Source organism: Pseudomonas sp. PDM30, from assembly GCF_019218985.1.
Classification (GTDB): Bacteria; Pseudomonadota; Gammaproteobacteria; order Pseudomonadales; family Pseudomonadaceae; genus Aquipseudomonas; species Aquipseudomonas jessenii.
Window position 1 is genome coordinate 1 of record NZ_JAHUWM010000012.1, and the last position, 115,343, is coordinate 115,343.

76 protein-coding genes and 2 pseudogenes are annotated in these 115,343 nt (G+C 61.7%); 47 read left to right on the forward strand and 31 right to left on the reverse strand.

Going from position 1 to position 115,343, the window contains the following annotated elements:
• Nucleotides 1-348: 348 nt before the first annotated feature.
• Nucleotides 349-2,241, forward strand: a complete 1,893-nt coding sequence (gene mrdA / locus KW840_RS24195) for a penicillin-binding protein 2 (RefSeq protein WP_218498031.1) — start codon at nucleotides 349-351, stop codon at nucleotides 2,239-2,241.
• A 12-nt stretch (nucleotides 2,242-2,253) separates the two neighbouring features.
• Here mrdA and KW840_RS24200 read toward each other — a convergent pair whose 3' ends face one another.
• Nucleotides 2,254-3,213, reverse strand: coding sequence for a LysR family transcriptional regulator (locus tag KW840_RS24200; protein ID WP_057713890.1), 960 nt, complete (start codon nucleotides 3,211-3,213; stop codon nucleotides 2,254-2,256).
• A 155-nt stretch (nucleotides 3,214-3,368) separates the two neighbouring features.
• Here KW840_RS24200 and KW840_RS24205 point away from each other — a divergent pair, with 155 nt between their 5' ends.
• The 6 genes from KW840_RS24205 to KW840_RS24230 all read left to right on the forward strand — a co-directional run bounded on the left by KW840_RS24205 (nucleotide 3,369) and on the right by KW840_RS24230 (nucleotide 8,961).
• On the forward strand, nucleotides 3,369-4,670 hold the full coding sequence (locus KW840_RS24205; RefSeq protein ID WP_057713891.1) for an MFS transporter: 1,302 nt from the start codon (nucleotides 3,369-3,371) through the stop codon (nucleotides 4,668-4,670).
• Nucleotides 4,667-5,422: a class II aldolase/adducin family protein gene (locus tag KW840_RS24210; RefSeq protein ID WP_007988289.1), complete on the forward strand. Its 756-nt coding sequence runs from the start codon at nucleotides 4,667-4,669 to the stop codon at nucleotides 5,420-5,422. Before KW840_RS24205 ends, KW840_RS24210 begins: the two co-directional genes overlap by 4 nt.
• Entirely contained in the window at nucleotides 5,419-6,360 is a 942-nt protein-coding gene (locus KW840_RS24215; protein WP_218498032.1) for a glyoxylate/hydroxypyruvate reductase A, read from the forward strand. The genes KW840_RS24210 and KW840_RS24215 overlap by 4 nt, the downstream gene beginning before the upstream one ends.
• Before the next feature lie 206 nt (nucleotides 6,361-6,566).
• Nucleotides 6,567-7,946, forward strand: coding sequence for an MFS transporter (locus KW840_RS24220; RefSeq protein ID WP_218498033.1), 1,380 nt, complete (start codon nucleotides 6,567-6,569; stop codon nucleotides 7,944-7,946).
• An 18-nt stretch (nucleotides 7,947-7,964) separates the two neighbouring features.
• The gene (locus KW840_RS24225) at nucleotides 7,965-8,357 is read left to right on the forward strand and encodes a RidA family protein (RefSeq protein WP_057713893.1); all 393 of its coding nucleotides are present in this window, start codon (nucleotides 7,965-7,967) and stop codon (nucleotides 8,355-8,357) included.
• Nucleotides 8,350-8,961, forward strand: a complete 612-nt coding sequence (locus KW840_RS24230) for an RraA family protein (RefSeq protein WP_218498034.1) — start codon at nucleotides 8,350-8,352, stop codon at nucleotides 8,959-8,961. The genes KW840_RS24225 and KW840_RS24230 overlap by 8 nt, the downstream gene beginning before the upstream one ends.
• Here KW840_RS24230 and KW840_RS24235 read toward each other — a convergent pair.
• From KW840_RS24235 to KW840_RS24275, 9 genes are all read right to left on the reverse strand, one after another.
• Complete coding sequence (locus tag KW840_RS24235; protein WP_154861514.1) at nucleotides 8,958-9,875, reverse strand: LysR family transcriptional regulator; 918 nt, start codon at nucleotides 9,873-9,875, stop codon at nucleotides 8,958-8,960. The genes KW840_RS24230 and KW840_RS24235 overlap by 4 nt on opposite strands.
• Nucleotides 9,876-10,020: 145 nt before the next feature.
• Nucleotides 10,021-11,151: a glycosyltransferase family 4 protein gene (locus KW840_RS24240; protein WP_218498035.1), complete on the reverse strand. Its 1,131-nt coding sequence runs from the start codon at nucleotides 11,149-11,151 to the stop codon at nucleotides 10,021-10,023.
• Between the two features lies 1 nt (nucleotide 11,152).
• The gene (locus tag KW840_RS24245) at nucleotides 11,153-12,283 is read right to left on the reverse strand and encodes a glycosyltransferase family 1 protein (protein WP_218498036.1); all 1,131 of its coding nucleotides are present in this window, start codon (nucleotides 12,281-12,283) and stop codon (nucleotides 11,153-11,155) included.
• On the reverse strand, nucleotides 12,267-13,643 hold the full coding sequence (locus KW840_RS24250) for a glycosyltransferase family 1 protein (RefSeq protein WP_218498037.1): 1,377 nt from the start codon (nucleotides 13,641-13,643) through the stop codon (nucleotides 12,267-12,269). Before KW840_RS24250 ends, KW840_RS24245 begins: the two co-directional genes overlap by 17 nt.
• The gene (locus tag KW840_RS24255) at nucleotides 13,640-14,899 is read right to left on the reverse strand and encodes an ABC transporter ATP-binding protein (RefSeq protein ID WP_218498038.1); all 1,260 of its coding nucleotides are present in this window, start codon (nucleotides 14,897-14,899) and stop codon (nucleotides 13,640-13,642) included. The genes KW840_RS24250 and KW840_RS24255 overlap by 4 nt, the downstream gene beginning before the upstream one ends.
• Nucleotides 14,899-15,696: an ABC transporter permease gene (locus KW840_RS24260; RefSeq protein WP_154947769.1), complete on the reverse strand. Its 798-nt coding sequence runs from the start codon at nucleotides 15,694-15,696 to the stop codon at nucleotides 14,899-14,901. The genes KW840_RS24255 and KW840_RS24260 overlap by 1 nt, the downstream gene beginning before the upstream one ends.
• Nucleotides 15,697-17,139, reverse strand: a complete 1,443-nt coding sequence (locus KW840_RS24265; protein WP_218498039.1) for a mannose-1-phosphate guanylyltransferase/mannose-6-phosphate isomerase — start codon at nucleotides 17,137-17,139, stop codon at nucleotides 15,697-15,699.
• 3 nt (nucleotides 17,140-17,142) lie between these two features.
• Nucleotides 17,143-18,114 (reverse strand): GDP-mannose 4,6-dehydratase, encoded by a 972-nt coding sequence (gmd, locus tag KW840_RS24270; protein ID WP_057713902.1) that lies wholly within the window; start codon nucleotides 18,112-18,114, stop codon nucleotides 17,143-17,145.
• Nucleotides 18,111-19,025 (reverse strand): GDP-mannose 4,6-dehydratase, encoded by a 915-nt coding sequence (locus KW840_RS24275; RefSeq protein WP_218498040.1) that lies wholly within the window; start codon nucleotides 19,023-19,025, stop codon nucleotides 18,111-18,113. Before KW840_RS24275 ends, gmd begins: the two co-directional genes overlap by 4 nt.
• Nucleotides 19,026-19,448: 423 nt before the next feature.
• On the opposite strand from KW840_RS24275, the gene KW840_RS24280 reads away from it, so the two are divergent.
• From KW840_RS24280 to KW840_RS24300, 5 genes are read left to right on the forward strand one after another with little or no spacing between them, the layout of a single operon-like run.
• On the forward strand, nucleotides 19,449-21,107 hold the full coding sequence (locus KW840_RS24280; protein ID WP_218498041.1) for a glycosyltransferase: 1,659 nt from the start codon (nucleotides 19,449-19,451) through the stop codon (nucleotides 21,105-21,107).
• Nucleotides 21,101-22,405 carry a glycosyltransferase gene (locus KW840_RS24285; RefSeq protein WP_218498042.1) on the forward strand — a complete coding sequence of 435 codons (1,305 nt, stop codon included), beginning with the start codon at nucleotides 21,101-21,103 and terminating at the stop codon, nucleotides 22,403-22,405. Before KW840_RS24280 ends, KW840_RS24285 begins: the two co-directional genes overlap by 7 nt.
• Nucleotides 22,402-23,268, forward strand: a complete 867-nt coding sequence (locus tag KW840_RS24290) for a bifunctional 2-polyprenyl-6-hydroxyphenol methylase/3-demethylubiquinol 3-O-methyltransferase UbiG (RefSeq protein WP_218498043.1) — start codon at nucleotides 22,402-22,404, stop codon at nucleotides 23,266-23,268. Before KW840_RS24285 ends, KW840_RS24290 begins: the two co-directional genes overlap by 4 nt.
• Nucleotides 23,265-24,422: an acyltransferase gene (locus tag KW840_RS24295; RefSeq protein WP_218498044.1), complete on the forward strand. Its 1,158-nt coding sequence runs from the start codon at nucleotides 23,265-23,267 to the stop codon at nucleotides 24,420-24,422. Before KW840_RS24290 ends, KW840_RS24295 begins: the two co-directional genes overlap by 4 nt.
• Nucleotides 24,416-25,249, forward strand: coding sequence for a class I SAM-dependent methyltransferase (locus KW840_RS24300; protein ID WP_218498045.1), 834 nt, complete (start codon nucleotides 24,416-24,418; stop codon nucleotides 25,247-25,249). The genes KW840_RS24295 and KW840_RS24300 overlap by 7 nt, the downstream gene beginning before the upstream one ends.
• A gap of 74 nt (nucleotides 25,250-25,323) precedes the next feature.
• On the opposite strand, the gene KW840_RS24305 is transcribed toward KW840_RS24300, so the two are convergent.
• The 5 genes from KW840_RS24305 to KW840_RS24325 all read right to left on the reverse strand — a co-directional run bounded on the left by KW840_RS24305 (nucleotide 25,324) and on the right by KW840_RS24325 (nucleotide 30,548).
• Complete coding sequence (locus tag KW840_RS24305; RefSeq protein ID WP_057713909.1) at nucleotides 25,324-26,112, reverse strand: SDR family oxidoreductase; 789 nt, start codon at nucleotides 26,110-26,112, stop codon at nucleotides 25,324-25,326.
• 46 nt (nucleotides 26,113-26,158) lie between these two features.
• Complete coding sequence (locus tag KW840_RS24310) at nucleotides 26,159-27,706, reverse strand: amino acid ABC transporter permease/ATP-binding protein (protein ID WP_057713910.1); 1,548 nt, start codon at nucleotides 27,704-27,706, stop codon at nucleotides 26,159-26,161.
• A 64-nt stretch (nucleotides 27,707-27,770) separates the two neighbouring features.
• The gene (locus tag KW840_RS24315; RefSeq protein WP_057713911.1) at nucleotides 27,771-28,565 is read right to left on the reverse strand and encodes an ABC transporter substrate-binding protein; all 795 of its coding nucleotides are present in this window, start codon (nucleotides 28,563-28,565) and stop codon (nucleotides 27,771-27,773) included.
• Between the two features lie 46 nt (nucleotides 28,566-28,611).
• Nucleotides 28,612-29,682 carry an isopenicillin N synthase family oxygenase gene (locus tag KW840_RS24320; protein ID WP_150814935.1) on the reverse strand — a complete coding sequence of 357 codons (1,071 nt, stop codon included), beginning with the start codon at nucleotides 29,680-29,682 and terminating at the stop codon, nucleotides 28,612-28,614.
• Nucleotides 29,683-29,696: 14 nt separating this feature from the next.
• Entirely contained in the window at nucleotides 29,697-30,548 is an 852-nt protein-coding gene (locus tag KW840_RS24325; protein WP_154908859.1) for a sugar phosphate isomerase/epimerase, read from the reverse strand.
• 562 nt (nucleotides 30,549-31,110) lie between these two features.
• On the opposite strand from KW840_RS24325, the gene KW840_RS24330 reads away from it, so the two are divergent.
• The 8 genes from KW840_RS24330 (at nucleotide 31,111) to KW840_RS24365 (ending at nucleotide 41,777) form a co-directional block, all read left to right on the forward strand.
• A complete protein-coding gene (locus KW840_RS24330) occupies nucleotides 31,111-32,421 on the forward strand; it encodes an MFS transporter (RefSeq protein WP_057713914.1) in 1,311 nt (436 codons plus the stop codon).
• Between the two features lie 25 nt (nucleotides 32,422-32,446).
• The gene (locus tag KW840_RS24335; RefSeq protein WP_218498046.1) at nucleotides 32,447-33,676 is read left to right on the forward strand and encodes a Zn-dependent hydrolase; all 1,230 of its coding nucleotides are present in this window, start codon (nucleotides 32,447-32,449) and stop codon (nucleotides 33,674-33,676) included.
• 151 nt (nucleotides 33,677-33,827) lie between these two features.
• Complete coding sequence (locus tag KW840_RS24340; RefSeq protein WP_218498047.1) at nucleotides 33,828-34,853, forward strand: histone deacetylase family protein; 1,026 nt, start codon at nucleotides 33,828-33,830, stop codon at nucleotides 34,851-34,853.
• A 246-nt stretch (nucleotides 34,854-35,099) separates the two neighbouring features.
• On the forward strand, nucleotides 35,100-37,004 hold the full coding sequence (locus KW840_RS24345; RefSeq protein WP_218498048.1) for a sigma-54-dependent Fis family transcriptional regulator: 1,905 nt from the start codon (nucleotides 35,100-35,102) through the stop codon (nucleotides 37,002-37,004).
• Nucleotides 37,004-38,722 carry an ABC transporter ATP-binding protein gene (locus KW840_RS24350; RefSeq protein ID WP_218498049.1) on the forward strand — a complete coding sequence of 573 codons (1,719 nt, stop codon included), beginning with the start codon at nucleotides 37,004-37,006 and terminating at the stop codon, nucleotides 38,720-38,722. The genes KW840_RS24345 and KW840_RS24350 overlap by 1 nt, the downstream gene beginning before the upstream one ends.
• A complete protein-coding gene (locus KW840_RS24355) occupies nucleotides 38,712-39,389 on the forward strand; it encodes a S8 family serine peptidase (RefSeq protein WP_218498050.1) in 678 nt (225 codons plus the stop codon). Before KW840_RS24350 ends, KW840_RS24355 begins: the two co-directional genes overlap by 11 nt.
• The gene (locus KW840_RS24360; protein ID WP_218498051.1) at nucleotides 39,386-40,684 is read left to right on the forward strand and encodes a lycopene cyclase family protein; all 1,299 of its coding nucleotides are present in this window, start codon (nucleotides 39,386-39,388) and stop codon (nucleotides 40,682-40,684) included. Before KW840_RS24355 ends, KW840_RS24360 begins: the two co-directional genes overlap by 4 nt.
• 94 nt (nucleotides 40,685-40,778) lie before the next feature.
• Complete coding sequence (locus KW840_RS24365) at nucleotides 40,779-41,777, forward strand: acyltransferase (protein WP_218498052.1); 999 nt, start codon at nucleotides 40,779-40,781, stop codon at nucleotides 41,775-41,777.
• A 103-nt stretch (nucleotides 41,778-41,880) separates the two neighbouring features.
• On the opposite strand, the gene KW840_RS24370 is transcribed toward KW840_RS24365, so the two are convergent.
• On the reverse strand, nucleotides 41,881-43,371 hold the full coding sequence (locus tag KW840_RS24370; protein WP_057713922.1) for an aldehyde dehydrogenase: 1,491 nt from the start codon (nucleotides 43,369-43,371) through the stop codon (nucleotides 41,881-41,883).
• 525 nt (nucleotides 43,372-43,896) lie between these two features.
• Between KW840_RS24370 and peaA the strand changes: the two genes are divergently transcribed.
• From peaA to peaD, 4 genes are all read left to right on the forward strand, one after another.
• Nucleotides 43,897-45,477, forward strand: coding sequence for a quinohemoprotein amine dehydrogenase subunit alpha (peaA, locus tag KW840_RS24375; RefSeq protein ID WP_218498053.1), 1,581 nt, complete (start codon nucleotides 43,897-43,899; stop codon nucleotides 45,475-45,477).
• An 81-nt stretch (nucleotides 45,478-45,558) separates the two neighbouring features.
• Nucleotides 45,559-46,989, forward strand: a complete 1,431-nt coding sequence (gene peaB / locus KW840_RS24380; protein WP_008056152.1) for a quinohemoprotein amine dehydrogenase maturation protein — start codon at nucleotides 45,559-45,561, stop codon at nucleotides 46,987-46,989.
• A 1-nt stretch (nucleotide 46,990) separates the two neighbouring features.
• Nucleotides 46,991-47,314, forward strand: coding sequence for a quinohemoprotein amine dehydrogenase subunit gamma (gene qhpC, locus KW840_RS24385; RefSeq protein WP_008016081.1), 324 nt, complete (start codon nucleotides 46,991-46,993; stop codon nucleotides 47,312-47,314).
• A gap of 21 nt (nucleotides 47,315-47,335) precedes the next feature.
• Nucleotides 47,336-48,454, forward strand: a complete 1,119-nt coding sequence (gene peaD / locus KW840_RS24390) for a quinohemoprotein amine dehydrogenase subunit beta (protein WP_218498054.1) — start codon at nucleotides 47,336-47,338, stop codon at nucleotides 48,452-48,454.
• Nucleotides 48,455-48,736: 282 nt separating this feature from the next.
• On the opposite strand, the gene KW840_RS24395 is transcribed toward peaD, so the two are convergent.
• Nucleotides 48,737-49,138, reverse strand: coding sequence for a lysozyme inhibitor LprI family protein (locus KW840_RS24395; protein WP_090456932.1), 402 nt, complete (start codon nucleotides 49,136-49,138; stop codon nucleotides 48,737-48,739).
• Between the two features lie 62 nt (nucleotides 49,139-49,200).
• The gene (locus KW840_RS24400; protein WP_057713926.1) at nucleotides 49,201-49,599 is read right to left on the reverse strand and encodes a GFA family protein; all 399 of its coding nucleotides are present in this window, start codon (nucleotides 49,597-49,599) and stop codon (nucleotides 49,201-49,203) included.
• 197 nt (nucleotides 49,600-49,796) lie between these two features.
• On the opposite strand from KW840_RS24400, the gene KW840_RS24405 reads away from it, so the two are divergent.
• The gene (locus tag KW840_RS24405) at nucleotides 49,797-50,285 is read left to right on the forward strand and encodes an SRPBCC family protein (protein ID WP_057713927.1); all 489 of its coding nucleotides are present in this window, start codon (nucleotides 49,797-49,799) and stop codon (nucleotides 50,283-50,285) included.
• A 285-nt stretch (nucleotides 50,286-50,570) separates the two neighbouring features.
• On the opposite strand, the gene inhA is transcribed toward KW840_RS24405, so the two are convergent.
• The gene (gene inhA, locus KW840_RS24410; RefSeq protein WP_218498055.1) at nucleotides 50,571-51,257 is read right to left on the reverse strand and encodes an isonitrile hydratase; all 687 of its coding nucleotides are present in this window, start codon (nucleotides 51,255-51,257) and stop codon (nucleotides 50,571-50,573) included.
• An 89-nt stretch (nucleotides 51,258-51,346) separates the two neighbouring features.
• Between inhA and KW840_RS24415 the strand changes: the two genes are divergently transcribed.
• Nucleotides 51,347-52,330 (forward strand): GlxA family transcriptional regulator, encoded by a 984-nt coding sequence (locus tag KW840_RS24415; RefSeq protein ID WP_218498056.1) that lies wholly within the window; start codon nucleotides 51,347-51,349, stop codon nucleotides 52,328-52,330.
• 40 nt (nucleotides 52,331-52,370) lie between these two features.
• Here the strand turns inward: KW840_RS24415 and KW840_RS24420 are convergent, their stop codons facing one another.
• The gene (locus KW840_RS24420) at nucleotides 52,371-54,194 is read right to left on the reverse strand and encodes a glycoside hydrolase family 15 protein (protein WP_218498057.1); all 1,824 of its coding nucleotides are present in this window, start codon (nucleotides 54,192-54,194) and stop codon (nucleotides 52,371-52,373) included.
• A 257-nt stretch (nucleotides 54,195-54,451) separates the two neighbouring features.
• On the opposite strand from KW840_RS24420, the gene KW840_RS24425 reads away from it, so the two are divergent.
• The 8 genes and pseudogenes from KW840_RS24425 (at nucleotide 54,452) to KW840_RS24455 (ending at nucleotide 83,303) form a co-directional block, all read left to right on the forward strand.
• Nucleotides 54,452-55,624: an MFS transporter gene (locus tag KW840_RS24425; RefSeq protein WP_218498058.1), complete on the forward strand. Its 1,173-nt coding sequence runs from the start codon at nucleotides 54,452-54,454 to the stop codon at nucleotides 55,622-55,624.
• Nucleotides 55,625-55,811: 187 nt separating this feature from the next.
• Nucleotides 55,812-56,546 (forward strand): alpha/beta fold hydrolase, encoded by a 735-nt coding sequence (locus KW840_RS24430; RefSeq protein ID WP_218498059.1) that lies wholly within the window; start codon nucleotides 55,812-55,814, stop codon nucleotides 56,544-56,546.
• 259 nt (nucleotides 56,547-56,805) lie between these two features.
• Entirely contained in the window at nucleotides 56,806-66,042 is a 9,237-nt protein-coding gene (locus KW840_RS24435; RefSeq protein WP_218498060.1) for a non-ribosomal peptide synthetase, read from the forward strand.
• Nucleotides 66,043-66,094: 52 nt separating this feature from the next.
• Nucleotides 66,095-67,153 (forward strand): TauD/TfdA family dioxygenase, encoded by a 1,059-nt coding sequence (locus KW840_RS24440; protein WP_218498061.1) that lies wholly within the window; start codon nucleotides 66,095-66,097, stop codon nucleotides 67,151-67,153.
• An 11-nt stretch (nucleotides 67,154-67,164) separates the two neighbouring features.
• Nucleotides 67,165-70,263, forward strand: a complete 3,099-nt coding sequence (locus KW840_RS24445) for an amino acid adenylation domain-containing protein (protein WP_218498062.1) — start codon at nucleotides 67,165-67,167, stop codon at nucleotides 70,261-70,263.
• A gap of 83 nt (nucleotides 70,264-70,346) precedes the next feature.
• Nucleotides 70,347-77,744, forward strand: a pseudogene (locus tag KW840_RS29070) (amino acid adenylation domain-containing protein); the annotation flags it as partial.
• 147 nt (nucleotides 77,745-77,891) lie between these two features.
• A pseudogene (locus KW840_RS29075) lies at nucleotides 77,892-82,064 on the forward strand (amino acid adenylation domain-containing protein); the annotation flags it as partial.
• 273 nt (nucleotides 82,065-82,337) lie between these two features.
• A complete protein-coding gene (locus KW840_RS24455) occupies nucleotides 82,338-83,303 on the forward strand; it encodes an alpha/beta hydrolase (RefSeq protein WP_218498064.1) in 966 nt (321 codons plus the stop codon).
• A 147-nt stretch (nucleotides 83,304-83,450) separates the two neighbouring features.
• Here KW840_RS24455 and KW840_RS24460 read toward each other — a convergent pair whose 3' ends face one another.
• Nucleotides 83,451-83,771 (reverse strand): DUF6124 family protein, encoded by a 321-nt coding sequence (locus tag KW840_RS24460; RefSeq protein WP_218498065.1) that lies wholly within the window; start codon nucleotides 83,769-83,771, stop codon nucleotides 83,451-83,453.
• A gap of 633 nt (nucleotides 83,772-84,404) precedes the next feature.
• On the opposite strand from KW840_RS24460, the gene KW840_RS24465 reads away from it, so the two are divergent.
• Nucleotides 84,405-85,592, forward strand: coding sequence for an AAA family ATPase (locus tag KW840_RS24465; RefSeq protein WP_218498066.1), 1,188 nt, complete (start codon nucleotides 84,405-84,407; stop codon nucleotides 85,590-85,592).
• A complete protein-coding gene (locus tag KW840_RS24470) occupies nucleotides 85,585-86,277 on the forward strand; it encodes a hypothetical protein (protein ID WP_218498067.1) in 693 nt (230 codons plus the stop codon). Before KW840_RS24465 ends, KW840_RS24470 begins: the two co-directional genes overlap by 8 nt.
• Before the next feature lie 4 nt (nucleotides 86,278-86,281).
• Here the strand turns inward: KW840_RS24470 and KW840_RS24475 are convergent, their stop codons facing one another.
• Nucleotides 86,282-86,617: a nuclear transport factor 2 family protein gene (locus tag KW840_RS24475; RefSeq protein ID WP_371318488.1), complete on the reverse strand. Its 336-nt coding sequence runs from the start codon at nucleotides 86,615-86,617 to the stop codon at nucleotides 86,282-86,284.
• A gap of 3 nt (nucleotides 86,618-86,620) precedes the next feature.
• On the opposite strand from KW840_RS24475, the gene KW840_RS24480 reads away from it, so the two are divergent.
• From KW840_RS24480 to KW840_RS24490, 3 genes are all read left to right on the forward strand, one after another.
• A complete protein-coding gene (locus KW840_RS24480) occupies nucleotides 86,621-87,073 on the forward strand; it encodes a hypothetical protein (protein ID WP_218498069.1) in 453 nt (150 codons plus the stop codon).
• Nucleotides 87,074-87,304: 231 nt separating this feature from the next.
• Nucleotides 87,305-87,811: a PaaI family thioesterase gene (locus KW840_RS24485; RefSeq protein ID WP_218498070.1), complete on the forward strand. Its 507-nt coding sequence runs from the start codon at nucleotides 87,305-87,307 to the stop codon at nucleotides 87,809-87,811.
• Between the two features lie 108 nt (nucleotides 87,812-87,919).
• The gene (locus tag KW840_RS24490; protein ID WP_218498071.1) at nucleotides 87,920-88,195 is read left to right on the forward strand and encodes a hypothetical protein; all 276 of its coding nucleotides are present in this window, start codon (nucleotides 87,920-87,922) and stop codon (nucleotides 88,193-88,195) included.
• 468 nt (nucleotides 88,196-88,663) lie between these two features.
• Here the strand turns inward: KW840_RS24490 and KW840_RS24495 are convergent, their stop codons facing one another.
• The 5 genes from KW840_RS24495 to pvdM form a co-directional block, all read right to left on the reverse strand.
• Complete coding sequence (locus tag KW840_RS24495) at nucleotides 88,664-91,081, reverse strand: TonB-dependent siderophore receptor (protein WP_154947192.1); 2,418 nt, start codon at nucleotides 91,079-91,081, stop codon at nucleotides 88,664-88,666.
• 126 nt (nucleotides 91,082-91,207) lie between these two features.
• A complete protein-coding gene (locus KW840_RS24500) occupies nucleotides 91,208-92,857 on the reverse strand; it encodes a cyclic peptide export ABC transporter (RefSeq protein ID WP_218498072.1) in 1,650 nt (549 codons plus the stop codon).
• 195 nt (nucleotides 92,858-93,052) lie between these two features.
• Nucleotides 93,053-93,940 carry a formylglycine-generating enzyme family protein gene (locus KW840_RS24505; protein ID WP_218498073.1) on the reverse strand — a complete coding sequence of 296 codons (888 nt, stop codon included), beginning with the start codon at nucleotides 93,938-93,940 and terminating at the stop codon, nucleotides 93,053-93,055.
• A 29-nt stretch (nucleotides 93,941-93,969) separates the two neighbouring features.
• A complete protein-coding gene (locus KW840_RS24510) occupies nucleotides 93,970-95,250 on the reverse strand; it encodes an aminotransferase class V-fold PLP-dependent enzyme (protein WP_154861476.1) in 1,281 nt (426 codons plus the stop codon).
• 30 nt (nucleotides 95,251-95,280) lie between these two features.
• Nucleotides 95,281-96,630, reverse strand: a complete 1,350-nt coding sequence (gene pvdM / locus KW840_RS24515) for a pyoverdine-tailoring dipeptidase-like protein PvdM (protein ID WP_218498074.1) — start codon at nucleotides 96,628-96,630, stop codon at nucleotides 95,281-95,283.
• A 252-nt stretch (nucleotides 96,631-96,882) separates the two neighbouring features.
• Here pvdM and KW840_RS24520 point away from each other — a divergent pair, with 252 nt between their 5' ends.
• The gene (locus KW840_RS24520; protein WP_218498075.1) at nucleotides 96,883-98,502 is read left to right on the forward strand and encodes a PvdJ/PvdD/PvdP-like protein; all 1,620 of its coding nucleotides are present in this window, start codon (nucleotides 96,883-96,885) and stop codon (nucleotides 98,500-98,502) included.
• 264 nt (nucleotides 98,503-98,766) lie between these two features.
• On the opposite strand, the gene KW840_RS24525 is transcribed toward KW840_RS24520, so the two are convergent.
• The 3 genes from KW840_RS24525 to KW840_RS24535 are packed head-to-tail and all read right to left on the reverse strand — an operon-like array spanning nucleotide 98,767 to nucleotide 103,315.
• A complete protein-coding gene (locus KW840_RS24525; RefSeq protein WP_218498076.1) occupies nucleotides 98,767-100,161 on the reverse strand; it encodes an efflux transporter outer membrane subunit in 1,395 nt (464 codons plus the stop codon).
• 7 nt (nucleotides 100,162-100,168) lie between these two features.
• Nucleotides 100,169-102,142, reverse strand: a complete 1,974-nt coding sequence (locus tag KW840_RS24530) for a MacB family efflux pump subunit (RefSeq protein WP_090456893.1) — start codon at nucleotides 102,140-102,142, stop codon at nucleotides 100,169-100,171.
• Nucleotides 102,143-103,315, reverse strand: coding sequence for an efflux RND transporter periplasmic adaptor subunit (locus tag KW840_RS24535; protein ID WP_057713951.1), 1,173 nt, complete (start codon nucleotides 103,313-103,315; stop codon nucleotides 102,143-102,145).
• 405 nt (nucleotides 103,316-103,720) lie between these two features.
• On the opposite strand from KW840_RS24535, the gene KW840_RS24540 reads away from it, so the two are divergent.
• The 7 genes from KW840_RS24540 (at nucleotide 103,721) to KW840_RS24570 (ending at nucleotide 114,320) form a co-directional block, all read left to right on the forward strand.
• On the forward strand, nucleotides 103,721-104,203 hold the full coding sequence (locus tag KW840_RS24540; protein WP_057713952.1) for a sigma-70 family RNA polymerase sigma factor: 483 nt from the start codon (nucleotides 103,721-103,723) through the stop codon (nucleotides 104,201-104,203).
• Between the two features lie 134 nt (nucleotides 104,204-104,337).
• Nucleotides 104,338-105,675, forward strand: coding sequence for a lysine N(6)-hydroxylase/L-ornithine N(5)-oxygenase family protein (locus tag KW840_RS24545; protein WP_057713953.1), 1,338 nt, complete (start codon nucleotides 104,338-104,340; stop codon nucleotides 105,673-105,675).
• Between the two features lie 570 nt (nucleotides 105,676-106,245).
• The gene (mgtA, locus tag KW840_RS24550; protein ID WP_218498077.1) at nucleotides 106,246-108,960 is read left to right on the forward strand and encodes a magnesium-translocating P-type ATPase; all 2,715 of its coding nucleotides are present in this window, start codon (nucleotides 106,246-106,248) and stop codon (nucleotides 108,958-108,960) included.
• A gap of 151 nt (nucleotides 108,961-109,111) precedes the next feature.
• Nucleotides 109,112-109,828, forward strand: coding sequence for an MgtC/SapB family protein (locus KW840_RS24555; RefSeq protein ID WP_057713955.1), 717 nt, complete (start codon nucleotides 109,112-109,114; stop codon nucleotides 109,826-109,828).
• A 127-nt stretch (nucleotides 109,829-109,955) separates the two neighbouring features.
• The gene (locus KW840_RS24560; RefSeq protein ID WP_218498078.1) at nucleotides 109,956-110,357 is read left to right on the forward strand and encodes a chemotaxis protein CheY; all 402 of its coding nucleotides are present in this window, start codon (nucleotides 109,956-109,958) and stop codon (nucleotides 110,355-110,357) included.
• A gap of 108 nt (nucleotides 110,358-110,465) precedes the next feature.
• Nucleotides 110,466-111,092: a response regulator transcription factor gene (locus KW840_RS24565; RefSeq protein WP_218498079.1), complete on the forward strand. Its 627-nt coding sequence runs from the start codon at nucleotides 110,466-110,468 to the stop codon at nucleotides 111,090-111,092.
• Nucleotides 111,093-114,320 (forward strand): transporter substrate-binding domain-containing protein, encoded by a 3,228-nt coding sequence (locus KW840_RS24570; RefSeq protein WP_218498080.1) that lies wholly within the window; start codon nucleotides 111,093-111,095, stop codon nucleotides 114,318-114,320.
• Between the two features lie 3 nt (nucleotides 114,321-114,323).
• Here KW840_RS24570 and dkgB read toward each other — a convergent pair whose 3' ends face one another.
• Entirely contained in the window at nucleotides 114,324-115,127 is an 804-nt protein-coding gene (gene dkgB, locus KW840_RS24575) for a 2,5-didehydrogluconate reductase DkgB (RefSeq protein WP_218498081.1), read from the reverse strand.
• Nucleotides 115,128-115,343: the final 216 nt, after the last annotated feature.

Below are 115,343 nucleotides of genomic sequence, written 5' to 3' on the forward strand. Positions count from 1 at the left end.
AACTCAGCAGTGAAACGATGCATCGCCGATGGTAGTGTGGGGTTTCCCCATGTGAGAGTAGGTCATCGTCAAGATTAAATTCCGAAACCCCTATCTGCGTATGCAGGTAGGGGTTTTGTTTTTGGCGCCCCTGTAGGAGCGAGCCCGCTCGCGAAAAACCCGAGAGCGCTGCAGGGCGTCAGGTTTCCCGCGTCATCGTTAACGTCCATCGCGAGCTCGCTCCTACAAGGTCATTGTAAAAAAAATCACATAAACCTGACTCCGCGCTTTTGCTAAGGTGCAGCTCATTTTTAATGGACTGAGTTTGCGCCCACGGATCGGCATTCTTTTCAAAGAGTTGCTGTAGAGATGCCCGAACCGATACCCATCAAGGACCACGAGAAAGAGACACGCCTGGTCAATAAAAGGCTGATGGCCTGCGGCTTGTTCGTTGCCGCTGTCACCTGTGCGCTGGTAGTGCGCCTGTATGTCCTGCAGGTAGTCGAGTTCGACTATCACTCGACCATCTCTGAAAACAATCGCGTACATGTCCTGCCAATTACACCGACTCGCGGGTTGATCTACGACCGCAACGGCGTACTTCTCGCGGATAACCGTCCCAGCTACAACCTGACCATCACCCGCGAACGTGCTACCGATGTAAACGAAGAGCTGGACGAGGTAGTCAATCTCCTGCATTTGCCCGCTGAAGACCGCTCGCAGTTCGACAAGGCGATGAAGCAGGCACGTCACCCCTTCGTACCTGTGACGTTGTTCTATGAACTGAGCGAAGAGCAAATTGCCGTACTCGCCGTCAACGAGTTCCGCTTGCCGGGCCTCGATGTCGAGCCGCAGTTCGTTCGGCATTATCCATTGGGCGAGCACTTCGCCCATTCGGTCGGCTACGTCGGACGTATCAACGAGAAAGAGTCAAAGGCTCTGGATACCGTGGAGTATCGAGGCACCCAATCCATCGGCAAGACCGGGATTGAAAAATTCTACGAGAAGCAACTGCACGGCCATGTCGGTTATGAGGAAGTCGAAACCAATGCCCAGGGCCGCGTGCTGCGAGTGCTCAAGCACACTGACCCGGTGCCAGGCGAAAACATTGTCCTGAGCCTCGACGTCAAGCTTCAGGAAGCCGCCGAGCAAGCCTTGGGCGATCGCCGTGGCTCGGTGGTCGCACTGGATCCCTCGACCGGTGAAGTGTTGGCCATGGTCAGCAACCCGAGTTTCGATCCGAATCTGTTCGTCACCGGTATCAGTTCCAAGGAGTACTCCACGCTACGGGACTCCATCGACCGACCGCTGTTCAACCGTGTGCTGCGCGGTCTCTATGCGCCGGGTTCGACCATCAAGCCGGAAATGGCAATCGCCGGCCTCGATGCCGGTGTCGTCACGCCACAGACCCGTGTGTTCGACCCCGGTTATTACCAGCTGCCGGATTTCGATCACAAATACCGCAACTGGAACCACAGCGGCGACGGCTGGGTGGATATGGATGCGGCGATCATGCGTTCCAACGACACCTACTTCTATGACCTGGCACACAAGCTCGGTATCGATCGTCTGCACGACTACATGGCCATGTTCGGACTGGGTGAAAAAGTCTCCCTGGACATGAATGAAGAGTCCCCCGGCCTGATGCCATCCCAGGCCTGGAAACGCGCCACCCGTCGTCAGGCCTGGTTTCCGGGCGAGACGGTGATTCTCGGTATCGGCCAGGGCTACATGCAGGTCACGCCACTGCAGTTGGCCCAGGCGACGGCGCTGATTGCCAACAAAGGCGTGTGGAATCGCCCGCACCTGGCCAAAACCGTGGACGGTGTCGCGCCGGTGGATGAGCATCCGATGCCGAACATTCTGCTCAAGGATCCTCGCGACTGGGAGCAGGTCAACCATGGCATGCAGATGGTGATGCACGATGCCCGCGGGATTGCCCGGGCCGCAGCCGCGGGCGCGCAGTACCGTATCGCCGGCAAGAGTGGCACCGCGCAAGTGGTGGCGATCAAGCAGGGTGAGCGTTACAACCGGGAGAAAACCCGCGAGCGTAACCGCGACAACGCCTTGTTCGTCGGTTTTGCCCCGGCCGAGCACCCGAAAATCGTGATTTCGGTGATGATCGAAAACGGCGAGGCCGGTGGTCGCGTCGCCGGACCGGTCGTGCGGGAGATCATGGACGCCTGGCTACTTGATCAGGACGGGCACCTCAAGCCGCAGTACGCAGCGCCGAACAAGGCACCGGGCGATCCTCACGTCTGAACCTTCATGGCTTCACAGCACAGGCTCACGGATGCTGAGCATGTGCTGGAAGCTCTCGAGGAACACCGTTTCGGCCTGGCTCATCTTCTGTTCGCGATTCCACAACAACTGGATATCGAAATCCACCACCCCGTCTTCCGGCGGCAAGCGCCAGAGCAGACCTTGCTCGACATCCCGGCGCACCAGATGGGTGGGCAAGGCGCCGATGCCGTAACCCGCGCAGATCAAGCGGTAAATTTCTTCGAAACTGGTGGAGGAGGCGACGATCTTGCCGGTGAAGCCTTGCTGGTCGCGGAACAGCGTCAGGGGTGAAAGATTGCCGCCGAGTTGATCGCTGGTGAAGCTGACGAAGTTTTCCGCCGCCAGTTGTTCCAGGGTCAGATTCTGTTGCCCGAACAGCCGGTGACGTTGGCCACAAAAGTAAGCATAGGTCTCGCGAAACAGTACCCGTTGTTCCAGTCGTGGCTGTGGCAAGCGGCACAGGCCAACGCCGACTGTCGCAGTTTTTTGCAGCAGCGAACTGATGATGTTCGAGCTGCCCATCACCTCGACTTCCAGCTCGATTTTCGGATGGGTTTCATGGAAATCAGCGAGGAAGTCATCGTAATGCCGAGCCTGCACACCGCTGACGGTGAGGATGCGGATCTTGCCCACCACGTCGTCGTGACGACTCTCCACTACCGTCCCCAGGCGTGAAATATCTCCGTAGATATCCGCCGCTATGCGCAGGACTTCTTCCCCGGTTTCCGTCAGATCAAAGCGTCGTCCGCTGCGGGCAATCAACACGCATTCCAGTTGTTCTTCCAGTCGTTTCAGCGCCTGGCTGACGGCCGACTGGGTGATGTGCAGTCGCGCGGCGGCGCGGCTCATGCTGCCTTCCTGGCCGATGACCAGATAGGTGCGCAGCAGGTTCCAGTCGAGGCGGTCATTGAGAAAGCGGCGGCCGACCCACGGGTTGGAATTGGAAGGCATAAAACCTCATGCAGTAGCAGTGCTAATAGTAAAGATAAGGAATTGAAAATTGACTAATCCTGGCATGGAAGCGATAAAGCCCACAAGTGCCACAGAGCGCAACCGTCATCAGCCTTAACACCTGCCCAAAAACTATAAGTACACAGGGTCCTTGCATGCACACTACTCCCCAACCGCGCCGAGCCGCGGCCGCTGCCTTCATTGGCACGACCATCGAGTTCTACGACTTTTACATCTACGCCACCGCGGCGGCGCTGGTCCTTGGGCAAGTGTTCTTCCCCAGCAGCGACCCGGTCATGAGTACCCTGGCGGCGTTCGGCAGTTTCGCGGTCGGCTTCATTGCCCGTCCCATGGCCGGGATGGTGTTCGGTCATCTGGGCGATCGTCTCGGGCGCAAGAAAATGCTGTTGGTGACCATGGCCTTGATGGGCGTCGCCACGGCGGGTATTGGCCTGTTGCCGAGCTACGCCAGTGCCGGCATCTGGGCACCCATTGGTCTGATCGTGCTGCGTGTCATTCAGGGCATTTCGGTCGGTGGTGAGTGGGGTGGGGCGGTGTTGATGGCGAGCGAACACGCGCCGGCCAAGCGCAAGACGTTCTACGCATCGTTCGCCCAGCTCGGCAGTCCCGCCGGTTTGTTGCTGGCACTGATCGCTTTCCGTCTGGTGACGTCCCTTGAACCAGAGGATTTCCTCGCCTGGGGTTGGCGCTTGCCGTTCCTCGCCAGCGGCGTGTTGATGATGGTCGGGCTGTTGATCCGTTCCGGCGTTCACGAGTCGCCGGAATTCGCCAAGGCCAAGGACAACAACGAGACCGCCAAATACCCGGTGATGGACGTGATCCGTACCTGCTGGCGGCAGATCCTGTTCGCCGCCGCTGCCGTGACCATCGGCTCGGCCGGGTTCTTCTTCACCAACACCTTCATGATCACCTATGTCACCCAATATCAGGGCATTGCCCGATCGACGATTCTCGATTGCCTGTTTCTGGTGACCGTCATCCAGTTGCTCTCGCAACCGCTCTCGGCGCTGATCGCCGAACGTATCGGCGAAGGTCGTTTTCTCAAATGGGTCGCGTTGCTTTGCATGGTCACGCCATACCCGATGTTCCTGCTGGTAGGCACGCAGAACATTGTGTTCATGACTGCCGGCATTGCCCTGGCAGTGGTGATTCTCTCGGCGCTTTACGCGGTGATCGCCGGCTACATGACCCAGGCCTTCCCGGTGCACCTGCGCTACTCGGGCATTTCCATCGCGTACCAATTGGCTTGCGCCGTGGCCGGCGGCACCACGCCGCTGATCGGCACCCTGCTGGCCAGCAAGTTTTCCGGACAATGGTTGCCGCTGGCGGTGTTCTTCACCTTGCTCTCGGCCCTGTCCCTGATCGGTGTTTGCGGCCTGGCCCGCCTGCGCGCCAACCCGGTCGTCACCCACGCTGCTAAAGAGGTGTATTCGTGAGTAAACCTGCACACATCGACCCGGTTGAATGGCAAGCCCGTTGCGAACTGGCTGCGCTGTATCGACTGGTCGCGCACTTTCGCATGACCGACCTGATCGACACCCATATCACCCTGCGGATTCCGGGGCCTGAGCATCACTTCCTGATCAACCGCTACGGGGTGATCTTCGACCGCATGCGCGCCTCGGACCTGGTGCGCATCGATCAGGAAGGGCGGGTGGTCGACCCGGAGTACGCGGGCCATCGGGTCAACGCTGCCGGCTTCGTGATTCACTCGGCGATCCACATGGCGCGTCCGGACCTGAACTGTGTGATCCATACCCACACGGCGGCCGGCATGGCGGTCGCGGCGCAGAAGCAAGGCCTACTGCCGATCAGTCAGCATGCGCTGAAGTTCTACGGCAAGCTGGCCTATCACACCTATGAGGGTATCGCGCTGTCGCTGGATGAGCGCGAGCGCTTGATTGCCGACCTCGGTCCGCACCGGGCGATGATCCTGCGCAACCACGGTTTACTGGTGGGTGGATCGGGCGTGGCCCAGGCGTTCCAGGAAATCCACTTCCTGGAGCGGGCCTGTCAGGCCCAGGTGCAGGCGCTGGCCGGTGGTTCGGCACTGCATTACCCGTCGCCGGAAGTCTGCGCGCACACCGCCGAGCAGTTCGACCGTGATGAGCAGGACAACATCATCGACCTGGCCTGGGAGGCCGCCCTGACGTTGATCGAATCCCAGCGCGAGTCATATTTGTCATGAACGCCGTCATCAACACTGTGGTTCTGCTGTCCCGCGATACCTTGCTGCTCAAGCAATTGCAGGCGGCGTTTGCCCGCAGTGCGCCGCAGCTCACCGCCGTGCTGGCCGACGATTCCCGGGCCGTCAATGCACAGATGGCGGCGTGCTGGTTTCCCTTGCCGGGCAGTCTCGGCGCATTGCCGAACCTGCAGGTGATTCACTCGGTGGCCGCCGGTATCGATCACCTCGATCACGATCCGTCGTGCCCGGACCTGCCGGTTTGCCGTGTGGTCGACCCGGGCCATCGCCAGGGGATGACCGAGTACGTGCGCTGGGCGGTGATCCACTATCACCGCGGTTTCGATCAGGTGTTGTCGCACCAGCGGGAGCAACGCTGGGAGCGGCCGCTGCAACGGGCGGCGGGGCAGTTCAAAGTCGGTGTGATGGGGCTCGGATCGCTGGGCAGTGCGATTGCTCTGGATCTGGTCGCAGCCGGTTACGACGTGCGCGGCTGGGCGCGGCGCAGCAAGGATTTGCCCGGTGTGCGCACGTTCGCCGGGGGTGATGCGTTGCATCCTTTTCTCGACGGCGTCGAGTTGCTGATCAACCTGTTGCCACTCACCAGCGAAACCCGCGGGATTCTCGGACGAGCCACTTTCGAACAGCTCGCCAGCGGCGCGGCACTGATCAACTGTGGCCGGGGCGGTCATTTGAACATCGACGATCTCGAACAGGCCCTGGCGAGCGGGCATTTGCGCGGCGCCTTGCTGGATGTTTTCGAGCAGGAACCGCTGCCGGTCGATCACCGGCTCTGGACAATGCCCGGTGTCACCATCACCCCGCACATGGCTTCGGCGGCTTCCCATGACTGTATTGCCGAGCAAGTGGCAGAGAACTTTCGTCGATTGAATGCTGGCGAGCCGTTACTCAACTGCGCCGACCGAGTATTGGGATATTGAACTAACTCACCCCCTGTAGGAGCGAGCCCGCTCGCGATGGTCGTTAACGATTTCGCGTGTTTGTCGGTTAAACGCGGTGTTCTTGAGTTCATCGCGAGCAGGCTCGCTCCTACAGGAACCCGTTTCCCGTAAGCCATAACAACAACCGTCGCCTCAACCGTTTTACTGCCAGTTCAAAACAATTAAATAAATTCCTGGAGACAGTGATGAGCGATCTATCGTCCGCAGAAAAGTCCGGCGCACCACCGGAAGTTGCAATCAGCATGAAAAAAGTCGCGGTGGCCAGTGTGATTGGCACCACCGTGGAGTGGTACGACTTGTTCGTGTTTGCCACGGCTTCAGCGCTGGTGTTCAACAAAGTGTTCTTCCCGGATTTCGTGCCGCTGATCGGAACGCTGCTGGCGTTCGGCACCTTCGCTTCGGCGTATCTGGCACGGATTGTCGGTGCGGCGTTGTTCGGGCATTTCGGTGATCGCCTTGGGCGCAAGTCGATGCTGTTGATCTCGCTGCTGACCATGGGCGCGGCCACCTTCGCCATCGGCTTGTTGCCTGACTTTGCAACCATCGGTATCTGGGCGCCGATCCTGTTGTTGCTGCTGCGGGTCGTGCAAGGCCTGGCATTGGGGGGCGAATGGGGCGGGGCGGTGCTGATGGCGGTGGAGCATGCGCCGGCCAACAAGCGTGGCTTGTACGGCTCCTGGGTGCAGATCGGCGTGCCGGCCGGGACCATGATTGCCAACCTGGCATTCCTGTTGATCGCGGCGTGGCTGTCCCCGGAGGATCTGTTGGCCTGGGGGTGGCGTATTCCGTTCCTGGCCAGCGTGTTGCTGATCGCCGTCGGTTTGTATATCCGCCTGAACATCTCGGAAACCCCGGCTTTCAACAAGGTCAAGGAAGCCGAAGTGCAAGTGAAAATGCCGTTGGCGGAAGTGTTCCGCAAGTACTGGAAGCAAGTGCTGCTGGGGGGTATTGCCACCATGTCCACGGGCGCTTCGTTCAACATTATCGTGGCGTTCGGCTTGACCTATGGCACACAGAACCTCGGCTTCAGCCGCAGCGTGATGCTCGGTGTGGTGCTGCTGTCCTGCGCCTGGTGCATTGTCATGTTGCCGGTGTTCGGTGCGCTTTCGGACCGCTTCGGACGCAAACCGATCATTGTCGGCGGCATCATCGCCGAAGCGCTGGTGGCGTTCCCGATGTTCTGGCTGATGGACACCAAGGAGCTGTCGATGGTGGTGTTCGGTTATCTGTTGTTGATGACCGCGTTCGCCGCCAACTACGGGCCGATCGCGACCTTTCTCGCCGAGCTGTTCGGCACCCGGGTGCGTTATTCCGGTTTGTCCATCAGCTACATGTTGTCCGGCCTGCTCGGCAGCGCGGCGACGCCCATCGTCACCACGGCATTGCTGGCCGCGACGGGCAAAGGTTCGTCGGTGGCCTGGTACATGATCGGTGCGGCATTGATTTCACTGGTGGCCCTGTTGCTGTTGACCGAGACCTTCAAGAAGGACATCAGCGAGATCCCCAGCGTCGTCCCCACAGACGATCTGGCCTCCGGTAAACCCTTCAAATCGGCTACGGCCTGACATCTGGAGTTCTACAACATGCGCAGAATTCAATCGGCCCCGGGCTACATCGACCCGGTCGGGCCTTACTCCCAGGCCGTGGTCAGCGGCCACCTGGTGTTCACCGCCGGGCAGATTCCGGCCCACGGCAGCCTCGACGAACAGCCTGCTGATTTCCCCGAGCAGGTACGGCAAACCTTGCGCAACCTCGAAGCGATCCTGATCGAGGCGGGCTCCGGTTTCAGCCATGTGATCAAGGTCAATGCCTACCTGACCGACCCCGCGCAACTGGAGCCGTTCAACGCCGTGTACCGCGAGTTCCTGGGCCATGCGCCACCGGCGCGCACCACGGTGTGCGTGGCATTGTGGGGCGTATCGCTGGAGATCGACTGTGTTGCCGAACTGATTGCCGGGGAGCCGCAGCATGGATGAGTCGCAGCTGATCGAACAGCTCAAGGCCGTGAGCTTTCCGACCCTCGGGCACTTTCTCGAAGAGGGTTTTGCCGATCCGCAACTGCGGGCCATGGTGCCCAATGTGAAAGTCGTTGGCCGTGCGTTGACCCTGAAACTGGTGGGCGCCGATGCCATTGCCGTCAACCGGGCCCTGGCGCAAATCAGGCCGGGCGACGTGCTGGTGATCGACACCGGTGGCGATCATCGGCATGCGCCGGTCGGTGCGGTGACCAGTTGCGCGGCACGCTGTGCCGGGGCTGTGGGTATTGTGGTGGACGGCGCAGTGACCGATCTGCTGGAGCTGCGTGAAGCCGGGTTGCCGGTGTTCGCCCGAGGCACCAGCCTGTTGACCACCAAGCTGCACGGCCGTGGCGACAGCGCCATCAATCAGCCCATCCACTGCGCCGGCGTGACGGTGCAGCCGGGGGATTGGGTGCTGGCGGACGACAACGGCGTGTTGTTTCTCGACACGGCATCGGCGGCGGCAGTCATCGATCAGGCGCTGGCTTCGGATCGCAGCGAGCCGCGCTTGCTCGAACGTTTGCTGGCCGGTGAACCGGTGACGCAAGTCTTGCGCGTTTAGTCCGTCAGCCGTTGTTGCAGGCTTTCGAGAAAGATCGTCTCGGCACGGCTCATGCGCTGTTCGCGGTTCCACAGCAAATGAATGTCCACATCGGCAATCCCCTCGTGGGGCGGCAGGCGCCAGAGCAATCCGGCGTCGACGTCGGCCGCCACCACGTGTTCGGGCAGACAGCCGATACCGAAGCCGGCGATCACCAGTCGCCGGACTTCTTCCAGGCTCGGTGAGGACGCGACGATGCGACCACTGAAACCCTGCTGATCGCGGAAAATCGTCAGCGGCGAGAGCATGCCGCCGATCTGGTCACTGGTGAAACTGACGAAGTTCTCCCGTTGCAAATCCCCTTCGGCGACGTCCTGCTGGCCGAACAGCCCATGGTGCTTGCCGCAGAAAAAAGCATAGCGTTGACGCAGGAACAAGCGCTGCTCCAGGCGTGGCTGCGGGCGCCGATTGAGGCTCAGGCCGAGGGTCGCGGTTTTTTCCTGGAGGGCGCTGACGATGTCGGAACTGCGCATCACATCGACTTCCAGGTCCACTCGCGGGTATTGACGATGGAAGTCGGCGAGAAAGTCATCAAAGCGCTCGGAGAAGATCCGGCTGATGATCAGCAACCGCACTTTGCCGATCACTTCGTCGGCCGGTTGTTCCAGCACGCTACTGACCTGGGACATTTGCCCGTAGATTTCCCCGGCCAGGGCGAAGATCTGCTCGCCGACTTCAGTCAGGGCAAAACGTGGCCCGCGACGGGCAATCAATTGGCGGCCCAGTTGTTCCTCCAGGCGCTTGAGTGCCTGACTCACTGCCGGTTGTGTCAGGTGCAGGCGGGCGGCAGCGCGGCTGATGCTCTGCTCCTGGCCAATCACCCGAAAGGTGCGCAGCAGGTTCCAGTCCAGGCGGTCGTTGAGCAGGCGTTGCATAGGCGGTCAGCAGAAAGTCGGGGGGCTAATAGGGAGAGTCGACGGCTTGCACACATCCTGCGCAAGCCATGGAAAATCTACAGTCGCGGGATCGTAACACTGTTGGAGCGCAGCAGCAGAGACAACTCGGATCTGCAAAAAAACCTCATGCGTAGGCGAGGGCTTTTTCTTCCAGCAGCTCCTCATACAGCGCGGCCCATTTGCGACCCATTTCGTCCGCGGTAAACAGATTTTGATAACGGGCCTGCGCCTTCTCGCCCATTTGCGCCGCCAGCACCGGGTTTTCCCAAAGCGTGCGCATCGCCTCGCGAAACGCCGATGGATTGCTCGGTGGCACCACCAGCCCGGTTTCGTTATGGATGTTGATGTAACTGGTGCCAGTGCCAATTTCACTGGAGATCATCGGTTTGCCATACATCGCGCCTTCCAGCAGCGAAATGCCAAAGGCTTCGGAGCGCAGGTGCGACGGGAACACCACCGCATAACTCAACTCGAGCAAGGCGACCTTGTCTTCGTCGCCCAGGAACCCGAGAAAGTGCAGGTTCCGCAGGCCCAGCGCCCTGGCCTGGGCATGCAGCTCCACTTCCAGCGGGCCGGCGCCCACGATCACCACGGGATAGTTCAGCCCCTGCATCGCTTCAAGCAGGATGTGCAGCCCTTTGTAGTAGCGCATCACACCGACGAACAGGAAGAACTTGTCCCCCAGCTTCTGGCGCCAGCGCTCGGTCCGCGCCGCGTCTTGCGTCGGATAACCCGACTTGTCCAGGCCATAGGTGATGACACGGGTCTTATCGTGGTAGTCCTTGAGCACGTCGCTGGTGTGAAAGTAGTTCGGGGACGCCACGGCGATTCGATCCGCGCTGTCCAGGAACCGACGCATCAACGGACGGTACAGTTTGAGCAGATGGCGTTGGCGAATGATGTCGGAGTGGTAACTCACCACGCTGGGCTTTTTGATGTCGCTGACAAAATGCACCAGGTCCATGAAGGGCCAGGGGAAGTGATAGTTGACCACGTCGGCTTCAGCCGCGAGCTCTCGAAACTGCTTGAACACGCTGTAGGAAAAACCGGTGGAGGCGAGTTGAAAATCCATCCTGGCCTGATGCACCTGGTGCTCGCGGATCTGCAACACGCCCGGTGCCGGATTATTGCTCAGGGTCAGCACAGTGCTGTCGACACCATGGCGCGCGCCACTTTCGCTCATCTGGAAAATGACTTGTTCGATGCCACCCATGGAGTCGGGCAAGTAGGTTTTATAAAAGTGCAGAACGCGCATATCAGTTCTCCATTGCCTGGCGGTAGGCGCGGGCGGTCACCGTCGCGCAACGCTCCCAGGAAAAAAGCTTCGCTCGCTGCAAGCCTGCCTCGCGACAGACCTGCCAATGCGCCGGGTCGTCGATCAACCGCAGCAAGGCATCGCGCAAGGAGTCGGGGTCGTGCGCCTCGATGTAGTTGCCGGCATCGCCAGCGACCTCCGGCATCGCCGACTCACCCGTCAGAATCACCGGAGTGCCACTGGCCATGGCTTCCAGCACCGGCAGGCCGAACCCCTCGTACAACGAAGGGAAGACCAGCGCCCGGGCTCCGGCCAGTAGCTGCGCCAGATCGTCGTCCGACAAGTACCCCAGAAGGCACACATGACCTGACGCAAGGGCCGAACGTAATTCGTCGTTGAACTGCTGACGTTGCCAGCCGGCCATGCCGGCGATCAGCAACGGAAAACGCTGGCGCACGGTTTCCGGCAGCCGGGCATGGGCGCGCAGGGCCAGGGTCAGATTCTTGCGTGGCTCCAGGGTACCGACGCAAAGGAAATACTCCCGCGCCTCGACGCCGTGGGCCTTGAGGACCTGATCGATGGCCTCGGGTTCACGGGGGTGGAAGCGCGCGGCCACACCCAGCGGTGCCACCACGAAGCGCTCGGCCGGCAGTGCGAACCAGGCCTGCGCTTGCTCGGCGATGTACTGCGAGTCCGTCAGAATCAGCCGCGCCCGCTGTACGCCGTCGGCCAGTCGTCGCTCGATTTCGCGCAGGCGTGCCGGTGGTTGGGTGTCGGGATAGTGCAGGTGCGTGAGGTCATGCAGTGTGATGATGGTCGGGCCGTTGAACGACAGCGGCCACAGGCTTGGCTCGTGATAAAGATCGATGGCCTGGGCGGGGCGCTGATCAAAACGCTTCTGCTCCAGCCAGCGCCGCGCCTGATAGGCTCCCGGAATCTGTCGCAGCAACGGCGTCAGACGCGAGTAACCGGGCATCGCCGCCTCAGGCAGAGTCGAACTCCAGCCCCAGCCGTGGAACAACGACAACTCGACGTCCGATTCGCGGGCCAGGGCCGTCGCCAGTTCGGCGACGTAGTGGCCGATGCCCGTGCGCGGGGCCTGAAGGATGCGGGCGTTAAGGGCAATTCGCATGCTGACTCTCAGGCACCTTCGCATCGCTGTGCAGATTGCGCTGGATGCGTTCGACCAGTTGCGCACTCGCCTCGCGCCAGCTCAGCCAACGCCAGTTATCCAGGTTGAGGGGCGCGGGAAATGCGCCGCCGCTTTCCATGTCGATGACCAGATCGGCCAGGTTCTGCGGGTCGGAGAGGTCGAAATACGCCATGTACTCGCCACCGATTTCGCGGAACACCGGGATGTCGCTGGCCATGGCCGGCAGGCCTCGCTGCATGGCTTCCACCAGCGGCAAACCGAACCCTTCGACGTAGGACGGGAACACCAGCGATGTCGCGTGGGAATAGGCGTGTTCCAGGCTCTTGTCCGAAAGGTTGTTGAACATGAACAAACGCAGGTTCAATTGCGGATGCTGGCGTATACGCTCGATCAGCGCCTCGCATTTCCAGCCAATCTTGCCGACGATGCATAACCGGGCTTTGGAGCCGGCCGCCCAGGCGCGCTCGAACGCGTCCAGCAGATACGCATGGTTCTTGCGCGGCTCGATGGTGCTGACCATCAGGAACACAGGGTCTGGCGTCTTGAACATCTGCAGCAGCCCCGGGTCGACGGTAGACCGGGCATCGGTCAGGTCGAGTTCGGAGCCGAGGTGAAAATAGTCGAACCAGCGTTGCTGAACCTGCGCGGTACCGATCCTGCGGGTCATCTCCTGGCGGACCTGGTCGCGGATGGTGGTCGAGATCGCCACGTAGCCATCGGCGGTGCGGGCGATCCAGTCGAACCATTCGTTGAAGACCTTCACCAATCCTGCGTCGCAAAACTGCGGGTGGGTCAGGGGAATCAGGTCGTAGATCACCGAAACGATACCGACCCCGTCACGCTTGAGTTGTTCGGCCAGGGGGAAGAAGTTGGCGTGCCAGGACGAGTCCAGCAGCACCAATTGGTCCCTGGCGCGATGCTGCAACGGCACGCAACGCTCGGGAACCTTCTGGCCCTTGAGTGCCCGATCGAGCAGGCGCATCGGCAGGCTCAGGCAGGCGAACGCGGTCAGACGGCAACCGACGTAAAGCACCCGGCGGGCGAACTTCGATTGGCTGAAAGGACGGCGACGTTCCAGCGCGCGGTGGCGCAGCCAGAACTGATTGGCGAACTGTTCTAGCTTCACCCGCAGGCTCACCAGATCCACTTTGACGGTCGGCAGGGGTGCCAGGCTTTTCACCTCGAACAACGCGCCATTGATCATCACCACCGGAACGCATTCGCGCTGGGCGTTCGCGGCCGGCAATTGCTGAATCACATTGCGAACGACCCGCTGGATGCCCGAGTTGGCATCCGGGTGTTCGAAGACGTAGGTACATTCCACCAACAGTCTGGTCATCGTGTTTCCCCAATGGATTCCACCCGATTCTCACTGGAACGGGTCACGCTGGTCTGCGCTTCGAGCCAGGAGCAACCCACGAAGTCTTCCTGGCGATTGTTGATCACGTGGAAGACCAGCCCGTAGTCACGCCATTCGAAATTGCGATCCAGGTGCGAATCCAGTCGCGACAAGCTCAAGGCCACCGAATAATTGCCCTTGCCCAGGCGCATGTCGAAGGCAAAACGGTAGGTGACGCGCTCGCCGGCACTCAGGTCGGTGAGGGCTTTGTCCACCCGGTGGGTATTGATGCCGTACATGGGCTGGCCAAGGCGATCCTTGATCATGAAGCCGAGAATCAGTCGCTCGATGTCCTGGCGCACCTCGACCTGCACTTCCAGGACCATCGCCTGGCCGACTTCAGCCACATCCACCGAACGCCCCTTGGGGTCAAGCAGGCGGACACTGAGAATGCCCGCTTCGCCTGTCCCGGAAATGGTTTGCACCTGCCCGTTGGCGAGCATTTCCTGACGCACCGTCTGGCCCTCGCGCTGGGCGAGCATGGCGTTGTAGTAGTCCATCACTTCTTCAGGCTTGCCGCGCATGGCCATGCGTCCGTTCTCCAGGAGGATGGCGGTGTCGCAGATCGACTGGATCGCCGAACGGTCATGGGACACGATCAGCAACGTGGTACCTGCCTTGCGGAAGTTGCGGATGCGATCAAAGCTTTTGTGCTGGAAGTAGGCATCACCCACGGACAGCGCTTCATCGACGATCAGGATGTCCGGCCGTCGCGCGGTGGCCACGCTGAACGCCAGGCGCATCTGCATGCCGCTGGAATAGGTGCGAACCGGATGGTCGATGGCCTCGCCGATTTCGGCGAAGCTCTCGATCTCTGGCATCAGCGCTTCGATTTCTTCGACCTGCATGCCGAGCAACTGGCCGGCCATGAAGGTGTTCTGCCGACCGGTGAAGTCCGGGTGAAAGCCCATGCCCAGCTCCAGCAGCGCCGCTACGCGACCTTGCAGCTGGATGTCGCCGCAGGTGGGCTGGGTAGTGCCGGTGATCATCTTCAGCAGCGTGCTTTTGCCGGCACCGTTGACCCCGACGATGCCCACGGCTTCACCCGGCTGAATCTCGAAATCGACCCCTTGCAGCACCCAGTGCAGGTGATGCCGGGTGCGGGAAAACGGCACCAGCCATTCGTACAGCCGGCTCCAGCGATTCGGGTACTGCTTGTAGGCCTTGCCCAGGCCACTGACACGTATATGTCCCATCAGAGCTCGTCCACCATTTCACCGACACGCTGGCGGAACAGCCGCAGCGCCATCCCACAGAACAACAGGCCGATCACCAGCAACGGGACCAGCGAGCTCCAGTCTGGCCATTGGTTGTAGAGAAACAGGTTCTGGTAGCTGTTCATCAGTGCCGTCATCGGGTTCAGCTCGATAAAGCGCTGGATGCCCGGCGGCAGGATCGACAGCGGATAAACGATTGGCGTCAGCCAAAACCAGAATTGCAGGCAGATGCCGAAAAACTGCCCGACGTCGCGAAAGAACACGTTGAGCACGCCCAGAATCATCCCCAGCCCCGCAGCGAAGATCACCTGCAGGACCAGCAACGGTACCAGCGCCAGCAGCGCCATGCCGGGCAGCCGTCCGCTGATCAGCAGGAAGCCGAGGAACAACCCCAGGATGATCGCGAAATTGATCCCGGCATTGAGCAGCACGATGACCGGCAGGCAGATGCGCGGGAAGCTGATTTTCTTCAGCAGGTTGGCGTTTTCCAAGAACATGCTCTGGCTGCGCGTCGTGATCTCGGCGAACAGGCCCCAGGTCAGCAGGCCGGCGCACAGGTAGACGCTGTAGGCCAACCCGTCATCCACACCCGGCAAGCGGGCGCGCATGATGGTGGAGAAGATCACCGTGTAGACCAGGATCATCGACAGCGGATTGAGCACGGTCCACAAGGCACCGAACAGCGAGTTGCGATAACGCGCCTGAAACTCCCGTTTGACGCTGCCGAGGATGAATCCCCGGTAACTCCACAGCGATTGGTAAAGATTACGCAGCATTCAAACCGTCCTGCCGTATTGATCTTCGAAGCGGACGATGTCGTCCTCTCCCAGGTATTCGCCGCTTTGCACTTCGATGATCACAAGGTCGATCACGCCGGGATTTTCCAGGCGATGCTTGTGACCGGCGGCAATGAAGGTCGATTCGTTCTTGGCCACCAGGTGCGTGCCGGTGCCATTGTTGGTGACCTTGGCCATGCCTTCGACCACCACCCAGTGTTCATTGCGATGGTGGTGCATCTGCAATGACAACTTGGCGCCGGGCTTGACCACGATGCGTTTGATCTTGAAGCGCGGACCTTCCTCGAGCACGGTGTAGGTGCCCCATGGCCGGCTGACCGTACGGTGCAGGCGATAGGCTTCGTGCTCTTTATCCTTGAGTTGCCTGGCCACCCGGCGCACATCCTGGGCACGGTCGGCGTGGGCCACCAGCACCGCGTCGGCGGTGTCGACGATGATCAGGTTATCCACGCCCACGGTCGCGACCAGGCGGTTTTCGCTCTGGACGAAATTGTTGTGGCTGTCGATGAAAATCGACTCGCCGACGGTGCGGTTGTTCTGTGCATCCGCCGGTACCAGCGCGGCCACCGCCCCCCAGGAGCCGATGTCGCTCCAGTCGAAACGGGCCGGCACCACGACCACTTTGTCGGAGCGTTCCATCAACGCGTAGTCGATGGAAATGTCCATGATTTCGCCAAACAGGACCGGTGACAGTTCCTGTTGCAGACTTCCGGCGTTTTCCACCGCGGCGCTGGCGGCCATGCAGGCCTGCGCCTGCTCCAGCAAGTCGGGAGCATGGGTTTGCAGCTCGGCCAGCAGGCTGGCGACCGAGAAGCAGAACATCCCGGAGTTCCACAGGAAGTTGCCGCTTTCCAGGTAATGCGTCGCGGTTTGCAGGTCGGGTTTTTCGACGAAGCGCCGCACACTGGCAGCACCTTTATCGTCCAGTGGCATGCCGGCCTCAATGTAGCCGAAACCGGTTTCCGGAGCGGTCGGCACGACACCGAAGGTCACCAGGTGACCGCGCCTGGCCAATGCCACGGCATGCTCGACCGCGTCCTTCAGTGCGTCGACATTGACGATCAGGTGGTCGGCGGGCATGACCAGCATGATCGCGTCGTCACCATGCAGGGCCTGGAGGGAGAGGGCGGCGGCGGCAATGGCCGGTGCCGTATTGCGCCCTGTCGGCTCCAGCAGGAAGTGTCCGCGATGGCGGCCAAGGTGCGCGTCCCGAAAGTGATCCTTGCTCTGGAAGTAGTACTCGCGGTTGGTCACCGTGACGATATCGCCCCAGCCGTCGAGCAGGTCCGCGGCACGCCGATAGGTCTTGCCCAGCAGCGACTGGCCGTCGGGCAATGCCATGAACGGTTTGGGATGGCCTTCACGCGACACCGGCCACAACCTTGTCCCGGCACCGCCGGAGAGAATCACGGGAATCAGCATGGCCTACTCCTTGGCGACGCGTTTCATGTCCGCATCCATCATCATGCGGATCAAGGTATCCAGGTCGGTTTTTGGTTTCCAGCCCAGCACACGCTGGGCCTTGGCCGGGTTGCCGAGCAGCACTTCGACTTCGGCCGGGCGGAAGAACGCCGGGTCGATCTTCACGAAGTCGCGGTAGTTCAGGCCCACGTGATCGAAGGCGATCCGGCACATCTCGCGCACGGTGGTGGTGACGCCGGTGGCCACCACGAAGTCATCGGGCTTGTCCTGTTGCAGCATCAGCCACATGGCTTCGACGTAGTCCCCGGCAAAGCCCCAGTCGCGCTTGGCGTCGATGTTGCCCAGGCACAGTTCCTGCTGCTTGCCCTGCTTGATGCGGGCGGCGGCGTCGGTGACTTTGCGCGTCACGAACTCGATGCCGCGCAACGGTGATTCATGGTTGAACAGAATGCCGCTGCTGGCGTGCAGGTTGAAGCTTTCGCGGTAGTTCACGGTTATCCAGTGGCCGTACAACTTGGCCACGCCATAAGGGCTGCGCGGATAGAAGGGGGTGTTCTCGTCCTGCTGCTCGGCCTGGATCAGGCCGAACATTTCGCTGGTGGACGCCTGGTAGAAACGCGTGTGCGGGCTGAACTGACGGATCGCTTCGAGCAGGTGGGTAACGCCCAGGCCGTCGACGATGCCGGTGGTCACCGGTTGATCCCAGGAAGCCGCGACAAAGCTTTGTGCGGCAAGGTTGTAGATTTCGTCCGGCGCCGATTTGATCACCGCGCGCTGCACTGAACAGGCATCGGCCATGTCGCCGTCCAGGTAGACGATGTCCGCCTCGACCCCCATCTCGCGCAGGCGCCAGCGCGAGTCGCTGCTGCGACGCGCCACCAGGCCGTGGACTTTGTAGCCCTTGTCGAGCAACAGTTTCGCCAGATAAGCGCCATCCTGGCCGGTGATACCTGTGATCAATGCACTTTTAGTCATTCTTGTCGTACTCGCTTCTCCCAGTCGGACAGGATCGCCCGCAGGGATTGTTGTGTTGTGATTTCAGGCTTCCAATCGGTGGTTTGGGTCAGCCTGGCAGGGCTGCCACACACACGTCGCTGATCCGCGCGGCGAAGTCGCGCAGGGTCCTGGACCAATTGCAGGTCGACCTGGGCAAGATCTGCCAGTTGTTCGATCAAACTGCGAATGCTCTGCTCGCGCCCCGAGCAAATGTTGTAGACCTGCCCCGGTGTGCCTTTTTCCAGCAATGCCAGGTAGGCCGAGACCACGTCCCCGACATCGAGGAAATCGCGCGTGACGTCGATGTCCCCGACCTCCAGTTGTGGCCCTTGCAGGCCTTGCTTGATCCGGCAGATCTGACGGGCGGCGCTGGCGATGACGAAGCTGTCTTTCTGCCCGGTGCCGATGTGGTTGAACGGGCGGGCGACCAGTACGGGCCAGTCCTCGCTCAGGCCCCATTGCAGGCTCAGGAACTCGGCCGACAGTTTGCTCACGGCGTATGGGTTGCGCGGGCAGGGTGGTTGCAATTCAGTGATGGGCAGATGCTCTTCAGCGACCTGGCCATAGACATCGCCGGAGCTGACGTACAGGAACGTGCCGCTGAAGTCGCGTGCCTTGAGGGCTTGCAGCAGGTTCAGGGTGCCCAGCAGATTGATATTCAGGGTACCGGCCGGATCACGAAAAGCCTCCGGGACGAACGTCTGGCCGGCCAGGTGGATCACCGCATCGGGCATGACCGGCCACAAGCCTTCGAGGCTGTCCGGCGCGGCAAGATCGTAGCGGCCGGGAACAGGCAGCAGTTCCCATTCCGAGGCGTCAGCCTGCAAACGCGATTGGATGTGTTGTCCTACGAATCCAGTCAGACCCGTGACAAACAGACGTTTTTTCAACAGCGACCCCCGGTCATACATTTCATCCATTTCCTACTGGCTTAATGGAAGGGTCTCACGAATCAACAGGATCGCTCGTAAGACAGATGAAATGTTTTGTTGTAGTTGTTTGGTAGCCAATCTGTGCCATTTGCTCGGCAATTTCAACAGGTCCAACCGTGACTGATCAGTTCTCGTCTGCGTAGCCTGATTTATTCTCGTCGGGCGGTTCACGAATCCTCAACGGATGTGGTTAGAATGCCCCTCGTCACGATTACCCGGGGTTCGGCAGCGTCGCTTCGAAACTGCGAGAAACTGACCACTAAAACAAGAACGAAGACGGGCAGGAAGACGATGGACGAGCGCCAGTAAACACGGACTCGAACCGTATCCTCCCCGTCATAGCGTGAGGCTGCCGGGATGGCGGCGTCACCGTGGGATGCCATGAATTTTATTCTTTACTCCGACGTCAACGACAGCTCCATCAGCCGGAGTCTCGGCCGTCCAGAATACAGTTACTACTTCGTGCTCAAGGCTTACCGACCGTTGTTCGAAAGCCTCGGGCCGGTGCATGTGGTGTCATCGGCCGCCGAGGTCGACCCGCTGTATCGGCAGTTGCAGCAGGCCGGCCAGGACTGCCTGTTCATTTCGTTCGCGCCACCGCACAAGACTCCCACCGACCTGCAATGCCCGATGGTGTGCGTGGTCGCCTGGGAGTTCGACAGCATTCCCGCCGAGCACTGGGACAACGATCCGCGTCAGGACTGGAGCCAGACACTGGCGCGCCTGGGGCGAGTGATCACGTTGTCCACCCACACCGCCGAAGCCATCCGCCGGACCCTGGGCGACGACTTCCCGGTGCTGGTGCTGCCGACGCCTTTGTGGGAACGCTTCGCCGACATTCGCCAGCAATATCCCGGTACGCCGGTGAACGCGGGTGCCACGTTGCAGATCAAGGGTTGCATCCTGGACAGCCGCTCGATGGGGTTGTCCGCCGATGGTTTGATCGCGCCGATCATCGAGCAAGCACCAGAGGAAATCGTCGAGCCGGAACCAGAGCCGGAACCAGAACCTGAATCAGCGCCACCGCCACCGTTGACCCTGCGGCGGCGCCTTTTCATCACCAAACATTACCTGCGCGAAGCCTGTCGAGCCCTGTCGGCAGACAGCAAGCACTCGTCGCTGTTCCTGCTTAAACACTACCTGCTGTTGTGGTATCGCGAAGCTGTTCGCGATCTGGTGCCGGATGCCGTTCGGCCGTGGCTGGCCAGGTTTCGCACGCCTCAACCGTTGCCGATCGAACCTGCGGTCAGCGAAGCTCCCGCGCCGGATGAACCCGTCATCAGCGCGACTTGCGCGCAGGACGAGCATCCACAAGCGGCTTACCCCGACACCAGCGAAACGGTGGAAATCGAGGTCGATGGCGTCATCTATGTGAGCGTGTTCAACCCCGATGACGGGCGCAAGAACTGGCATCACCTGATCACGGCGTTCTGCTGGGCGCTGCGTGATGTGCAAGACGCCACGCTCGTGTTGAAGATGACCCAGAACGACCTGTCGACCTATTACGTCGAGCTCATGACCTTGCTGTCCCAGCTCTCGCCCTTCGCCTGTCGCGTGGTGGTCATGCACGGTTATCTGCAGGACGAGCAGTTCGCCCGGCTTTATGGCGCGGCGAGCTACTACGTCAACGCTTCACGTTGCGAAGGCTTGTGCCTGCCGCTGATGGAGTTCATGTCCTGCGCCCGGCCTGTCATCGCCCCGAACCACACGGCGATGCGCGACTACATCGACGAGCGTGTGGCTTTCATCGTCAAGTCCAGCCAGGAGCCGACGATCTGGCCGGAAGACGCGCGCATCCTGTACCGCACATTGCGCCACCGTCCGGACTGGGGGTCGTTGAAAACGGCTTATGAGAACAGCTACGCGATGGCAAAAAATCAGCCGGACGCCTGGCAGGCCAAGGCGGACGCGGCCAGCGAACGCATGCACCAGTACTGCAGCTTCGCGCCGGTGCAGCAGCGGCTGGCGCTGTTCTTCAAACAGGAACCTGCCCGTGACGTCGTGCCGGTGGTTGCCGAAACGGGGGCTGCATCGTGCTGATCATCATTCATTCGGAAACCAACAAGAGCAACATCCAGCAGAATCTTGGGCGGCCCGAGTACAGCTATTACTTCGTCCTCAAGGAATTCCGCCCGGTGCTCGAACGGCTGGGGCAGGTGATCGAGGTCAGCAACCCGGACGAGCTGGTCGATCGGTTGTATTTCGATTGCCTGAGCCGGGGCGAAGACTGCGTGTTCCTGTCCTTCTCCCCGCCGCATCGCACGCCGGTCCACTACGCGTGCCCGACGATTCCGGTGTTCGCCTGGGAGTTCAGCACCATTCCCACCGAGAGCTGGCAGGGCGAACCACGGCATGACTGGCGGACGGTGTTGGGCTCCTGCGGGACAGCGATCACCCACTCCAGTTTTACCGTGAATGCCGTACGCGATGTGATGGGCCCCGATTACCCGATCAGCGCTATCGCAGCACCTGTCTGGGACCGTTTTGCCGCCCGTGGCGAGCTTCTGGACAAGCGTCCGGTCGTGGGCCCCACACGTCTGAACCTGCGCGGGCTGTTGATCGACAGTCGTACCACGGACTTGCGCCCCTACGGCCCTGAACGTTTGCGCGAAGGCACGCCGATCGCCTTCGACCAACCGCCGCGCGATTGTGAGCTGGTGCTCGAGGGCGTGGTCTACACCTCGGTATTCAATCCCTACGACGGACGCAAGAACTGGAAGGACATGATCAGTGCATTTTGCACTGCCTTTCGCGACACGCCCGACGCGACCCTGGTGCTCAAGCTCACGCACCATGACATCGCCAACGCTTTGAACGACATGCTGCACCACGTCTACAAGAATCAGTCCTACCAGTGCCGCATTGTGCTGATCCACGGCTTTCTGTCCGACATCGACTACGAGCGCCTGGTCGAGGCCACCAGTTACGTCGTCAACTGCTCCTACGGCGAAGGGCAATGCCTGCCGTTGATGGAGTTCATGTCCTGCGGCAAGCCGGCCATTGCGCCGCTGAACACCGCCATGGCCGACTACATCGACCGTGACAACGCGTTCATCGTCGAAGGCACCGACGAACTGACATCCTGGCCCCACGATCCTCGCGCAGCGTATCGTACCCTGCGTTACGTCACGGATTGGGACTCATTGTGTACGGCATTTTCCGCCAGCCATGACGTCGCCAGGCAGGACGTCGAGCGCTATCAGCGAATGTCGGCCCATGCCGTGGGCAGCCTGCAGGGGTTCTGCAGCCAGGCCGTTGCCGAACAGCGCCTGAAGGCGGTGTTCGAGCAGTTGCTGCAACGGCGTGAAGCAAACTGCGCACAAGCGTCGGGCACATGATTCGGCGCCTGCTTGCGAAGTTGCGGCCCGCACCGGTAGCGGTCGCCCCAGCAGAAATGCGGGTCTCGCCCAGGGACATCGGTTTGTACGATGCCCTGCTCGACGGCTGGTTTCTCGGCGACAGCGGTGAATTGCTCAAGGGGTTTGCCATCACCGCCGACGACACCTTGCTGGATGTTGGCTGCGGTGAAGGCGTGGCGACTTTGTTCGCGGTCCGCCAGGGCGCTTCGGTGATTTTCACCGACAGTGAACACGACAAGGTCCGCGAGCTTGCCCGACAAGTGGCGGCGCAATCAGACAAGCCGAGCCTGGGGCTGGTCAGCAACAGTTTGCCGCTGCCATTGGCCAAGGGCTGCGCCAGCAAAGTCGTGTGCATGGAAGTACTGGAACACATCGATCAGCCAGAACCCTTCATGGCCGAACTGGTGCGCATGGGTCGCCCCGGCGCGCTGTACCTGCTGAGCGTACCGTCCCCGGTAGGCGAACATTTGCAGAAAGGCATCGCTCCGGCCAGCTATTTCCAATCGCCCAATCACGTACAGATTTTCAGCCCCGAGCGATTCGCCGCGCTGGTGGAAGACGCGGGCCTGGTCATCGAGCATCGCCAGGCGTCCGGTTTTTTCTGGGTCATGGGCATGATTTTTTTCTGGGCCAGCGAACGGGCTGCCGGGCGTGAATTGGGTGGCGCGGTTCGCGACCGGATTCAGGCGCCGTATCCGCCGCTGATGGAGAGCTGGGCGAAAACCTGGCAGGACTTGCTGGCCCAGCCCGACGGGTTGGCGATCAAGCAGATGCTGGATCAGTTCATGCCCAAGAGCCAGGTGATCATTGCTCGCAAACCTCATGTCCAGGAGGACGCATGAGCAACGAAAAACGGATCATGGACATCGAGTTGCTGCGCGGCATTGCGGTGCTCGGCGTGCTGTTTCATCACCTGCAGGACAGCCTGTTCGCGGCGACCGTGCCGTTGTTGCAAGCCATCACGCTGTACGGTCAGCCGTGGTGGGGCGTGGATCTGTTTTTCGCGATCTCGGGCTTCGTCATTGCCCGCAGCCTGATCCCGGCCTTGCGCCGTTGCACAACGCGTCAGGAATATTGGCAACAGACGCGTAATTTCTGGTTGAGACGGGCCTTTCGATTGCTCCCTTCAGCCTGGTTATGGCTGGCGCTGATGTTGCTGGCGTGCCTTTTTCTCAACCGCTCAGGCGCGTTCGGCACCCTGCACGCGAACATTCAGGCGACCCTGGCCGGCATCGCCCAATACGCCAATTTCCGCTTTGCCGACAGTTTTTATCACTACGAGTACGGCACCAGCTTCGTGTACTGGAGCCTGTCGCTGGAAGAGCAGTTCTACCTGCTGTTTCCGTTGATGATCGTGCTGTTTCGCAAGCACCTGGTGTGGGCGTTGCTGGCGCTGGTTGCGGTGCAATTGTTCACCTTGCGCACGCCGATCCTGATGGTAGTGCGCACCGATGCGCTGGCCCTTGGCGTGCTGTTGGCGATGTGGAGTACGCAACCGTCGTACCTGCGCTGGGAGCCAAAATTCTTGCGTCGTCCATGGGCGGGCGTTGCCGCATTGATCGCGCTGTCGTTGCTGCTCAGCTTCATGGCAACGGATCGTTTCACCTTCACCTCTTACCGGATCGGCGTGATTGCGGTGCTGTGCGCGCTGCTGGTCTGGATCGCTTCTTACAACCGCGATTACCTGTTGCCGCGCGGCGTGTTCAAAAACCTGATGACGTGGGTCGGCAGCCGTTCCTACGGGATTTACTTGATCCATATCCCGGCCTATTTGCTGGTTCGTGAATTCATTTTCCGTTTGCAGGCTGCCGGGCTGCCCAGTCCGGCTGGCCATCCGATCTTGATGTTGCTGATGGCTGGCGGCCTGATCGTGCTGCTGAGCGAACTCAACTATCGCGTCATCGAAATGCCCATGCGCAACCGTGGCGCCTCGCTGGTCAAACGCCTGGGCACTTCCCGAACAGCCGTCACATCCTCTGGAGCCACCTCATGCTGAGCCTTTTGAAGAAACTCACGGCGGGCACGCCCGCGCCTGTGCAGCCAGAGACCCCGCCCGCGGCGCCAGTGGCGGAGAAAGTCGACCCTTACATGCTCGGCCTGCACGATGCGATGCTCAGCGGCTGGTTCAATCAGCAGACCGGCGAACTGTTCAGCGGATTCCCGGTGACCCCCGAGGACACGCTGCTGGATGTTGGCTGCGGCGACGGTGGCAACGTGCATTTCTGCGGGATGCGCGGGGCGAAGATCATCATCGCCGATATCGACGCAGCCAAGGTCGAAGCGACCCGCCTGCGCCTGAGCGATACACCGGCCCGCGACGTCGAATGCCATGTCACCGACTGCAACCCGCTGCCGATTGCCGATGCGACCGCCACGCGGGTGGTGTCGACCGAGGTCATCGAACACGTGGACGATCCGGCACAGTTCCTCGCTGAACTGGTGCGCGTCGGTAAACCGGGCGCGCTGTACCTGCTGAGCGTCCCGCATCCCAGCTCCGAAGACCTGCAAAAAGATATCGCGGCGGCCGAGTATTTTCAGAAGCCCAACCACATCCGCATCATCAGCGAAGCGCAGTTCAAGGCCATGGTCAGCGATGCCGGCCTGGAAGTGATCAGCCACAGCCAGTACGGATTCTACTGGTCGATGTGGATGCTGTTGTTCTGGGAAGCCAAGGTCGACTTCAGCAACCCGGACCATCCGTTGCTCAACCACTGGGCGGATACCTGGCAGGCGATCCTGGCTTCGCCACGGGGCGCACAGATCAAGCAGGCGCTGGATGCCGTGGTGGCGAAAAGTCAGGTGATTATTGCGCGTAAACCCTGATCAGCAATACTCACCCGGGCGAGGCCGCGAACTCCAGCCTGATTGCCCGGGTACACCTGCATAGCCCTTGCCCATTATTGGCTGGAGCGAACGGCCCCTCCATCAATCAACAGGTTCTGCCCGGTCAGGTAGCCCGCATGGTTGCTGCAAACGAAGGCACACAGCGCACCGAACTCTTCGGGTGAGCCGAAGCGTTTGGCAGGAATTTCGCTACGGCATTGGCCAAGGAACTCCTCGCTGTCCTGCCCCGACTCCTGGGCAGCAGCGACCAGGTTGTCACGCAGTCGATCGGTGTCGAATGAGCCTGGTTGCAGGTTGTTGATCGTCACATTGCGACTGGCGATGTTTTCTTGCCGGGCAAGCCCTGCGATAAAACCTGTCAGACCACTGCGCGCGCCGTTGGACAGGCCCAGGCTTTCGATAGGGGACTTCACGGCACTCGACGTGATGTTGATGATTCGACCAAATCCACGTGCCGCCATACCGTCTACCGTGGCCTTGATCAACTCGATAGGCGTCAGCATGTTGGCATCCAGCGCCTTGAGCCAGGCGTCGCGATTCCATTCGCGAAAATCCCCGGGGGGAGGGCCTCCAGCGTTGTTGATCAAGATATCGAAATGCTCATGGGCCATGAGCGCTGCCGCCCGACCCTCGGCCGTCGAAATGTCTCCGGCTACGGCGATGACCGTCACTTCAGGATTTAGCGCTCTGAGCTCACGGGCTGTTTCATTGAGCGTGTGCTCGCCGCGTGCGGTGATCACCACGTTCACGCCTTCATGGACGAGTGCCTGTGCGCAGGCTTTGCCCAGACCTTTGCTGGCGGCGCATACCAGCGCCCAGCGTCCTGCTATTCCCAGATTCATGTGCGTTTTCCTGAAAGAAGAAAGCTCAAAGAGAGTAGTTGCCTATTCATGCATGATCCACCGTTGCAGACCGGCTTGGCGATCGAGCACTGATGCCCATGAAGCGCCGCACTCGTTCTCCTTCGGCATCGCATCGTATGGTTTCAGGTGCGGCATCCAGTTGGATATTACCGTTCTCCATGAATACGACCCGGTCGGATATCGACATGGCAAAGTCCATTTCGTGGGTCACGATCAGCATGGTCATGCCTTCTTTGGCCAGGTCGCGGATCACGTTCAGCACGTCGTTGACCAGTTCCGGGTCGAGGGCCGAGGTCGGCTCGTCGAACAGCATGATCTGCGGTTCCATCGCCAGGGCTCGAGCGATCGCCACACGCTGTTGCTGCCCACCGGAGAGCTGGTGCGGGTACTTGTGGGCATGGGCCAGCAGGCCGACCTTGTCCAGTAGCGCATAGGCACGATGTTCACTCAGCTCACCCGGCTGGCCATGGTAACGGGGCGCCAGGGTGACGTTGTCGAGAATGGTGCGGTGCGGGAACAGGTTGAAGTTCTGGAACACCATGCCGATGTGCCGCACGCCTTTGCGCAGGCGGGTGCTGTTGGGTTTGTCCGACGCTTCGATGAATTTTTCGCCAAACAACAGAATGTCGCCGGTATCGATGGTTTCCAGGCCGTTGACGGTGCGGATCAGCGACGTCTTGCCGGAGCCGGATGGCCCGATGATCGAGACCACCTGGCCGTACTCGACATTCAGGTCGATGCCCATCAGCACCTGGTGGGTGCCATAGCTTTTCTGGATGTTCTTCAGTTGCAGGATGGGCGTCGCATTGTTGCCTGCCGCTTTGCGCGCAGTGTCGGGCAACGCTTCGGCGCTGGCCCTGAAGTTGGCTATGGCGGCCGCGTCGAGTGTGTGAGGCTTGCGGAAGTTCAGGTCCAGGTAGCGCTCCAGGCGCTGCAGGAAAAAACCGAACACGGTGACGATCAACACGTAATAGACGCCTACCGCCGCCAGGGTTTCCATGACCAGAAAGTTGGTGGCATAGAGGCGTTGGCCGACCGTGAGGATTTCGGTCAGGGAGATGACCGAGACCAGCGATGTCAGCTTGACCACCGTGATGTATTCATTGATCAGCGTGGGCAGCGAAATACGGAATGCCTGGGGGATCACGATCAAGCGTTGCATGCCGAACAGGCCGATACCCAGCGCGCGCCCGGCTTCCTTCTGGCCTTTGGCCACGGAGATCAGGCCACCACGATGGATTTCCGCCATGTACGCCGCTTCAGTGACCACCAGGGCCAGCAGGCCCGAGTAGAAGGGGTTGGACAGAATCGGTCCGCTACCGGGAAACAGTTGCGGCAGGTTGTAGACGAAGACCACCAGCACCAGCAACGGAATGCTGCGGAAGAACCAGATGTAGACCGCTGCGGGAATGCGCAGCAAGGGCGTGTGGGACAGCTTGGCCGTGGCCAGGACAAAACCCAGCAGCATGCCGATGAACCAGGCCAGGGCGCTGAGCTGGACCACCGTTACGCAGGCCTTCCAGAAGTCCGGCAGGGAGAACAGGGACAGGAAATATGACCAATCGAATTGCATGGGGCACCTCGATCTGCCGCCCCGGTGCAGGGGAGGCAGATGACCAGACTACAAGGACAGGTTCTTAATTGGCAGTCGGTTCTTCCAAGCCATATTTCTGGAGAATTGCGGCGTATTCACCGCTCTTTTTGCTCTCCTCGAAGGCCTTTTGCACGGCCTGGAAGGTTTCGTCGTTACCTTTCTTGACGAAGATGCCCAGGGTTTGCTGATAAATCGGATGCTCGGTGGTGATCACTACCCGGCCGTTGGTCTTTTCCGCGATCATTTTTGCCGCGCCGGCGATTTCAACCTGGGCCTGAATGTTCCTGGACAACAAGGCCTGGGTCACTTCGGGGGCCGAAGGGTACTCGCTGACGGTGATGGCGCCTTTGTTGTTCGGCACGCAGTAGTCGTCGGAGAGCTTCTTGAATTCCTTGACCCAGGTGGTGCCCTGTTCCAGGCCCAGTTTCAGGCCGCACAGATCTTCAGGCTTCTTCGCATTGATCTCGCTGCCCTTGGGCACCATGACCGCGGCACCGGTGTTGGCGTAGGCGATGGTCTGGGCCTGAGTCTGGCGCTCAGGCGTGATGTACATGCCGGAAATGACTGCGTCGTACTTGCCGGAGTTCAAGCCCAGGATCAGGCTCGGGAACTTGGTGTCGACGAACTCCACCTTGGCGTTCATGTGCTTGGCCAGTGCCGTTGCCAGTTCGGGGTCCGAACCCACCACGTTTTTGTCCTTGTCATAGGACTCAAAGGGAGGGTAGGTGATCTCCATGCCGACCTTGAACGTGTCTGCCGCGGCCATGCTCACCGAGGCACCGAACATACCGGCTGCCAACACAGCCAGGCTCAAAAGGTTTTTCTTATTGTTTTTCATGATGTACTGACTCCGGCGTAGGTAGGGGGTTAGCTGAAAACTTCAATCAGGACGGTTGAGCCTGATTTTTCAAATGTCCGAAACTGGCGGGCTTGCGTGCCTTGCCTGGCAGTTGAACTTCCCCGTTGGCCACCCTCTGGCGCAGATACTGATAGGTCTGCAGCGCCTGGCCATACATGTGTTCGCCGATGGTGATTTCTTCGTAGTCGTTGCCTGCCTGTGCGAACCCGGGCAGTGGTTTGATCTGGGTGTGATAGTCGCAGGCATAAAACAGCGGAAAGGAATAACGTTCCTCCTTCACGCTGCGCACCCGGTGCGCGGTGGCTACGAATGCGCCTGCGGTCATCACCTCCAGCATGTCGCCGATGTTGACCACAAAGGCATCGGCAATCGGTGGTGCATCGATCCATTGGCCAAGGTTGTTCATCACCTCAAGGCCTGGTTTATCGGCCAAAAGGATGGTGAAACACTCGTAATCAGTATGGGCTCCAAGACCCGGTGCGTCATGGGCGGCACCGTCGAAGGGGTAGTGGATGAGGCGCAGCTTGGACGGCGGACGGGTGACCAGGCTGTCGAAGTAGTTTTCTTCCAGGCCCAGGGTCAGGGCGAAGCCACCGAACAGCCGCCGGCCCAAGGCGAAGATGGCTTCATAGTAGGCCTGCACCGACGCCTTGAAACCTTGCAGCTGCGGCCAGTCATTGGGCCCCAGCAATGGCGTGTTGGTCAGCACCAGCGGGTCATCGGCCGGGACTTCGAAGCCGACGTCAAAGGCTTCCTTGTGGTCCGGCTTGCCCTTGGAATAGACCTCTTCGCCTTCGGGCACAAATCCCTTGTGGGTTTGGGAGGTGCCGATGTAGTGCTGCATCTTGGTGTCGAAGGGCTGGTCGAAAAAGTCCTTGGCAGCCTGGCGCAGGTTGGCGATCAGTTGCGGGTCGATACCGTGATCGGTGATGTAGAGGAACCCGACCTCGCTGGCGGCGCGCCCCAATTGTTCGGCCACGGCCAGGCGGTGTTCCAGTTCAACGCTGAACAGACCGGCGATGTTGACCACCGGGATGCTGTTGAAGTTGGCTTTGTGTGTGTCAGTGCTGGCGCTGTTGTTTTTATTATCAGGCATGACGCATCGGCTCCCTAAGGATGGCTTGAGTGGCTGAAACGGTCGAAGTGTTCGCGCTCGGTCTGGCCCATCCACACGTTCAACGACCATAGGTCGGCGACCGGGACATTGGTGAAGGGCAAATGATGCAGGTAGCCGTCGGCGCCGAATTCCGGGGTCAGGGTGCTGACCTGGTAACCGCGGGCTTGCTGCGAGCGCCAGATGCTTTCCCAGTGCTGCTGGTGGAAGGCCAGTTCCCTTGCATATTCGGGAGCCGCCGGGTGCGGAACCTGCGGGCCCTGGTCGTAACCGACCCGGGCCTGGATATGGTGAACCCGCTCGATGAAAGCGCTCAGGTCATCGGCCGGGTCATTCAACAGGCGTTCGCAGGTCACGACCCAGTGGCTGATGTCACTGGTGAACAACAGATCGGGCAATTGCCGGATCAACTCCAGAGTCACCCAGGGGTTGAACAGCGAACGCGAACGGTGGGTTTCGAAACTGCAGACCTGGCCGTGCTTGCGCGCCAGATCCAGCGCCTGGCCGAAAAACTCCACTTGCTGTGGCAAGGACCAGCGGTCATTGCCCGCCAGCACGTTGACGAAGCGTGGGCCGAGTTCAGCGGCCCAGGCGAGTTTCTGGTCGAGGTCATTGAGGTGAATGGCGGGGGACGCAGACTGGTCCGGCAGCACGTCATACGCGGTGAAGACTGTGCTGATATAGCCCAGGCGATTGGCCTGGAGAAAGGCGCCAAACTCGGTCCGTTCACGGGCGTCCAGTGGCAGGCGTGCTTCCATGCCATCAAAGCCCGCTTGCAGCAACTCCTCGAGTGCCTGAGCCTTGCTGGCGGTGTAACCCCACAGCGTGCGAAAAATTTCCAGCTTCATCGGTGATCCTCAAAAATCCCAAGGCCTACTGCAAATGCACTTCGACGGCGCCAGGCTGCCAAGAGGCTGGTTCGCTGTGGAGTCGATGTTAGGCACAGGCCGCGCACTGAAAGAATCTGAAAGTTCAAATGAATACTTCAGACTTTCATTAACAAATAGCTTGCTACTTATAGCGCTGGCCGGAAGGGGTTTTATGGGCGAGAACCTGTCTACGTTGGCTATTAGCGAGAGATGCCATTGTTGCGGCATCATTTTGAAGAGTCCTAAGCGACCCCGGGCCGATAAGGGTTCGCTTTTGATCGATTGCTGCCTGTCCAGAAGAGCCGCGACCTGTAACTGACATTGCAGACCCCCGTTTACATTCTGCTCAACGCCTGTGCGTTGCACACCGCGTTCGACTGTCGCTCTCAATTATAAGCTTAAGTAATACTTCGAATAATAAATAGAAAATTGACTAATCATGGCCCGGGAACGAAAAATCATCCCCAGACCGGCGCCGCCAGAGCGCCGCGGATTTGCCGTTTCTCTCCTGCCAGAAAAATAACCAAAGGAGCCCGACCCCATGAAGCCTCAAGCTTCGTCCCAGCCGCGCCGTGCGGCCGCCGCTGCCTTCATTGGCACCATGATCGAGTGGTACGACTTTTACATCTACGCCACCGCCGCCGCGCTGGTGTTCGGTGCGCTGTTCTTCCCCTCGGACGACAAGCTGTTCAGCACCATGGCCGCTTTCGGCACCTTCGCCGTGGGTTTCTTTGCGCGGCCGTTGGGCGGGATTGTCTTCGGTCATATCGGTGACCGCATCGGCCGCAAGAAGTCGCTGATCATCACCTTGTTGATGATGGGCGTGGTCACGGTATGCATCGGCTTGCTGCCGACTTACGCGCAAATCGGCGCCGCGGCCCCGGTGCTGCTGATTCTGTTGCGCATCGTCCAGGGCATTGCCGTGGGTGGCGAGTGGGGCGGGGCGGTGCTGATGGCCGGCGAGCATGCGCCGAAAGGCCGGCGCAATTTCTTCGCCTCGTTTGCGCAACTGGGCAGCCCGGCGGGTTTGATCCTGTCGCTGCTGGCCTTCAGCGCCGTCACCCGTCTGCCGGAAGAAGACCTGATGAGCTGGGGCTGGCGCCTGCCGTTCCTCGCCAGTTCGCTGTTGCTGCTGGTGGGCCTGGCGATTCGCCTGGGGGTCAATGAGTCGCCGGAGTTTCTTGCCAGTCGTGAATTGGCGAGCAAAAACAAACGCAAGGAGCAGGCGCCGGTCATGGAGGTGCTGCGCACCGCGTGGCGTCCTTTGTTGCTGTGCATCGGCGCCAACACCCTGGGGATCGCCGGGGTGTATTTCACCAACACCTTCATGATCGCCTACACCACTCAGCAACTGGAACTGCCGCGCTCGCTGATCCTTGAGTGTCTGTTTGTCGTCGCGATCATCCAGTTCTGCATTCAACCGCTGGCGGCCTGGGTCGCCGAGAAGATTGGCGCCACCCGCTTCCTGTGCCTGGTGTCGCTGCTGGCGATGGCTTCGCCGTACCCGATGTTCGTGCTGGTCAGTTCGGCCCAGGCGCCGTTGATCATCCTCGGCATTGCGTTGGCGGTGGTGTGCATGGCGTCGTTCTACGCGGTGATCGCCGGCTACGTCAGCGGCATGTTCGAGACCCGTGTGCGCTACACCGCGATCTCTCTGGCATACCAGATTTGCGGCGCTGTGGCCGGTGGCCTGACGCCACTGATCGGCACGCTGCTGGCACACAGGTTCGTCGGCCAGTGGTGGCCGATGGCGGTGTTCTACAGCCTGATCGCCGCGACTTCGCTGCTGTGTGTCCTGTCCCTTGCCCGTCGCCATGCCAGCGCTGAACGCCTGGAACTGGCCAAGGCCTGACCCCCGAATTTTCCTGGAGAAACACATGTTGAAGATCAATGGCGAACGCCTCTGGGCGAGTCTGATGGCGATGGCCGAAATCGGCGCTACCGCCCGTGGCGGCAGCTGCCGCCTGGCCCTGAGCGACGAGGACAAGGCCGGTCGGGAACTCTTTGCCCACTGGTGCCGCGAAGCCGGCATGACCCTGAGCGTGGATGCCATCGGCAACCTGTTTGCCCGCCGCGCCGGCACCGATCCTGATGCCGCGCCGGTGATGATGGGCAGCCACCTCGACACCCAGCCCGAAGGCGGGCGTTTCGACGGCGTGTACGGCGTGCTCGCCGGCCTGGAAGTGGTGCGCTGCCTGAACGATCTGGGCATCCAGACCCGCAAGCCGCTGGAAGTGGCGGTGTGGACCAACGAAGAAGGCGCACGCTTCACCCCGGCCATGTTCGGCTCGGCGGTGTTCACCGGGATCATGGATCTGGACGCTGCGCTGGCGGTGCGCGATATCGATGGGATCAGCGTTGCTGAGGCGCTGCAACGTACCGGTTATGCCGGCGAGCGCCCGCTCGGCGGCGCGGTGGATGCGTACTTTGAAGCCCACATCGAGCAAGGGCCGATCCTCGAAGACAACGCCAAGAGCATCGGCGTCGTCAGTGGCGGCCAGGCGATTCGCTGGCTCGACGTACGGGTCGAAGGCATGGCGGCCCACGCCGGCACCACGCCTATGCCGCTGCGCAAGGACGCCTTGTACGGCGTGGCGCAGATGATCCAGGCCATCGAAGGCCTGGCGGCGGACTTCGCTCCCGAAGGCCTGACCACGGTCGGTGAATTGAGCATCAACAAGTCGTCGCGCAACACCATTCCGGGGCTGGTGAACTTCACCGTCGACCTGCGTCATCACCGTGATGAAACCATCGAGACCATGGAACAACAGGTCCGTGCGCGGCTTCAGGCGATTGCCGACGCTCGCGGTTTGAAACTGGCGATCACCCCGCACTGGATCAGCCCGGCGACGCCGTTCGACGTGGACTGCGTGGCGGCGGTGCAACAGGCCGTGGACGCCCTGGGCTACGCTCAGCAATCGATTGTCAGCGGCGCCGGACATGATGCGATCCACCTGGCGCGGTACTGCCCGACAGCGATGGTGTTCATCCCGTGCGTGGGCGGCCTGAGCCATAACGAAGCGGAAGATGTGCTGCCCGAGGATGTGCGCCAGGGCACCGATGTGTTGCTCAATGCCGTGTTGGCCCGCGCGGTAAAAACTGAATAAACGCCGTCAATGTGGGAGCGAGCTTGCTCGCGATAGCGGTGGATCAGTCGCCATGAATGTTGAATGTGCTGACCTCATCGCGAGCAAGCTCGCTCCCACAGTGGAATGCGGCTGGTTTCAAGATCTACGTTAACTGACAGGTATTCACTCCATGCGCAGTTTTTTCCATCCCGAACAATTGCTCCACCATCCACGCAGCTACTATTCCCGTGGCCAGATGCGCACGCCGCAGGAAGTGCCGGAGCGTGCGCAGCGCCTGGTGCAGGCGTCTCACGCGTTGGGTTTTGCCGTTGAGCAACCGGCCGATGCCGGGCTCGATCCGCTGCTGGCGGTGCACGGCGCACCGTACCTGAGGTTTTTGCAGGAAGCCCATCAGCGCTGGAAAGAGATTCCCGAGGATTGGGGTGACGAGGTGATGTCGAACATCTTTGTCCGCGAACCCAATGCCCTGCGCGGAATTCTCGCGCAAGCGGCGCGCTATCTGGCCGATGGCAGTTGCCCGGTGGGCGAGCAGACCTGGCGTTCGGCCTACTGGTCGGCGCAAAGCGCCATCGCCGGTGCCCGGGCTTTGCTCGATGGCGAGCCGGCAGCCTATGCCCTGTGCCGGCCACCGGGTCACCACGCCCGGGCCGAAGCGGCGGGTGGTTTCTGTTATGTGAACAACGCGGCGGTGGCGGCGCAGGTATTGCGCGCCGGTTTTTCGCGGGTAGCGGTGCTGGATACCGACATGCACCATGGTCAGGGTATTCAGGAGATTTTCTACGACCGCGATGACGTGCTCTACGTGTCGGTGCACGGCGATCCGACCAACTTCTATCCGGGCGTCGCAGGTTTTGCCGAAGAGCGTGGTGTCGGTGCAGGCGAGGGTTTCAACCTCAACCTGCCGATGGCCCATGGCGCCAGCGAGGCGGTTTTTCTCGGGCAATTGGAAGTAGCGCTGAAGGCGCTGAAGGACTTCGGCGCCGAGGTGCTGGTGCTGTCCCTGGGCTTCGATATTTTCGAGCTGGACCCGCAAAGCAAAGTAGCGGTGACCCGCGAAGGGTTTGCCCTGCTCGGTGAGCGCATTCGCAGCCTCGGGTTGCCGTGCCTGATTGTGCAGGAGGGCGGGTATCACCTGGAGAGCCTGGAGGATAATGCCCGGGCGTTTTTTGTGGACCCTGAGGTTTGGCAGCTCTGAGATCTTTGCTGCCTGGTAGATCGCTATCGCGAGCAAGCTCGCTCCCACACTGGTCAGTGTTGAACACAAATATGCGGTTCACCTCGGTCAAGTGTGGGAGCGAGCTTGCTCGCGATGAACGATTACGGGGTCCTCCTGACGGAACACAAGCGCCCTACGGCACTTGCCATAGCCCTGACGTTAACGTAAAGATTGCTCCAGGGCGCCGACGTATGAAGGCGCAGGGTGGATGACCCGGAGCGCTTGATGACGCCAATAAAAACAAACTCCCCCAAACTGCATCGCGAAGCCCGGCTGGCTCGGGAAAAGTTGCACCTGGAAGGCGAAGTGCCGGATGGCGTCCTGCGTGCGGAAATCGATGCCTCGTGGCGACGCAGTCTCAGCCATGGCGTGCATTTCAATGCCAAGCATGAGCTGGCGCTGGAATCGAGTGCTAGCCTCGACGTGTTGCTGTCCAGCAACCGCTTGTTGATCGACGCTGCGTTGCCGGCCATCGATTACCTGGCCGAGCGTCAGGGCAAGGAAGGGCTGATCATCCTCGCCAACTCCGACGCCACCATCCTCGCCGTCGAAGGCCGCGCCGACCGTCTCAAGGGCAGCGGCCTGCAGGACATCACCCTCGGCACCTGCTGGAGCGAAGCGGTTCGCGGCACCAACGCCCTGGGCACGGCACTGGTGGAAGCCCGGCCGACCCTGATCGATTGCGGCGAACATTATCTGGATCGCCTCAGTGATTTTTCCTGCACTTCGGTGCCGATCCATTGCCCCCAGGGCGACATTCTCGGCGTCCTCGACCTGACCCGCGAAGGCCCCCTCGGCCGTGCCCACGACAGCACTGCGCTGCTGGCCATGGCGGTCAGCCAGATCGAAAGCCGGGTGTTCAACGCCAGTTATCCGGACGAAATCGTCCTGGCCTTCCACAGCCGTCGGCAATATCTGGAATCCCCGTGGCAAGGCCTGCTGGCCGTGAGCCTCGGCGGGCAGATCCTGGCGGTCAGCGCCCAGGCCTGCCAGTTGCTCCACGCCGAGCGCTCGGCCCTGATCGGTCGGCGCTGCGAAGAGTTTCTCGGAGTCGACGGCCTGCAATTGTTGGCGCGTCTGCATCAGGGTGGAGCCGGCAGCCTGCAAACCGCCAAGGGTGAATTCTTCTACAAGACCCTGCGCGCGCCGCAACGCTCGATCAACGTCAGCAGCCCGCCGCGCACAGTCGCGAAACCGCCCAAGGCGCAACCGGACCTGGAAGCGCTCGCCGGCAGCAATACGCGCTACGCCCGTGCCTTGCGCATGGCCCGCCAAGGCCTGGCCAATGAACTGCCGGTCCTGTTACTGGGCGAAACCGGCACTGGTAAAGAGGTGATCGCCCGTGCCCTGCACATGGCCGGTGCGCGCTGCGAAAAACCCTTCGTGGCGGTGAACTGCGCGGCCATTCCCGAAGGCCTGATCGAGTCCGAACTGTTCGGCTATCGTGAAGGCGCGTTCACCGGTTCACGCCGGGGCGGCATGGTCGGGCGCTTGCAGCAGGCCCATGGCGGCACCTTGTTCCTCGATGAAATCGGCGATATGCCATTGGCCTTGCAGGCCCGGTTGTTGCGGGTGCTGCAGGATCGCAAGGTCGCGCCCCTGGGTGCAGGCGAAGAGCAGGACATCGACGTCGCGCTGATCTGCGCCACCCACCGCGACCTCAAGCGTCTGGTGGAAGAAAAACACTTTCGCGAGGACCTGTTCTACCGGGTCAATGGCATCAGCGTGATGCTTCCGGCCCTGCGCGAACGCGAAGATTTCGGCGCGCTCGTCACTCGCATGCTGACGACATTGGGCGCACCCGCCGTGGTCCTGCACGATGATCTCGATCGCTTGCTCAACGGTTATCAGTGGCCGGGCAACATCCGCCAACTGGAGATGGTCCTGCGCACCGCGCTGGCCATGCGCGAACCGGGCGACACCGTGCTGACCCTCGACCACTTGCCCGACAGCATGCTCGACGAGTTGACCACCGGCGAACGGCCCCAGGCCGGCAGCATCCGGGAAAACGAACTGGAGCTGATCCGTCAGTCCCTGGACACGCACCAGGGCAACGTCTCGGCCGCCGCCGACGCCCTGGGCATCAGCCGCGCGACGCTTTATCGCAAGCTCAAACAGTTGCGTTCGTGATGCAGCGCTTGATCGTTCGGCTGATCGACAGCCAGAACCCCGAGGCTCTGCAAGCGGCATTGCGTTGGCTGTACAGCTTCGTGCGACCCCATCGCCTGGCGATTGCCGGGCTGCTGGGTTTGTCGGTCTGCGCCTCGGCGCTGGTGCTGGTGCAGCCGTGGCTGACCAAACTGCTGATCGACGATGGCCTGTTGGCGCGCAATTTCCCGATGCTGGTAATGATCGCCGGGCTGATGATCGTTGCCGGGTTACTGGGCACGGCGCTTTCGGGCATCAACCGCTACCTGCACACGCGACTGTCCGGGCGCATGCTGTTTGCCCTGCGCGATGACCTGTACCGGCATTTGCAAACCCTGTCGCCGAGCTTTTACGGCCAGCGGCGTATCGGCGACCTGATGTCGCGCCTCGATGGCGATGTCGCGGAAATCCAGCGGTTCGCCGTGGACTCGCTGTTCTCGGCGGTGTCGAGCGTGATCGGCCTGGTGGTTGCCATTGCGATGCTGTTGACCTTGTCCTGGAAACTCTCGTTGCTGGCCCTGGTGCTGATTCCCCTCGACGTCCTCTGGCTGCGCTGGATGCGGCGCAAGGTGGAGCGCGATGTGCGGCAGTTGCGCGAGCGTTCGGCGGACATGTCGTCGTTCATGGTCGAGACGTTGCCGGTGATGAAGTTCATCCAGTCCGCTGGCCAGCAACAGCGTGAAGCGCGACGCCTCGAGACGCTGGGGCAGGGCTACATGAGCCAGTTGCTGCGCCTGCAAGTCACCGAATTTTTCACCCAGGCCGTGCCCGGTACCCTGACCTCGCTGTCCCGGGCCTGCGCATTTCTGATTGGCGGTTACTGGGTGGTGCAGGGCACCTGGCAACTCGGCGCCCTGATTGCCTTTTCCACTTACCTGGGCATGGCCGTGGGGCCGGTGCAAAGCCTGCTCGGGCTCTACGTCGCGATCCAGCGGATGACCGTCAGCCTCGGCCGGGTCATGGAGTTGCGCGGCGAACAACCGACGGTGTTGACGCCCGCCACGCCAAGGGCAATGCCCACTGGCGGCGATCTCTGGTTCGACAACGTGCACTTCGCCCATCCCGGCCGCCAATCGACCCTGCGCGGCATCGAGGCGCGGATTCCCTACGGTATGAAAGTGGCCCTCAGCGGCGGCTCGGGCGTGGGCAAGTCCACCCTGATCGACCTGCTGCAACGTCATCACGATCCGCAATCGGGCCGGGTACTGCTGGGCGACGTCGATCTGCGCGAGCTGGATCTGTTCCAGTTGCGTCGGCGCATCGCCATCGTCAGCCAGGACATCGTGCTGTTTCGCGGCAGCCTCGCCGACAACCTGGCCTACGCGGCACCGGACGCCAGCCGCGAGGCGATTGCCGACGTGGCGCGACTGGCGCAACTCGACAGCCTGATCGAGTCCTTGCCCGAAGGTCTCGACAGTCCCTTGGGCGAGCGGGGCCAGCAGTTGTCCGGCGGGCAGAAACAACGCATCGCGATTGCCCGGGCACTGTTGCAGGACCCACTGATCCTGGTGCTCGATGAAGCCACGTCCGCAGTGGATGAAGCCACCGAGCGCGAAGTCATCGACGCCATCGACCGCCTGTTTGCCGGGCGTACGCGCATCCTGATCAGCCATCGCCCTTCAACCCTGGCCGACGCCGACCTGCGCTTCGAATTGCTCGACGGCGTACTGACCTCGAAAACGGTGCTGCATGAAACCTGAGTTGCGCATTGGTGTGGTGGACAGCGGTCACTCGGCGGCACAACGGGTGCAAGTGATCGCCGGTCGACGCTTTTCATTGCTCGAAGACGGCCTGGCCGAGGGCGACTTGCGCGAAGACCCGCTGGGGCATGGCAGTGCGGTGATCGAGGCCATCGGCCGGCGTGCACCCTCGGCGCTGTTTTGCGTGGCTCAGGTGTTCGACCAGCGGGGTGTCACCAGCGCCTTGCAGATCGCCACGGCGATTGACTGGCTGCTGACGCAGGACGTTCGACTGATCAATTTGAGCCTTGGCCTGCGCCAGGATCGCAGCCTGTTGCGCGCGGCCTGCGCGGCGGCGGTGGCGCAGGGCGTGCTGCTGTGTGCGTCGAGCCCGGCCCAAGGGGAAGGGGTGTTTCCGGCGAACTATCCGCAGGTGTTGCGGGTGACCGGCGATGCGCGGTGCGCCGAGCAGGAATGGTCGTGGCTCAACAGCGCCCAGGCGGATTTCGCCGCGTGTGTGCATGGCACCTACCCGGGGCAATCCGGGGCGAGCCTCGGTTGTGCCGCCTTGAGCGGACACATTGCCAGGTTCCTCGTCGAACAGCCTGGTGCCAGCAATGAGCAAGTCATCGAGTGGTTGCGCGAGCATGCCCGTTACCGTGGTCCTGAACGGCGTTTCGGGCCGTGAACGACATCGTCATTCTGGGCGCCGGCCCGGCGGGGGCCGCGGTCGCGCTGGGTTTGAAGCGGCTGGGCCATGGCGTCACGCTGATCAGCGAATGGCGCCGGTTTGCGGCGCTCGAAGGCGTGTCCGTGCGGGTTCTGGAAGCCTTGCGCAGCGCGGGTCTGCACCAGGCGTTGGCGGAGGCGACGCTGCCTTCTCAACGCCAGGTGAACTGGAATGGCCAGCAGCATGCGCAGAACATCGAATACTTGCTCGACCGTCCGCTGTTTGACCGAGGTCTGCGTGAGGATTTGCGCCTGGCGGGGGTCGAGTTGATCGAAGGCCGGGTGCTGACGGTTCAATCATCGACCAATGGCCACCGAATCGAAATCGACGGCCGCGAACCACTGCTGGCGCCGTTTCTCGTAGAGGCCCGAGGACGTCAGGCCCCCGCTATCGGCAAAGGCTTGCGTGGGCCCGAGACCGTCAGCTTGCTCAATCGCTGGCAGGGTTCGCCGGGCAGCACCGCCAGTGCCGTGGAAAGCCTTGAGGACGGTTGGGCGTGGATGGCGCGGCGCGCCGACGGCCAGTGTTACTGGCAATGGACGGTGGATGTGGCCAGTGCCGGGTTGCCGGGCAAGGCTATGTTGCTCGATTACTGCCGACAGCGGCGCGAGGGTTCGCGGCTGGCCACTGCATTTTTTGCTGGCGCAGCGCAAAGCGATCTACAACTGCACGCCCGCAGCAGCACGGCGATTCTGAGCCCGCAGGTGTGTGGCGATAACTGGATTCGGGTCGGCGATGCGGCAATGGCGGTGGACCCATTGTCGGGCAACGGGATCTTTCAGTCCTTGTCTTCGGCGTTGCAGGCGCCCGCGGTGATCAACACGCTGCTGTGCAAACCCGAACGAGCGGCTCTGGCCCAGCGTTTCCACCAGCAGCGGGTGGGGCAGTTGTTTTTGCGGTTTGCGCGGATCGGCCGGGATTTTTATGCCGATGAGCAACGCTGGCCGGACCAGCCGTTCTGGCAGGCACGGCGGAGCTGGCCGGATGCCGAGGTGGCCCATGCCGAGGCGGATTTCAATGCGCTGAGGATTGAGCGGGCGCCGGTGTTGCGTGATGGGCTGGTCGATGAAGCCGAGGTGGTGATCACGGCGGATCAACCGCTGGGTATCTGGCATGTGCATGGGGTTGAGGTGGCGGCGTTGGTGCAGAGGTTAAAGCAGGGAGAGCCGGCGGATCAGGTATTGGCCGGGCTGACGGTGGAGCAGGGGCGGATGGTTCGCAGCTGGTTGCTGGGCCAGGGTTTCAAACCCTGAATGAAGAACGTCCGGATACGGCGAAAAAGCCTGTTCTCCCAGCGCAAAGCATCGTAATTTACGCGCCATAATGACAAGGAATGTTGGGGTGTAAGTGGGAGTTTATCGTCTGCTATTGGCCGTTCTGGTGGCCGTTTCTCATATGGGCAAGACATTCATGGGGCTAAACCCCGGCGTGATTGCCGTGATTTCCTTCCTGATCATCAGCGGTTTCGTGATGACTTCGCTGATCGAACGCAACTACAAGGCGCCGGAGAAAGTCGGCCTGTTCTACCTGGACCGCGCCCTGCGGCTCTATCCTCAATTCCTGTTCTACTTCGTGGTTTCCTGTGCGGTGATCTATTTCCTGCTGCCCGGCACGCCTCAAGCCGCCGAGCTGACGCTGCGCAACATCGCCGCAAGCCTGGCTATCGTGCCACTCGGCTTCTACATGTTCGGCGCGGCGGGATCGTGGATCTTGCCGCCGGCCTGGTCTTTGGGGCTTGAGATGTGCTTCTACCTGATGATCCCTTTCCTGATCATCTATAGGACGCGGGGCGTTGCGTTTGCTCTATCCGTCGTCGTCTTCATGGCCGCGTGCCTGGGGTTCATCAACACCGACCTGTACGGCTACCGTCTATTGCCGGGTGTGCTGTTCATGTTCCTGTGCGGCAGCTACCTGTACAAAGCGCAGCCGAAGGATTTGGCGATCGCTGCCGGCACCGCCGTGGTGGCGGCCCTGATGTTTGCGGCCATCATGGCGGGATGGATAGAGCGCCGACCGTTCAATGCCGAAGTGACCGCCGGCATAGCGCTGGGCGTGCCCGCCGTGTACCTGCTGACAAAGCTCAGGTTTCACCGGATTGACGAGTTCCTCGGCAATATCAGCTACGGCGTGTTCCTGAATCACTATGTGGTGATGTACTTCCTGCACGCTGTCTGGTCGGTTACCTACGATGGGGCCGTTGTTGCAACAGTGCTGGCCTTGTCGTTGCTGCTCAGCGGCGTTTCGTACTACTGCGTCGAACGGCCGGCCCTGAAGCTTCGTCACGCGCTTCGGGCCGGCGCAAAATATGGGGTGGGTCGCCCACTGGACCGCGAAACAGCGGCGTAGTGGCTGGGGGGGCGCCTTCGCGGGCAAGCCCGCTCCCACAGGGGAACGCATTCCAATGTGGGAGCGGGCTTGCTCGCGAAGGCGGCCTGAAGGACGCTACGAGTCACAACTTGATCAACACCGACTTCAGCTCGGTGTAATGCTCGATCGCCGCATACCCCATCTCACGCCCGACCCCGGACATCTTGTAGCCTCCGAACGGCAGCGCCGGGTCCAGGGCGCTGTGGCAGTTGACCCACACCGAGCCTGACTTGATGCGCGGAATCATCCGGTGCACCGCCGCCAGGTCATTGGACCAGATGCTCGCGCCCAATCCATACGGACTGTCATTGGCCATGCGCAGGGCATCAGCTTCGTCATCGAACGGGATGGCCACCAGCACCGGGCCGAAGATTTCTTCCTGCACCAGTGAGTGCTTCTGATCGACGTCGACAATTACCGTTGGCTTGACGAAGAACCCCGGGCCGAACTGCTCGCCACCGCAGGCGATGGTCGCGCCGCTTTCCCGGCCCTTTTCGATGTACCCGTAGACGCGTTCCTGCTGGCGCGCCGAGATCAAGGGCCCCATGTCGACGCTCGGGTCCAGGCCGTTGCCGAGTTTCATGGCGTTGGCAATGTCGCTGATGTCCGCCACCACATTGTCGAAGTGCTTGCGCTGCACATACAGCCGCGAGCCTGCGCAGCAGACCTGGCCCTGGTTGAAGAAGATCGCACTGGCAGCCCCGGCCGCGGCGGTTTTCAGGTCGGCGTCGGCCATGACGATGGTCGGTGATTTACCGCCTAGCTCCAGGGTGACCCGGGTCATGGAATCCATGGCGATCTTGCCGATCTGCTTGCCGACGGCGGTGGAGCCGGTGAAGGTCAGCTTGTCCACCAGCGGGTTGTGGGTCAAGGCAGAACCTGCGGTGATGCCGGTGCCGGTGACCACGTTGAATACGCCTTCGGGATAACCGGCTTCCAGCACCAGTTCGGCAAGTTTAAGTGCGGTCAGCGGGGTTTCGTCGGCCGGCTTTAGCACCACGGTGCAGCCGGTGGCCAAGGCCGGGCCGAGTTTCCAGCAGGCCAGCAACAGCGGGAAGTTCCAGGCGACGATGGCACCGACCACGCCCACCGCTTCACGGCGGATGAAGCTGTGGAACTGGTCGTTGGGCATCAGCGGTGCCGACACGTCAACCGTAGAACCTTCGATCTTGGTCGCCCAACCGGCCATGTAGCGCAGGAAGTCGATGGCCAGTTGCACGTCCATCACCTGGGCCACCGCCGCGCTTTTACCGTTGTTCAGGCATTCCAGTTGCGCCAGCAGTTCGGCGTCGCGCTGCATCAGGTCGGCGAGTTTCCACAGCAGGTTCTGCCGCTCCCGGGGACGGGTGCGGGTCCAGGCCGAATCGTCGAACGCCTGGCGGGCGGCGAGCACCGCACGGTCGACATCTTCCGGTGTTGCCCGTGGCACCACGCACAGCACCTCACCGGTGGCCGGGTTGTGCAGGGGCATGGTCTGGCCGTCGGCGGCCTCGACCCAGTCACCGCCGATGAGCATGCGCGGGGCGCGCTGGATGAATGCCGAAGTGGCGGGAAGCAGGTTTGGGAGCGACATTGGCGAGGCCTCTTGTTGTTCGTGAGAACCGGGCTTTCGCAATGCCTGTGCCAGTTGTGTTTTTTCGGCCGCAAGGCCCGATCTAGTGGGGTGATAGATATTTTTCGGGTCACCCTGACATCGATAAACGTCGCAAATTGCGACGACGTGAGACGTCCCGAACACAACACCCTGTAGGAGCGAGCCTGCTCGCGATGGACGAAAGAGCACTACGTTTAGCCTGTAAGCACGCGATATCGTTAACGACCATCGCGAGCAGGCTCGCTCCTACAGAAAACTATGCTTGTCTCAGAGTGAAACAGTTGTCGCGAAATTAAACGTGCAACGCCCATGACGTCTCCCGAAAAAAAACGGTTATTAGTCACAAGTCATTGATTCATTGAAATATTCATAAGCTGGCACGCTCCGTGTATTGCTCATCGCAGACGTTTCTCTTGCCTCCGTCAGCGGATCAAAGCCGGCGGCAGAAACCATAAAAACGATAAGCCACAACAATAAGAACGCACCGTGCGAGGTTCGACGTTGATGAAGAGAAAACTCCGATCAGGCATGAGCGCCAGCCTGCTGGCCGTAGCCGCTTGTGTAGCGCTGCATTCGCCTCATAGCCTGGCAGCCCGCGACGCCCAGACCATCCTCAAGGAAACCTGTCAGGGCTGTCACACCCCCGAAGCCGATAACGCCCTCAGCCGCATCAGCCACCAGCGCAAAACGCCGGAAGGCTGGCTGATGAGCATTGCCCGGATGCAGACCATGCACGGTTTGCAGATCAGCGATGACGACCGTCGCGCGCTGGTCAAATACCTGGCCGACACCCAGGGCCTGGCGCCGAGCGAAACCGACGGCGTGCGCTATGCACTGGAGCGTCGGCTCAATACCGTCGAGCAGTTCGACGACCAGACCAGCCAGATGTGCGGCCGCTGTCACTCCGGTGCGCGGGTCGCCCTGCAACGGCGTCCGGCCCAGGAGTGGGAGCGTCTGGTGAACTTCCACCTCGGCCAATGGCCATCCCTGGAATACCAGGCGCTGTCCCGGGACCGCGACTGGTTCGATATGGCCCGCAAAGAGATGGTGCCGCTGCTGGCCAAGCGTTATCCGCTGGACAACCCGGCCTGGAAAAAATGGCAGAGCGCGGCGCCGAAAGCCGATGCCCTGGTGGGCGACTGGAGCTTCAGCGGCCACTTGCCGGGCAAGGGTGAGCTGGCGGGTGTAATGACCGTGAGTGCCGATGGCAGCGACACCTTCAAGGTCAGCGTCAAAGGCCAGTATGCCGACGGCACGCCGTTCAACGGCGACGGCAGTGCAATCCTCTACACCGGCTACGAATGGCGCGGCAACGTGACCATCGATGGCGTGACCATGCGCCAGGTGTTCGCCGCCCAGGGTAATGCGATGCAGGGCCGGATGTTCGAGGCCGAGCACGACGAGCGTGGCCTGGACTTCGTCGCCGCCAAGCAAGGCTCCAACCGTTTGCTGGCGGTGCAGCCGGGTTATCTGAAGGCCGGCAGTGAAACCGAAGTGACCCTGATCGGCAGCGGCCTGACCGGCAAGCCGGACTTCGGCAAAGGCGTGGAAGTGCTCGAAGTGGTCGAGCAGAGCCCGGAGCGGATCAAGGTCAAGCTCAAGGCCGCCGCCAATGCCCAGCCAGGTTTGCGCGCGGTCAGCGTCGGCACGCTAAAGGGCCCGAGCCTGTCGGTGTACAGCAAGATCGCCTCGGTCAAGGTTGTGCCGGAATTCTCGGTTGCACGGATCGGCGAGGGCGGTGGTTCGACGCCGAAAGTCCAGGGCCGTTTCGACGCGGAAGCCTGGGGCAAGGGCGCTGATGGCAAGCCGTACCGCATCGGTGTGTTCCCGGCGCAGTGGAAAGTCGAGGCCTTCGACGACCGCGCCAGGGAAGACGAAGACGTCAAGTTCGCCGGCACCATGCAGGCCGACACCGGCGTGTTCACTCCGGGCGATGCCGGGCCGAACCCGGCACGCAAGATGTCCACCAACAATGCCGGCAACCTCAAGGTGATCGCCGCCGTCGACGACGCAGGGAAATCCCTGACCGGCGAAGGCCACCTGATCGTGACCGTGCAACGCTGGAACAATCCACCCATTCCGTGAGTTGGCTGACGGCACAGGCTTCAGACACTTTTCGGAATGACCGCAAGCCCCGCCAAGCGGGGCCTGCACAGGAGGTTTGCCATGGGCGCTATCTTGAATCTGGTCGAACGCAACCTGCACGAAGTGCAGGTCGATGCTGACCGCATGCTGTTTCACATCCCCAGCAGTTCGCTGTTCGCCAGCGATGAACTGACGGGCACCATCATCGACACCTTGCGCGGGCCAGGTTGTTCCTCGGACGACCTGATCCAGCGCCTGGCCGCGCGTTTCAACGGCGAGGAAATCACCGAGACCCTGCGCGAGCTGATGGCCCTGGAACTGGTCAGCGACGGCTCGCCGCTGACCCCGGACATCGCCACCAAGCGGGTCGAGCGTACGGCGATCAATACCGTGGTGCTCAACGTCAACACCGGCTGCAACCTGAGCTGCACGTATTGCTACAAGGAAGACCTCGACAAGCCGTCGGCGGGCAAGAAAATGGACGTCGAAACGGCGATCGCCTCGGTGGAAATGCTGCTGCGCGAATCCCCGGACGAAGAGCGTTTCACCGTGGTGTTCTTCGGCGGCGAACCGCTGAGCAACCGCAAGCTGATCGAGTACATGGTCGACTATTGTGAGAAGCGTTTTCGCGAGGCGGGCAAGTTCGTCGAATTTGTCATGACCACCAACGCCACGTTGCTCACCGAAGAAACGGTGGATTACCTCAATGCCCATCGTTTCGGTTTGTCGGTGAGCATCGACGGGCCGAAGACCGTGCACGACCGCAACCGCATCACCGTGGGCGGGCAGGGCACCTATGACGTGGTGCGGCGCAAGGCCGAGATGCTGTTGTCGCGCTACAACAGCCGTCCGGTCGGAGCTCGCGTAACGCTCACCACCGGCGTGACCGACGTCGAAACCATCTGGGATCACCTGTTCAACGAACTGGGTTTTGCCGAAGTCGGCTTTGCCCCGGTGACCTCCGGCGACATCAGCAGCTTCAACCTCACCAGCGATGAACTGGTGCAGGTGTTCGCCAACATGAAGGCGCTGGGTCGTCGTTACCTGGAAGCGGCGCTGGAGCACCGCAACATCGGGTTCTCCAACCTGCACCAGCTCATCACCGACATCCACGAAGGCCACAAGAAAGCCCTGCCATGCGGCGCGGGCCTGAAGATGCTGGCGGTGGATCACAAGGGCGAGCTGAACCTGTGCCACCGTTTTACCGGTTCGAGCCTGCCGACCTTCGGCAACGTCCATAGCGGTGTGAAACAGGTGGAGTTGAACGACTTCCTGTCCCAGCGCCTGGACCGTACCAACACTGGCTGCGAAGACTGTCAGATCCGCAACCTGTGTTCCGGCGGCTGCTACCACGAGAGCTACGCCCGCTATGGCGATCCGACCCACCCAACCTATCACTACTGCGAACTGATGCGTGACTGGGTCGACTTCGGCATCGAGGTCTACACCCGGATCATGGCCAATAACCCTGCGTTCATCAGCAGTTACATCACTCCGCGCAAGGCTCACTGATATGAAACATCTCAAGGCAATCAATAACAAAGCATTGAAGCTGGATCAGGCCGCGGATGAAAACCGCATAGAAGAAGTGGTGGCCATGAGTTCCGTGGCGGGCTGTGCCTCGACCACCGACCCGGGCTGGGAAATCGATGCGTTTGGCGGTGTGTCGTCGCTGTGCCAGCCGATGGAGGCCGATCTCTACGGGTGCTCCGACCCTTGCTGGTGGCCGGCCCAGGTGCCCGACATGATGAGCACCTACCCGGACTGGAACAAGGATGCCCAGGCGTCCAACGACAACTGGCGCAACCTCGGCACTGTCTTCCCCAAAGACAAGTGATCACAGAAGAAGGATTCCAGAATGCGTAACATCAAAGCCTGCGGCCTGGCCGCGTTCGCCGTCCTGAGCAGCTGTTCTGTCAGTGTTCTGGCCGATGAAAATACCGCGCTGCAAGTCGGTCACGAATACATGGTGACCACCAACTACCCGAACAACCTGCACGTGATCGACCTGGCCACCGATACGCTGTTCAAGACCTGCAAGATGCCCGATGCCTTCGGTCCCGGCTCCGTGCAGTTGTCGCCGGACCGCAAGACCGCCTACGTGCTGAACAATCACTATGCGGATGTCTACGGTGTCGAACTGGACAACTGCAAGCAGGTGTTCCACGCCAGCATCACCCAGAAGCCGGGTGAGAAGGCCAGGTCCATGTTCGCCTTCACGGTCAGCCACGACGGCAAGGAACTGTACACCGTCGCCAACCCGACGCTGATGATGAACGATCGCTACGAAGTGCAGCAGCCACGGCTCGACGTGTATTCGACCGATGCCGGCATGGACGCCAAGCCGCTGCGCAGTTTCCCGGCGCCGCGCCAACTGACCATCATGCAGAGCGGTGACGACGGCACGCTGTACGTGGCGGGGGCGGATGTCTACAAGGTCAACGTGCAGAGCGGCAAGTTCGATGTGCTGATCCCCAGCCGGCACTGGAAGCGCCCGAACTACAGCGCGCCGGACGTGCTCTACGTGTGGAACCAGCAGACCTACCGGCATGACTTCTCGCTGCTCTACACCGCGGCGAAATTCAAGGACAAGAAACAGGACCCGGCCACCGCCGAATACCTGTACGGCCTGTTCAGCGTCGACCTGAAGACCGGCAAGACCGAAACCACCGACTTCGGGCCTCTGACGGAGATCTACTTCAGCGGTATGCGCTCGCCCAAGGACCCGAACCTGATGTTTGGCGTACTCAACCGCTTGGCCAAGTACGACATCAAGCAGAAGAAAATGCTCCAGTCCGCCGCGCTCGATCACTCGTATTACTGCATTTCCTTCAACAAGGACGGCAGCAAGATCTACCTGGCGGGGACGTTCAACGACGTGGCGATCTTTGATGCCGACAGCCTGAAGCAGACGGGCAGCATCAAGTTGCCGGGCGGAGACATGGCGATTACCACGGCGCAGATTTTTGTCCGGTAATTGCGGCGCCTGAACTGACGCCTTCGCGGGCAAGCCCGATCCCACAGTGGATTCGCAGTGTGATCACTATTGTGTGAACACCACTGAACCCTGTGGGAGCGGGCTTGCTCGCGATGGCGGCATGTCAGGCAACATCAATGTTGAATGTGCCGACCTCATCGCGAGCAAGCTCGCTCCCACAGTTTTTGTGGTGACGCCGGCATTGCGAGTACACCCTAATCCCCTGTGGGAGCGAGCTTGCTCGCGATGGGGCCCTCAAAAACACCGCAAAAACAGCAAAAATCAAACCCCCGGCACCGGGCAACTCATATCCCCCTCCTGGCACTTCAGATAGTTCTTGAACGTTTGAACCCGTGCCTTGGTCAGTTCCGTGGTGCAGTTGCTGTAAATCAGCGGATACACACTCCCGCCTTCCACCCCGGATGCCGAAAACTTGCACTCGGCATCGCGGAACGCAACCCACGCCCGTTGCGCACCCACCAACTGCTTCTTGCTGTCCGGGTTGCTCTTGAGCCGCGAAGTGATTTGCTGGTACAGCGCATTCAATTCCTTGTCGGCGGCCGCGTTCTGCTGCGCCGCGCACTGGTTCATCGTCGCCTGATCGCTGGCGTTGTCGCAGTCCACGGCGAACGCCATGGAGGTGAACAACAAGGGTGTCAGCGCCAATAAGAAGCGTGGGTTCATGCTGGAGTGCTCGCTGTGACCGAAAGAGAGGTGCAGTGTAGCGCCGAGGGGCATTTGGCTCTCTACGCTTGCCATTGCACGTGCTTTTCCACCGAATCGTATTCAAGCCATGGCACATCGTGAGACGTCCAGATATGCGCTTGGGGCGTCATCCGCGGATCGGTATCCAGCGTCGCCACCCGAACAATCACGTGAGGCTGGGCCGGCCGTTCGGCCATCAGGTGTGAACCGCAGACTGAACAGAAATACCGAAACTTGCCCGGCGACGATTCATGGTGGCTCAGGCGATCCTGGCCTTTGGTCCAGCGAAAATGCTCGCGCATGACTCCGGCGGTCGATGCAAAAGCCGCTGCGTGTGCCTTGCGGCAGGTTTGGCAATGGCAGTGGCTGATGGGCATGTCGAGGCTATCGAGCTCGTATTCGATGGCCTTGCACAGGCAACTGCCGCGCAGATTTTTCATGTCGCTATCCTTTTCCATGCTGTTTCGAGGGCGAACGTTAGCAGTTTCGACCCGCTGACTTTGCGATTGCCCAGAACTTATCCACGCAAATGCAACCGAATATCTCAGGTATGGTTGATTGCTTATCCCGATTGGTACAACTTTAGAGTTGGTCTTGTGGTCTTACTGACCTACTGTTCAAGTACAGGAGGTGACTTATGAACCCAGCATCTGATCGCATCGAAAGGAAAATCCTGCTCAAGGCCAAGCGTTCACAGGTCTGGCGTGTGCTGGCCAATGCCGAAGTGTTCGGACAGTGGTTTGGCGTGGCGCTGGAAGGCAAGCGCTTTGTGGCAGGCGAATGGACCCAGGGGCAGGTTACCTATCCCGGTTATGAACATTTGCGCTGGAATGTACTGGTAGAGCGGGTCGAGCCGGAGCGGCTGCTTTCGTTTCGCTGGCACCCGTATGCCGTGAACCCTGAAGTCGATTACTCCCAGGAACCCACCACCCTGGTGAAATTCGAGCTCGAAGACATGGACAACGGCACGTTGCTCAAGGTCTCCGAGTCCGGTTTCGATCACATTCCCCAGGCCCGTCGCGAAAGGGCTTTCCGCATGGACAGTCGTGGCTGGGAAGAGCAAATGAACAATATCGAGCAGTTTTTGATCGACAATGCCAAAGCCCACGAGCAACAGAGTGGCTGAAGTCGGCTCGAAACCTGAGGCGTCTAAGGGTTTTCGGAGGGTGGTTTATAGCGAATGTCTTACACGCGATGGTAGCGATATCGCCTGTTACAAATTGGATCCGAAGCGTAATCTGGTCTCACCCACTGAAGCACAGGATGTGCTCAGGATCATGGATGATCGACCATATGCAAGGAACGCTACGACAAGGAGTCGTCATGGTCTTGGAAAAACCCGCTTCGGCGGGTTTTTTTTGCGCGCATGAAAAGTCGTGGCGGCAGGAACCGGGTTCCCGCCGCCATTTTTTCACTGTCGATCGAGTTTCGCCGCCGCGCGCTCGGTGATCTGCGCCCGCAGTTTCAACGAGCCGGCAGCCCGCTGGCGAGCCTCTCCCAACACGCTGGCCGGGGCCGTCTCGGGGCTGCCCGCGGTAAACGGCGGGGCCGGGGCGTATTCCAGTTGCAGTTGCACCAACTCGGCGGTGGCCTGGTCGAACAGCTCGGCGGCCAGGGTCAGGGCGAAGTCGATACCGGCGGTGATGCCACCACCGGTCAACAGATTACCGTCACGAACCACCCGGTCTTGCACCGCGATTGCGCCCAGCGGCTTGAGTAGTTCGTGATAGGCCCAGTGAGTGGTGGCGCGTTTGCCCTTGAGCAATCCCGCCGCACCCAGCACCAGCGAGCCGGTGCACACCGACGTGATGTACCGCGCGTTGGCGGCCTGGGCCTTGAGAAAGTCCAGAGTCTGGTCATCTTCCATCAAGGGTCCGACACCACTGCCACCGGGCACGCAGATCACGTCCAGTGCCGGGCAATCATCGAAGGTGGTGGTCGGTTTCAACAGCAGGCCGGTGCTGGCGGTGACCGGCATCAGGTCTTTCCAGATCAGATGCACTTTCACATCCGGCAGCGAGGCCAGTACGTCGTAAGGGCCGGTCAGGTCCAGTTGCTGAACCTGTGGAAACAACAGAAAACCGATCTGCAACGTCATGGTGTTTTTTCTCGTGAAGTGGGTGGACGGTTTGACTCTAGGCTCGTAGGCTTTGGCGCATACGCCAATATCCCCACGAATTACGCCAAATGTCGAAAACCATCCATGTACTCGCTTTCGCCAACGTGCAATTGCTCGACGTCACCGGGCCGTTGCAGGTATTCGCCTCGGCCAACGACATTGCCCGCCAGCAAGGCCTGCCGCCACCCTATGCGCCGACGGTGATTGCCAGTGGCGGCGGGGCGGTGATGTCGTCGGCGGGGTTGGCGCTGTTGGCCGAACCGTTGCCGGATGAGGGCACTGATACCCTGATCATCGCCGGTGGCTGGGGTGTTTACGCAGCGGCGCAAGATGCGCCGTTGGTCGCCTGGGTGCGCGAACATGCCCGTGGCTGCCGGCGGGTTTCCTCGGTATGCACCGGTGCGTTCCTGCTGGCGGCCAGCGGCTGGCTCGACGGCCGGCGCGTGGTCACCCACTGGACCCGTTGCGAGCAACTGGCGCAGCAGCATCCGCAACTGCACGTCGAGCCCAACCCGATCTTCATCAACGACGGCCCGGTCTGGACCTCGGCCGGGGTGACCGCCGGCATCGACCTGGCGTTGGCCATGGTCGAAGAAGACCTGGGGCGCACCATGGCCCTCGAAGTCGCGAGGCAACTGGTGGTGTTTCTCAAACGTCCGGGTGGCCAGTCGCAATTCAGCGTGACCCTGTCACTGCAACAGGAAGGCAACCGTTTCGACGAACTTCACGCCTGGATCAGCGAAAACCTGGCCCACGACCTTGGCATCCCGACTCTGGCCTTGCAGGCCGGCATGAGCGAACGCAGTTTCGTGCGCCACTACCGCGCCGACACTGGCCAGACCCCGGCCCGGGCCATCGAACTGATCCGCGTCGAAACCGCGCGGCGTTTGCTCAGCGATACCGGCGTGCCGATCAAACGAGTAGCGGTGCAATGCGGCTTCGGCAGCGAAGAAACCCTGCGCCGCAGTTTCCTGCGGGCCATGGGCGTGACGCCGCAGGCATATCGGGAGCGGTTTTCGGTCAGTGCCGGCGCAGATCCACTGGTGTCTTGAGCCACCTTTTGCCTGAGTTCGAACATTGTTTAACCCGTGTTCACGGCTGCCAAAACCTCTTCTCCCCACTCAACCTCCGATCCAGAAAGCAAGCCGCACTGATCAATGCCAGATGCGTCAATGCCTGCGGCGTGTTGCCCATGTGCCGTCCATGGCTATCGAACTCTTCGGCATACAACCCCAGCGGGTTGGCGTACCTGAGCAGTTGTTCGAACTCCAGGTGGGCCTTGTCGAGCTGGCCGGCGCGGGCCAGGCATTCGACGTACCAGAACGAGCACGCGGCAAAGGCGCCTTCGCTGCCGGGCAGGCCGTCGATCTGGCTGTCGTCGTTGCGGTAGCGGTAGATCATGCCGTCGCGTACCAGGCTTCTTTCGATGGCTTGCAGGGTCGCCAGCCAGCGCGGGTCGCGGGCGCTGACGAAACGCACCAGCGGCATCAGCAGCATCGAACCGTCCAGGCCGGTGCCGCCGATGTGCTGGACGAAGTGCCCGCGTTCCTCGCACCAGAAGTTCTCCCAGATGTCGGCGTAGATCGCCTGGCGGGTCTGGTCCCAACGCGCGAACGGTGCCGGTAGCGAGCGCTTTGAAGCGAGGCGGATGGCGCGGTCCAGGGCGACCCAGCACATCAGCCGTGAATGCAGGAAATGGTATTGCTCACCACGCATTTCCCAGATGCCGACATCTTTCTGCTCCCAGGTTTCACAGACCTGATCGACCACCTCCACCGTGTGTTTCCAGCCTTCATGGGAGATGGCTTCGCCGTATTTGTTGACCAGGTAAATCGCGTCCATCAGCTCGCCGAAGATATCGAGCTGGACCTGTTCATAGGCCTGATTGCCGATGCGCACCGGTTGTGCGCCACCATGGCCGGACAGGTGCGTCAGCTCGATCTCCGGTAATTCCGGGCGACCGTCGATGGCATACAGGATGTTGAGTTTCATCGGCTTGCCCTGACAGTCGCTGACCCGCCCCCGCAACCAGCGCATGTAGGCGTTGGCCTCTTCGACGAAGCCCAGGCGCATGAATGCATAGACGGTGAACGAGGCGTCGCGGATCCAGGTGAAGCGATAGTCCCAGTTGCGCGAGCCACCAGGGCTTTCCGGCAGGCCGAAGGTGGCGGCGGCGAGAATGGCGCCGTGCTTGCGCGAGGTCAGCAGCTTCATCGCCAGGGCCGAGCGGTTGACCATTTCGCGCCAGCGGCCGCGGTAGTTGGACTGGCCGATCCAGTCGCGCCAGAATTTCAGGGTGCGCTCCAGGCACAGTTGTGCAGCGCCTTCCTTTAAGCGCGGATCGTCGAGGGCACCGAGCAGGAATTGACTGGTCTGGTCTTGTTCGAGGGTGAATTCGGCCACCGCCGCATTGCCGTCGATTTGCAAAACCTGATCCGAAGACAGGCGCAGGGACGGCTGATCGACCGCGTCGAAGGTGACGTCTTTTTCATCCATGCGGGCGCGGGTTTTGGCGCGAGCGTAGTCATGACGCACGGCGCAGCGCATCTGGAAGGTGGCGCGGCCGCTGACCACACGGATCCGCCGTATCAGCAGCGGCAGGTCATCCTCGGTGTCACCGACGGGCAGCAGGTCGGTGACCTCGACCACGGCGCGATCACTGAGCCAGCGGGTCAGCAGCACATTGGTGTCGGGCAGGTAGATTTGTTCGCGACGGGCGTCGGGCAAATCCGGCGATAACTGAAAAATCCCCGCCTCGGGGGTGTCCAGCAGCGAGCAGAAGATCGACGGACTGTCGAATTCCGGCCAGCAGAAAAAGTCCACGCTGCCCTTGTCATTGACCAGCGCCGCGCTGCGCATATCGCCGATGATGCCGTGGGCGTCGATGGGGCTTTGGCGTTCGGGGTGATCAGCCATTGTCGCGAAACTCCGGGAACCTGGGGCCTATTCAACTGACTGGTCGGGGTCGGTGAGAGTTCATTTGGCGAAGGGAGGTGAGTTGTCTGTTCTGGCCCCATCGCGAGCAAGCCCGCTCCCACAGTTGATTGGTGTACGCCGGCCATTGTGGGAGCGAGCTTGCTCGCGATGGGGCCTTCACATTCAACCAACAATTCCACGCTTCCCCCGCAATCAGCCGTTATGGCAACGTGCAGTCCCCTGATGAGACCCGTCCCATGGCAAACCCCTATCGCGAGTTGTTCAAAGCCCCCGGCAGCCGCGCATTCGTGCTGGCCGGAATGATCGCGCGCATGCCGATTTCCATGACCGGCATCGGCCTGATCACCATGCTCTCGCAGTTGCAGGGTGGCTATGCAATGGCCGGCGCGGTGGCGGCGACGTTCGCCCTGGCCACGGCGTTTTGTGCGCCGCAGGTGTCGCGGCTGGTGGATCGATTTGGCCAGGGGCGGATTCTGCCGGTATCGGCGTTGCTGGGCGGTGGGGCACTGTTGCTGTTGTTGCTGTGCACGCGGTTGCAGGCGCCGCACTGGACGCTGTTTTTCTTCGCCGCGCTGGCCGGTTGCATGCCGAGCATGTCGGCGATGGTGCGGGCACGCTGGACTGAGGTGTATCGCGGCCGCCCCGAGTTGCAAACCGCCTACGCCCTGGAGTCGGTGCTGGACGAAGTCTGCTTCATTGTCGGGCCACCACTGTCGGTGGGGTTGTGCGTGGTGGCATTCCCCGAGGCCGGTCCGCTGGCGGCCTTGCTGGCACTGGCCATCGGCGTCACCGCATTCGTCCTGCAGCGCAGCACGGAGCCGCCGGTGCATCCCCATGAAGAGTATCACCAGGGCTCGATCATCCGTTCCCGCGACATTCAGTTGCTGATGCTGTTGATGGTCGCCATGGGCACCATTGTCGGCGTGGTGGACGTGGTCAGCGTCGCCTTCGCCCAGCATCAGGGCCAACCGGCGGCGGCGAGCATCGTGCTGTCGGTGTACGCCATCGGCTCGTGCCTGGCCGGGTTGGCGTTCGGCGCACTGCGCTCGAAAGTGCCGCTGGCGCGCCTGTTCCTGTACGGCGGGGTGGCGACGGCGGTGACCACCTTGCCGTTGTTGCTGGCGACGAACATTTTCGGTTTGTCATTGGCGGTGTTTGTCGCCGGCCTGTTTTTCGCGCCGACGCTGATTGTCGCCATGGCCCTGGTGGAGCAGATCGTACCGCCGGCCAAACTCACCGAAGGCCTGACCTGGCTGGTCACCGGCCTGAGCATCGGCGTGGCGATCGGCGCCGCCGGCTCCGGCTGGCTGGTGGACGCCTTCGGCGCGCGCAGCGGGTTCTGGCTGGCGATTGCGGCGGGGGCAGTGGTGCTCGGTTCTGCGATCCCGAGCTATCGTCATCTGAAATAGAGATTCAATGCTGGAAACAGCCTCCTGTGGGAGCGAGCTTGCTCGCGATGACGGTGTGTCAGGCACTCATGATGTCGACTGACACTCCGCTATCGCGAGCAAGCTTGCTCCCACAGGGTTACTCACATGGCTAATTCTTTGGGCACCTCATCCGTTCTCTTAGCAGACAACTCTCGAGGAAAGCCCGGTGACCCCGCTGACATTGCTGTGCCTGCCCTATTCGGGCGCGAGTGCCATGGTCTATAGCCGTTGGCGGCGAAAACTGCCGGAGTGGCTCAAGCTGCAACCGGTGGAGCTTCCGGGGCGGGGCGCGCGCTACGGTGAGCCCTTGCACACCGACATGCGCCGTCTGGCGCTGCAATTGGCCCAGGAACAGAAAGCCACGCTCAAGGCGCCGTACGCGTTGTTCGGGCACAGCATGGGGGCGCTGCTGGCCTGCGAGATGGCTCACGCATTTCGCTCGCTGGGTTGCCCGGAGCCGGTAGCGCTGTTCGCCTCGGGCACCGCCGCGCCGACCCTGCGCGTCGACTACGACCGGGGCTTTGCCCAGCCGAAAACCGACGCCGAACTGATCGAGCAATTGCGCACCCTCAACGGCACCAGCGAAGAGATCCTGGCCAATGAAGAGTTGATGAGCCTGACCCTGCCGGTGCTGCGCGCAGACTTCCTGCTGTGCGGGCGTTTCGAGCCGGTGCAGCGCCCGTTGCTCAGGTGCCCGGTGCACGTGCTCGGCGGCAAGGCCGACCGCGCCACCACCGAACAGTTGATCGGCTGGAGCCAGGAAACCCGAGGCAGTTTTTCGGTGGACATGCTGGCTGGCGGGCACTTCTTCATCCATGAGCAGGAAGCGAAGGTGCTGCGGGTGATCAAGGATCAGCTTGAGGTGCATCATCGGCGGCTTTCCATGGCTGCTGTGGGTTAACACCACTCCAAAATTCTACCCGATCCCTGTGGGAGCGAGCTTGCTCGCGATGGCGTCGTGTCAGCCGGCAATAATGGTGCCTGACACGCAGCTATCGCGAGTAAGCTCGCTCCCACATTTTTGATTTTCAGTAGCCCCTAATTTCGCGTTTCACTCCCTCCTGATACTTGTTCCCATCCGCTAATTTTTCCCGCCTGCATTCGTTTTATAGGGACGACGCGCCCTTGCGCCTGCTGCCTACTGATGCGGATGCCGATAGATGAATGCTGAAGACTCCTTGAAACTCGCTCGCCGGTTTATCGGGTTGCCCCTGGAAAAGCGTCAAATGTTCCTTGCGGCCTTGCACAAGGAGGGCGTGGATTTCGCCCGTTTTCCGATTCCGGCCAGCATCGAGGCTGAGGATCGCCTGGCGCTGTCGTACGCCCAGCAACGCATGTGGTTTCTCTGGCAACTGGATCCCCACAGCGGTGCCTACAACCTGCCGGGCGCGGTGCGGCTGACCGGTCGCCTGAACCTGTCGGCGCTGGAACAGGCGTTCGCCAGCCTGGTGGCGCGGCATGAAACCCTGCGCACGGTGTTCGCCCGTCAAGCCGATGACAGCCTGTTGCAAGTCCCGGCCACCGCGCCGCTGGTCATCGAGCAGGTGGATTTCAGCGCACTGCCCGCCGAGGAGCGCGAACGTGCCGTGGCTGAAACCGCCGAACAGCAATCGGTACTGCCGTTCGATCTGTCGACCGGTCCGCTGCTGCGGGTCACCTTGCTCAAGCTCGCAGGGCTTGAGCACGTGCTGTTGCTGACCCTGCACCACATTGTCTCCGACGGCTGGTCGATGAACGTGCTGATCGACGAATTCATCCGCTGCTACGACGCCTTCGATGCCGGCACGCAACCGCAGCTGACGCCGCTGCCTATCCAGTACAGCGACTACGCCCTGTGGCAGCGCCGCTGGCTGGAGGCGGGCGAGCAGGCGCGGCAACTGGCGTACTGGCTGACGCAATTGGGCGATGAACATCCTGTGCTGGAACTGCCGCTGGATCATTCGCGCCCGGCGATGCCGAGCTATCGCGGTACCCGCTACGAATTCGCGGTCCAGGCGCAACTGGCCGAGCAACTGCGCAGCACCGCGCAGAATCACAACATCACCCTGTTCATGCTGTTGTTCGGCGCTTTCAACACATTACTGCATCGCTACACCGGGCAAACCGACATCCGCGTCGGCGTGCCCATCGCCAACCGCAACCGCGCGGAAATCGAAGGCCTGATCGGCTTCTTCGTCAACACCCAGGTGCTGCGTACCCAACTGGACGGCCAGACCCGGGTCGACGACCTGCTGCGCGCCATCAAGGAAACCGCCCTTGGCGCCCAGGCCCATCAGGACCTGCCGTTCGAACGCCTGGTCGAAGCGCTGAAACTGGAGCGCAGCCTCAGCCACACGCCGCTGTTCCAGGTGATGTACAACCACCAGCCGCATGTAGCCGACATGGCCTCGGTCAGCACTGCGTCCGGCCTGGAGCTGGGCAGCATCGACTGGCAAAGCCGCACCACCCAGTTCGACCTGACCCTCGACACCTGGGAGAAGGGCGGCAAGCTGCACGCCGCGCTGACCTACGCCAGCGACCTGTTCGAGGCCGATACCATCGCGCGCATGGCCCGGCACTGGACGCGCCTGTTGCAGGCGATAGTCGACGACTCGACACAAAAAATCGGCGAGTTGCCGATGCTGACGGCGGATGAGCAGCAAGTGCTGGTGCAGGACTGGAACCGCACCGCCGAGATCTATCCGGTCGAGCAGTGCATGCACCAGTTGATTCAGGCCCAGGCCCGACGCACCCCCGGCGCGCCGGCACTGGTGTTTGGCGATCGTCAGCTCAGCTACGCGCAACTTGACGCCCGCAGCAATCAACTGGCGCACTGCTTGCGCGAGCAGGGTGTCGGCCCGGATGTGCTGGTGGGGATCTGTGTCGAGCGTTCACTGGAAATGGTCATCGGCCTGCTGGCGATTCACAAGGCCGGTGGTGCCTACGTACCGCTGGACCCGGAATACCCGGCTGAACGCCTGGCCTACATGATCGAAGACAGTGCGATTGGCTTGCTGCTCACCCAAAGCACTTTACTCGGCGCACTGCCCACCGAGGGCGTCAAGGTCATCGCCCTGGATCAGGAGCAAGACTGGCTCGACGGCTACAGCGAGTCCTGCCCGCCAGTTGAAGTGCATCCACTGAACCTGGCCTATGTGATCTACACCTCCGGTTCCACCGGCAAGCCCAAAGGCGCCGGCAACAGTCACGCGGCGCTGGTCAACCGCTTGTGCTGGATGCAGCAGGCTTACGGGCTGGATGGCAGCGACTCGGTGTTGCAGAAGACCCCGTTCAGTTTCGACGTATCGGTGTGGGAATTCTTCTGGCCGCTGATGACCGGCGCGCGCCTGGTGGTGGCACCGCCGGGGGCGCATCGTGAACCGGCGCGGTTGATCCGCCTGATCGGTGAGTACGGCATCAGTACGCTGCACTTTGTGCCTTCGATGCTCCAGGCGTTCATCCACGAGCCGGGTGTCGAGGCGTGCACCGGTCTCAAGCGCATCGTCTGCAGCGGTGAAGCCTTGCCGCTGGATGCCCAATTGCAGGTGTTCAAAAAGCTGCCGGGTGCCGGGTTGTACAACCTTTACGGCCCGACCGAGGCGGCCATCGACGTCACCCACTGGACCTGCATCGACGAAGGCGCCGACAGCGTGCCCATCGGCCGGCCCATCGCCAACCTGCGCACCCATGTGCTGGATGCACAATTACTGCCGGTTCCGGCCGGCGTGGCGGGGGAGTTGTACCTCGGTGGCGCCGGGCTGGCGCGCAGTTATCACCGGCGTCCGGCGCTCAGCGCCGAGCGTTTTGTGCCGTGCCCCTTCCATGACGGTGCGCGCTTGTACCGCACCGGCGACCGCGTGCGGCAGCGCGCCGATGGGGTGATCGAATACCTCGGGCGCCTCGACCATCAAGTCAAATTGCGTGGCCTGCGCATCGAACTGGGGGAAATCGAAACCCGGCTGATGCAGCATGCGTTGGTGCGTGAGGCCGTGGTGCTGGTGCAGGGCGGCAAGCATCTGGTGGCGTATCTGGTGCTGGAAAACGCCGACACCGATGCGCAGTGGCCGCAAACCCTCAAGGCCTGGCTGCTCGACAGCCTGCCGGAATTCATGGTGCCCACCTACCTGATGCCGCTGGACGCCTTGCCGGTGACCGCCAACGGCAAGCTCGACCGCAAGGCTTTGCCGCCACCCGACGCCACGCCGCAACAGGCATTCGTTGCGCCACAGGATGCGATGCAGATCGCGCTGGCGCAGATCTGGCAAGAGGTGCTGGGCGCAGAACGTGTGAGCCTCGAAGACAATTTCTTCGAGCTCGGCGGCGACTCGATCATTTCCATCCAGGTGGTCAGCCGTGCCCGCCAGGCGGGCATTCGCCTCAGCCCGCGGGATCTGTTCCAGTACCAGACCGTGCGTAGCCTGGCGCTGGTCGCGGCGTTCGACAGCCGCAGCACTGTCGATCAAGGCCCGGTCAGTGGCGAGGTGATCCTGACCCCGGCACAGCATTACTTCTTCGAACAGGCCATCGCCCAGCGTCAGCACTGGAACCAGTCGCTGCTGCTGACGCCCCGGGACGCGTTGAATCCTGAGGTGTTGGAGCAGGCCTTGGTTACCGTCATCAACCATCACGATGCCTTGCGCCTGCGCTTCATCGACGGTGCCGAAGGCTGGCAGCAGCGCCACGCAGCGCCAGTCGAGTCAGCTGGATTGTGGCAACGTCGGGCGTCTTCGACCGAAGCCTTGACCGCCCTGTGCGATGAAGCCCAACGCAGCCTCGATCTCGCAAGCGGGCCGCTGCTGCGTGCCTTGCTGGTCAGCCTCGACGATGGCAGTCAGCGCCTGTTGCTGGTGGTTCATCATTTGGCCGTGGACGGGGTGTCATGGCGGGTGTTGCTCGAAGACTTGCAACAGGCTTACCGGCAAGTGGCACTGCCCGAGAAAACCAGCGCCTATCAAGCCTGGGCCGCGCATCTGCAACAGCATGCCGGCGCCTTGCCTGGGCAAATGCCGTACTGGCAGGCGCAACTGGCGGACGCCCGGGACCTGCCGTGCGACAACCCCAAGGGCAGCTTGCAGCAGCGCCACGGGCACAAGATCGAATCGAAACTGGATGAGGAACTGACCCGCCAGTTGCTGCAACAGGCCCCGGCGGCCTATCGCACCCAAGTCAATGATCTGTTGCTCACGGCGTTGGCGCGGGTCATCTGCCGCTGGAGCGGGCAGGGCTCGACGCTGATCCAGTTGGAAGGCCACGGCCGCGAAGACCTGTCCGACGACCTCGACCTGAGCCGCACCGTCGGCTGGTTCACCAGCCTGTTTCCGCTGCGCCTGCAACCCGAGGCCGGGGTGGCAAATTCGATCAAGTCGATCAAGGAGCAACTGCGCGCCATTCCCGGCAAAGGCCTGGGCTATGGACTGCTGCGCTACCTGGGCGAACCGGCGCAGCGCCAGGCCCTGCAAGACTTGCCGGCGCCACGGATCACCTTCAACTACCTGGGGCAGTTCGACCGTCAGTTCGACGACGCCGCGCTGTTCGTCCCAGCCCCGGAAAGCGGCGGCCAGGCTCAGGGCGACGATGCACCGCTGGCCAACTGGCTGACCGTGGAGGGCCAGGTCTATGGCGGGCAGCTCTCGCTGCAATGGGGCTTCAGCCGTGACATGTTTGCCGAGTCCACGGTGCAGCGACTGGCCGATGCCTACACCGAAGAACTCAAGACGCTGATCGAACATTGCTGTGCGACAGCGCCAGGCCAGGTTACACCGTCGGACTTCCCACTGGCGCGCATCACCCAGGCACAACTCGATGCCTTGCCTGTTGCGGCGCCGGCCATCGAGGACGTTTACCCGCTGACGCCGATGCAACAGGGCATGCTGTTCCACACCCTGTACGAACCCCAGGCCGAGGCCTACATCAATCAATTGCGCCTGGACATCCAGGGGCTGGAGCTGGCGGCATTCGGCCGGGCCTGGCAGGCGGCGATCAACCGACACGACATCCTGCGCAGCAGCTTCCACTGGCTGGGGCTTGAGTGCGCGCATCAGGTGATTCATCGCCAGATCGACCTGCAACTGCAAGTGATCGAAGCAGCCGACATCGATCTCGATGCACTGGCCGCCGAGGAGCGCAGCCGTGGCTTCGAACTCAGCGCCGCGCCATTGTTCCGCCTGCTGCTGGTGCGTCGGGGCAGTGAAGGCTGGCACCTGATCCATACCAGCCATCACATCCTCATGGACGGCTGGAGCAACGCCCAGTTGCTCGGCGAAGTGATCCAGCACTATGCCGGCCAGACGTTGGCCAGGCCGTTGGGGCAATACCGCGACTATCTGGGCTGGATTCAACAGCAGCCGCTGCTGGCCGCCGAACAGTTCTGGAGACAGGCGCTGGCGCCGCTGGAAACGCCGACGCTGCTGGCGCAAGCCTTGCCGACGCCTGCCCATGGGTACGGCATGGGTGAACATCAATTGACCCTTGAAAGCGCCGCGCTACAGCGCCTGAGCGATTTTGCCCGCCAGCAGAAAATCACCCTCAACACCTTGCTGCAAGGCGCTTGGGGCCTGCTGTTGCAACGCTACACGGGCCAGTCCTGTGTGGCGTTTGGCGCAACGATTGCCGGACGCTCCGCGCCGCTGCCGGGCATAGAGCAGCAGTTGGGGCTGTTCATCAACACCTTGCCGATCATCGCCGCGCCGCAAGCGGGGCAGTCGGTGGCCCAGTGGCTCAACGACCTGCAAGCCCTGAACCTGAGCCTGCGCGAGTTCGAACACGTGCCGCTGTACGACATTCAGGGCTGGGCCGGGCAACAGGGGGCGCTGTTCGACAGCCTGCTGGTGTTCGAGAACTTCCCGGTGGCCGAAGCCCTCAAGCAAGGGGCGCCGGCGGGCCTGACCTTCGGTGCGCTGCACAATCACGAAATCACCAGTTACCCGCTGACCCTGGGCATCGAAGTCGGCGCCAGCCTGCGCCTGGATTTCAGTTTCGACCGAACCCGGTTCAGTGCCGCGCAGATCAGCCAGTTGGGCGCCAGCCTGTTGCAGGTGCTGGAGCAGTTCGTCGCACAGCCACAACAGGCATTGGGCGCGGTCAGCTTGCTGGATGCACAGGCGCAAGCAAAGGTGCTGGCGTGTTCCCGTCCGCCGGCGCCGCCAATCGATAGCCCGTTGTTGGCTCATCAGCGGTTTGAGCAACAAGCGGCACGCACCCCCGATGCGCTGGCGGTGATGGTCGGTGACGAGCGCCTGACCTACGCCCAGCTCAATGCGCAGGCCAACCAGCTCGCCCATCGCCTGCGTGCCCAGGGCGTGGCGCCGGGGCAGCGGGTGGGCCTGTCGGTGCGGCGCAATGCGCAGATGATCGTCAGCCTGATGGCGATCCTCAAGTCCGGCGCCGGTTATGTGCCGCTGGACCCGGATTACCCGGCCGAGCGCCTGGCCTACATGATCGAAGACAGCGGCATGGACCTGCTGCTGGCGCAACCGGGCCTGCTGGCCGATGTAGCGCTGCCGCAAGGTTTGCCGCGCCTGGCGCTGGAGCCGGGCGCAGACACCGGATATTCCACCGACAACCTGATCAACCTCGCCAGCGCCGAAGACCTGGCCTATCTGATCTACACCTCCGGCTCCACCGGACGCCCGAAAGGCGTGTGCCTGGCCCATGCCGCACTGCGCGAGTTTTGCGTGATCGCGGCGCACTATTCACAACTCACCCCGCAAGACCGCGTGCTGCAGTTCGCAACGTTCAGCTTCGACGGCTTTGTCGAGCAGTGCTACCCGCCATTGTGCGTGGGCGCGGCGCTGGTGATGCGCGGCGATGAACTGTGGGACACCGACACCCTCTATCGCCAGATCATCGAGCATGGCGTGACCCTGGCGGATTTGCCGGCGGCGTACTGGTTCCTGCTGTCTCAGGAGTGGGCCGCGCACCCGCAGCGGGACAAGGGGCGTTTGCGTCAGGTCCACGTCGGCGGCGAAGCCATGTCGCTGGAAGGTTTGAAGCTGTGGCACGCCGCCGGCCTGGGCGATGTGCGCCTGCTCAACACCTACGGGCCAACCGAAGCCACGGTGGTGTCCAGCACCCACGAATGCACACTGGCCGATACCCGCAATCACATTGGCGTGCCCATCGGCAAAGCCCTGCCGGGGCGTGCGCTGTATGTGCTGGACAGCGAAGGCCACCTGCTGCCGACCGGTTGCGTCGGCGAATTGTGCATCGGCGGCGACGCAGGCCTTGCCCAGCGTTATCACCAGCAACCGGGCTTGAGCGCCGAGCGCTTCATCGCCGATCCGTTTTCCGGCACGCAGGGCGCGCGGCTGTACCGCAGCGGCGACCTGGCGCGCTATCGCGAGGACGGTGCGCTGGAGTACCTGGGACGCATCGATCATCAAGTGAAAATCCGTGGTTTCCGGGTTGAGTTGGGTGAGCTGGAAGCGCATCTGCAAGGCTTGCCGATGATCAGCGAAGCCGCAGTGCTGGTGCATGAAGGCGTTGGTGGCAAGCAATTGATCGGCTACGTAGTGCCGGCCAGTGATGAATGGCTGAACTCAGATCCCCGTCAACTCACCGACACCGTACGCCGCGCCCTGGGCGAGCGCCTGCCGGACTACATGCTACCGGCGCAACTGGTGTTGCTGGCCGCGTTGCCGCTCAACCGCAACGGCAAACTCGACCGCGCCGCGTTGCCGGCCCCGCAGGTCTGGGAGGCCGAAGTCGGCAGCGCCCCTCAAGGCGCACTGGAAATCGAACTGGCGCAGATCTGGCAGCAGGTGTTGCAAGTCAGTCGCGTCGACCGCGAAAACAGCTTCTTCGAATTGGGCGGGCACTCGTTGCTGGCGACGCAAATCGTCTCGCAGATCCGCCAGCGCCTGGGCCTTTCGGTGAGTTTGCGCAGCCTGTTCGAACACCCGCGCCTTGAAGATTTCGCCGCTCAGGTGCAGGCGCTGCAACACAGCTGTGAGCGCCCGGCGCTGGTGGCGGATACCTCTGGCGAACGCCAGCCGTTGTCCTTTGCCCAGCAGCGCTTGTGGTTCCTGTGGAACCTGGAACCGGACAGTTCGATGTACAACATGCCGGGTGCCTTGCGCCTGCGCGGCGAACTGAACCTCGACGCCCTGCGCCGAACCTTCGAAACCCTGGTGCAACGTCATGCCGTGTTGCGCACCACCTTTTACGAAGAAGACGGCCAGGCCTGGCAGCGGGTGCACAGGCAATTGCCGTTGAGCTTCGAGGCCAGCGACCTGCGGCATCGACCGGCGCCGGACGTCGAAGCGCAGCAACTGGCCCGCGAGGAGGTCGCCCGGCCATTCGACCTGCGCCACGGTCCGTTGCTGCGGGTGCGGGTGCTGCGGGTCGCGGATGACGAACATGTGCTGTTGCTGACGGTGCACCACATCGTCGCCGATGACTGGTCGTTCCGCGTCCTGATCAATGAATTCGTCACGCTCTATCCAACCCTCAACCGTGGCCAGACCCCGCAACTGCCGGCGCACAGCGTGCAGTACGCCGACTTCGCCAAATGGCAGCGCCAGTGGCTGGAGCAGGGCGGCGAGTTGCAGCGCCAACTCGACTACTGGCAGCAGCGCCTTGCCGAGCCACAAGCGGTGCTCGAGTTGCCCGCCGATGGCGACCGGCGCACGGCGCAAGAGGGTGCCAGCGCCCATTTCACCTTCAGCGCCGAACTCAGCCAGCAGGTGCGCGACTTTGCCCAACAGCGCGATCTGTCGCTGTTCATGCTGCTGCTGGCCGGTTTCACCCTCGTCCTGCGCCAGCGTACCGAGGTCAGTCGGGTGCGTATCGGCACCGATATCGCCAACCGAAATCAAGCCGAGCTTGAAGAAATGGTCGGCTTCTTCGTTAACCAATTAGTACTGCAAGTGGAGGTCGATGCCGAGCAGTCGGCGGCGCAGTTGCTGGAGGCCTGTCGCCGGGCGGTGCTGGAGGCTTCGGACCATCAGGACCTGCCGTTCGAGCGTCTGGTGGAAGCCTTGCGCTTGCCGCGCCGGGCCGGCCGTTCGCCGCTGTTCGACATCAAGCTGATCTACCAGGAAGGCGTCGGTCGCTTGTCGTCGATGGAGGGCCTGGAGGTCGAGGACTTCCCGTCCGGGCGCCAGGCCGCCGAGATCGGCATGGTCGCCGCGTTCTACAACGATGCCGAGCACATCCACCTGAGTTTCGAAACGCCGGTGGGCCAGTACCTGCCGAGCACGCTGGAGTGTTTGTTCGAACAGATCCGGGCGGTACTCCAGGTGCTGATACGCGCTGACGGAGTGCGGGTCGGTGAGTTGCTGGACCTGGCCGCCGATGTGCAACGCCGTGCCGATGCGCGCTTGAGCGAGCAACGCAAGGCGTTGCTCGGCAGCGCCATGGCGATCAAGCGCCGCTCGGCGAACCGTGGCGCACCGGCGACGCAATCCGCGGCGGACTGATTCAGTCGGCGGCGCCTTTGAGCGCCGCCGTCAACATTTTCTGGAGGGGTTTATGACCATTTCAACGACCAAGTCCATTCCCAAGATGGGTCGTGGTGCCCGCAAGAGCCTGTCCACCGATCCGACGCGGCTGGTGAGTTTTGCGCCGATGTTCGAAGGCCTCAGCATGCCGCTGGTGTGCCGTCCGGCCGTGTCCGGCGTGAGCCTGGTGGAATGGGCGACCCAGAATCGCGCGCTGATCGAAAGCAAGCTGCTGGAACACGCGGTGATCCTGTTCCGTGGCTTCCAGGTGGCGGATATCGGCGAGTTCAACCGCTGTGTCGACGGGATTTCCGGCGGTGCCCTGGAGTACCTGTTCCGCGCCTCGCCACGGACCCAGATCAGCGGCCAGTTCAAGATCTACAGCTCCACCGATTACCCTGCGCCGGAGAAAATCTTCCCGCACAACGAACACTCGTACTCGCCGGTGTTCCCGCGTCACCTGTACTTCTACTGCGACACGCCGTCGACCACCGGCGGTGAAACACCCTTTGGCGATACCCGCCGGATCCTCGCGCGGATCGACCCGGCGGTGCGCGAAGAGTTTGCCCGCAAACGCATCATGTACGTGCGCAACTACGGCGACGGCATGGGCCTGCCATGGCAGACCGTGTTCCAGAGCGAGGATCGCAGCGAAGTCGAGGCCTACTGCGCCAAAATCGGCATCCAGGCCGAATGGAAGCCGGGCAACCGCCTGCGCACCCGGCAGAACGGCCCGGCCATCGTGCGCCATCCACTGACCGGCGAGCGCATCTGGTTCAACCACGGCACCTTCTTCAACGCACTGACCCTGCCGGACAGCATCCGCGACAACCTGCTGCGTGAATTCGGCCCGCAAGATTTGCCGCAAAACACCTTCTTCGGCGACGGCTCGCCGATTCCCGAGGACGTGATTCGTCACCTGCAAGGCATCTACCGCGAGGTGATGGTCGAGTTCGCCTGGGAGAAGGGCGACGTGGTCCTGCTCGACAACATCCTCAGCGTGCATGCGCGCAACGAATTCACCGGCTACAGAAAAATCCTCACGGCCATGGCCATCGCGCAGAAAAGCGCCGACCTGGATCAGGAATAAGGACACCCGACATGAACACCACCGCCCTCGAACCTTCGGTAGACGTATTCCAGACTTCGGCCCAGCAGGCCTTTTATTTGCGGGCCCAGGAGCTGGGCGCACGGCCGCTGTTCGCCGCCCTGACGTTGCCGCTCGCCCGGCCAGTGGACGCCCAGGCATTGCGCAGGGCACTGGAAACACTCAGTCAGCGCCATGAAATCCTGCGCACGCTGTACCGTCGTCTGCCGGGCATGAAGTGGCCGGTGCAGAGCCTGTGCGATGGGTTGCCGCTCACCCTGCTGGGTAACCAGCCTTCAGTGGCCGAGGCCTTGAGCCGCAGCCGTGAAGTCATGGTTGAAGATTCGAATCAGGCGCTGGTGGTGGCGCAGGTTGAAGACGAGGCAGGGCAGCAGTTCATCACTCTGCTGACCCCAGCCAGCAGCGTCGATGAAGCCTCGTTGCGTGTGCTGTCGGCCGAGCTCGCCAGCCTGTTGCGCGGTGAAACTCTGGCCGACGACGAGGACGCGCTGCAATACCTGGACTACAGCGCATGGCAGGAAGAACTGCGCGAAGAGGACATCGGCCACCAGGGCGCGGCGTTCTGGCGCAACCTGCAATCGCAGTTCGTCGTGGCTCATCGCGTGCCGTTCGAAAAAGCCGTCGAAGTCACTCTGGTTCGTCGTCAGGCAACGTTGATTGACGCCCCATGGCTTGCTGGCGTACAACGGGCCGCTGCTGGAGCAGGCGTTGAGGCAGAGCAATTGGCGCTTTTGCTGTGGACTGCATTCGTTGCACGCATCGGCCACCAGGAAAAGCTGCTGATGGGCTGGCAGGTGGAGGGGCGCAACGAGCAAACCATCGCCACCCTCGGACGTTTCGCCCGGCGTTTGCCGGTGGCCTTCGATCACCGCAGGCAGCAGACACTGGCACAAGCGCTGGTGGCGTTTGCCGCCAGCGTCGAACAGTCGCTGTCGTGGCTCGATTGCCTCAATGAATTCGAACTGAGCGCCGAAGGTACCGCGCCGCTGCGTTACGGCTTCGTCTATCAGGCCGCCATTGAAAGCGCTATCGAGGTGGACGACGGCAACCCCGAAGTCCTTCGCCTGCGTGTGCAGGGCGATCAGTTGCAGTTGTCGTGTCTTGACGGTGCGCTGCCCGAATCGATGCTGGTTGAATGGCTGGAGCAGTTTGTCGAGTTCAGTCACCAATTGCTGGGCTCGCCCGAAATGACCCTGGCTCAGGCGAATCTGGTCAATGACGCACAACTGACCCGATTGGTCGAAGGCTTCAACCCGAACGCCACCGAGCAAGCATTGCCGTTCCGCTTCCTGCAAGAACTGTTCAGCGAACAGGCGCGCCTGCATCCGCAACGCATCGCCCTGAGCGTCAACGGTCAGCGCCTGAGCTATGCCGAACTGGATGCGCGCTCCAATCAGGTGGCCAATGCCTTGCGCGGCCAAGGCGTGACCCCGGATGAAATTGTTGCGGTCTACGGCCAGCGCTCCCTGGAAATGGTCATCGCCCTGTTGGGCACGCTCAAGGCTGGCGCTGCGTACTTGCCGCTGGACCCGAACTACCCGATTGAGCGTCTGGCGTTCATGCTTGCCGATACCGGCGCGCGCCATGTGCTGGCCTGCCAAACGCTGCCGGATGCATTGCCTGGTGAGCGGATAATTTCCCTGATGCCGGGGGCCGAAGTCTGGTCCGCCGCGCAAACCCGGCCTGAGCCACAAGGCGACAGCGCCAATCTGGCCTACGTCATCTACACCTCCGGTTCCACCGGCAAACCCAAGGGCGTGATGATCAGCCATGCCAACGCCGTGGCCTCGACCCTGGCGCGCAATGCCTTTTATCGCCAGCCGCTGCGCGGGTTCCTGATGCTCTCGTCGTTCTCCTTCGACAGCTCGGTGGCCGGGGTTTTCTGGGCGTTGGGGCAGGGCGCGACCCTGTGCCTGCCGGACGAAGACAGCTACAAGGATCCGGCGCAACTGGCGGCGCTGATCCAGCGCGAAGAGATTTCCCACTACCTGACCTTGCCGTCGTACCACGCACAGATTCTCGAACACCTCGACCGCCAGGCGCTGGCCTGTGTGATCGTCGCCGGCGAAGCCTGCGGCAACGCACTGGTACAGCGACATCGCGAGGCATTGCCGGGAGTGGCTCTGGTCAACGAATACGGCCCGACCGAGGGCACCGTGTGGTGTTCGGCCTGGGAGTTGCCCCTCAGCGACGATGACGACAGCATTCCCATCGGCCAGCCGATTGCCGGCATGCGCATCCATGTGCTCGGCCCGGACCTGCAACCGGTGGCCGTGGGCGTCGAAGGCGAGTTGTATGTCGGCGGGGCCGGCATTGCCCGAGGCTATCTGCAACGAGCCACGCTGACGGCCGAGCGTTTTGTCCCCGACCTGTTCGCGAAGGCGGCGGGCCAGCGCCTGTACCGCACCGGAGACCTGGCGCGCTATCGCGCCGATGGCGTGCTGGAGTATCTGGGTCGGGTCGATCACCAGGTGAAAATCCGTGGCTTCCGCATTGAGCTGGGCGAAATCGAGTCGGCCATGCGTAACGCGCCGGGCATCGAGGACGCCGCCGTGATTGCCCGGGAAACCCCGACCGGCCCGCAACTGCTGGGCTTCGTGGTGTCCCCGGCCGACACCGCCGACATCCGCCTCAACGAATTGCGCAGCCACTTGGCCGAGGCACTGCCCGAGCACATGCAACCGGCGCGCTTGCAGGTGCTGGAGCGCTTCCCGTTGATGCCCAACGGCAAACTCAATCGCCAGGCCTTGCTCGATCTCGATGTGCGCCGCAGCGTCTTCGTGGCGCCGCGCAACGACCTGGAAAAAACCCTGGCGGCGATCTGGGCCGAAGCGCTGCACGTCGAACGCGTCGGCGTGCACGACAACTTTTTCGAACTCGGCGGGCACTCGCTGCTGGCCACGCGCATTCGTGCGCGGATTCAGGAAGAACTGAACCTGGCGATCCCGCTCAAGCTGTTTTTCGACGGTGACACTCTGGAACGCCTGGCGGCGCAGATCGAGCAGTTCCGTCAGCACAGTGAACATAAAGAAAACGATGTAGACGCCCTTGAAGCGTTGTTCGACGAAGTGGATGAGGAACACGCGCGATGAGTGCTGCACCGGACAGAATGATGACCCTGGCCCAGCGTTTCTGCGGCTTGAGCGCGGACGCCCGGCGCGCGTTGCAACAGAAGATGCATGCCCAGGGGCTGACCCTGGAACTGCTGCCGATCCCGCCACGGGACCGCGCCGTCGACACGTTGCCGGCGTCCTACGCGCAGCAGCGCTTGTGGTTCCTCTGGCAGATGCAGCCCCAGGCCACTGCCTACAACCTGACCGGTGCCTTCCGCCTGAGCGGCGAGCTCAACCCTGAGGCGCTGGCGCAAACCCTGAGCGCGCTGGTGCAGCGTCACGAAGTGCTGCGCACCACCTTCGTTTTCGACGACCGGCAAGTGCTGCAAAAGATTCACCCACGGATGGATGCGCCGCTGCTCGAAGTCAGCGCTGGCGACGAGGCCGAACTGCAGCGGCAGATCGCCCTGAACGCCGAGCAGCCGTTCGACCTGCACAACGGTCCGTTGATGCGCTGCCGCTTGATCCGCCTCGATGCGCAGCAACATGTGCTGGTGCTGACCTTCCACCACATTGTCACCGACGGCGGCTCCTTGCCGATCCTGTTGCAGGAGTTCACCCGGCTCTATGCACAACTGAGCGCCGGGCAGGCCGCGCAACTACCGGAGCCGGGCATTCAGTACGCCGACTTCGCCCGCTGGCAGCGGCTGTGGCTGGAGGCCGGCGAGGCCGATCGCCAGCTCGATTACTGGCGCGTGCAGTTGGGCCGCGAACACCCGCCACTGAACCTGCCGACCGACCGTCGTCGCCCGGCGATCCCGAGCCAGCAGGGGGCTAGCGTCGAGCTGGAAATCTCCACTGCGTTGACCGCCCAACTGCGTGATCTTGCCCGCCGCGAAGGCTGCACCCTGTTCATGGTGCTGATGGCAGCGTTACAGACACTGTTGCATCGCTACAGCGGCGAGCAGGACATTCGTGTCGGCGTGCCGATTGCCAACCGCACCCGCCAGGACGTGGAAAACCTGCTGGGCTTTTTCGTCAACACCCAGGTGTTGCGCAGCCAGCCCCGGGCCGACCAGCCGTTTGGGCAATTGCTGGCCGAGATCAAGACCGCGGCACTCGGCGCACAGGCCCATCAGGACCTGCCGTTCGAGCAACTGGTCGATGGCCTGGGCGTGGAGCGCAACCTGAGCCACACCCCGCTGTTCCAGGTGATGTTCAATCACCAGCGCGACAGTGGCGGCCTGCAACGTTGGGACCTGCCGGGGCTGAGCGTCGAACCGCTGATCTGGGATGAGAAAACCACCAAGTTCGACCTGATGCTCGACACCGTCGAGGGCGACGAGGGCATCCATACCTCGTTCGTGTATGCCACCGAGCTGTTCGACGTCTCGACCATCGAGCGTCTTGGCCGGCACTGGCTGAATCTGTTGCAGGCGATTTGCACTGACAGCACGGTTGCCTTGGCGGACCTGTGCATGCTCGACGCCTCCGAGCAGCAGGCCACATTGCTCGACTGGAATCGCACTGCCGGGTTGAACAGCGATCAGGCGAACCGGTTGTGCGCCCATCAACTGATCGAAGCCCAAGCCGCCGCGCACCCGAACAACATCGCCGTGACCTGCGACGGCGTCACCCTCACTTACGCCGAACTGAACCGACGCGCCAACCGCATCGCCCATCGCCTGCGCGAGCGCGGCGTCGGCCCCGATGTGTTGGTGGGCATTGCCCTGGAGCGTTCGCTGGAGATGGTCGTCAGCCTGTTGGCGATCCTCAAGGCCGGTGGCGCCTACGTGCCGCTGGACCCGCAATACCCGCAGGACCGCCTGGCCTACATGCTCGCCGACAGCGGCACGCGCCTGTTGCTGACCGATTCCGCGCTGTTGCCGCAGCTGCCGTTGAACGAAGGCATTGAAGTGATCTGCCTCGATCACGCCAGCGACTGGCTGCTTGAAGCCAGTGCCGACAACCTGCCGAACCTGACCGCTCCAGCGAACCTGGCCTACGTCATCTACACCTCCGGTTCCACCGGCAAACCCAAAGGCACGCTGCTGCCCCACAGCAACCTGACGCGGCTGTTCAGCGCCACCGAGCACTGGTTCGGTTTCAATGCGCAGGATGTGTGGAGCCTGTTCCACTCCTATGCCTTCGACTTTTCCGTGTGGGAAATCTTTGGCGCGCTGTTCTACGGCGGCAAGCTGGTGGTGGTGCCCCACGCGGTCAGCCGCTCCCCGGAAGACTTCGCCCGCTTGCTCAGTGATGAGGGCGTCACGGTACTCAACCAGACCCCTTCGGCCTTTCGCCAGTTGATGCCGTTCGCCTGCGCCAATGCGCCAGACATGGCCCTTCGGTATGTGGTGTTCGGTGGCGAGGCGCTGGACGTGGCCAGCCTGCGTCCGTGGTATGACGCCTTCGACGACCGGCAGCCGTTGCTGATCAATATGTACGGCATCACCGAAACCACCGTGCATGTGACCTACCGGCCGCTGTCCCGCGCCGACCTCGATGGCGCCAATAGCTCGCCGCTGGGGGAGCCGATCGGCGATCTGCGCTGGTACGTGCTCGACCCGCGCCTGAACCCGGTGGCCAAGGGCTGCGTCGGTGAGCTGTATGTCGGCGGTGCCGGCCTTGCCCGCGGTTATCACCAGCGTGCCGACCTGACCGCCACGCGGTTCGTGCCGGACCTGTTCGCCGCCGAGTCGGGCGCGCGCCTGTATCGCACTGGCGATCTGGCGCGTTATTGCGCCGATGGCAGCATCGAGTACGCCGGGCGTATCGACCATCAGGTGAAGATCCGTGGTTTCCGCATCGAACTGGGGGAAATCCAGGATCGTCTGCAAAGCCATCCGGCCATCGAGCAGGCGCTGGTCCTGGCACCGCAGGTCAATGGCAGCCCGCAATTGGTCGCGTGGTTCACCGCGAGCGGCGACGACAGCGATTTGCGCCACTCCCTGCGTGAACATTTGCAGGCCGGTTTGCCGGACTACATGGTGCCGGCGCATCTGATCAAACTCGACCAATGGCCGCTGACCGGCAACGGCAAACTCGATCGCGCTGCATTGCCCAAGCCCGACGCAACGCTGGCGCAGCAGGCCTACACGGCGCCGATGGATGAGCTGCAAACCGAGTTGGCGGCGATCTGGCAAGACGTGCTCAAGCTCGAGCGCGTAGGCATCGACGACAACTTCTTCGAACTGGGCGGCGACTCGATCATCTCGATCCAGGTGGTCAGCCGCGCGCGTCAGGCCGGGATTCGCATCACCCCGCGGGACCTGTTCCAGCACCAGACCGTGCAGAGCCTGGCGAAGGTCGCGGTACGCAGCGCCGGGTTGCTCATCGACCAGGGGCCGGTGCGTGGCGAGGTGCTGCTGACGCCGATCCAGCACTGGTTCTTCGAGCAAGACATCGAGGCCCGTCACCACTGGAACCAGTCGCTGCTGCTGGAACTGCGCGAGCCGCTGGACAGCGACAGCCTGCAACAGGCCTTGGCCGCGCTGGTAGAACATCACGACGCGTTGCGTCTGCGGTTGCGTCAGGTCGACGGCGTCTGGCAACAGGCCCAGGCCGAGCAGTGGAACAGTGCCGAGGTGCTGTGGCAGCGCCAGGCCGCCAATGCCGATGAACTGCTTGAACTGTGCAACGCCGCGCAGGCCAGCCTGAATCTGCAGGACGGCCCGCTGTTGCGTGCCTTGCTGGTGGACATGGGCGCGGCGGGCCAGCGCCTGTTGCTGGTGGTGCATCACCTGGCGGTGGACGGCGTGTCCTGGCGATTGCTGCTGGAAGATTTGCAAACCGCGTATCAACAAGTGCAGCAAGCTCAACCCCTGCGTCTGCCATCGAAAACCAGCGCCTATCAGGCCTGGGCCGCTCGCCTGCAAACTCATGCGCAAAGTGCTGCATTGGCCAGCCAAGCCAGTTACTGGCAAGACCAGTACCGCGACGTACAGGTGCAATTGCCCGCCGACAACCCCCAAGGCAGCCTGGCCAGCCAGCATGCCGTGAGCGTGGAAACGTTGCTCGACAGCACATTGACCCGCCAACTGCTGCAGGACGCCCCGGCGGCTTACCGCACCCAGGTCAACGACCTGTTGCTGACGGCACTGGCGCGGGTGTTGGGCAACTGGACCGGTCAAACTTCGACGCTGGTGAAACTGGAAGGCCATGGCCGCGAAGACCTGTTCGACGACATCGACCTGACCCGCACCCTGGGCTGGTTCACCTCGATCTTCCCGGTGAAACTCACCCCGGCGGGCGATCTGGCTGCAAGCATCAAAGCGGTCAAGGAACAGCTGCGCGCCGTGCCCGACAAAGGTATCGGCTTCGGCATCCTGCGCTATCTGGCCGACGCCGGCCTTGAGGATCTGCCGTCGCCGCAGGTCACCTTCAACTACATGGGCCAGTTCGACGCCAGTTTCGACGAACAGGCACCGTGGCGCCCGGCCCGGGAAAACGGTGGCGCCGAGCAGGGCGCATCGGCCGAACTGGACCGGGGCCTGAGCATCAACGGTCAGGTGTATGCCGGGCAATTGCGCCTGAGCTGGACTTTCAGCGGTGACGTGTTCAACCCGCAGACCGTGCAACGTCTGGCCGATGCCTACGCCCTGGAGCTGCAACAGCTGATCGAACATTGCCTGAGCGGTGCCGGCGGGTTGACCCCGAGCGACGTGCCACTGGTGCGCGTCGATCAGGCGCAGCTGGATGCCTTGCCGCTGGCGGCCAGCCAGATCGAAGACATCCTGCCGCTGTCGCCGATGCAGCAGGGCATGCTGTTTCATAGCCTGTTCGCCCCGGATGCCGGGGCCTACATCCCGCAGATGCGCGTGGATGTGCAGGGGCTCGACGTCGAGGCGTTCCGCGATGCCTGGCAGCAGACGCTGCAGCGCCATGAAGTGCTGCGCGCGGCGTTCTTCAGCGAAAGCAACGGCTCGCGGCCGTTGCAAGTGATCCTGGCCGACGCCACGCTGCCGCTGACCGTGCTCGACTGGCGCGATCAACCCCAGGTTACCGAAGCGCTGGATCGCCTGGTCGAGGACGACCGTCTGCGCGGTTTCGACCTGACATTGGCGCCGTTGCTGCGCCTGACCCTGGTGCAGACCGCCGATGACCGCCATCACCTGATCTTCACCAACCACCACATCCTGCTCGACGGCTGGAGCACTTCGCAGTTGTTCGGCGAAGTGCTGCAGCGGTATTGCGGAATCATGCCGGCGCCGAGTGTTGGCGGTTATCGCGATTACATGACTTGGTTGGGCACCCGGGATCGCGCCGCGTGCGAAGCGTTCTGGCTGGAGCAATTGCAGTCGTTCACCGAACCGACGCGACTGGCCGGCGCCTTGCCGGGGCCGGTTGCCGGGCAGGGCGATGCTCATCGCACCCTGCACCTGAGCCTGGACCGCGCGGCTACCGAGCGCCTGAGCGGGTTCGCCCGTCAGGCCCGCGTCACGCCCAACACCCTGTTGCAAGCGGCATGGCTGTTGCTGTTGCAGCGCTACACCGGGCAGCAAACAGTGGCGTTCGGCGCCACAGTGTCGGGGCGTCCAAGCGAATTGCAAGGCATCGAGCAGCAGATCGGTCTGTTCATCAACACCTTGCCGGTGATCGCCACACCGCACCCCGAGCGCACAGTCAGCCAATGGATCGATGAAGTCCAGGCGCTCAACCTCAAGTTGCGTGAAGTCGAATACACACCGCTGGCGGATGTACAGCGTTGGGCCGGTCACTCTGGCGAGGCGCTGTTCGACACGCTGCTGGTGTTCGAAAACTATCCGGTGGCCCAGGCGCTGGAGGAGGGCAATGCCAGCGCGCTGAAGTTCTCCGGCATCAGCAACCACGACCAGACCAGCTTCCCCCTGGCCATCGCCGCCGAGCTGGGTGAATGCCTGGATTTGCGTTTCAACTACGACACGGCGCTGTTCAGCGCCGAAGCCATTGAAGGCTTGAGCACACGTCTGCTGGCATTGCTCGATGCCATGGTCAGTGCGCCGCAACTGCCATTGGGGCGCTTGAACCTGCTCGATGCCGCACAAACGGCGCAGCAGATCGAGGACTTCAACCGCACCGCGCAGGCCTGGCCGGATGTGCGTCCGGTTTACCAGTGCTTCGAAGCCCTAGTGCTGCAAACCCCGGAGGCCCCGGCCCTGGTGTTTGCCGGCCAGACCCTCAGCTATCGCGAACTCAATCAACAGGCCAACCGGCTGGCGCACTACCTGCGCAGCCAGGGCGTCGGCGCCGAAGTGCTGGTGGGCATTGCCGCCGAGCGTTCGCTGGAACTGGTGATCGGCCTGCTGGCGATCATGAAGGCCGGTGGCGCCTACGTGCCGCTGGACCCGGACTACCCGCGTGAACGCCTGGAGCACATGTTCGACGACAGCGGCGTACACCTGCTGCTGACCCAGCGTCATTTGCTTGAGCAGTTGCCGATTCCGCCCGCCACCACGGCGATTTGTCTCGATGACATGGCCGGTTTGCTGGACGGCCTGAGCAACGAAAACCTGCCCTGTGTGGTCGAGCTGCAATCGCTGGCCTACATGATCTACACCTCCGGCTCCACCGGCAAACCCAAGGGCGCGGCCAACCACCATGAGGCCTTGTACAACCGCTTGGCGTGGATGCAGGGCGCGTACCCACTGGATGGGCGCGACACCGTATTGCAGAAAACCCCGTTCAGTTTCGACGTGTCGGTCTGGGAGTTTTTCTGGCCATTGATGACCGGCGCACGCCTGGCCGTGGCCGAGCCGGGTGCCCATCGCGATCCGGCGCAACTGGTCAGCCTGATCGAGCAGTACCGGGTCAGCACCCTGCATTTCGTGCCGTCGATGCTGCAGGCGTTCGTTCAGGGCGAAGGCTTCGAGCGTTGCGCCAGCCTGCGGCAGGTCATGTGCAGCGGCGAAGCCCTGTCGGCGGACTTGCAACACAGCCTGTTCCGCGTGCTGCCCAACGTTGGCCTGTACAACCTGTACGGCCCGACCGAAGCGGCCATCGACGTGACCCACTGGACTTGTGTCGACGACGGCGGCTTCAGCGTGCCGATCGGTCAGCCGATTGCCAACCTGGTGACCTACATCCTCGACGACAGCCTGCAACCGCAAGTGCAAGGTTGTGTGGGTGAGCTGTATCTGGGTGGCATCGGCCTGGCCCGTGGTTATCACAACCGTCCGGAGCTGACTGCCGAACGCTTCGTCGCCAGCCCGTTCGGTGAGCAGGGTGAGCGCCTGTACCGCACCGGCGACCTGGCGCGTTACCGCGCGGAAGGCGTGATCGAATACGTCGGGCGCATCGACCATCAAGTGAAGATCCGCGGCTTGCGCATCGAGCTGGGGGAAATCGAGGCCTGCCTGCTGGAGCATCCATCGGTGCGCGAGGCCGTGGTGATCGCCATCGACGTTGGCAAGTCCAAGCAACTGGTGGCTTACGTCACAGGTCCTGCTGCCGTTGATCCACTCAAGCAACACTTGCGCAACGCGCTGCCCGAGCACATGCAGCCGAGCCACGTGCTGTTGCTCGATCAGTTGCCGGTGACGCCCAACGGCAAGCTCGACCGCCGCGCATTGCCGCAACCGGACCTGCAAGTGCGCGAATACGTTGCGCCGCGCAGTGCCGTGGAAGCGACGCTGCAAGCCGTGTGGCAGGCGTTGTTCGAAGTGCCGCAGATTGGCATGCACGACAACTTCTTCGAACTGGGCGGCGATTCAATCGTCTCGATCCAGGCTGTCAGTCGCGCACGCAAGGCCGGGTTGAGCATTTCGCCCAAAGATGTGTTCAGCCATCCGAGCATCGCCGAACTGGCCACGGTCGCTCAACCGCTCACGGCAGATCAAGCCGTACAGACTGTGCTTGCACCGGCCGCGAACATCGAACTGAGTGACGCGCAGTATCAGGCGCTGGAACTGACAGCGGACGAAATCGAGGATGTTTATCCGCTGTCGCCGATGCAGCAGGGCATGCTGTTCCACTCGGTGCAGGACGGCGACTCGGGGCTGTACGTCAATCAGATCGAAGTAGGTGTGCGTGGCGTCGACGGTCCGCGTTTCCGCGCAGCCTGGGCGGATGCTGCCCAACGTCACGGGATTCTGCGCACCGCATTCCTCTGGGAAGGCGACAAGGAACCGCTGCAAGTGGTGCTGCGTGACGCGCCGTCACTGCTCACTGAATTGGACTGGCGCGGGCTCGATGATCAGCCTGAGCGCGTCCGCCAACTGGCCCTCGAGGAGCGCGAACGCGGCTTCTCGTTGAACCGCGCGCCGCTGTTGCGCCTATTGCTGGTGCGCCTGGAAGACGACCGCTATCGCCTGATCTGGACCTACCACCACATCCTCATGGATGGCTGGAGCGTGTCGCGCCTGATCGGTGAAGTGCTGCGCCATTACAGCGGCGAGGAGCACGAGCCGGTGGCCGCCTATCGCGACTACATCGACTGGCTCGGCCAGCAAGTCGCCGAGGCCAGCGAGGCGTTCTGGAAAGACAAACTCAGTAACCTCGAAGGCGCCACGCACCTGGCCCGCGCACTGCCGGTCAAGGCGCCGCAAACCGGTTATCACGCGATCTATACGCACCTGAGCGCCGGGCAGACCGCGGGTTTGCAGGCCTTTGCCCAGCAACAGCAAGTGACCCTCAACACCCTGGTGCAAGCCGCGTGGCTGTTGCTGTTGCAGCGCTACACCGGCCAGCGCACGGTGACGTTCGGCGCCACGGTGTCCGGGCGCCCGGAAACACTCAACGGCTCGGAGAACATGCTCGGGCTGTTCATCAACACCTTGCCGGTGGTCAACACGGTGCCGACCGAAGCCAGCGTCGGCGACTGGCTGCGGGAGATCCAGGCCTTCAACCTCGACATCCGCGACTTCCAGCAAACCCCGCTCAGTGATATCCAGCGCTGGGCCGGGCAGGGCGGGCAGTCGTTGTTCGACAGCATCATCGTGTTCGAAAACCAGCCGGTGGACCGTACCCTTCGCGAGTGGAACGGCGATTCCCTGCGCTTCGAGGACGTCTCCGATTTCGGCCTGACCAGCTTCGCCATGGACCTGATGGTCAGCCTCGACGAGGGGCTGCGCATCGAGTACATGCACCAGCGCGATCAGTTCGATCTGGCCACCGTGGAAATCCTGCGCAGCCACATGGAAAGCCTGATGCAGCGCTTGTGCGACGACGCCGGGCGTGCCGTCGGTGAGCTGGGCCTGCTGACCCTGGACGAAGGCCGGGCGCTGGACGGCGAACTGCCGGTGGTGGCTGAGGGTGACGAGACGCCGGTGCACGAACTGATCCGTCAGCGTGCGCGACTGCAACCGGATCACACGGCGCTGGTGCTCAGTTATGCCGATCGCGACGCCGAGCAGTTGAGTTATGCCGAGCTGGACCGTCGCTCCGATACCCTGGCAGTGCATCTGCTGGAGCAAGGCGTGCAGGCCGAAGACGTGATCGGTGTGTTCATGGAGCGCTCGCTGGAGCTGGTGGTGTCGCTGTTGGCGGTGATGAAATGCGGTGCGGCCTACGTGCCGCTGGACCCGCAATACCCACAGGAACGCCTGCGTTACATGATGGCCGACAGCGACATGCGCTTGTTGCTGACCCAGGAGCGTCTGTGCGATAGCGCGCAACTCAATCCGGGCACGGCGATGGTCGCAGTGGATCGCTTGAACCTCGACGTCGATGTGGCGGTGCCATCGAGTTCCGTGCACGCCGAGCAACTGGCCTACCTGATCTACACCTCGGGCTCCACCGGCAAGCCGAAAAGCGTCGCCGTCGCCCACGGGCCTTTGAGCATGCACGTGCAAGCCATCGCCGAGCTGTACGAGATGGACCCGGACAATCGCGAGCTGCATTTCATGTCGTTCGCCTTCGACGGCGCCCATGAACGCTGGATCACCGCGCTGATCAGCGGCTCGACCCTGGTGATCCGCGATAACACCTTGTGGACCGCCGAACAGACCTTGGCCGTGCTGCACCGCCAGCGCATCAGCGTCGCGTGCTTCCCGCCGGCCTATCTGCTGCAACTGGCCGAACACGCCGAATTGCAGGGCGGCGATCCACCGCCGGTGCGCATCTATTGCTTCGGTGGCGACGCGGTGCCGGACGCCACGTTCGAGCGGGTCAAGCACACGCTCAAGCCGCAGTTCCTGGTCAACGGCTATGGGCCGACGGAAACCGTGGTCACGCCGCTGCTGTGGAAAATCGCCGCCGACGGCCACTGCCAGGCGATGTATGCGCCGATTGGCCAACGTGTCGGCAGCCGCAGCCTGCACGTACTGGACATGGACCTCAACCCGCTGCCGGTGGGCATGGTCGGCGAGCTGTACATCGGCGGACGGGGTGTCGCGCGTGGCTACCATCGTCACCCGTGGCAGAGCGCCGAGCGCTTCGTTGCCGATCCGTTCAGCACCGAAGGCGGGCGCCTGTACCGCACCGGCGACCTGGTGCGCCGTCGCGAGGATGGCGTGTTCGATTACGTCGGGCGTATCGACCACCAGGTCAAGGTGCGCGGCTTCCGCATCGAACTGGGTGAAATCGAAGCCCGCCTGCGCGAGCAGGCAGGGGTCAATGATGCGCTGGTGGTGGTGCGTGACAACGGTCAGGGGCCGCAATTGGTGGGCTATGTGGTGGCGGCGCAAGACGATGGCCTCGGCCCGCGTTGCCAGGCGGCATTGCGCGAGAGCCTGCCCGACTACATGGTGCCGACCCAGGTCGTGGTGCTGCCGCGTTTCCCGTTGACCCCCAACGGCAAGCTCGACCGCAAGGCCTTGCCGGACCCGGCCTTCACCGGCCGTGACTACGTGGCGCCGCGCACGCCTCTGGAATGGGCGCTGGCGGATATCTGGCAACAGGTGCTGGGCATCGAGAAGGTTGGCATTACCGACAACTTCTTCGAGTTGGGCGGCGATTCGCTGCGCACCCTCAAGGTGATCTCGAAAGTGCGCGCCCTGAACGAGCCGGGCTTCCAGCTCAAGCTGCGGGACATGATGGCCAAGCCGACGATTGCCGGGTTGTCCGGTGTCGATGAACAGCCGCTGCGACAGAGTCCGCAACCGCTGTTGCTGCTAAACCAGGTGGTGAATGATCAGCCGCCGCTGTTCTGCCTGCACGCCGGTTTCGGCACGGTGTTCGACTACGAGCCGTTGGCCCGACGCCTGGATGGCGAGCGCACGGTGTACGGCGTGCAATGCCGGATGCTGCTCGACCGGCAGTGGCACGACAGCTCGCTTGCGCAGATGGCCCAGGATTACGTAGAGGCGATCCGCGCCCGGCAACCCCAGGGGCCGTACCACGTGCTGGGCTGGTCGCTGGGCGGGGCGTTGGCGTTGATGGTGAGTGACTTGTTCGAACAGCAGGGCCAGCGAGTGGCGTTTGTCGGCCTGGTGGACAGCTTTGTGCCGACCCAGGTCAACGCCGTCGCCAGCCCGGATGAGTGGCGCGCGGATCTGGCCGAGTTCCTCGGTGCAACCTTGGGCATGGATGGCGAGGTGATTGCCCGGGTGTTGAGTACCGAGTCGACGGGGGACCACGAGGCAGTGGCGCGGATCATTCGTGCGGTGATCGACAGCGAAAGCGATCAGGCCAGCGGCTACGCGCTGCTCGGTGCCGATGAGATGGCCCAGACGTTCATGGTCAGCACGCGGTTGAAGGCGCTGTCGCGGCAGGTCGAGACCTTGCCGATTCCGCAGGCCGAGCTGCATTGCTGGTGGGCCGATGGCAACCCGACGGCCGAACGCGCGACCCTGGAGCGTCAGCAACCACGGCTGCGCAAGGTGCAAACGGTAACGGCCGGCCACTTCGATATCCTGCAGCAGGAGGAGTGCCTGGACGCCGTGGTGGCGGAGCTTGGCCGGGAGGTGGTGCCGCTGGTCTAAACCGTTCATTCGTGGTCAGGCCCACTTACCAGTGGCGAGGGGGCTTGCCCCCGTTCGGCTGCGAAGCAGTCGCAATCCCGAACAACGCGGCATGTCTGACTAATCTCAAACGCTGGTTCTGGGGCCGCTTCGCGACCCAACGGGGGCAAGCCCCCTCGCCACAGGTTTCTTGTTCGGCCTGGGAGATTCTTCATTGAACAGGATGACGCCCTAATGAACGGTCCTCACGGTTCGTTTACTGGGCGAGCTTTTTATTTTTGGAGACTACCGCCCATGGCACTGCACCCGGACATCGAAGGGTTTCTAGAGCTGGCCGAGTTCGGCCGCCTCAGCGGCAAAAGCCAACCCATGCATGAGCTGAACCCGAGCGAAGCGCGGCAGCAATTCGAACAGACTTCGCAGTTGCTCGATGCGGCGCCAACGGGCGCGTTGACGGTATCTGCGCTTAGCATTACGGCGCGGGACGGGCATGTGCTCAATGCGCGGCTGTACGCCAAACCACAACCGGACAACGAGCCGCGCCCGGTGTTGCTGTACTTCCATGGCGGCGGCTACGTGGTGGGCAGCCTCGATTCCCACGACACCCTGTGCCGGCGACTGGCGCTGGCGGGGGAGTTTGCCGTGTTGTCGGCGGACTATCGCCTGGCGCCTGAGCACCGTTTCCCCACCGCTTACAACGATGCCGAAGACATCACGCGTTGGCTGGCCATCACCGGAGCCAAGGCGCTGGGGCTGGACGCCAGGCGCATTGCGCTGGCGGGGGACAGCGTCGGCGGCAGCCTGGTGGCATCGCTGTGTATCGCCATCGCCCAGGACCCGTTGGGATGGCCGCTTGTGCCGCGCCTGCAAGTGTTGCTGTACCCGGTGATCGACGCGGTAAAAAAACGCCCGTCCCTCGAGCGATTCGCCGAAGGCTATCTGCTGGAAGCCACCACGCTGGAATGGTTCTACCAGCAATACCAACGCAGTGAAGCGGATCGTGCCGACTGGCGTTTTTCACCGTTGTACGCCGAGTGCGTGCAACGGCTGACGCCGACGGTGTTGTGGCTGGCCGAATACGACCCGTTGCTCGATGAAGGCCTGGCCTGGGCCGAGAAACTGCGTACTGCGGGGCAACCCCTGGTGCTGGAGGTCAAGGCCGGCATGACCCACGACTTTGCGCGCATGGGCGAGATGGTCCAGGAAGTGCCGGGGATGCTGGCGCAACTGGCGGCGCAGATCAGCGAGAGTCTGGCCTGACGTATGGCGTAGTGATCAGCGACGCCGTCCCCCTGTGGGAGCGAGCTTGCTCGCGATAGCGGTAGCACATTCAACATTGATGTGTCTGACACACCGCCATCGCGAGCAAGCTCGCTCCCACAGTTTGTTTTGCGCTGACTCGGATAACTAAGGCGGATCAAGCCGATCCAGCGCCCGATTCACCGCCAGTTCCCCCAACATGATCACCTGCGCAATCCCCAACAGCGCATTGCGGCTTGTCCCTTCCAGATGATCCACCAGATCGTTGGCCATGACATTGGCCGACGCCAGCGACTCACAGGCATGCACGAGCAGGGTTTCGGTACTGAGTTCGGGATTGACGATGAACATCGTGCTGGGTGTGCGCGGAGTGGCCATGATGTTGGTGCCGGGGTTGAGGTGGTGATCGAGGCTTTCGTGCGGGGAGGATGGGGCGGAATCCGGCGGATTGGGTGTCACTTTGAACATAAGCTGATTACTTCTGATTGGAGCCGCTCATTCTTCTCTACTAAAAGAAGGGTGGCGGCTGGACGCAGGTTAGTAGACCGGGGAGATCAGCATTTACCGGCGCGCCGAAGCGCCCTGCGTACAGCCACCATCAAATTCAGGCAGACCTGACTGATAGCGCTTTTACACCTTGCTGATAAGACCACGGGCTACTAAACCCGATCACCGACAATCAGTGACCCGAATCAAGTTACCGACGACCCCCAAGGCGCACAAGCCGGCGGATTCTGGCGTACCTGTAGGCAACGACGCAAGGCGTTGTGGCTTTCACGAAGTAACCTACAGGCTGCTTAAGCAAGCGCCATCATTTTCTGTTTAATGGAAAAGCTATGCATCTTCTGCGCGCGATGGAGATACTGAAAAGTCGAGGAAATTTCCTACTGACTTTTAGGGTTGGTGGTCAGATGCCTAAGGTATAGCGTGGGAGAGTTGCTTCCATTTTGTTTTTCCGCTAATTGCTTCCTTCCGACGGAGCTTTTGGAGGTTTTGTAAATGGACTGAACTGCTAGCGCACTGGGTGACTCGACGGATTTCCGGTAATGTGCCTGATCAAGACTTGATGGGGCCCCATCTTGCGAAAATGGGACTATTAGAATGCTTCGTAAATTAGGCGTTTACGGATTTAAATCGGTTCACGAGCAAAGCATAGAGCTAGGCCGTGTGAATTGTTTTATAGGTGCAAATGGCGTTGGAAAGAGCAATATTTTGGAAGCGCTAGGCGTGCTTAGTGCTGCGGCGAATGGTGTTGTTGACGATGAAAGCCTGCTTCGTCGCGGCGTTCGCGCGGGGCTGCCTCGACTTTACAAGAGCTCGTTTGCTTCTGAACGAACACCTGCACATATTGGTGTAGGTATCGTTGGAGATGACAACGAGGCTTACCGCGTCTCTTTGCTGAATCCGCTCGATTCGCCTGAACCTGCTTGGACTTACAAAACCGAGGTCCTGTCAGACGGCCATTTCGAGATTCTTTCCGATGGGGTTCGCAATAAGAAAAATCTGAATCCACAGTCGGGTCTGGCTGCACTGAAATTGGTGGAGTTAGAACCAGAAAATCCGGCTGCCAGATTGATGCAGAGCCTGCAAGAGTATGCAATCTACTGTCCCAATACACCTTCCCTGCGCGGGATCGTTCCTGATGTGCAAGCCAGACGACCTGTAGGACTGAGTGGTGGGCAACTAGCCGAAAGTTTTGAAGCCTTGCGCAAGCATCTGGAAAGTCAGGGTGAAGACGGTGAAGAGGTACTAGACCAGATTTTGGAGCTGATCGACTGGGTTGCCGATGTCCAAGCCACTAGTCATGGCGGGTCATTGATTTCAAGCAAAGTACCCAGAACCAAACTCATGCTGAAGTTCACAGACCGATTCATGAACAAGTCACGCAATGAGCTGACCGCCTATGATGCCAGTGAAGGGGCATTGTATGTTTTGTTTTGCGCGGCACTCTGTCTATCTCCACTGGCACCAAGAATTCTGGCGATAGACAACCTGGATCAGGCCCTGAATCCACGACTACTGTCAAAGCTGACAGCCTGTCTCAGCCATTGGCTCAGGCATAACGACCCTGATCGCCAATTGCTGTTCACTGCTCACAACCCCGCGGTACTGGATGGATTGGATTTATCTGATCCCGATACCCGTTTGTTTGCGGTGGAGCGCAATAGCAACGGTCTGACGGTAGTTCGGCGAGTTGAGTTGACGGCAGAGCAGGAGAAACAGCATGAGCAATATCCATTGTCCAGACTGTGGATGATGGGGAGCTTGGGGGCGGTACCAAATGTCTGAATTGCGTATTGCCTTGGTTGTAGAGGGTGACACCGATCTTGTGATTATTGAAGCCGCATTGAAAGCCATTATTGAAAGACCTTTCATCCTGACCAAGCTTCAACCTGAAGCTACTGCACCCAAGATGGGGACAGGCTGGAGTGGTGTATTGAAATGGTGCGATGCCTCAAGTCAAAGACATTCAGCATCTTTGGATACCGACCCCACGCTGGAGCAGTTTGATCTGTTAATCATCCATTTAGATGTGGATGTTTCGACTGAATTTTATGCAAATGCAGGACCAACGGTTCATGACATGGCAGTACAAAAGGGCTGGGGGATTTTACCTTGCGCACAACCTTGCCCCCCGGTCGCTCATAGCATTGCACCATTGACGGCTACTTTAGATAGCTGGCTTCATCCATCTAGCCGCGGAGCCAAGACTGTATTGTGTCTTCCTGCACAAGCATCAGGAACCTGGCTCGCGGCTGCATCGCTTTCTGCTGACCACGCGCTTTTGCGCGGAGCAGAGTGCAATGTCAATTTGGAGTCCCGTCTTTCTCTGTTACCACTGGATCAGAGGATCCGAAAGAAAGTTCGCGAGTATCGTCAACATGCAAACAAGGTGACAGACAATTGGCCGACTATCAAAGCCGTGTGTTCGCAAGCAGAAGCTTTTGAGACAGCGGTTCTCGCTGCCGTTTAATTTTCTAGACCTCCAATGAGCAAAGTTCTAAAGGGGGAGTGTTGTAAACCCAGTTTTGCTCCTGCGTCCGCGAGTGAATACTCCAGCCATCAAGTGTTTTCACCAGAGCGTCGCAGTACCTCGGCCCAATAAACAGAACATCATTTGTGCCGTCGTCATTGCCGGAAATCATCATTGCTTGGGCGACTGTTTGAGCCGAAGCAGCGTGGTCATCAATTTCCAGCAAAGAGGTGGAAATTATGTGCTGGGTACCGCGCATTTCCGAGACCGCGTCGTTGAGATAAGACGACATGGCACGGGCACCACAACAAGGGCGCCATTCTGAGAAACCAAGGACGATTCAATGATGGATCTTAAAAAAAATCTCATCAGTTGCCTGATATTCCCCATCGCCCCGGTGGCAGTCATTTATCTGACCTTCGCCCTGTGCAGCGAAATCTGGAAAGAAAGCTTTTACACGCCCGGCGAGGACGGCGGAGAAGTCGAACCCACGCTGGCTCTCTTTATCATTCCGATCCTGCTGGTGATTGCTGCGCCGTTGCTTGCGGGGCTGACAGGGTTGAGTCGATGGGTTACGCGGCGCTTTGACCCCGGTGCCTGGTGGCGGTGGGTAATGGCGGTTCCACGCGTCATGCTGGTGGCCATTTCATTGTTTATGTTTCTGCTTTCGACCGGATTCCTGATGGGGGATGTTCTCGGCCCATTCAGACATTGGCAGGTGGCTTGCGCATGGGCAGCCTGCGCGGTCACCGTCGGGGCATTTGTGGTTCAGCAATTTTCACACCTGAAGGAATAGTCCTCAAGCTACGGACAGGGGGTTGCCGAGCTATCTTCCGCATCCCGTATCGGCTATGTAATATCGACAGCGGCCCGATGCTGCCCGCCGCTCGCTCCCGCCGGGAAAGGTGAAAGTGTCTCCTTCTTGTACGAACTCTGTCGCCTCTCTTGACGGTCGAGGTTTGGCAATGCGGGTGACACGGTCCGCTTTGAACCACGATTTTCCACCCGTATTAAGGAGGAACACGGTATGACCACGCAGGACATTTCGCTTCAAGACATCGCCGCGCCTGAAGGCGTTTGTTATGGCTGCGGCAGCCAAAACCCGCACGGGCTGCACATCAAGAGCTTCTGGCATGAAGACGGCGTGCATGTCATGGCGCAGCACATGCCGGATGACAAGTATTGCGGCTGGCCGGGTCTGGTTTACGGCGGTTTGATCGCGATGCTGGTCGATTGCCACTCCAACTGGGCAGCGATGGCATATCACTACCGGGCAGAACAGCGCGAGGTGGGCAGCTTGCCCCACATCACCTGCGTCACCGGTAACCTGGGCATCAAGTACATCAAGCCCACCCCGATGGGTGTCCCCCTGACACTGCGTGCAAAAGTCGAGGGCGAGGTCGGGCGCAAAAGTCGGGTTATTTGCGAGGTCTTCGCCGGGGACGTTCTGACCGCTGTCGGGGACTCCACGTTTGTCCGCGTCGATACCGAGCAACTCAGGGCCGCTGCGCACGATCGCCAGGTCGACGCCTGAACTCGGTGCGCCGAATCGCAACATCACCTTTGCCGTTCGTCAGCAAGCCAGCACCTTTCCCGATGCCGGGTCTTCCAAGGTTTATACCCCACCGGGAAGACCCAAACGATGAACAGAAAAATGCTTGCACTCGCGGTTGCGGGTCTGCTGTCGACGGGCTCTTTTTTTGCGCCGCTCGCCGAGAAAGCAGCTGCCGGTTCCGCCGTTCCACCGGCTGCCATTCCTGGCATCAACCAGTCTCAAGACGCTGAATCCAAAGACGAGAAGGCCAACAAAAAGGGCGAGGAGGCGTCGGGTTCAAACTCTGGCGCCGAATCGCATGAGATGGAAAAGGACGCAGCGTCCTCAAGCGGCTCGCAGGACGAAGCCGAAGCGACGCGGTAACCGCCGGATTGGCAGCAGAAAACAGAATCGGGCCGTTGTAGGAGCGAGCTTGCTCGCGATGGACTCAAGAGCGCTGCGTTTAGCCAGTAAACACGCGTTATCGTTAACGACCATCGCGAGCGAGCTCGCTCCTACAAGTGGTCGCAGTCAGCCATCAGGGCCGCCGCGCAAGCAGAAAACAAAACCGGGTCACTGTAGGAGCGAGCTCGCTCGCGATGGACTCAAGAGCGCTGCGTTTAGCCAGTAAACACGCGTTATCGTTAACGACCATCGCGAGCAAGCTCGCTCCTACAAGTGGTCGCAGTCAGCCATCAGGGCCGCCGCGCCAGCAGAAAACAAAACCGGGTCACTGTAGGAGCGAGCTCGCTCGCGATGGACTCACAGGCGCAGCGTTTAACCAGTAAACACGCGTTATCGTTAACGACCATCGCGAGCAAGCTCGCTCCTACAAGTGAGAGCACTCAGCCATCAGTACTGCGCGCGCAGGCTCAGGGTCAGGGTGCGCGGGTCGCCGTAGAAGTTGGTGCCCCAGGAGGCATCGACGCGGTCGTAGTACTTGCGGTCGAACAGGTTGTTGGCGGTCAGTGTCGACGACAGGTGTTCGTTGAACTTGTAGCCGACTTGCGCCGAGGTAACAGCATAGCCGCCTTGATGGAACTTCACGTCACGCTGGTAGTAGGTGTCGCTGACCACACGCACGCCACCGCCGACGCTGAAGTCCTTGAGCGGGCCGTCGGTGAACTCGTACTTGGTCCACAGGTTGAAGTTGTGCTTGGGCGTGATGGTGCTGAAGGTCTTGCCTTTGTTGGCCTGGTCGCCGTCCAGGAACTTGGTGGAGGTGTAGGCGTAACCGGTGACGATGCTCCAGTTGTCGGTCAGGTTGCCGCTCAGCTCGGTTTCCCAACCCTCGCTGCGTGCCTTGCCTTCGGTCATGTAGGCACCGGAGGTGTTGTCGTATTCGGCGCGGTTTTCATCGTAGATGCGAAAGGCGGCGATGCTGGCGTTCAGGCGACCGTCGTAGAATTCGCGCTTGAGGCCGATTTCGTATTGCTTGCCTTCGCGCGGGCCGACGGGCTCGCCGTTTGTGCCGATTTCGCTTTGCGGTTTGAACACGCCGGTGTAGCTGAAGTAGGTCGACAGTTCTGGGGTGATCTTGCCGATGATGGCGCCGTATGGCACGACCTTGCGGTTGATGCTGGTGTGGGCTTCGCCGAAGTTGTTGAAGAAGGCGTTGGCGTTCTTCGCATCGCTTTCGTACCAGGTCACGCGGCTGCCGCCGATGACATCGAGCCAGTCGGTGACGTTGAATTTGGCGCGGGTGTAGACGCCGTACTGATCGGACTTGGACCAGTTGCCGTTGACGTGCGCATAGTCGTTGCGGGGAATGTCGATGCTGCCCGGATTCCACACGTTGATCGGGAAGTACTCGCCGCCGCCGTAGGTGAAATCCTTGTCCAGGTGCTGGTACTCGGCACCCACGGTGAACTCGTGTCGGCGATCGGCGAACTCGAACGGCGTAGTGACAAAGCTGTCGACGCCGACGGTCTTGATGTGGGTGTAGTAGTCGTAGGCCACGGCCCAGCTGTCACCGGTGGCCGGGTCGACCGCGCCGTCGGCCCAGGTGAAGTTACGCTCCGGGGTTTCGGCATCGCGGTAGGTCAGGGTGGTCTTGAACTGACCGCCGTTGTCCAGTTCGTGGTCGAGCTCGGCGAAGGATTCCCAGACTTTTTCGTTGAGGGTGTTCCACTTGGCATCGACGAAGGTCGAGCGCGGCACGTCGAGCAATGAGCCGTCGGCGTAGGCCGGCAGGCCGAAGGCCGGGGTGGAGTTGTTCTTCTGGTAAGCGCCGCCGACCGACAGGGTGGTGGCCGGGTCGAGGTCGAATTCCAGGCGACCGTAGACCATCGGGCGTTCGTTCTGCGCGTAGTCGACGAAAGACTGGTTGTTCTCGTAGGCGGTGATGAAACGACCGCGCACGGTGCCCTGTTCGTTCAACGGGCCGGTGACATCCACCGAAGAACGGTAGCGATCGTAAGAGCCGGCGGCCAGTTCGCCACCGAGGGCGAACTTGCTCAGGGCGCGCTTGCGCACCACGTTGATCGTACCGCCGGGTTCGCCCGCGCCCTGGTACAGGCCCGACGGGCCGCGCAGCACTTCGATGCGGTCGTACATCGCCAGGTCGAAACTGGTGGCCATGTCGCCCTGGCCGGTGGGCTGCGAGACGCCGTCGACCTGCACCTGGTCGACGAGGAAGCCACGCATGTAGACGTCATTGAGGCTGGAGCCGGAGTTGTAGGTCTTGATGGTCACGCCGGTGACCTGACGCATGGCGTCCTGCAGGCTGTTCAGGTTCTGGTCGTCCATGCGCTGGCGCGTGACGACGGACACCGACTGCGGGATGTCCTTGAGCTTGATGTTGCCTTTGCCGATGGTGACTTCATTGGTGGTGTAGGAGTGCGAGCCTTCGGTTGTCGGCCCCAGCGCCACGCCGGTGATTGACGTCGCACCCAGTTGCAATGCACTGGAGTCACCGGCCGATGGCACCAGCGACACGGTGTTGCCATTCAACTGAAAATTGATGCCGCTCCCCAGCAGCAAGGTTTTCAGTGCCTGTTCCGGTTCCATGTTGCCGGACACCGCCGTGGACTTGATGCCGTTGACCATGTCCTGGCTGTAGAGAATCTGCAGGTTGGTCTGCTGGCCCAGTTGGCGCAATGCACTGGCCAGCGACTGAGCCGGTACATTGACGTTCACCGGGGCTGCTTCGACCTGGGACGTACCCAGCAGCAACAGGGTCAGCAGCGCGCCCGGCACGACCGTTCGGAATTTCTTTTGCCGTTCGATGGCTAACGCCAAGGGTGCGCGGGACAGAGTAAGGCTTTGCATTGCTCGAATCGCTCCAGAATAGTGTGTGCAGTTTTTTAGTTAATGATAATTATTATTAGACGGACCACTTTGGCTAAACCGGAAAACAAACTTCAAAAAACAAGGATTTGCGTGCGGCCACGGCGCTCAGGCGGTTGCGCGCTCGGTGACGACCCGGCCCGATTCCATGCGCACCAGTTGATCGGCCATATCGAAATAACGGTCGTCGTGGGAGATGACGATGATGGTTTTGCCCAGGCGTTTGAGGTCCGGCAGCAGCTCGGTGTAGAAGATGCGGCGGAAGGTCGGGTCCTGGTCGGCGGCCCATTCGTCGAACACCAGCACCGGGCGTTCTTCCAGCCAGGCATTGACCAGCGCCAGGCGCTTGCGCTGGCCGGTGGACAGGTCGGTGGTGGTGAAGCTGCCGTCCCTGACGCTGACCTTGTGCGCGATCTCCAGCCGTTGCAGGTAGGCGTTGGCATCTTCGGGGATGTGCTGGTCGCCCTGGACCACGTCATCGAACAGGTAGTAATCGGCAAAAATCGTGGTGAACAATTGGCGATAGTCGTCGCGATTGTGCGCATCGATGCCCTGGCCGTTGAGCTGGATCGAACCCTGTTGCGGCGCGTAGAGGCCCAGCAGCAACTTGATCAGGGTGGTCTTGCCGCAGCCGTTTTCGCCGACGATGAAAATGATGTCGCCTTGCTCGATGGTCAGGTTCACCGGGCCCAGGCGAAACGCGTCACTGCCCGGTGCGGCGGGGAAGGCGTAGCTGACATTGTTCAGTTGCAGGCGGTCGAGCACGGTTGGCCGGATGCCGTTGTCGTTGAGCAGCAGGTGCGGCTCGGGCGAGGAAAACTGGCTGGACAGCTCGGCGATGCGGCGGAAGGCAATCCGCGCCCGGCTCACGATCGGCAAGGTGCTGACCAGATGCTCGATCGGGCCTTTCATGTACAGCAGCACCAGCACGAAACCGCTCATCACCGCTTGGTCGGCGCTCGGCCAGAACGATTGCAGCGCCAGCGCCAGGCCGATGACCACGAAGAACAGCATCGAGCCCAGCGTCTTGGCGATCACGAAGGTGTTGATCGAACGCACCTGGGTGTTACAGATGAAATCGGCGGTGCCCTGGATGCCCTTGACGAACATGCGCTGGCGGCGCGGGCGGTGGATGCGCAATTCCTTGGCACCGCCGGCAATGGCGTTGTAGTGCTTTTGCAAATCGTCTTCGGCATCGCGGGCGGCCATGAAACCCTGGATGCCCTTGCCCTGCGCATAGAACTGGATGCCGGTGCCGATGGCAATTGCCAGCACCATCATCAGGAACATCGGCCACGACAACATCGCCAGGTAACCCATGCAGCCAAGGGTCACGGTCAGGGAAATCGCCAGCGGCGCGAAGGCGAAGGCGAAGTCGCTGATGGTGTCGACGTCGTGGGTCAGCACTGGGATCAGCCGGTGGCTGCGATAGCGCTCGATCTGCTCGATGGGGGCCGAAAGGACTTTCTCCCCCAGCGTTTTGCGCAGCCTGGCAATGATGTGCTGGCCAACATAGTTGGTGCCGATGTCGGAGCAGATCGAACTACCCAGAGCCAGCAGGCACAGGCCGCCGAACAGCGCGACCACGCCTTGGGTCAGGCCGTGCGGCGAATGCAGCGCGTTGTTGATGGTGGCCAGCAACACCGTCACGCTCAGGCCACCCACCATGCCCAGGAAAATGGACGCGGCGACGATCAGTCGAAACGGTTTCAACAGGGCCAGTAATTCGCCGATGGCGCCTCGGGTAGGCTGGGTCATGGCAGACAGTTCCTTGGGTCGTAAGGCAGATACCCAGTAGAACGTCTGGTGAAGGGCTTAATTTAAACGGTGGGAGACAGGTGGTGCCAAACCTGTGGGATCGGGCTTGCTCGCGAAAGCGGTGGATCAGAAAAGTTGATGTTGGCTGACACGACGCCTTCGCGAGCAAGCCCGCTCCCACAAGGGCATGGGGGGTCAGAGAGTGCGTACGACGCGAAAACCGATCCAGTCGCCACGGGTTTGCGGGTCGATGTCATTGCGGTTGCCCGAGCGGGAAAACACCGGTGCTTCGCCCCAGTCGTTGCCACGGATGCGCAGGGTGTCGCAGTTCGGTTCGGTCCAGGCGCTGCCATCGGTGGGAGCGCCGACGTAGTCCGGATGGTAGCAGTCGGCGATCCACTCGTAGACGTTACCGTGCATGTCGTACATGCCGAAGGCGTTGGGCGGGTAGCTGCCGACCGGTGAACTGTAGCTGTAGCCATCGGTGGGGCCGTAGGTATTGGCGTGGGTGGCGATGCTGTACTCGGTGCCGGGGTCGAACGGGAAAGGGAAGGGACCCGTTGACCCTGCGCGGGCGGCGTATTCGCGCTGGGCCTCGCTGACGATGTGGTAGTGCTGGCCGGTCTTCATCGACAGCCAGGCGACGTAGGCACTGACTTCGGCGAAGTTCATGCACACCGCCGGCTGACGCGGGCTCTGTGGATAACGCGGCTTGCTGTTGATGCACTCGCGGCCGGGGCGGGTGTCGCCATCGGGCAGGGTGATTCCGGTTTCCTTGAGGTACTGGTCCCATTCGCCAGCGGTGATCTGGTAGCGGCTCATGGCGAACGGCTTGTCGAACGTCACCTCATGCATCGGGCCTTCATCAGGCTCACGGCCGACTTCGTCTTCCGGGGTGCCCATGGTGAACGTGCCGGCGGGCAGCACGACCATTTCCGGGCAGTTACGGCAATCCTTGAAGACCTTGCCCGGAAGCGGCGCCGTATACGCCTGGGCGAGGCCGGGCATGGCACTGCCGAGCGATGCCAGCAGCATCAGGGCGCCCAGGCCTTTGGAACGCCCCCTGTTCAGGATGTTTTTCATAAGGGTTCTCGCTAAAGGGAATCGGCGGTTCAGAGCTTGCTGGCCATCAGTTCCATCAACTTGTCAACGTGCGCTTGGGTATTGAGCAGCCCCGGCGACACACGAATGATCGGCCCGACATCACGGTCCACGGCGTCACACACCACGCGCTGATCCATCAGGAAGTTGGCGACTTCGTCGCAGTCCTGGTTCTTGATGCGGAAGAAGGTGAAACCGGCGGAATACTCCGGCGACAGCGGCGTGACCAGCTCCACCGACGGGTGTGCCTGCAAGCGTTTCTTCAGGTAGCTGTTGATGTCGTGAATGCGCGTCGCGACCTCGGCCTTGCCCAGCTCCAGGTGCAATTTGAAAGCTTCGGTCAGTGCCCAGCGGTGTTCGAACGAGTGGTAGCCGCCGTAGGTCATCACGGTGGAAAACTGGGTGGCTTCAGAAAAGGTCGGGATGGTCGGGGTCACGTCCTTGAGCTCGTCGGAGCGGGCGCAGATGATCCCCGTGCCCCGTGGGCCGAACATCCATTTGTGGGTGCCGGCAATGAAGAAATCGCAGTGCATGTCCGGGAAGTCGACGTTCTCCACGCCGAAGCCGTGGACGCCATCGATCACGTAGAGGATGCGGTCCTTGTCGGCGCGGCCACGGTTTTTCTGCTCCACCAGTTTGCCGATCTCGCCGATGGGCAGCTTCACGCCGCTGCCGGAATGCACCCAGGTCATGCCCAGTACACGGGTTTCGGGGCGAATGTTGCGTTCAATCGCGGCCAGCACTTCGGCGGTCGAGACTTTGTACGGGTCTTCGAACAATTTGATCTTGCGAACCTGGGTGCCGTCCTTTTGGGTGCGGTATTCGAACACGCTGTTGGCGGCGTAGTGCTCGTGTTCGCTGGTGAGGATCTCCTGGTCCGGGCGCACGTGGATACCGGCGTAGATCATCGCCAGGCCTTCGGTGGTGCTGCCGGTCAGGGCGATCTGCGACGGCTTGGCCTTCAAGTAGCGACCGGCCCACACGCGCACCTCTTCTTCGCGGCGTTCGGTTTCGCCGCGATGCCAGTCCATGGCCAGGCCCGGGTTGCGATCGAGATTGGCGCGATGCATCTCGATGGCTTCACGCACGGGAAGCGGGTGCGAGGTCACCAGGAAGTTGGCGAAGTGCAGGTAGTTCGGGTCCTGCGTGAACAGTTGGCGCAACTGGTCCCATTTGTCCTTGGGCAGTGGCGCGGGGCTGGCGGCGTGTGCTGGCAGGCTCACGGCGGAGGCCAGGGGAATGCCGGCCGCCAGAATGCCGGCCTGCTTGAGGAATGAACGACGGTTGGTCATGGATTCGGTTCGCTTTGGCAAAAGGAAAAATCAGTTTTTTACGACAGGCCGGGAAGACTTCTGCACCTGGTCCCAGACCCGCAGGAAGTTACCGCCCCAGAGCTTGGCGATGTCGGCGTCGCTGTAGCCGCGGCTGATCAGTTCGGCAGTCACGTTGCGGGCCTCGCTGACGTCTTTCCATCCGTCGAGGCCGCCGCCGTCGTTGAAGTCGGAACTGATGCCGACGTGGTCGATGCCGATTTTTTTCACTGTGTAGTCGATTGCATCGCCGTAATCCTTGAGGGTGGCCTTGGGTTCTTCGTCGAGGATCGAATAGAGCTGGCTGGCGTACTCGCCGAAACGCTGCTCGGGCCAGACGGTGATCACCGGGTCGCCGGGCATCAATGCCATCTCCAGACCTTGCAGCGGTTGCAGGTCGAAACGGGCGCGAAGGGCGTTGAGTTTGTCCTGGGTGGCCTGGCTCAGCGGGCGGATATAGGTGGGGAAGCCGACGATCTGCACCACGCCGCCGCTGTGCTTGATCAATTGCATTTCCGTGTCGCTGAGGTTGCGCGGGATGTCCACCAGGGCGCGCGGTGCCGAGTGGGAGGCGACCATCGGCGTGCGGCTCAGTTGCGCCACTTGCTCCAGGGCCTTGGTCGACATCTGCGACACATCGATGATCACGCCCAGGTCGTTGAGGCGATGCACCGCTTGCTTGCCGATGTCCGACAGCCCGCCCAAGGCATCCCGGGAATCGTTGAAGAACGGCAGCGGCCGCGACGAATCGGCCCAGGCGTTGTTGCCCACGTAGCTGAAGCCGAACATGCGCATGCCGCGCGCTGCCCACTTGTCCAGGGCGTTGAGGTCATTGCCCAGCGGGTAGGCGTTGAGCATGCTGATGAACACCGCGAACTTGCCTTCGCCGTGCAGGCGGCGCAAGTCGTCGGGGGTGTAGGCGATAGCCACTTGATTGGGGAAGTCACGCACCATCGCGTTGATGATCTTGTAGCGGGTTTCCTGCTCAAAGCGGGCTTCGTCGACGAAGCCGGCGGTAGGGCGATGGGGCGCGTTGGGACCGTTCCAGATTTCCGGCCAGCCGAAAATCGTCAGCGCCGCCCCGGACAGACGCCCGCGAGCGGTCTTGACCAGGTCGAACTGGCCTTCACCGTCTTTGTCGACTTCGTTGCCGGCGGTGCCGAAATCCATGGGCACGGTGATGTGGCTGTCGAACGAGAGGATGCGTTCCTGCAGTTGCTCGGCCTGTTTCATCACCTTGACCGGGTAGCCGGGGTTGCCCCTGAACCAGTGATCCCAGGCCGCGAAGCCTGCACCCGCGCTGATCGCCAGGGCCAGCGGCATGCCGATGAAAAGAGCCTTTTTCGAACGTGGTTTTGTCATTGCCGTCTCAGTCAGGTTCGCCGCCCCGGATCAGGCGCTGGGGCCTTTGCTATCTGGGGGGAACGAGTGGCTGACCGGAAAATTTAGCGTGGCTGATGGCCTCATCGCGAGCAAGCTCGCTCCCACAGGGATCTTCAGTGCGACATAGATCCAGTGTGGGAGCGAGCTTGCTCGCGATGCTTTTAAATTTATGCGGGCAACAAACGTTCTAGCTTGGATAAAGCCTGCTCCATGGCTGACACAGGTAGGGCAATGACGATTTCTCGACGATGGTTCCTCGCGGGTCTGGCGCTGACCGGTGCCGCCGTGCCGGCGGTGTATTACGGGCATCGCGAACTGACCAGGCCGGACCCGACGATCACCCCCGGCGAAGCCTCGTTCGAGGTGGCGGATGTTGCCGGCCAACGCTTGGCGGATACCTTGCGCGGGGTCTGGCAGATTCGTTTCGAAGGTCGTGACGCCGGTATCGAAGGCTTGCCCCTCGAAGGCCTGGAAGTATTCCTCGACATCGGCCACAAGGGGCGCGGTGTCAGTGGTTATCTCGACACCGCCGAGCGTTTGCGCTCTACCGAAGCGCCCCGTTACCGAGTGCTCGGCGATCTGTCCGGGGCCAACCCGAAGCAGCTGGCCTGGCGACTGCTGGGCGCCAGCGGCTGTTGCGAATACGAATTCGAGATGACTCTGGACGAGGTCTGGGCCGGTTTCGGTAATGCTGGCAGCGGCAGTCTCAGTGGACGTGTGCTGGACCTGAATCGGCCACTGATGCTGACCGCCCAGGACAATCGCTTCATCGCCGTCAAACGGGTATTCCCTGAAGCTCGCGAGCGCGCCGGCCTCAATCCGACCCTGCTCGCCTGGCTGGTATCGCCGGAGCACCGGTTGTTCCACCAGCTCTGGCATGCCTCCCGGGACAAGTGGCACAAGCTGTCCGAAGATCAGCGCGGCGCCTTGCGCGGGCTCGGCTGGCAACCCGGACCGCGGGACCAGGAGCGCGATGCCCGAGGTGTGCGCAAGGATCGCAACGGTTCTGGCGTGGACTTTTTCTTCATGCACCGGCACATGCTCGGCACCGCGCGTTCGATGCAGGACCTGCCGTCCTGGACGCACTTCCCGTTGCCGCAACCGGAGCTGGCGCGGGACCGGCTCGGCTTTGCGCGTTACTTCGACAATCACGACGGCACCGCGCTGCCGCCGACCTGGCTGGCCGAGGACGATGACGAGTACTCGCAATGGGTCAGCGACATCAAGACCGGCGAGACGTATCACAGCAATTTCCAGGTCTGGGAATCCCGCTACCGCGATCCGCGCTACCTGTCGACGCTGACCCTCGGCCAGTTCGGCTCGGAGGTCGAACTGGGCCTGCACGACTGGCTGCACATGCGCTGGGCTTCGGTGCCCCGTGATCCGTCCAACGGTCAGCCGGTGCCGTTTGCCCGGGATCCTTCTGATTTTTCCGCGCGCTGGTTTGCACCGGAAAACGATTTTCTCGGCGACCCGTTTTCTTCCCATGTCAGCCCGGTGTTCTGGCATTTCCATGGCTGGATCGACGATCGCCTGGAGGACTGGTTTCGCGCCCACGAGCGTTTTCATCCGGGGCAGGTCAGTCGGCTGCAGGTCAACGGCGTGCAATGGTTCGCGCCGGGACGCTGGGTCGAGATCGACGACCCGTGGCTCGGCCCGAGCACCCACGGTTGCAGCACCACACCGGGGTTGCAGGCCGGCAAGTCAGTGGAAATGGACCCGGAAACCATGAAGCTGGCGTTGCGCATTACCTTTGGCGAGGACGAGACGAAACTGAAGGATTTGTTCCGCAAAGTGCCGCAGCGGCCGTGGTATGCGCGCAATCTGAAGGCTAAGCAAAGCCAGGCTTGATACCGCGTTATCGTTCAATCGCGAGCAAGCTCGCTCCCACATTTGAACCTGGTCGTACACAGACTTTGTGTTCACTGACGATCCACTGTGGGAGCGAGCCTGCTCGCGAAGGCGTCCTGTCAGGCAATGTTGATGTTGGATGTGCCGGCCCCTTCGCGGGCAAGCCCGCTCCCACAGGGTTTTGTATTTGCCGCATGATCCGGGCACGACGCATGACCTGTGGGAGCGAGCTTGCTCGCGATGGCGTCCTGACAGGCCCAGCAACTACAAGACTTGCCACCCACCCCCAAGCGCCTTGTACAGGGCAATACTCGCCTGCATCCGCGACAACCGCAGCTGCACGTTCAAATCCTGCGCCGCGTACAGGGTGCGCTGGGTCTCCAGCACCGTCAGCAAATCCTCGGCCCCGGCCTGATAACGGCTTTGCGCGATATTGAAGGCGGTCTGCGCCTGGCTCAGTTCTTCACTCTGCCACCCGCGCTGTTCATCCAGTCCGCGAATGCTGTTGAGGGCTTTTTCGACGTCGACGAAGCCGTTGATGATCGCGCCGCGATAGGTTTCCAGCAGTTCTTGCTGACGCGCCGTGGCCTTGTCGCGCTGGGCGCCGAGGCGGCCGTTGTTGAACACCGGCGCAAGCAGCCCGGCGGTGAGGTTGTAGAAGGGGCTGCGCAGGATGTCGTCGGCCCGGTCGGCACCGGAGCCGATTTCGGCGGTGAGGGTCACGGTCGGCAGCATCGCGGCCCGGGCGACGGTGACGTCGGCCTGGGCCGCGGCCAGTTGCGCCTCGGCCCGGGCAATGTCCGGACGGCGGCTGAGCAACTGGCTGGGTACCCCGGCGTCAATCGCAGGCCAAGTCAGTTGATCGAAGCGTTCCTGCCCCAACGACAGCGCCTGAACCGGGCGGCCGAGCAGGGCGGCGAGGCTGATCCGTGCATCCTCGGCCTGTTGCTGCACCAGCGGCAGCTGGCGTTGCTGCGCCGCCACCAGGCTTTTTTGCTGTGCCAGTTCCAGGGCTGTGGCCGAACCCGAATCGAAACGGGTCTGCACCAGTTTCAACACGTTCTGGGCATTGGCCAGATTCAACTCGGCGATGCGGCTCTGCTCCTGCAACGACAAGGCTTGCGCGTAACCGTTGGCCACACCGCTGAGCAACGTCAGTTCCACGGTGGCCTGATCGAACTCGCTGGCTTTGAGACTGAATTGCGCGCTGTCGCGGCTGGCCCGCTGGCCACCCCAGAAATCGATTTCGTAGCTGGCAACCAGGTTCGCCGTGAAGTAGTCGACGGCGTCGTTATCGCTGTCGGCATCGAGTTGGCTGTAGCCGTTGCCGCGCAGCAATTTCTGGCGGTTGGCGTTGACCCCTGCCTTGACTTCGGGCAGTTGCGAGCCGCCGGCAATCACCGTGTCGGCCTGGGCCTGGCGCACTCTGGCGATGGCTGCGGCCAAGTCGTAACTGCCGAGCCGCGCCTGTTCGATCAGGCGACCCAGTTGCGGGCTGCCGAAGCGGTTCCACCATTGCTGGTTGTCATGGACAGCGCCTGCGGTGTGCCGGGATTGCCAGGTAGCCGGCGGTTGGACGCCGCTGTCGGGGCGCTGTGGCGGGGTGCCGCAGGCGCCGAGCAACAGGCACAGGGTTAACACACTGAGTGGCGGCTTCATCAATCGATCATTCACTGGTAAGGGCCGTGACCGGGTCGAGTCGGGCAGCCTTGCGGGCCGGCATGTAGCCGAAAACGACACCGGTGACCAGGGCGCAGCCGAAGGCACCCAGCACCGCTATCAGGGAGAACGCGACAGCGACTTCGCTGAAAATCAGCACGCCACCGACGATCAGCGCCAGGGCAATCCCGGTGAGGCCGCCCACCACCGAGAGCATCACCGCTTCGGTGAGGAACTGGCGCAGGATGTCGCGCTGGCGGGCACCGGTGGCCATGCGGATACCGATCTCGCGAGTCCGCTCGCGCACCGTCATGAGCATGATGTTCATCACGCCGATCCCGCCCACCAGCAGCGAAATGGCCGCAATCGAGCCGAGCATCAGCGATAGGGTGTTTTGCGTGCGCGCCTCGGCCTGGATCATCGCCGCGTTGTTGGTCAGTTCGAAGTCGCGCTTGCCGTCGTGCAGACGCAGCATCAGTTGCTCGATGGCTTTTTCGGTTTCCTTGACCTTGCGCGCGTCGGCGGCGGCGATGGCGATGTACTCGGGATTGTGGGTGCCGAACAGGCGCACGCTCGCGGCGGAGTAGGGGATGGCGATACGGTCGTCGCTGTCGGAGTCGCCGGAGCTGGCGCCTTTTTCCGCGAGCACGCCGACCACCTGGAAGGGGACGTTTTCGATCAGGATGTACTGGCCGATCGGGTTGGCCACGTCCTTGAGCAATTTGGTCCGCACCTTGTGTCCGATCACCGCGACCGCCGCGGCGTTCTGTTCATCGGCGTGGGTGAAGTAGCTGCCTTCGACCACCGGCCAGTTGAAAATCGCCGGGAAGTTGGTGTCGTTGCCGCCGACGTAGCTCATGTGATCAAGGTTGCCAAAGCGCACCCCGGCCTCCTGGCCGTTGACCGGCATGATCCGCATCACCTGGGGCAAGCTGGCAATCGCGGCGACCTCATCGAGGGTGACGATGCCCATGGGCGTGCGCGGGTTGGGCGCCGAGCCGCTGAGGTAAATGATGTTGGAACCGAACGCGCCCATTTGCGCCATCACCTGGCGCTTGCTGCCTTCGCCCACGGCCAGCATCACCACCACCGAGGCGACGCCTATGATGATGCCGAGCAAGGTCAGCGCGGTGCGGAACTTGTTGATCCACATCACTCGCCACGCCGCATGCACGGCATCGACCAATTCGCCTTTCCAGGCGCCGGTGGCTTCGGCGCCTTCGCTCAGGCGCTTGCGCAAATCGACGGCTTGCAGGGCGCCGGGGTTGGCAGAGTTTTGCGCGGTGGGATTGTCCCGGGCGCTGTCGCTGATGATCTCGCCGTCGCGAATTTCAATGATGCGTTTGGCCCGGGCCGCCACTTCGCGGTCGTGGGTGATGAGGATCACCACGTGGCCCTGGCTGGCCAGTTCGTCGAGCAGGGCCATGACCTCGGCGCCGCTGTGGCTGTCGAGGGCACCGGTGGGTTCGTCAGCCAGGATGATGTGGCCGCCATTCATCAATGCGCGGGCAATCGACACCCGTTGCTGCTGCCCGCCGGAGAGTTGATGGGGGCGGTTGCCGGTGCGCGAAGCCAGGCCGAGACGGTCGAGCAGGGCGGCGGCGCGAGCGTGGCGTTCAGCGGCTGGGGTGCCTGCGTAGATGGCCGGCATCTCGACGTTTTCCTGGGCCGAACCGGAGGGAATCAGGTGGTAGCCCTGGAACACAAAACCGAAGGCTTCACGACGCAGCCAGGCCAGTTCGTCACTGTCCAGTGCCGCGACGTTCTCCCCGGCGAAGCGGTATTCGCCCGAGGTCGGGCGGTCGAGGCAGCCGAGGATGTTCATCAGCGTCGACTTGCCGGAGCCGGAAGCACCGACGATTGCCACGAACTCCCCGGCATGGATCGACAGGTCGATGCCGCGCAGCACATGGACTTCAGGCGCGTCGCCACCGCCGTAGGCTTTGCGGATGTCCGAAAGGTCGATCAGGGGCGTGTGCATTCAGCCGCCACTCCCGTCGATCGGGCCGATCAACAGGTGATCGCCCTCCTGCAGGCCATCGAGGATCTGCACCCGCAGGCGGTCGCTGATGCCGGTGCGCACGTTGCGCTGCTCGATGCTGCCGTTGCTGGCGACCACTTGCGCGGTCTGCTGGTCTGTCTGCGGGCCTGCCTGCAGGGCGGCGATGGGCGCGGTGAGAACGTTCTGCGCCTGATTGGCGACGAAAAATACCTGGGTGGTCATTTCCGCCATCAAGGCGTTGTCGGCGTTGTCGACGTCCAATAATACGGTGTACAGCACCACGCGGGCACTCCCGCTTTTGCTGGTGCTGGCGGGGCTGCCGCCGCCCTGGCTGGTCTGGTCCAGCGGCTTGGGCGGAACGGGGAGGATTTGCCGCACGGTGCTGGTCCAGCGCCGGGTGCCGCCGCTCAGGGTGGTGAACCAGGCGTGCATGCCGGGTTTGACGTGGCCGATGTCGGCCTCCGAGACCTCGGCCCACACGGTCATCGGCGACAGCTTGGCGATTCGCAGGATCAGCGGCGTTTGCTGCTGGGCGTTGAGGGTCTGGCCGACCCGGGCATCCAGCGCCACCACGGTGCCGGCCATCGGCGCATAAATCCGCGTGTAGCCGAGCTCCGCCTGATCGCTGCGCAGGCTGGCTTCGGCCTGGCGGATCTGCGCCTGGAACATGTCGACCCGTGCCTGGGTGGCGCGCAGTTCGGCCTGGGCGGTCTGCACGTCTTCTTCTCGGGTGGCGCCGCCGGCGGCGAGGTTCTGTTGACGTTGGTGTTTCTGCCGGGCCAGGTCGTGCTGCGCTCGCTGCTCCTGCAGCTGCGCCTTGAGGTTTTCGATGGAGAAGCGCCCGGCATCGAGTTTGGCCTGTTGCGTGGATGGGTCGATTTCCACCAGCAACTGGCCTTCCTTGACCACGTCGCCGACTTCCACGTGAATCTTGTGGATCTGCCCGGAGGCCTGGGCGCCGACGTCGACATAGCGCCGCGGTTGCAGGGTGCCCAATGCCGTGACGCTGCTTTCAATGTCGGTGCGGCTGACCTGAACGGTGACGAGCCCGTCGCGGCCCGGCGGGATGAACTGCCAGGCGGCGACGGCTACCACGGGGATCAGACAAAATGCTGCAAGCAGGGCGCGTCGGGTCTGTCGGGGACGTTTCATGCAGGGTTCCGGCCTAGGAAATCGGCCCGTCGTTCAGCAGCAGGTCGATGGCTGAACGCTGCCGGCAGGGCCGGACAGGGACGGGGAGCTGTCCTGTAAACGTAGAAAGCGCCGGGGAATTTAGGTGCTGACACAAACTAATGTAGGAGCGAGCTTGCTCGCGATGCACGTTAACGATAACGCGTGCCGTCTGGGTCAACACGTTGTCCTTGATGCCTTCGCGAGCGAGCTCGCTCCTACAGGGTTCGTGACTAAATACCAGGCAAGTTGAAGCAGTACTTTAAATCTATATGAGAATTACTATAAATTACGCGACTCGAACTGCCATTATCGTGCCACTGTTTATTTCAATGGTCGCGCAAAGGGCTCAAGGACAGAAACCGCACCCCCGTGCGGACGGGAGTCATGTTGGAAAACTACTATCGCGAACTGGTGTGTTTCCTGAACGCCAGGCTGGGCAACCGTCAGGTGGCCGAAGATGTGGTGCATGACGCTTATCTGCGGGTCCTGGAGCGTTCCAGTGATACGCCGATCGAGCAGCCCCGGGCGTTCCTTTATCGCACCGCCCTCAACCTGGTTATCGACGACCATCGGCGCAACACCCTGCGTCAGGCCGAACCTCTTGAGGTGCTCGACAATGAAGAGCGCTATTTCACCCCTTCGCCGCATAACGTGCTCGATCATGGCCAGCGTCTGGAAATGCTCCAGTGTGCCCTGGCGGAGTTGCCGAGGTTGTGCCGCGAGAGTTTCCTGCTGCGCAAGATCGAAGGCCTGTCCCATCCGCAAATTGCCGAGCAACTGGGCATTTCCCGGGCAATGGTCGAGAAGCACATCGTCAATGCCATGAAGCATTGCCGTATACGGATGCGACAGTGGGACACCCAGTGAGCCTGCGCGGTTAAATTTTTTTTCACGGTCCTCGTTCCTACTCAACAGACGACCTGTTGTGCGGCCCTTGGTGGGTCAGGTCACTTAGGTTCAATGCCCCCGCCTTTGAGGGGAACATCCAGAGGACACTGGAAATGACACAGGCAATTGCATCGCCCCTCGTTCACGACCTGATCGGCGTCGGTTTCGGCCCCTCGAACCTGGCACTGGCCATCGCGCTGCAAGAGCGCGGGGCGAGCCAGGGCAACCTGGATGTGCTGTTTCTCGACAAGCAGGCCGACTACCGCTGGCACGGCAACACCCTGGTGACCCAGAGCGAGTTGCAGATTTCCTTCCTCAAGGACCTGGTGACCCTGCGCAATCCGACCAGCCCTTACTCGTTCGTCAATTACCTCAAGGCCCACGGGCGCCTGGTGGATTTCATCAACCTGGGCACCTTCTATCCGTGCCGCATGGAGTACAACGACTATCTGCGCTGGGTCGCCGGGCAGTTCACCGCGCAAAGCCGCTACGGCGAAGAAGTGCTGACCATCGAGCCGGTGCTGCACAACCATCAGGTCGAGGCGTTGCGGGTGATTTCCCGCGATGCGACCGGGCATCAGCAGGTGCGCACCACCCGGTCGGTGGTGGTCAGCGCCGGTGGCACGCCACGTATTCCCGAGGTATTCAAGGCACTCAGGGATGACGGTCGGGTGTTCCATCACTCCCAGTACCTGGCGCAGATGGCCAAGCAGCCGTGCGTGGACAACCGGCCGATGAGCATCGCGATCATCGGAGGCGGGCAGAGCGCGGCAGAGGCCTTCATCGATTTGAACGACAGCTTCCCGTCGGTGCAGGTGGACATGATCCTGCGCGGCTCGGCACTCAAGCCGGCCGACGACAGCCCCTTCGTCAACGAAGTGTTTTCCCCGGAGTTCACTGACCTGGTGTTCCAGCAGCCAAGCAGCGAGCGCGAGCGCCTGGTGAACGAGTACCACAACACCAACTACTCGGTGGTGGACATCGATCTGATCGAGCGAATCTACGGCATCTTCTATCGGCAGAAGGTCTCGGGCATCGCCCGTCATGCGTTCCGCACCCTGACCACCATCGAAAAGGCTACCGCCAACGAACGGGGCATCGAACTGGTGTTGCGCAACAACGCCACCGGCGAAGTCTCGGTGCGTCACTACGACGCTGTGGTGCTGGCCACCGGTTACGAGCGGCAGATGCACCGCAAGCTACTGGCACCGCTCGAAGAGTACCTGGGTGATTTCGAGGTCGACCGCAACTACAAACTGATCACCGATGAACGCTGCAAGGCCGGCCTCTACATGCAGGGCTTTTGCCAGGCCAGCCATGGGCTGAGCGACACCTTGCTGTCGATCCTGCCGATTCGCGCCGATGAAATTGCCGGCTCGCTGTATGAACACGGCAAGCATCGCGGGCATGGCCGGTCGGTGGTGGATTTGTTGTTGGCCACTGCCAGCTGAGTCCTGCGGCGACTAAAAGGCCGCCATCGCGAGCAAGCTCGCTCCCACAGTGGACCGGTGTCCACAGGACCAATGTGGGAGCGAGCTTGCTCGCGATGGGGCCATTGAAATCACCCAAAACACTCAATCCTGAACCCTTCCTGAAGAACCCCGCGATTCCCCCCGGCAAGCTTTTATAGCGGGTTTACTCTCCAAACTTCGGGGCGTAAGCTTCGCGCGTTTTCATCCATTACGGAGACCCACAGTGGGTACTTGTTCGAGTGACAGTTGTCGGCCGGTCTCGGTAACCGGCATTTTCTCGGCAAGATAACGCGCAGTCTCCTGTGCCGTTGTCTCGCCGACAAGCGAGCAGCGGCATCCCGATCATGGCCCGTCCTGGCCGTGTCCCGACGTCCCTCTCATCGACGCTGAACAGTGCGTGGTTTCGACTTGTTGTCGTGGCCGCCGCTCTATCGACACGCCTGTCATTCGTGACCGGCGTGCCAGGCCTTGCTTTGCCGGTTGTTCCGGCGCAAGAGGCGTGGACCCGCCTGCTCGACGGTTTCCCGGCTGACCAAAGGGGCACCAGCCATGAAACTTAACCTCAAGGAATTCTTCGCAGGCTTCCTGCGTAACCGTCACATCGCCCGGCACTTCCGTAGCCTGGCGTTGCTGGAAACCTTCACCGACACCACGGTCAGCCGTGAAGTCCCGCCCAGCCTGGCGCAAACCCTGGTGGCCGCTGCCGGCAGCGACACGGGTCAATTGCTCAACACCCTGGGGAGTCACACCGATGGCTTGAGCGAGCTTGAAGCCGATGCCTTGCGCGAGCAGTTCGGCCTCAATGAAGTCGAGCACGAACAACCACTGCCTTGGTGGATGCACCTGTGGCACTGCTACAAGAATCCGTTCAACCTGCTGCTGACGTTGCTGGCGGTCATCTCCTGGCTGACCGAAGACATGAAAGCCGCCGTCGTGATTTTCTCCATGGTGGTGCTCTCGACCTTCCTGCGTTTCTGGCAGGAAACCAAATCCAACCAGGCCGCCGATGCCCTCAAGGCGATGGTCAGCAACACCGCCACGGTGATGCGCCGGGACCTTGAGGACCGCGGCGCACAGCGTATCGAATTGCCGATCAGGCACTTGGTGCCGGGCGATCTGATCGTGTTGTCTGCCGGCGACATGATTCCCGCCGATTGCCGGGTGCTCAGCGCCAAGGACCTGTTCGTCAGCCAGGCTGCCATGACCGGCGAATCGATGCCGGTGGAAAAGTTTCCCCGCCAGCAGGACCGTGACACGCTCAATCCCCTGGACCTGGACAACATCCTGTTCATGGGCACCAACGTGGTGTCCGGCACGGCCATGGCGGTGATTCTCACCACCGGCAACAGCACCTATTTCGGTGCCCTGGCCCAGCGGGTCGGCGCCACCGACCGGGCACCGACTTCGTTCCAGACCGGGGTCAACAAAGTCAGCTGGCTGCTGATCCGCTTCATGTTCGTGATGGCGCCGCTGGTGTTGTTCATCAACGGTTTCACCAAGGGCGACTGGACCGAAGCGCTGCTGTTCGCGCTGTCGATCGCCGTGGGCCTGACCCCGGAAATGCTGCCGATGATCGTCACCTCGACCCTGGCCAAGGGCGCGGTGTTCCTGTCGCGCAAGAAAGTCATCGTCAAACGCCTCGACGCTATCCAGAACTTCGGCGCCATGGACGTGCTGTGCACCGACAAGACCGGCACCCTGACCCAGGACAAGATCTTCCTGGCGCGCAACGTCGATGTCTGGGGCCATGACTCCGATGACGTGCTGGAAATGGCCTACCTCAACAGCTACTACCAGACCGGCCTGAAAAACCTGCTGGATGTGGCGGTGCTCGAACACGTCGAGATCCACCGTGAACTGAAGGTCGGCACGGCGTTTCGCAAGGTCGACGAGATCCCGTTCGACTTCACCCGCCGGCGCATGTCGGTGGTGGTCGCCGAGCGCGATCAACCGCACTTGCTGATCTGCAAGGGCGCGGTGGAAGAGGTGCTGGCGGTGTGCTCGCGGGTGCGTCATGGCGAAGTCGATGAGGCCTTGACCGAAGAACTGCTGGCGCGCATCCGTCAGGTCACGGCCACGTTCAACGCCGAGGGCCTGCGGGTGGTTGCGGTAGCGGCACGGCCAATGGTCGAAGGCCGCGATACCTACAGCCTGGCCGACGAACAGGCACTGACGCTGATCGGTTACGTGGCATTTCTCGATCCGCCGAAAGAAAGCACCGCACCGGCCATCAAGGCCCTGGCCGCCCATGGCGTGGCGGTGAAAGTGCTGACCGGCGACAACGAACTGGTGACGGCGAAAATCTGCCGCGAAGTCGGCCTGGAGCAGCAGGGCCTGCTGATGGGCAATGACATCGAACGCATGAGCGACGCCGAACTGGCGAAAGCCGTGGAGACCACCAACGTCTTCGCCAAACTGACGCCCTCGCACAAGGAGCGCATTGTCCGTCTGCTCAAGGGCAACGGCCATGTGGTCGGTTTCATGGGCGACGGCATCAATGACGCCCCGGCCCTGCGTACCGCCGACATCGGTATTTCGGTGGACAGCGCCGTGGACATCGCCAAAGAAGCGGCCGATATCATCCTGCTGGAAAAAAGCCTGATGGTGCTGGAGGAGGGTGTGCTGGAAGGGCGCCGGACCTTCGCCAACATGCTCAAGTACATCAAGATGACCGCCAGTTCGAACTTCGGCAACGTGTTCTCGGTGCTGGTGGCCAGTGCGTTCATACCGTTCCTGCCCATGCTGCCGATGCACCTGCTGGTGCAGAACCTGCTCTATGACATTTCGCAGATCGCCATTCCGTTCGATAACGTCGATGACGAAATGCTCAAGCAACCGCAGCGCTGGCAGCCGGCGGATGTCGGGCGCTTCATGCTGTTTTTCGGGCCGATCAGTTCGATCTTCGACATCACCACGTTCGCCTTGATGTGGTACGTGTTCGATGCCAACACCCCGGATCACCAGACCCTGTTCCAGTCCGGCTGGTTCGTGGTCGGGCTGCTGACCCAGACGCTGATCGTGCACATGATCCGCACGCCGAAAATCCCGTTCCTGCAAAGCCGCGCGGCCATGCCCTTGCTGGTGATGACCGGGCTGATCATGGCCGTGGGGATTTTCCTGCCGATGGGACCGTTGGCCCATTACTTCAAATTGCAGGCGTTGCCTTCGCTGTATTTCGTGTTCCTGCCGGTGATCCTGCTGGCGTACATGGCGCTGACCCAGGCGGTGAAGGGGTTCTACATTCGCCGGTTTGGCTGGCAATAAAGCCGCGAGGCTGGCCAATCAACGCAACCCCTGTGGGAGCGAGCTTGCTCGCGATGACTGAGTGTCAGTCGATATCCATGTCAACTGATACACCGCCATCGTGAGCAAGCTCGCTCCCACAGGGGATCGTGTGTTTTTCAAAGGATTCATCATGCAAGCACTGAACAACCTCAACCTGACCTCCCTGCTCGACACCCTGGTCAGCCTCAGCGCGGCCTTCATCCTCGGTGGCCTGATCGGTTTCGAACGCCAGTACCGGCAGCGCACCGCCGGCCTGCGCACCAACGTGCTGGTGGCGGTGGGCGCGGCGATTTTCGTCGACATGGCCAACCGTCTCGCCGGTGCCGAAGGTGCCGTGCGGGTCGTAGCTTACGTAGTTTCCGGCATCGGCTTTCTCGGTGCCGGGGTGATCATGCGCGAAGAGGGCAACGTGCGCGGTCTCAACACGGCCGCCACGCTCTGGACCTCGGCGGCAGTCGGTGCCTGCGCCGGTGCCGACCTGCTGGCCGAGGCGTTGCTTGGCACCTTGTTTGTGCTCGCGGCCAACACCTTGCTGCGGCCGATCGTCAACAACATCAACCGTCAGCCGCTGGATGTGATTTCGGCGGAGGTCACCAACATCGTCTATGTCATTGCCCGACGCACGCAGCAGAAAGCCGTGCTGGCCTTGCTCGAAGCCGAGCTGGAACGCAGTAACTACCCGGCCAGCGATGTCGATGTGCACGCCTTCGGCACGGATGAAATTGAAATCGAAGCCACCCTGGCCACCACTTCGGTCGATGGTGATGAGCTGGATGCGCTGGTGGCACGGATTTCGACCTCGACCCTGGTGGTGCAGGCGTTCTGGAGTCCGAGTACCACGGAGTAAGGGCCAAGGTTTCCCTGGCAAGCGTCAGACTAACCGGCTTTTATTTAGGAAAATTCCTACATAAACCCAGGAAGGTCTTCCGTAGGCTTTGCGACCTCTTGAAATCGACATCCTTTTGGAGGTCACCATGCCGAACAAATCCTTGCGCATCCTGATCGCCGATGCGCAGCACTTCAACCGCCTGCGGATCGAGCGACTGTTCAATCAGCTCGGCTACTTTCGCGTAGCACCGGTGCAGAGCCTCGACGAGCTCCTGCCACTGGTGGAGTACGGTTGCGAGCCTTTGGACCTGGTGCTTATCAACGGGGCGATGGCCAGCGATGGGCTGGACCTGTTGAGTTTTTTTGCCGACAACCCGCAGGTTCATCACGCGTTTATCTTCAATGAACAGCAGACGCCGCTGCCGCCCGTCGCGGGCAACGTCCAGGTCAGCCGGACTGCCCTGCCTGACCTGGTGTGCATTACGCAGCTGATGAGCGCTGTCGATCGTCGGCTACCGTTTGTCGGAACTGTCATTTCTGTCAGGTAGTTCTTTGCAGCCTTCCATGCAAAAGTCTATGCGCAGCGTTGTGTCCAACCGCTGCGGTGCCTGGAGGGCATTTTTTGCCCGATCGTGTTGGTTTGCACGGGAGATGTCATGAAGTCAGCACTGATTGCGGAAGATCATCCGGTTGTTCGCTCCATGATCAAACTCGTACTCAAGGGCGAAGGGTTCAAGCGGATTTACGAGGCCTGCCGTGGCGATAAGGTCCTGACGTTGATCCGGGAGCATCAACCGGATGTCGTGCTGCTTGATCTGGGCCTTCCCGGTGTGGCGGGGCTTGAGGTGATGGACCGTATCAAGACCGAAAAGATGCGATGTCGCGTGGTGGTGTTCACCTCGCTGGAGGCCCAGTTCTATCAGGACCGCTGCATGCGTGCCGGGGCTGTTGCCTATGTTTGCAAGAGCAAGGACCTGGATGACCTGAAGGCGGCGGTGAATTGCGTGATGGTCGGCTACACCTATTTCGCTCAGATTCCCTCCAGTTCCGTGTCGATGGGGGAGTTGCAACGCAGCGAAAAGCAGTTGATCGACAGGCTGTCCAATCGTGAGTTGACCATCCTGCAGTACCTGGCCCGGGGGTCGAAAAACCTCGAAATCGCCGAGATCATGCACCTGAGCTACAAGACCGTCAGTACCTACAAGACCCGACTCACCCTCAAGCTCAACGTGAACTCGTCGGTGCACTTGAGGGATTTCGCCCTGCGCAATCATCTGATCTGAATGAACGCACTCCGACGACTGGCAGGTGGGGTACTGATCGGCCTTCTTCTCTGGGCATCAACGGTCTGTGCACAACAGTCGTTGACCCTGTTGGGACGCTCGAGTGTCGAAGGCCTGAGCGTCAGGTTGTCGGAAACCGAGTCGCGCTGGCTACAGAAAAAGGGCCGATTGGTGCTGGCTGTCTCGGCGCCGGACTATCCCCCCTTCGAGTTCAACACGGCGGGCAAGGTATTCGAAGGCCTGACAGCCGATTACGCCGGCTTGCTCGAACAATTGCTGAACGTCGTCATTGAGGTCCAACGTTATCCGTCGCGGGCCGACGCGGTGCAGGCCATCAAGGAAGGGCAGGCAGACCTGCTGGGAACGGCCAATCGATTTGAAGCCGAAGATCCACAGTTACAGATGTCCAGCGCGTACGCGGTCGATCAACCGGTGCTGGTCACGCGCACCGATTTCCCTCCGGTGCGCGACCCGACACTGGCCGGCAAGCGGCTGGTGATGCTGTATCACTACCTGCCCGAATACAGCGTGCAACAGTTCTATTCCAGGGCGCAGGTCCAGCTGTTTCCTTCGACATTGGCGGCGATGGGCGCCGTGGCTTTCGGCCAGGCCGATGTCTACCTGGGCGATGCGATCAATGCCCATTACCTGATCAGCAGAAATTACCTGAACAACGTACACCTGACGGACTTCTCGCCCATGGAGTCCGGGCGTTTTGCCTTTGCGATGGCCCGCGACAACGATTCGCTGTTGCGCATCGTCAACAAGGCGCTGGCGGCCATCACCACCAATGAACAAATGAACATCCTGCGTCGTTGGGGGGCAAACGGGGTGTCTATCCCCGGCACCCAGTCATTGCAATTGAGCGTGGCCGAACAACGCTGGCTCGAACGCCACCCACGGGTGAGGGTCGCGATCAACGAAAACATTCCGCCGATTTCATTTATCGACAGCGAAGGCAAGTTCCGCGGTATTGGCGTCGATGTGCTGACGAAAATCAGTTTGCGCACCGGCTTGCAATTCGACATCCGGGGCATGAAATCGGTGGCCGAGATGATGACCGGCATCAGGAGCGGGCAGATCGATGTGCTGGCCGGTATCGGCCTCAGTTCCCAGCGTGAAGATCAATTGCTGTTCACCCGGGCGTTCCTGAGCAGCCCTTCGGTGCTGGTGACCCGAGTGGCCGCGGATAGCCCCAGGACGCTGGATGACATGGCAGGGCGAACCCTGGCACTGACCCAGGGCAACATTGTCGGCGAGTACCTTCGCCAGCATTACCCGCTGGTCCAGCTGGTGGATGCACCATTGTCGACGGACGCCATGGAAATGGTCGCCCAAGGCAAGACGCACGGCGGCATCAACTCCTTGATCAGCGCCCGTTACCTGATTTCCCGGCAGTATCGCGATCGCCTGCAAGTGACCAGCACCGTGGGCACCGACCCTGCACGAAGCACCCTGGCGACCAGTCGCGAGGCCACCGAGTTGCATTCGATCCTGGACAAGGCGCTGTTGAGCATCCCTCCAGAAGAAATTGACGAGCTGACCCAGCCCTGGCGCTATGACTCGATGGTCGAGCAGAGTTACTGGTTGCGACACCGGCAGGCGATCGTGAAGGCGTTTGCAGTGGCGGGTGTCTTGCTGTTGCTCGCGTTGGCCGGGATCGTCTGGCAGCGGCGCCAGATTCGCCAGCGTCAGCAATTGCTCGGACAACTGCAGGAAGCCAAGGACGCGGCGGACGACGCCAACCGGGCCAAGACCACATTCCTGGCCACCATGAGCCATGAAATCCGCACGCCGATGAACGCCTTGATCGGCATGCTCGAACTGGCGCTGAAGCGGGCCGATGAAGGGGAGACCGACCGCGCTGCCATCGAGGTGGCGTCCAACGCCGGGCAACAATTGCTGGATTTGATCGGCGACATTCTGGACGTCGCGCGGATCGAATCCGGGCATTTGTCGCTGGCGCCGGAGCGGGTCAATCTGCAGGCGCTGGTGACGTCGGTCTGCCGGGTTTTCGAAGGGCTGGCGGTGCAGAAGAATCTGCAGTGGCGGGTCGAACTCGACGAACACAGTGACTGTGACGTGATGCTCGACCCCACGCGCTTCAAACAGGTGCTGTCCAATCTGCTGAGCAATGCGATCAAGTTCACCCGGGAAGGCCAGGTGAAGCTGACGCTGGGAGTGCGGCCTCAAGCCCCGACGCACCTCGCCGTCAGCGTACAGATCGAGGACAGCGGCATCGGTATCAGCGCTTTCGACCAGCAACGCCTGTTCAGCCCTTTCGTGCAGGCGGGCAACAACCAGCAGAGCGCCCGGCAAGGATCCGGCCTGGGTCTGGTGATCAGTCGTACCCTGTGCGAAATGATGGGCGGCCGGTTGCAACTCGACAGTCAGCCTGAGCATGGGACGCGGGTGGACATCAGCCTGGTGCTGCCCGCCCTGCAAGCGTTACCCGCGGGGGGCAAGCCCCTGGATCCGGCGCAGCTCACGATCCGGGCGTTGTCGATTCTGGTGGTCGACGATTATCCGGCCAATCGCCTGTTGCTCTCGCGGCAGCTGAGCTACCTGGGCCATCGCGTGGTGCTGGCTGAAGACGGGGCGCAGGGGCTTGAGCAGTGGCGCGGGCAAGGGTTCGACCTGGTCATCACCGACTGCAACATGCCGGTGCTCAGTGGTTACGAATTGGCGGGCGCGATACGTGCGCAAGAGCGGGGGCAGGGGCTGTCGGCGACTCTGATTCTGGGCTTTACCGCCAATGCGCAGGCCGAGGAGAAGGTCCGATGCCAGGCGGCGGGCATGAACGATTGCCTGTTCAAACCCATTCGCCTGGTGGATTTGCAGGCGTGGCTGGCCCAGCGGTTTGCCAGCGCACCCTCAGCGCTAACTGACGACCATGGCGTCGCCGAATTCGATTTGAGCGGGCTGGAGCGCTTTGCGGATGCGGACCGTGAGCTGATCGATCAACTGTTACACGATCTGGCGCTGAGCAACCGCGAGGATCGCGTGCATTTACTGGCCTTGCATGCCGGCGGCAATCGCCCGGGCTTGCAGGAACTGGCACACCGGATCAAGGGCGGGGCGCTGATGGTGCGAGCGCTTGCCCTGGTCGAGTGTTGCGAACAACTGGAGCAGGCGTGCAATGACGGTCGCAGGGTGCTGATCGACGACGCCGTCGACCAGCTACAGCAAGCCATGGCCCGCCTGGACCGGCATCTCGAGCAGGATTGAGGCTCAATCCCAGTTCGGTGCGATACCTTTTGGGCTGGTCAAACGGTGGCCGCGATCCAGCGTTGCGATCAACGCCATGTCGGCTTCGCTCAAGGTCAGTTCGCGAGCCTTCAAGTTGCTTTCAAGGTTGGCCCGGCGAGTGGAAGACGGGATCACGGCGTAACCCGATTGCATGGCCCAGGCCAGGGTGACCTGCGCCGGTGTCGCGTGCAGGCGTTCGGCGATCTGCTGGATGAGCGGATCCTTGAGGACTTCACCGTAAGCCAGGGTCATGTACGAGGTGATGCCGATGCCCTGGCTGCGTGCGAACTCGACGACCTCGCGGTTCTGCAGGTAAGGGTGCAGTTCGATCTGGTGGGTGGCGATGTGCGCGGCACCCGTGGCGGCGATCGCCTGTTTCATCAGGTCGATGGTGAAATTGGACACGCCGATCTGCCGGGTCAGGCCCAGGTGTTTGGCTTCGAGCAGGGCGCCCATGAATTCTTCGACCGGCACCTGATCATCCGGCGACGGCCAGTGGATCAGGGTCAGGTCCAGGTAGTCGGTCTGCAGTTTGCGCAGGCTTTCCTTCAAGCTGTCGATCAGACGATCACCGGCCAGGTTGGCGACCCAGATCTTGCTGGTGATGAACAACTCTTTCCGGGCGATGCCGCTGGCGGCGATAGCCTCGCCGACGTCGGCTTCGTTCTCGTAGATTTGTGCGGTATCGATCACCCGGTAGCCAAGCGCCAGGGCGGTGCTCACCGAATCGATGACCACCTGGCCTTGCAGGCGAAAGGTACCCAGGCCGAAAGCGGGAATAGACATTGAAGACTCCAGAGGTTGCAGTGGGAATGGGCGGCAGTATCGGCGCCTGCATCCGTGAGAAAAACCGCTGGAGCGGCAAAGCAATGTTTACCGGAAATCAAGAATCGGGGCAGGAAGATGTGTTGATGGTGTCTGGTCTGACGCCATCGCGAGCAAGCTCGCTCCCACAGGGGATTTGTGGTGCATATAGATCCAATGTGGGAGCGAGCTTGCTCG

Coding starts and splice junctions, on each gene's coding strand:
- mrdA (WP_218498031.1), top strand. CDS start 349: ATGCCCGAACCGATACCCATCAAGGACCACGAGAAAGAGACACGCCTG.
- KW840_RS24200 (WP_057713890.1), bottom strand. CDS start 3,213: ATGCCTTCCAATTCCAACCCGTGGGTCGGCCGCCGCTTTCTCAATGAC.
- KW840_RS24205 (WP_057713891.1), top strand. CDS start 3,369: ATGCACACTACTCCCCAACCGCGCCGAGCCGCGGCCGCTGCCTTCATT.
- KW840_RS24215 (WP_218498032.1), top strand. CDS start 5,419: ATGAACGCCGTCATCAACACTGTGGTTCTGCTGTCCCGCGATACCTTG.
- KW840_RS24220 (WP_218498033.1), top strand. CDS start 6,567: ATGAGCGATCTATCGTCCGCAGAAAAGTCCGGCGCACCACCGGAAGTT.
- KW840_RS24225 (WP_057713893.1), top strand. CDS start 7,965: ATGCGCAGAATTCAATCGGCCCCGGGCTACATCGACCCGGTCGGGCCT.
- KW840_RS24230 (WP_218498034.1), top strand. CDS start 8,350: ATGGATGAGTCGCAGCTGATCGAACAGCTCAAGGCCGTGAGCTTTCCG.
- KW840_RS24235 (WP_154861514.1), bottom strand. CDS start 9,875: ATGCAACGCCTGCTCAACGACCGCCTGGACTGGAACCTGCTGCGCACC.
- KW840_RS24240 (WP_218498035.1), bottom strand. CDS start 11,151: ATGCGCGTTCTGCACTTTTATAAAACCTACTTGCCCGACTCCATGGGT.
- KW840_RS24245 (WP_218498036.1), bottom strand. CDS start 12,283: ATGCGAATTGCCCTTAACGCCCGCATCCTTCAGGCCCCGCGCACGGGC.
- KW840_RS24250 (WP_218498037.1), bottom strand. CDS start 13,643: ATGACCAGACTGTTGGTGGAATGTACCTACGTCTTCGAACACCCGGAT.
- KW840_RS24255 (WP_218498038.1), bottom strand. CDS start 14,899: ATGGGACATATACGTGTCAGTGGCCTGGGCAAGGCCTACAAGCAGTAC.
- KW840_RS24260 (WP_154947769.1), bottom strand. CDS start 15,696: ATGCTGCGTAATCTTTACCAATCGCTGTGGAGTTACCGGGGATTCATC.
- KW840_RS24265 (WP_218498039.1), bottom strand. CDS start 17,139: ATGCTGATTCCCGTGATTCTCTCCGGCGGTGCCGGGACAAGGTTGTGG.
- gmd (WP_057713902.1), bottom strand. CDS start 18,114: ATGACTAAAAGTGCATTGATCACAGGTATCACCGGCCAGGATGGCGCT.
- KW840_RS24280 (WP_218498041.1), top strand. CDS start 19,449: ATGAATTTTATTCTTTACTCCGACGTCAACGACAGCTCCATCAGCCGG.
- KW840_RS24290 (WP_218498043.1), top strand. CDS start 22,402: ATGATTCGGCGCCTGCTTGCGAAGTTGCGGCCCGCACCGGTAGCGGTC.
- KW840_RS24295 (WP_218498044.1), top strand. CDS start 23,265: ATGAGCAACGAAAAACGGATCATGGACATCGAGTTGCTGCGCGGCATT.
- KW840_RS24300 (WP_218498045.1), top strand. CDS start 24,416: ATGCTGAGCCTTTTGAAGAAACTCACGGCGGGCACGCCCGCGCCTGTG.
- KW840_RS24305 (WP_057713909.1), bottom strand. CDS start 26,112: ATGAATCTGGGAATAGCAGGACGCTGGGCGCTGGTATGCGCCGCCAGC.
- KW840_RS24310 (WP_057713910.1), bottom strand. CDS start 27,706: ATGCAATTCGATTGGTCATATTTCCTGTCCCTGTTCTCCCTGCCGGAC.
- KW840_RS24315 (WP_057713911.1), bottom strand. CDS start 28,565: ATGAAAAACAATAAGAAAAACCTTTTGAGCCTGGCTGTGTTGGCAGCC.
- KW840_RS24320 (WP_150814935.1), bottom strand. CDS start 29,682: ATGCCTGATAATAAAAACAACAGCGCCAGCACTGACACACACAAAGCC.
- KW840_RS24325 (WP_154908859.1), bottom strand. CDS start 30,548: ATGAAGCTGGAAATTTTTCGCACGCTGTGGGGTTACACCGCCAGCAAG.
- KW840_RS24330 (WP_057713914.1), top strand. CDS start 31,111: ATGAAGCCTCAAGCTTCGTCCCAGCCGCGCCGTGCGGCCGCCGCTGCC.
- KW840_RS24335 (WP_218498046.1), top strand. CDS start 32,447: ATGTTGAAGATCAATGGCGAACGCCTCTGGGCGAGTCTGATGGCGATG.
- KW840_RS24340 (WP_218498047.1), top strand. CDS start 33,828: ATGCGCAGTTTTTTCCATCCCGAACAATTGCTCCACCATCCACGCAGC.
- KW840_RS24345 (WP_218498048.1), top strand. CDS start 35,100: ATGACGCCAATAAAAACAAACTCCCCCAAACTGCATCGCGAAGCCCGG.
- KW840_RS24350 (WP_218498049.1), top strand. CDS start 37,004: ATGCAGCGCTTGATCGTTCGGCTGATCGACAGCCAGAACCCCGAGGCT.
- KW840_RS24355 (WP_218498050.1), top strand. CDS start 38,712: ATGAAACCTGAGTTGCGCATTGGTGTGGTGGACAGCGGTCACTCGGCG.
- KW840_RS24370 (WP_057713922.1), bottom strand. CDS start 43,371: ATGTCGCTCCCAAACCTGCTTCCCGCCACTTCGGCATTCATCCAGCGC.
- peaA (WP_218498053.1), top strand. CDS start 43,897: ATGAAGAGAAAACTCCGATCAGGCATGAGCGCCAGCCTGCTGGCCGTA.
- peaB (WP_008056152.1), top strand. CDS start 45,559: ATGGGCGCTATCTTGAATCTGGTCGAACGCAACCTGCACGAAGTGCAG.
- qhpC (WP_008016081.1), top strand. CDS start 46,991: ATGAAACATCTCAAGGCAATCAATAACAAAGCATTGAAGCTGGATCAG.
- peaD (WP_218498054.1), top strand. CDS start 47,336: ATGCGTAACATCAAAGCCTGCGGCCTGGCCGCGTTCGCCGTCCTGAGC.
- KW840_RS24395 (WP_090456932.1), bottom strand. CDS start 49,138: ATGAACCCACGCTTCTTATTGGCGCTGACACCCTTGTTGTTCACCTCC.
- KW840_RS24400 (WP_057713926.1), bottom strand. CDS start 49,599: ATGAAAAATCTGCGCGGCAGTTGCCTGTGCAAGGCCATCGAATACGAG.
- KW840_RS24405 (WP_057713927.1), top strand. CDS start 49,797: ATGAACCCAGCATCTGATCGCATCGAAAGGAAAATCCTGCTCAAGGCC.
- inhA (WP_218498055.1), bottom strand. CDS start 51,257: ATGACGTTGCAGATCGGTTTTCTGTTGTTTCCACAGGTTCAGCAACTG.
- KW840_RS24415 (WP_218498056.1), top strand. CDS start 51,347: ATGTCGAAAACCATCCATGTACTCGCTTTCGCCAACGTGCAATTGCTC.
- KW840_RS24420 (WP_218498057.1), bottom strand. CDS start 54,194: ATGGCTGATCACCCCGAACGCCAAAGCCCCATCGACGCCCACGGCATC.
- KW840_RS24425 (WP_218498058.1), top strand. CDS start 54,452: ATGGCAAACCCCTATCGCGAGTTGTTCAAAGCCCCCGGCAGCCGCGCA.
- KW840_RS24435 (WP_218498060.1), top strand. CDS start 56,806: ATGAATGCTGAAGACTCCTTGAAACTCGCTCGCCGGTTTATCGGGTTG.
- KW840_RS24440 (WP_218498061.1), top strand. CDS start 66,095: ATGACCATTTCAACGACCAAGTCCATTCCCAAGATGGGTCGTGGTGCC.
- KW840_RS24445 (WP_218498062.1), top strand. CDS start 67,165: ATGAACACCACCGCCCTCGAACCTTCGGTAGACGTATTCCAGACTTCG.
- KW840_RS24455 (WP_218498064.1), top strand. CDS start 82,338: ATGGCACTGCACCCGGACATCGAAGGGTTTCTAGAGCTGGCCGAGTTC.
- KW840_RS24460 (WP_218498065.1), bottom strand. CDS start 83,771: ATGTTCAAAGTGACACCCAATCCGCCGGATTCCGCCCCATCCTCCCCG.
- KW840_RS24465 (WP_218498066.1), top strand. CDS start 84,405: ATGCTTCGTAAATTAGGCGTTTACGGATTTAAATCGGTTCACGAGCAA.
- KW840_RS24470 (WP_218498067.1), top strand. CDS start 85,585: ATGTCTGAATTGCGTATTGCCTTGGTTGTAGAGGGTGACACCGATCTT.
- KW840_RS24480 (WP_218498069.1), top strand. CDS start 86,621: ATGATGGATCTTAAAAAAAATCTCATCAGTTGCCTGATATTCCCCATC.
- KW840_RS24485 (WP_218498070.1), top strand. CDS start 87,305: ATGACCACGCAGGACATTTCGCTTCAAGACATCGCCGCGCCTGAAGGC.
- KW840_RS24490 (WP_218498071.1), top strand. CDS start 87,920: ATGAACAGAAAAATGCTTGCACTCGCGGTTGCGGGTCTGCTGTCGACG.
- KW840_RS24495 (WP_154947192.1), bottom strand. CDS start 91,081: ATGCAAAGCCTTACTCTGTCCCGCGCACCCTTGGCGTTAGCCATCGAA.
- KW840_RS24500 (WP_218498072.1), bottom strand. CDS start 92,857: ATGACCCAGCCTACCCGAGGCGCCATCGGCGAATTACTGGCCCTGTTG.
- KW840_RS24505 (WP_218498073.1), bottom strand. CDS start 93,940: ATGAAAAACATCCTGAACAGGGGGCGTTCCAAAGGCCTGGGCGCCCTG.
- KW840_RS24510 (WP_154861476.1), bottom strand. CDS start 95,250: ATGACCAACCGTCGTTCATTCCTCAAGCAGGCCGGCATTCTGGCGGCC.
- pvdM (WP_218498074.1), bottom strand. CDS start 96,630: ATGACAAAACCACGTTCGAAAAAGGCTCTTTTCATCGGCATGCCGCTG.
- KW840_RS24520 (WP_218498075.1), top strand. CDS start 96,883: ATGACGATTTCTCGACGATGGTTCCTCGCGGGTCTGGCGCTGACCGGT.
- KW840_RS24525 (WP_218498076.1), bottom strand. CDS start 100,161: ATGAAGCCGCCACTCAGTGTGTTAACCCTGTGCCTGTTGCTCGGCGCC.
- KW840_RS24530 (WP_090456893.1), bottom strand. CDS start 102,142: ATGCACACGCCCCTGATCGACCTTTCGGACATCCGCAAAGCCTACGGC.
- KW840_RS24535 (WP_057713951.1), bottom strand. CDS start 103,315: ATGAAACGTCCCCGACAGACCCGACGCGCCCTGCTTGCAGCATTTTGT.
- KW840_RS24540 (WP_057713952.1), top strand. CDS start 103,721: ATGTTGGAAAACTACTATCGCGAACTGGTGTGTTTCCTGAACGCCAGG.
- KW840_RS24545 (WP_057713953.1), top strand. CDS start 104,338: ATGACACAGGCAATTGCATCGCCCCTCGTTCACGACCTGATCGGCGTC.
- mgtA (WP_218498077.1), top strand. CDS start 106,246: ATGAAACTTAACCTCAAGGAATTCTTCGCAGGCTTCCTGCGTAACCGT.
- KW840_RS24555 (WP_057713955.1), top strand. CDS start 109,112: ATGCAAGCACTGAACAACCTCAACCTGACCTCCCTGCTCGACACCCTG.
- KW840_RS24560 (WP_218498078.1), top strand. CDS start 109,956: ATGCCGAACAAATCCTTGCGCATCCTGATCGCCGATGCGCAGCACTTC.
- KW840_RS24565 (WP_218498079.1), top strand. CDS start 110,466: ATGAAGTCAGCACTGATTGCGGAAGATCATCCGGTTGTTCGCTCCATG.
- KW840_RS24570 (WP_218498080.1), top strand. CDS start 111,093: ATGAACGCACTCCGACGACTGGCAGGTGGGGTACTGATCGGCCTTCTT.
- dkgB (WP_218498081.1), bottom strand. CDS start 115,127: ATGTCTATTCCCGCTTTCGGCCTGGGTACCTTTCGCCTGCAAGGCCAG.